This window comes from Streptomyces gilvus, assembly GCF_022513565.1.
GTDB classification, from domain to species: Bacteria; Actinomycetota; Actinomycetes; order Streptomycetales; family Streptomycetaceae; genus Streptomyces; species Streptomyces gilvus.
Genome location: NZ_JAKWBE010000011.1, coordinates 57672 through 173014, shown reverse-complemented (window position 1 = coordinate 173014; position 115343 = coordinate 57672). Strand labels below are relative to the sequence as shown.

Sequence of the window (115343 nt, the reverse complement as noted above, 5' to 3'; positions counted from 1 at the left end):
GTGGCATCTGGTACGCCCATTCCGGCAAGGGCGACGGCAAGAAGGACGACACCGCGAACTCCACGGGTGGCGGCGCCGGCAAGAGCGACACCGGCGGCACCTCCACCAAGGGCGACGAGAAGGTGCCCGCGAACACCGGCTCGCACGTGCTGTACCAGATCCCGATGCCCAAGGTCGACGACACCACCGTCGTCTCCGGCTCGTGGCTGACCGACAAGGCGTACGTCAAGAGCGGTGTCGCCGAGATCAACGGCTACGACCGTGACAAGGGCACCAAGCTGTGGACGATCAAGCTGCCCGGCCCGGTCTGCACGACGAGCAGGTTCACGACGGCCGACGACAAGGCCGCCGTCGTCTTCCAGCCCAAGATGCCGCCGAAGAACAGCACGGCGGGCTGCAGCCAGGTCGCGGCGATCGACCTCGACGCCGGCAGGAAGCTGTGGACGAAGACGGTCGACGCCGGTGACCAGCCGATCAGCTTCGACAACGTCACGGTCAGCGGGACGACGGTCGCCGCGGGCGGCACCAGCGGCGGCGCCGCCTTCGACATCGCCGGCGGCAAGGTCCTGTGGGCCCCGAAGGCCACCGACACCTGCTACGACGCCGGGTACGGCGGCGGCGCGAAGCTGGTCGCGGTCCGCAAGTGCGGCTCCTACGGCCAGCGGCAGCTGCACATCCAGACCATCGACCCGAAGAGCGGGAAGGTGATCTCCGAGTACAGGATGAGCCAGGGCATCGAGTACGCGGCCGTCGTGTCGACGAGCCCCCTGGTCGTCGCGGCGGACGTCGGGGACAGCGCGGGCGACGGCAGCGGCATCTCGGACTTCTTCTCCGTCGACGACAGGACCGGCAGGCTGCTCACCCATATCTCCGCGCCGGGGGACGAGTACGCGGCCCGTTGCGACGGCATCTCACGGATCGAGTACTGCAAGGGGCTGGCGGTCGGCAACGGCAGGCTGTACGTCCCGACGGAGGAGCGGGACGGCGCCAACCAGATCGTCGTCTTCGACCTGGTCACCGGTAAGCAGACCGGCCAGCGCGCGGACTCCGGCGCCGGTTACACGATCACTCCACTGCGGATGGACGGCGGCAACGTGATCGCGTACAAGAGCCCGCCGTACGACAAGGGAGGTCAGGTCGTCAGCATCGACGGTTCTTCCTTCAAGCAGACCAAGCTGCTGGAGAACCCGTCCGCCCAGGCGGTGCGGGACGCCGAGTCGGCCATGTCGCCGGACACAGCGGAGATCCTGTACTCCCAGGGTCACCTGTTCATGTCCGGGGTCTACGCGGACAAGCCGTCGGGGTCGGGTGGCAGGCAGTATCTGGCGCTCGCGTTCGGTACCGGACGCTGAACACCGCGATCCCGGCGATACGCAAGATATTCCGTCTATCCGGGGCACTTCTCACCGGTAGGGGAAGCGCAACGTCGAACAAGCGTGTAGCTTCCGGGGGCATGAGGAGCGGGGGAGCCGGGAGGGGGCTCCTGGCCGCGCGGACCAGTGGGCATCCATAGTGGGGCATCCATGGAGATCCATTGGGGGGACTGGGGGGTTGCTCGATGGGAGTGCGGCTCATGGTGGTCGATGACCACCGACTGCTCGCCGAGGCGCTGGCCTCGGCGTTGAAGCTGCGAGGGCACCGGGTGCTCGCCGCCGCGGCGCCCGCCGCCGGCGCGGCGGAACTGGTGATCACCCGTGCGCCGGAGGTGTGCCTGTTGGGGACGGCGACACCGGCCGAGCCGGGCATCTTCGACCCGGTGGTGCGGATCAAGCGCGAGCGCCCGCAGGTGGCGGTCCTGGTGCTGGGCCCGGTGCCCAGCCCCCGTGGCATCGCGGCGGCCTTCGCGGCGGGTGCCTCCGGCTACGTACGCCACGACGAGCGCATCGAGGGCGTCGAGCGGGCCATCATGAAGGCCCGGGCCGGTGAGGCCGCGGTCGCGCCCCAGCTGCTCCAGAGCGCCTTCAGCGAGCTGCTCAACCCGGCCGCCCAGCCCGACGACGAGGGTCAACGCCTGCTGCAGATGCTCACCCCGCGCGAGGTGGAGGTCCTGGTCAGGGTCGCTGACGGCGAGGACACCCGGCTGATCGCGGCCGGCATGGGCATCGCGCCCTCCACGGCCCGCACCCACGTCCAGCGCGTCCTGATGAAACTGGGCGTGGGCTCCCGCCTGGAGGCTGCGGCACTGGCGGCGCGCACGGGCCTGCTGGACCGTGCGGGGCCTCTTCCGGACGCATCCCGTCCTGCGGATTCCTGACTTACCGGGACTTTGCCTTGCCGGGCTCGGTGTTGCCTGGATCACATGATCACTTGGGCTCTGGTTGGCCTTTTCTTGAACACTTAAGATCCCGTCACAAGATCGTTCCGACCCGATCACTGGGGGATCCTTGAGACTTCGTCATGGACTGACCGTGGGGACCGCCGCCGTGGCGGCACTCGCCTTCGCCGCGTCACCGGCATTCGCGGGCGACGTGTACGCGAAGGCCGACGGCTCCCAGGGGTGGGGTGAGTTCTCCTACAAGAGCAGGACCGAGGCGTACAGCGTCGTCCTGGCTGTGCAGGACATCAAGGCCGACGGGCACCACGTCCGGGTGCGGGCGCAGTCCGAGGACCCGCTCCGCAACATCACCAGCTACCCGTGGCGTTACGACTACCAGGGCTACGGCTCCAAGCTCAACTGGACGACATCGCTGACCGACTCGAACGGCATCTGGGCGATGCGCATCCAGGTGTGCACCTACGAGGGGGACACCCCGATCTCCTGCGACACCTCGCCGTGGGACGGCAACCAGTACTACGGCTGACAAGACGAGCGGGGGAGGGACGGTCGCCGTCCCTCCCCTTCCGCGTCATGCGCCGGGCTCGTCCGGCAGGTCCTCGGGCGTGACCTCGGGGACCGTCGGCGGGGTGGGGCGCAGCTTCAGCCAGGCCAGGAAGAAGATGCCCAGCAGCAGCATCCCGATCCCGGTCCACAGGTTGATGTTGACGCCCTGTGCCTTGTCGATCGCGGACTGGTCGTCGGCGATGCCGGCGACGGTGACGATGACGCCGTAGACGACGAACAGGCCGCCGATGATGCGCCGCAGGTCGAAGATGCGGGCGGCGGTCGCCGACTTCCCCTCCAGCTCGGTGACCTCGCGCTGGACGTCCTGCTCGGAGTAGCCGTGGCGCTCGGGGCGGTCGGCGGGGCTGGAAAACTCGGACATGGTCTCTCAATCCTCCCGCGGTCAGAACGAGAACGGGATGTAGCAGGCGGCCGCGATGACGATCGCCCCCCAGCCCAGCAGGGCCGGCCTGCGGTACCAGGCCTCGTCGCCGGGGGAGGGCGGTTCGGTCATGCCGGGGGAGGTGGTGCCGTAGACCAGGCCCTGCAGCTCCTCGGCGGGCTTGGGCCTGGTGAACAGGGACACGGCGACCATCACCACCGCGCCGGCGACGAAGCCGACGATCGCGGAGACGAAGTTGGCGCCCTGGTCGGAAGGGATGTCGATGATGCCCTTCTTGTAGATCACGAAGTAGTTCACCATCGCGGCCACGGTGCCCGCGAGCAGCCCCCAGAAGCCGGACTTCGTGGACGCGCGCTTCCAGAACATGCCGACGATGAAGACGACGAACATCGGCACGTTGAAGAAGGAGAACAGCGTCTGCAGATAGCTCATGATGTTGGAGAACGACGAGGCCAGGAACGCCGTGCCGACGGAGGCGCAGACGCCGATCACCGTGATCAGGCGGCCGAAGCGGACGTAGTACTCGTCCTCGCGGCCCCGGACGACGTACCGGCCCCAGATGTCGTTGGTGAACACCGTGTTGAAGGAGGACACGTTGGCCGCCATGCCGGCCATGAACGCGGCCAGCAGACCGGTCACCGCGATGCCGAGGACGCCGTTGGGCAGCAGCTGCGACATCAGGTAGGGGATGGCGTCGTTGTACTGGTAGCCCGACTTGGGCGTGCCGAAGCCGGGGACGATCGCCGCGGCGACCAGGCCCGGGATCATCACCAGGAAGACGATGAAGATCTTCGGGTACGCGGCGATCAGCGGGGTGCGCTGCCCGGCGGAGAGGTTCTTCGCGGACAGGGCGCGCTGCACCTCGGCGAAGTTGGTCGTCCAGTAGCCGAAGGACAGCACGAAGCCGAGGCCGAGCACGATGGTCAGCCAGTTGGCGCCCAGCGGGTTGGAGCTGCCGATGCCGGTGCCGCCCCAGGCGGTGGTGAAGTTCGCGCCGTGGCTCGCGGTCAGCTTGTCGGTCAGGCCGCCCCAGCCGCCGACCTTCTTCAGGCCCAGCACGACGATCGGGATGAGGGCCGCGAGGATCACGAAGAACTGCAGCACCTCGTTGTAGATCGCGGAGGAGAGACCGCCGAGGGTGATGTACGCCAGCACGAAGGCGCCCGCGACCACGATCGCCACCCACTGCGGCCAGCCCAGCAGCGCCTCCACGACGATCGCGAGGGCGTACAGGTTCACACCGGCGATCAGAATGGCGGCGAAGGCGAACAGGATCGAACTGAGCAGGTGTGCGGCCTTGTCGAAGCGCAGCAGCAGCATCTCGGGAACCGAGCGGACCTTGCTGCCGTAGTAGAAGGGCATCATCACCAGGCCGAGGAAGACCATGGCGGGAATCGCGCCGATCCAGTACCAGTGCACGGTGTACGCGCCGTACTGGGCGCTGTTGGCCGCCATGCCGAGGATCTCGGTGGCGGCGAGATTGGCGGAGATGAACGCGAGGCCGGTGATCCAGGCGGGCAGGGAGCGACCGGAGAGGAAGAAGTCGAGGCTGGTCTTCACCGATCTGCGGGCGGCGAAGCCGATCCCGAGGACGACGGCGAAGTAGATAGCGAGGATCGTGTAGTCGAGCCCGTTGGTGGGGAGCCGGAGCTCGGCTGCCAGGTATGGGGGGATGTGCACCTGGTTCTTCAACACTTTTCCTGATGTCCTTTGTTTGATTGTGATGTTGACGCAGGTGGTGCCTTGTGTTTCGATGTGTTTGGTTCTGTTTGAAGATTGAGTGGCTCGAATAGGGAGTCGCAGTGAAGAAGACCTCGACCCGCCTGGCCGACGGTCGCGAGTTGATCTACTACGACCTGCGCGACGACAACGTCCGCGACGCGGTGGACAAGCGACCGCTGGAGCGGACCCACACCACCTCCGAGATCCGCCGTGATCCGCTGCTCGGCGACAGCGTGGCCATCGCCTCGCACCGGCAGGGGCGCACCTACCACCCCCCGGCCGACGAATGCCCCCTGTGTCCCTCCCGGGACGGCAGGCTGAGCGAGATCCCGGACTCCTCGTACGACGTCGTGGTCTTCGAGAACCGTTTCCCCTCCCTGGCCGGCGACTCCGGGCGCTGCGAGGTCGTCTGCTTCACCTCCGACCACAACGCCTCCTTCGCGGACCTCACCGAGGAGCAGGCCGCCCTGGTCCTGGAGGCGTGGACCGACCGCACCTCCGAGCTGTCGCACCTCCCCTCCGTGGAGCAGGTCTTCTGCTTCGAGAACCGGGGTGCGGAGATCGGTGTGACGCTCGGACATCCGCACGGCCAGATCTACGCCTACCCCTTCACCACCCCTCGCACCGCACTGATGCTGGGCCAGCTCGCCCAGCACAAGGAGGCGACCGGCGGGGAGAACCTCTTCGATCATGTTCTCGAGCGTGAACTCGCCGACGAGCGCGTCGTCCTCGAGGGTGAACACTGGGTGGCCTTCGTCCCGTACGCGGCGCACTGGCCCTACGAGGTCCACCTGTACCCGAAGCGCCGGGTGCCCGACCTGCTCGGACTCGACGAGGAGGCGCGCACAGAGTTCCCCAAGGTGTATCTGGAACTGTTGAGGCGCTTCGACCGGATCTTCGGTGAGAGCGAGTCGTCGACGCCGTACATCGCGGCCTGGCACCAGGCGCCCTTCGGCGCGCTGGAGGAGTTCGAGGGCGTCCACCGGGACGACTTCGCGCTCCACCTCGAGCTTTTCACCATCCGACGGACGTCCGGCAAGCTGAAGTTCCTCGCGGGTTCCGAGTCCGGCATGAGCGTGTTCATCAACGACATCCGGCCGGAAGCCGCGGCCGAGCGACTGCGAGAGGTAGCGAGTTGATGAAGTACCTGGTGACGGGTGGCGCGGGTTACGTCGGCAGTGTCGTGGCCCAGCACCTGCTGGAGGCCGGACACGAGGTCGTCGTCCTCGACAACCTGACGACCGGTTTCCGCGAGGGCGTCCCCGCCGGGGCCGTGTTCGTCGAGGGCGACATCCGTGACGCCGCGAAGTGGCTGGACTCCTCCTTCGACGCGGTCCTGCACTTCGCCGCCTCCTCCCAGGTCGGCGAGTCGGTCGTGAAGCCCGAGAAGTACTGGGACAACAACGTCGGCGGCACCATGGCGCTGCTCGGCGCGATGCGCGACGCGGGCGTGCGCAGGCTCGTCTTCTCCTCCACCGCGGCCACCTACGGCGAGCCCGAGCAGGTCCCGATCGTGGAGACCGCGCCCACGAAGCCGACCAGCCCCTACGGCGCCACCAAGCTCGCCGTCGACCACATGATCACCGGCGAGGCGAACGCCCACGGCCTGGCCGCGGTCTCCCTGCGCTACTTCAACGTGGCCGGCGCCTACGGCGCCTGCGGCGAGCGCCACGACCCCGAGTCCCACCTGATCCCCCTGGTCCTGCAGGTCGCCCAGGGCCGGCGGGAGGCCATCTCCGTCTACGGCGACGACTACCCGACGCCCGACGGCACCTGTGTGCGCGACTACATCCACGTCGCGGACCTCGCCGAGGCCCATCTGCTGGCCCTCGCGGCAGCAACCCCCGGCGAGCACCTGATCTGCAACCTCGGCAACGGCGAGGGCTTCTCGGTCCGCGAGGTGATCGAGACCGTCCGCCGGGTCACCGGGCACCCGGTCCCCGAGGTCGTGGCCCCGCGTCGGGGCGGCGACCCGGCGGTCCTGGTGGCCTCGGCCGCCTCGGCCCGCGAGAAGCTCGGCTGGAACCCGTCCCGCGCGGACCTCGCGGGCATCGTCGCGGACGCCTGGGAGTTCGCTCAGCAGATCGCAAGGGAGCAGTAGTGGGTGCACAGCAGGTCCGGGAAGGCTTCGCCGCGCTGTACGGGGCCGAGCCGGAGGGTGTCTGGTCGGCGCCGGGACGCGTCAACCTCATCGGTGAGCACACCGACTACAACGACGGCTTCGTGATGCCCTTCGCGCTGCCGCACGTGGCGACGGCGGCCGTCTCCCGGCGCACGGACGGCGTCCTGCGCCTGCACTCCGGGGACGTCGAGGGCGGCGTCGTCGAGCTGCGCCTGGACGACCTGGCCCCCGAGTCGGACCGCAACTGGACGGCGTACCCGGCGGGCGTGGTCTGGGCCCTGCGCGAGGCCGGCCATGCCGTGACCGGCGCCGACGTCCATCTCGCCTCCACGGTCCCCTCGGGCGCGGGCCTGTCCTCGTCGGCGGCGCTGGAGGTCGTGATCGCGCTCGCGCTCAACGACCTGTACGGACTGGGTCTGCAGCGCTGGCAGCTGGCCCGCCTGTGCCAGCGCGCCGAGAACGTCTACGTCGGCGCCCCGACCGGCATCATGGACCAGACGGCGTCCGCGTGCTGCGAGGAGGGCCACGCCCTCTTCCTCGACACCCGGGACCTCTCCCAGCAGCAGATCCCCTTCGACCTGGCCGCCGAGGGCATGCGGCTGCTGGTGGTGGACACCCAGGTCAAGCACGCCCACAGCGAGGGCGAGTACGGCAAGCGCCGGGCCGGCTGCGAGCGGGGCGCGGCCCTGCTCGGCGTCGACGCCCTGCGCGACATCCCCTACGCCGACCTGGACGAGGCCCTCGCGCGGCTCGGTGACGACGAGGAGGCGGTCCGTCTGGTCCGCCACGTCGTCACGGAGGACGAGCGGGTGGAGAAGACCGTGGCCCTGCTGCGCTCGGGCGAGACCCGCGCCATCGGCCCGGTCCTGATCGAGGGCCACGCCTCCCTGCGCGACGACTTCCGCATCTCCTGCCCGGAGCTCGACCTGGTCGTCGACACCGCCCTGGCCTCCGGCGCGCTCGGCGCGCGGATGACCGGCGGCGGTTTCGGCGGCTCGGCGATCGTCCTGGCGGAGGCCGCCGACGTGGACACGATCACGAAGGCGGTCGAGGAGGCGTTCGCCTCCGGCGGTCACACGGCACCCCGGGTGTTCGAGGCCGTACCGTCGGCGGGCGCCCGCAGGGTCAGCTGAGCCGCTTCGTCAAGGTGTACTCCGTGATCCCCGGCGGATAGTCGGGGATCACGCACACCACCTCGTACCCCTGCTTGCGGTAGAAGTCCGGCGCCTGGAAGTCCCAGGTCTCCAGCCGGGCGGATCCGCACCCGCGTTCGTCCCGCGCCAGCGCCTCCGCCGTCGCGAGCAGTTGCGAACCCAGGCCCGCGCCGCGGTGGCGTTCGTCCACCCACAGATATGTCACGTGCAGCCACGTCGTCCACGTGTGGCCGACCAGTCCGCCCGCCAGCTCGCCCGCCTCGTCCAAGGCCCAGACGTGGAGCGGAAGTTCGCGTTCACCTGGGGTTCCGCGCAGAGCGCCCAGCACGGGGGAGGCCGCCGTGTTGGTGTCGCGGAGGCGGATACGGAGAAGATCGCGCCGGGCCTTGTCGACTTCTGTCTCAAGACGAAACATGCGGCTCACGATAAACGTGCCGGACTGCCAGTTCTGCAAATTACCTTCCCCTCCCGGCCCCCGGCCGTACCCTGATGAACAGCACCGGTGGGGGCCGGTGCAGATCAGGGGGCGAGACAGTCGGGTTCGACGCCCGAAGCGGGGGTAGCAGTTCCGCACGGCGGCGGCCGCGGCGGGCCATCGCGCTTCGGGCGTCGTACCCGCGCCCGTACCGTCTCCCGACAAAGGGGCCCCTGCTCCTCACGGAGCTTGGGGAAGGGGGTTTCGTGGTTCGCATCCGAGTCCTGGTCGTCGACGACCATCGCATCTTCGCCGAGTCGCTCGCCGCAGCCCTGGCGGCCGAGCCCGACGTCGACGTCTCCGCCGCCGGCAGCGGTCCCGCCGCGCTGCGCAGCCTGGAGCGCGCGGCCGCCGAGGGCCGCCGCTACGACGTCCTGCTCGTCGACTCCGACCTGGGCGGCAACCTGCCCGGCGTGCGGCCCGCCGTGCCCGTCCACGACAACGACGAGGACGGACTGGTCGACGGCATCTCGCTGGTCGCCGGCGTGCGCACCGCGCAGCCCGGTGTACGGATCGTCGTGCTCGCCGAGAAGGACGATCCGCGCCGTGCCGCGCTCGCCCTGCAGGCCGGGGCCTCCGGCTGGGTGGCCAAGGACTGTTCGCTGTCGAGGCTGCTCAACGTCATCCGGGGCGTCCTGCGCGACGAGACGCATCTGCCGCCCGCCCTGCTCACCGGCGTCCTCAGGGAGCTGACGGCCGCCCGCAAGCACCGCACCGAGAGCGAGCGGCTGGTGGAGTCCCTCACCCCGAGGGAGCGCGAGGTGCTGCGCTGCATGGTCGCGGGCCTGGGCCGCAAGGCGGTCGCCGAGCGGCTGTTCCTCTCCCCGCACACCGTCCGCACCCATATGCAGAACGTCCTGGGCAAGCTCGGCGTACACAGCACCCTGGCCGCCGTCGCCCTCGCCCGCCGGGCCGGGGTCGGGCCCGTGGACCTAGCCGGGGATGTTGTCGAACGGGGCGGTCAGCTGGCGTAGCAGTCCCGCCAGTTCACCGCGCTGGGCGCGGGAGAGCTCGGCGAGGATCGCCCGCTCCTGGTCGAGCAGTCCGGCGAGGGCCTGGTCCGCGCGGTCCCGGCCCTCGTCCGTCAGGCGCACCAGCACTCCGCGCCGGTCGCTGGGGTCGGGCAGCCGCTCCACCAGGCCCTTCTTCGCGAGCCGGTCGATGCGGTTGGTCATGGTGCCCGAGGTGACCAGGGTCTGGGTCAGCAGCTGGCCGGGGGAGAGCTGGTAGGGGGCGCCCGCGCGCCGGAGCGCGGTCAGCACGTCGAACTCCCAGGGCTCCAGGGCGTGCTCGGCGAAGGCCAGCCGGCGGGCCCGGTCCAGGTGCCGGGCCAGTCTGCTCACCCGGCTGAGCACCTCGAGCGGTTCCACGTCGAGGTCCGGGCGCTCCCGACGCCACGCAGCGACCAGCCGATCGACCTCGTCCTCCATGGCGATCAGTGTAGTGGTTGTGTCGATGTGAAGTCTCTTGATGTGAAGTCTCTTGACATCAAGATAATCTGCCGGGGAAGATGGATGCCATGAGCACTCCCGCCTGGGATCCGGCCCAGTACCTCCGTCACGCCGGCCACCGCGCCCGCCCGTTCGTCGACCTCCTCGCCCGCGTCCCCGACCTGCCGAGCGCCACGCCCGCCGTCGCCGACCTCGGCTGCGGCCCCGGCAACGTCACCGCCGTGCTCGCCGACCGCTGGCCCACCGCGCACATCACCGGGTACGACAACTCGCCCGCCATGCTCGACCGCGCCCTCACCGAGCACGAGGGGCCCACGCCCGGCGGAGGGCGCCTGGACTTCTCGTACGCCGACGTCCGCACCTGGGCGCCCCCGCAGCCGTACGACCTGATCGTCAGCAACGCCACCCTGCAGTGGGTGCCCGGGCACCTCGAGCGGTTCGGTGACTGGATCGCGGGGCTCAGGCCCGGCGGCACCTTCGCCTTCCAGGTCCCCGGAAACTTCTCCGCCCCCAGCCACCAGCTGATGCGCGAACTCGCCCACTCCGCCCGCTTCAAGGACCGCCTCGCCGACGTCCTGCGCCACGACGACGCCGTCCTCTCCCCGCAGACCTACCTGGAGCAGCTGACCTCCCTCGGCTGCGAGGCCGACGTGTGGGAGACGACGTACGTCCATCTGCTCACCGGGGAGGACCCGGTCCTCGACTGGGTGAAGGGGACCGGGCTGCGGCCGGTGCTGACCGCCCTCGCCGACGACCCGGCGGCCCGGGACGCGTTCCTCGCCGAGTACCGGGCGGCCCTGCGGGAGGCGTATCCGGCGACCGCCCACGGCACGCCGTTCCCCTTCCGCCGTATCTTCGCCGTAGCCCGCAAGGAGGCCTGATGCTCACCGCCCTCGACCACGTCCAGCTCGCCGCCCCGGCCGGCAGCGAGGACCTGCTGCGCGCCTACTACGTCGACGTCCTCGGCATGACCGAGGTCCCCAAGCCGCCCGTGCTCGCGGCGCGGGGAGGGTGCTGGTTCCGGGCCGGAGCCGTGCAGCTGCACCTGGGAATAGAGGAGAACTTCAGACCGGCGAGGAAGGCGCATCCGGGGCTGCGGGTCACGGACATCGAGGCGTACGCCGCCCGGCTCGAGGCGGGCGGGGCGCTAGTCGTGTGGGACGGGGAACTGCCGGGACACCGGCGCTTCTACTCCGAGGACCCCGTGGGCAACCGGCTGGAGTTCCTGGAGCCCGTCGACGGCGTTTGTGCCGCCCCCTGAGGGTTACCCGCCGTGTCGACAGTGGAGTCCCGTAATCACTGGGAGTGAGTCTGATGGCAGGCGAGCAGAAGGCCAAGGGCAAGAAGGAACAGGCCAAGGGCAAGGCCAAGGAGACGGTCGGCCGCGCCGTCGGCAACGAGAGCATGGAGGCCGAGGGCCGGCTGCAGCAGTCCAAGGGCGACGCCCGCCAGGCCAAGGAGAAGGCCAAGGACACCTTCAAGCACTGAGCCTTCGAGCACCGGGGCGCTCAAGCCTTGCGGTGCCCTATGAGCCGCGGTTTCTGCTCCAGCCCGTCCAGCCCGTGCCACGCCAGGTTCACCAGGTGGGCCGCGACCTCCGCCTTCTTCGGACGGCGTACGTCCAGCCACCACTGACCGGTCAGCGCCACCATGCCGACCAGGGCCTGCGCGTACAGGGGGGCGAGCTTGGGGTCGAAGCCGCGGCTCTTGAACTCCCGGCCCAGGATGTCCTCGACCTGCGTGGCGATGTCCGAGATCAAGGACGCGAAGGTGCCCGTCGACTGGGGGATGGGGGAGTCACGGACCAGGATGCGGAAGCCGTCCGTGTACTCCTCGATGTAGTCGAGGAGCGCGAAGGCGGCCTGCTCGCACAGCTCACGCGGATGGCCGGCCGTCAGCGAACCGGTGACCATGTCCAGCAGCCGCCGCATCTCGCGGTCCACCACCACCGCGTACAGGCCCTCCTTGCCGCCGAAGTGCTCGTACACCACCGGCTTGGACACCCCGGCCTTCGCCGCGATCTCCTCCACCGAGGTGCCCTCGAAGCCCTTCGCGGCGAAGAGGGTGCGGCCGATCTCCAGCAGCTGCTGACGGCGCTCGGCGCCGGTCATCCGGGTGCGCCGCGCGCGCCGGGGTTTGTCGTTGCTCTCGGTGCTGCTGGAGTCGGTCGCCACGGCGTCAATCATGCCGCCTCGGCGGTCTCCTTCCGGCGCCCTGAGCCCTCTTCCCCGGTCTTCCGGCGCGAATCGATACGCGAGCGTGACGGCCAGCGCACGTCGTACGCCCAGCCGAACGCCTCGAACCAGCGGATGAGACGGGCCGAGGAGTCCACCTGCCAGCGCTCCACCCCGTGCCGCGCCGAGGTCGGGTCGGCGTGGTGCAGGTTGTGCCAGGACTCGCCGCAGGAGAGCACGGCCAGCCACCACACGTTGCCCGAGCGGTCCCGCGACTTGAAGGGCCGCTTGCCGACCGCGTGGCAGATCGAGTTGATCGACCAGGTCACGTGGTGCAGCAGAGCCACCCGGACGAGGGACCCCCAGAAGAAGCCGGTGAACGCGCCCCACCACGACATCGTGACCAGACCGCCGATCACGGCGGGCAGGGCCAGCGACAGGATCGTCCAGTAGACGAACTGCCGGGAGACCGCGCGGATCGCCGGATCCTTGATCAGATCCGGCGCGTACTTGTCCTGCGGTGTCTGCTCCTCGTCGAACATCCACCCGATGTGCGCCCACCACAGCCCCTTCATCAGGGCCGGGAGCGTCTCGCCGAAACGCCACGGAGAGTGCGGGTCGCCCTCCGCGTCCGAGAACTTGTGATGCTTGCGGTGGTCCGCCACCCACCGCACGATCGGGCCCTCGACGGCCATCGAACCGGCGATCGCCAGCGCGATCCGCAGCGGCCGCCTGGCCTTGAAGGAGCCGTGGGTGAAGTAGCGGTGGAAACCGATCGTGATGCCGTGACAGCCCAGGTAGTAGAAGAAGACCAGCAGCCCGAGGTCGAGCCAGCTCACGCCCCACCCCCAGGCCAGCGGAACCGCGGCTACGAGCGCCAGGAACGGGACGACGATGAAGAGCAGCAGCGCGATCTGCTCGATTCCGCGCTTCTTCTCGCCGCCCAGGGTGGCCGAGGCGAGTGGGGTGTCGTTCGCCTTCGGGGCGTCGTCGATCACATCGGAAGTTGTGGTCATGGGCGTCCCCTGTGGGGTTCGAGGGTTGAGACAGATACCGGACGGCTACCGCAACCGTGCCGGGGTACCGTTACAACGGTCCCTACGGTTCCGTAACCTACGGCATCGTAAGTATGGCAGTGCGCTGCCCGGCGGCAAGAGCCCGACAGTCTGCGCGTCCGCATGGACACCTATCCTTGGAGTCGGTCGGACAGCGCGGTCCGCTCTGATTCCTTCCCGGATGCAAGGGCCGTATGCGGCGCCCGCCGCGCGGCCCTCGCCGCCGGGTTCCCCTCCCGGACGAGCTTCAACACTGCAAGGAGCCGCACCTGTGAGCAGTGCCGACGACCTGAACCCGACGACCAGCAGCGAGCTGCGTGCCGACATCCGCCGGCTGGGCGACCTCCTGGGCGAGACCCTCGTCCGCCAGGAGGGCCCCGAGCTGCTGGAACTCGTCGAGAAGGTACGCCGCCTCACCCGCGAGGACGGAGAGGCCGCCGCCGAGCTGCTGCGCGGCACCGACCTTACGACCGCCGCCCAGCTGGTGCGCGCCTTCTCCACCTACTTCCACCTGGCCAACGTCACCGAACAGGTGCACCGCGGCCGCGAGCTGCGCGCCCGGCGCGCCGCCGAGGGCGGACTGCTCGCCCGCACCGCCGACCGGCTCAAGGACGCCGACCCCGAGCACCTGCGCCAGACGGTCGCCAACCTCAACGTCCGCCCGGTCTTCACCGCGCACCCGACGGAGGCCGCGCGCCGCTCGGTCCTCAACAAGCTCCGGCGCGTCGCCGCGCTCCTGGAGACCCCGGTCATCGAGTCGGACCGCCGCCGCTACGACACCCGTCTGGCCGAGAACATCGACCTCGTCTGGCAGACGGACGAACTGCGCGTCGTGCGCCCCGAGCCCGCCGACGAGGCCCGCAACGCCATCTACTACCTCGACGAGCTGCACGCCGGCGCCGTCGGCGACGTCCTGGAGGACCTCACCGCCGAACTGGAGCGCGTCGGCGTCCGCCTCCCCGACGACACCCGCCCGCTGACCTTCGGCACCTGGATCGGCGGCGACCGCGACGGCAACCCGAACGTCACCCCCCAGGTCACCTGGGACGTCCTCATCCTCCAGCACGAGCACGGCATCAACGACGCCCTGGAGATGATCGACGAGCTCAGAGGCTTCCTGTCCAACTCCATCCGCTACGCCGGCGCCACCGACGAACTGCTGCAGTCCCTCCAGGCCGACCTGGACCTCCTCCCGGAGATCAGCCCCCGCTACAAGCGGCTCAACGCCGAGGAGCCCTACCGCCTCAAGGCCACCTGCATCCGGCAGAAGCTGGAGAACACCAAGCAGCGCCTCGCCAAGGGCACCCCGCACGAGGAGGGCCGCGACTACCTCGGCACCTCCCAGCTGCTCGCCGACCTCACCCTCATCCAGACCTCCCTGCGCGAACACCGCGGCGGCCTGTTCGCCGACGGCCGCATGGACCGTACGATCCGCACGCTCGCCGCCTTCGGCCTGCAGCTGGCCACCATGGACGTACGCGAGCACGCCGACGCCCACCACCACGCGCTCGGCCAGCTCTTCGACCGGCTCGGCGAGGAGTCCTGGCGCTACGCCGACATGCCCCGCGAGTACCGCGCCAAGCTCCTCGCCAAGGAACTGCGCTCCCGCCGCCCCCTCGCGCCCACCCCGGCGCCCGTCGACGCGGCCGGTGCCAAGACCCTCGGCGTGTTCGAGACGATCAAGCGGGCCCTCGCCGTCTTCGGGCCCGAGGTCATCGAGTCGTACATCATCTCCATGTGCCAGGGCGCCGACGACGTCTTCGCCGCCGCCGTCCTCGCCCGCGAGGCCGGCCTGATCGACCTGCACGCCGGCTGGGCGAAGATCGGCATCGTGCCGCTCCTGGAGACCACCGACGAGCTCAAGGCCGCCGACACCATCCTGGAGGACATGCTCGCCGACCCGTCCTACCGGCGCCTGGTCGCGCTCAGGGGCGACGTCCAGGAGGTCATGCTCGGCTACTCCGACTCCTCCAAGTTCGGCGGCATCACCACCTCCCAGTGGGAGATCCACCGCGCCCAGCGCCGGCTGCGCGACGTCGCCCACCGCTACGGCGTACGCCTGCGGCTCTTCCACGGCCGCGGCGGCACCGTCGGCCGGGGCGGCGGCCCCTCGCACGACGCGATCCTCGCCCAGCCCTGGGGCACCCTGGAGGGCGAGATCAAGGTGACCGAACAGGGCGAGGTCATCTCCGACAAGTACCTCATCCCGTCCCTGGCCAGGGAGAACCTGGAACTGACGGTCGCGGCCACCCTGCAGGCCTCCGCCCTGCACACCGCCCCCCGCCAGTCCGGGGAGGCGCTGGCCCGTTGGGACGCGGCGATGGACGTGGTGTCGGACGCCGCGCACTCCGCGTACCGCAGGCTCGTCGAGGACCCGGACCTGCCGACGTACTTCCTCGCGTCGACGCCGGTGGACCAGCTCGCCGACCTGCACCTGGGCTCACGGCCCTCCCGCCGCCCCGGCTCCGGCGTCTCCCTCGACGGACTGCGCGCCATCCCGTGGGTCTTCGGCTGGACCCAGTCCCGGCAGATCGTCCCCGGCTGGTTCGGCGTCGGCTCCGGCCTGAAGGCGCTGCGCGAGGCGGGCCTCGACACCGTGCTCGACGAGATGCACGAACAGTGGCACTTCTTCCGCAACTTCATCTCCAACGTCGAGATGACGCTCGCCAAGACCGACCTGCGGATCGCCGCCCACTACGTCGACACCCTCGTCCCCGACGAGCTCAAGCACGTCTTCGACACCATCAAGGCCGAGCACGAACTCACCGTCGCCGAGATCCTGCGCGTCACCGGCGAGAACGAACTCCTCGACGCCACCCCGGCGCTGAAGCAGACCTTCGCCATCCGCGACGCCTACCTGGACCCCATCTCCTACCTCCAGGTGACCCTGCTCAAGCGCCAGCGCGACGCGGCCGCCGCGGGCCAGGACCCCGACCCGCTGCTCTCCCGCGCCCTGCTCCTCACCGTCAACGGCGTGGCGGCCGGCCTGCGCAACACCGGCTGACCTCCCACGCACACGAGGGTGCCCCCGAGTCGCCGACTCGGGGGCACCGCCTTCGTGGGGTGGTACGTCAGGCCCGGCGCCGCCGGACCACCAGGTAACCGCCGCCCGCCACCAGCGCCGCCGCGGCACCGGAGAGCAGGCCGACCGGGACGCCGTTGCCCGTCTCGGCGAGGCCGCCCGAGTCGCTGCCGCCCTGCGCGGAGGGCGAGGAGGACGCGGAGACGGACCCGGCCTCGGAGGAGGACGCGCTCGGCGCGGCGGAAGCACCGGCCGACGGGGACGCGGAGGCGGACGCGGATGACGACGGGGCCGGGGCCGAGGTCGAGCCGCCCGTGCCCTGGCCCGCGCAGTCCGTCCAGAACACCTTGTGCTTCGCGGCACCCTTCTCTCCGTCGAAGTTCCAGAACAGCTTGTAGTGGCCGTCGGGCAGCGACAGGTCCTCCGTACGGCCGTGACCCCGGGCGTCCAGGGTGATGGCGCCGGTCTTCACCGTGGCGCCCTTGGAGGCCGCGGTCGGGGCCCAGGCCTCGATGTGCCAGTCCACCTTCTGGAGGCCGTCGAAGCCGAAGGCGTCCAGGTAGAAGGTGCAGACCTGCGGCTCGTTGCGCCTGAGCTCCTCTCCGGTCCTGGCGTCGTGGATCTTCACGGTGCCGTTGTCGCCGGGGCCTGCGGCGACAGGGGCGGCGTGGGCGGCGACCGGGGCGGCGAACAGCGCGGCCGCTGCGACGGCGGAGAGCGCGCCGGCGCGGGTGAGGGTACGCATGGGGCGAGTCCATCTTCGAGTTACGGACGGGAAGATGTGGAGGGGGCGGCTCAGCATCCAGCCCCGACTGACTCAAGGTCAATCACGAACAGACAACGCTCAGGTCCTCCACAGACGTGGAGAGCGGCGAGAGATGTCAAACCGTCACGAACGCCGCGGTCAGCAGCGCGATCCCCGACACCGCCAGCAGCCACGCCGCCCGCGTCCGCCGCAGCCCGCCGGCCACGACCACCGACGCCAGCAACAGCGCCCCGCCCAGCGGGACCCACGCGTACAGCACCCCGCCCGGCCCCGACCGCACCACCTCGTCGCTCCCCGGCAGCACGACGACCGCGTAACTCCGGCCCTTCCTCACCGCGACCGACCTGTCGATCACCACCTGCCGCCGGGCCGCCCCCTGCACGGCCGGCGTGTACGGACCGGTGCAGGTGTCCGCACCGCACGTCGTCACCGTGACCGTGCCGTGCTCCCGCCCCTTGGTCAGCATCACGTACGGGGCGGTCCGCCACGAGGCCCACACCCCGGCGACCAGGATCAGCACGGCGACCGTGCCCATCGTCGCCAGCCGCCCGAACCGCAGGGCGGTGACGGAGGCCTGACGGGTGGCGCTGGCTGCGGGCATGGCGGGGATCATTGGCCATACCCCGACGGTCAGTCAAACCCGCGGGGGGACATGTCAGGAGTTGTACGGCTCCATGCCCAGAAGCCGCGCGGCTCAGGAGTTGTACGCGCTCTGCGCCCGCTCCAGCCCCTCCACCACCAGACACTCCACCGCGTCCGCCGCCCGGTCCACGAAGTAGTCCAGCTCCTTGCGCTCCGCCGAGGAGAAGTCCTTCAGCACGAAGTCCGCGACCTGCATCCGCCCCGGCGGCCGGCCGATCCCGAACCGCACCCGGTGATAGTCCGCGCCGAACGCCTTCGTCATCGACTTCAGCCCGTTGTGCCCGTTGTCCCCGCCGCCCAGCTTCAGCCGCAGCGTCCCGTAGTCGATGTCCAGTTCGTCGTGCACCGCCACGATGCCCGCGACCGGCACCTTGTAGAAGTCCTTCAGGGCGTTCACCGGCCCACCCGAGAGGTTCATGTACGACATCGGCTTGGCGAGGATCACCCGCCGGTTCGCCGGACCCACCGGACCGATCCGCCCCTCCACGACCTGCGCCTGGGCCTTCCCGGCCCGCTTGAACCTCCCCCCGATCCGCTCGGCCAGCAGATCGGCCACCATGAAGCCCACGTTGTGCCGGTTCATGGCGTACTCGGGCCCGGGGTTCCCGAGGCCCACGATCAGCCAGGGGCCATTGGCGTCGGTCGTCACGTCCATGTCTCCTCGATACACGCCAGCCGCTGCCCCCTGAGGGAACAGCGGCTGACAGAAAAGTGAGCGTCAGGCTCAGGCCTCGGCGACGGCCTCGTCGCCCTCGGACTCCTCGCCCGCCGACTCCTCCGCCTGCGCGGCCAGGACCTGCAGCACGACCGCGTCCTCCTCGACGGCCAGCGTGGTGCCGTTCGGCAGCGTGATGTCCTTGGCGAGGATGGAGGCACCGGCCTCCAGGCCCTCGATCGAGACGCTGACGGACTCGGGGATGTGGGTGGCCTCGGCCTCGACCGGCAGCGCGTTCAGCACGTGCTCCAGCAGGTAGGCGCCCGGGGCCAGCTCGCCCTCGGTGTGGACGGGGACCTCGACCGTGACCTTCTCGCCGCGCTTGACCAGCAGCAGGTCGACGTGCTCCAGGAAGCCCTTGATCGCGTCGCGCTGCACGGCCTTCGGGATCGCCAGCTCGGTGCGGCCCTCGATGTCCAGAGAGATCAGGACGTTCGGCGTACGCAGCGCCAGCAGCAGGTCGTGGCCCGGAAGCGTCAGGTGCAGCGGGTCCACGCCGTGGCCGTACAGCACACCGGGAACCTTGCTGTCACGACGGATACGACGGGCGGCACCCTTGCCGAACTCGGTGCGCGTCTGGGCGACGAGCTTCACCTCGGACATGATCACTCCTCGTAGAGGTAGAAACGGACGGGGTCACCCGGCCACGAACGGCCTGCTACGAAGAGCGCGTCGATAACGGACAGCCGAGCCCCGAAAGAAACGGGAACGGCCTCCCTCGCCGAGCAACTGGGGCAGTCTACTCGGCGAGGGAGGCCGCGGAAAAATCGATCACTCCCGGAGGGAGACGGGCCTACTGCTCGTCGAACAGGCTCGTCACCGAACCGTCCTCGAACACCTCACGCACCGCGCTCGCGATCGTCGGCGCGATCGACAGCACCGTGATCTTGTCCAGCTCCAGCTCGCTCGGCGTCGGCAGCGTGTTCGTGAACACGAACTCGCTCACCTTGGAGTTCTTCAGCCGGTCCGCCGCCGGACCCGACAGCACACCGTGCGTCGCCGTCACGATGACGTCCTCCGCGCCGTGCGCGAACAACGCGTCCGCCGCGGCACAGATCGTCCCACCGGTGTCGATCATGTCGTCCACCAGCACGCACACGCGGCCCTCGACCTCACCGACCACCTCGTGCACGGTGACCTGGTTCGCCACGTCCTTGTCCCGGCGCTTGTGCACGATCGCCAGCGGCGCGCCCAGCCGGTCGCACCAACGGTCCGCCACCCGCACCCGGCCCGCGTCCGGGGACACCACCGTCAGCTTGTCCTTGTCGACCTTCGTCCCCACGTAGTCCGCCAGCAGCGGAAGCGCGAAGAGATGGTCCACCGGACCGTCGAAGAAGCCCTGGATCTGGTCCGTGTGCAGATCGACCGTCAGGATCCGGTCCGCACCCGCCGTCTTCATCAGGTCCGCGACCAGCCGCGCCGAGATCGGCTCACGGCCACGGTGCTTCTTGTCCTGACGCGCATAGCCGTAGAACGGCACGATCACCGTGATCGACCGCGCCGAAGCCCGCTTCAACGCGTCGATCATGATCAGCTGCTCCATGATCCACTTGTTGATCGGAGCCGTGTGGCTCTGGATCAGGAAGCAGTCCGCACCACGTGCCGACTCCTGGTAACGGACGTAGATCTCGCCATTGGCGAAGTCGAAGGCCTTCGTCGGGACGACCCCGACACCCAGCTGCTGGGCGACCTCCTCGGCAAGCTCGGGGTGGGCGCGGCCGGAGAAGAACATCATCTTCTTCTCGCCGGTCGTCTTGATCCCGGTCACAGCACTGTCTCCTCAGAGGTGTCTCAGCAGGTGGGGTGCGGATGTGCACTTATCACGGTACGCCGTGTCTGACCCGACCGATTCCGGTCAGCCTTCGCCTTCCTCCCGGCGAGCGGCCGCCTCCGCCGCCCTCGCCGCCGCGCTCCCCGGACGCTTGCGCGCCACCCAACCCTCGATATTCCGCTGCTGACCACGGGCCACGGCCAGCGAACCGGGCGGAACGTCCTTGGTGATCACGGACCCGGCAGCGGTGTACGCACCGTCCCCGACCGTGACAGGAGCCACAAACATATTGTCGGAGCCGGTACGGCAGTGCGACCCCACCGTGGTGTGGTGCTTCTCCTGTCCGTCGTAGTTGACGAACACGCTGGCGGCACCGATGTTCGTGTACTCGCCGATCGTCGCGTCCCCCACGTACGACAGATGCGGGATCTTCGTCCCCTCGCCGATCGAGGAGTTCTTGGTCTCGACGTACGTGCCGATCTTGCCCTTCGCGCCGAGACGCGTGCCCGGACGCAGATAGGCGTACGGACCCACCTTCGCCTCCGGTCCCACCTCCGCGCCGTCGGCCACCGCGTTGTCGACCCGGGCGCCGGCACCGACCCTCGTGTCCGTCAGCCGGCAGTTGGGCCCGACCTCCGCGCCCTCGCCGATGTGCGTGGAGCCGTGCAGCTGCGTGCCCGGATGCACGACCGCGTCCCGCTCGAACGTCACCGTGACGTCGACCCAGGTCGTCGCCGGGTCGATCACCGTGACCCCGTCCAGCATCGCCCGCGTCAGCAGGCGGTCGTTGAGGATCCGCCGCGCCTCGCTCAGCTGCACCCGGTTGTTGATCCCGGCGATCTCCCGGTGGTCGCCGGCCGGCGAGGCCCCGACCCGGTGCCCCGCCTCGCGCAGGATCCCGAGGACGTCCGTCAGGTACTCCTCGCCCTGGCTGTTGTCCGTCCGCACCTTCTTCAGCGCCTCGGCGAGAAGCTGCCCGTCGAACGCGAACACGCCGGAGTTGACCTCGCGGATGCGCCGCTGGACCTCCGTGGCGTCCTTGTGCTCGACGATCGCGGTGACGGCGCCGGTGGCCTCGTCCCGGATGATCCGCCCGTACCCGGTGGCGTCAGGGACCTCGGCGGTCAGCACGGTGACGGCGTTGCCGTCGGAGGCATGGGTGGCGGCCAGCCGCGTCAGCGTCTCGCCGGTCAGCAGCGGGGTGTCACCGCACACGACGACGACGGTCCCCTCGACCGACCCGCCGAGCCCCTCCAGGGCGATCCGTACGGCGTGCCCGGTGCCGTTCTGCTCCTCCTGCACGGCGGTGCGGGCGGCCGGATCGGTCTCGGCGAGGTGGGCCGCGACCGCCTCCCTCGCGTGCCCGACCACGACGACGAGATTCTCGGGGTCCAACTCGCGCGCGGCGGCGAGGACATGGCCCACCAGACTGCGGCCACAGATCTCGTGCAGGACCTTCGGTGTGGCCGACTTCATACGGGTGCCCTCACCCGCTGCGAGAACGACGACGGCTGCCGGGCGAATGGCGCTCACGGGGTTGCCCTTCGGCTTTTGGGACGGGTGGGGACATCCGCAGGATACCGGGGCGTTTCACGGGTGACATGAGAGCGGGTCCCGACGGCGCTGACGCCGGTCAGGACCCGAACCGAGCGTGGCTCCCCCGCCAGGACTCGAACCCGGACAGATGGCACCAAAAGCCACAGTGCTGCCAATTACACCACGGGGGAACAAACTCGACAGAAATGGACATTCAGTCAGCCCGTCGAGCGGCGCCTCCTACTATGCCGTACCAGGCGCCTTCCACGCGACGGTACTCGTCGGCACTCCGCAGCACGGCGCTCCGGCCTGGGAAGGTCCCGCACCCAGAGTGAGACCGAACTCTTCGAGCACCCCAGTTCCACCTGGATCTGGTCGTGCGTCCAGCCCTGGAGCCGGAGTTCCCGCGCCTCGTCCCTCAGGTCGTTCTTCGTTCGGGCGTTTCGTCCGTTCCGGAGGGGGTTCGCCCTCCAGGAGGCGGTTGAGGAGGTCGTTGTTGTCGACGTGGAGCCGGTCACGGATCTGGCGCCGGCTCAGGACTTCGCGTCGCAGGGCGAGTGCCTGCTCCCTGAGTTCCTCGAAGTCGGCGTACTTGCCGCATGAATGTGTCATGGGCGCACGGTCCGGGTGGAATGGGATCTTCCGGGGGCGAACCCTGGCTGGATCAGCCGTTCGAGGGAAAGTGGGGTTTGGTAGGTGATCGGTCACGGAGTGTGGTGTGGGCCAGTCCCGGAAACTCACCGGAAAACCGGCCACGAACGACCGTAGGCTGGAGGCATGACCACGACGGGGGAAGACCATGCCACGGTCCGGGGAGGGCCGTGGTGGTGGACCAGGTGGCGCAGTGCCGCGTTGGATGTCGGGCTGGCTGTCGCGTCCGCGGTGGAGTGCGCGTTCGAAGGGATCCGGTTCGCGCGGGACGCGGGGATCCCCCTGGCCGCCGGGATCGTGTTCGGTGTGCTGGCCGGTTCCGTGTTGCTCGTGCGCCGGCAGTGGCCGATAGCCGTCGTCCTCGTGTCGATCGCCATCACGCCCGCCCAGATGGGCTATCTGATGGGCATCGTCGGCCTGTACACGCTCGCCGCGTCCGAGTTGCCGCGCCGCATCATCGCCTCGCTGGCCGGCATGTCCCTGGTCGGCATGCTGATCGTGATGTTCGTGCGGGTGCGGCAGGACATGGCGCACGGCGGTCTGGACCTGGGTGACTGGTTCGTGCCGTTCGCGTCGATCACGACGGCGATCGGGATGACCGCGCCGCCGCTGCTGCTGGGGATGTATGTCGGGGCCCGGCGGCGGCTGATGGAGAGTCTGCGGGAGCGGGCGGACAGCCTGGAGCGCGAGTTGCAGCTGCTCGCCGAGCGGGCCGAGGAGCGCGCGGAGTGGGCGCGCGGCGAGGAGCGGACGCGGATCGCGCGGGAGATGCACGACGTCGTCGCGCACCGGGTGAGTCTGATGGTGGTGCACGCGGCCGCGTTGCAGGCCGTCGCCCGCAAGGACCCGGAGAAGGCCGTGAAGAACGCCGCGCTGGTGGGGGACATGGGGCGGCAGGCGCTGACCGAGCTGCGGGAGATGCTCGGGGTGCTCAGGAGCGGGGAGGGGGCGCGGCGGGCGCAGCAGCCGGTTCCGCTGGCCGCGGTCGGGATGGCTGCCGCGGTGGCCGCGTCGAGGGTCGCCGACGAGGGTGACGGGCCGTGGCTGTCGGAGCTGGAGGAGTTGGTCGGGCAGTCGGCGGCGGCCGGGATGGTGGTGGCTCTGTCGGTCGAGGGGGACGTGCGCTCGTACGCGGCGGAGATCGAGCAGACGGCGTACCGCGTGGTGCAGGAGGCGTTGACGAACGTCCACAAGCACGCGGCGGGTGCGAAGACGTATGTGCGGGTGGCGCACCGGGTGTCGGAGATCGCGATGCAGGTGGAGAACGAGCCCCCGCCCGAGCTCGCGTCCGCGTCCTCGGCCCGGCTGCCCTCCGGGGGGAACGGGCTGGTGGGGATGAAGGAGCGGGTCACCGGCCTGGGCGGGGTGTTCGTGTCGGGGCCGACGGACGCGGGGGGTTTCCGGGTGTCGGCGGTGATTCCGGCGGCGTAGGCCACGCGCCGGTCAGTCCGCGGTGGGCCGTGGGCGCGCGGGATTCGGTCGGCGTGGGCCCTGCGTCGTTCGGCGCGCGGTGAGCCGTAGAGCTGTCTGGATTCTGGCGGCGTGGGTTGTGAGCCGTGGGGCTGTCCGGGTGCCGGCGGCGTGGGTCGTGAGGCGTCGGGCGGTCGGGTTTCGGCGGCGTGGGTCGTGAGGCGTCGGGCGGTCGGGTTTCGGCGGCGTGGGTCGTTTGTTCGTCAGCCCGCCGTGAGCCGTGCCGGTTCGGTGCCCGCGACGAGGGCGGCGAGGGCCTGGTCGATGTCGGGGCCGAGGTACCAGTCGCCGGTGTGGTCGAGGGCGTAGACGCGGCCTTCGGTGTCGATGGCGAGGAGGGCGGCGGAGTCGGTCTCGGCGCCGAGGGGGCTGACCTCGCGGTCGAGGGCGCGGCCGAGGTCGGCGAGGGTGCGGGCCATGTGCAGGCCGTGCAGGGGGTCGAGATGGATCGCGGTGGGGGCGATCTGGCGGCCGGGTCCGGTGGGGGTGATGTGCAGGCCGCCGAACTCGGCCCAGGCCTCGACGGCGGCGGGGAAGACGGCGTGCCGGTGGCCGGCGGGCGAGGTGTGCTCGCGCAGGGCGTCGGCCCAGATCTCGGCCTGCTTTATGTCCCAGCGTCCGGGTTGCCAGCCGGCGGCGCGCAGGGCGGCGTCGACGGGTACGGGGAAGCGCGTGCTGGAGGTGCGGTCGGGGTGCATCTGCCCTTCGATCGTCGAGTTCGCCGGCGTCACTGACCGGCCCGGCGGCGGTGTTGTCGTACGGGGTGGGGGATTCAGTCGCCTGCCGCTGCCGGGTCGACGACGCGGACGCCGAAGTGGGCGCTGAGCGCGGTGCAGGCCCGGCAGGGTGCCGCGAAGCTGCCGTGCAGGGGGTCGCCGTCCTCGCGGATGCGACGGGTGGTGAGTTTGGCCTGCTTGAGGGCTTTGCGGGCTTCGCCGTTGGTCATGGGCTTGCGTGCGGCGCGTTTGCTGCGCGCGGCGTCCGCGGCGGCTATGTGGCGGGAGATGAGGATCGTCTCGGCGCAGCGGCCGGTGAAGCGGTCGCGCTGGGCGCTGGTCAGGGTGTCGAGGAAGTCCTGCACGAGGGGGTGCAGGGGTGGTGGCTGGTCGCCGCGGGCGGCGGTGCCGGTGAGGGTGGCGCCGCGGACGGAGAGCGCGGCGGCGACGGTGGGGAGTATGCCGTCGCGCCGGTGCAGGAGGGCGGGGGCGGAGGCGTTGGTGGGGGCGCTCCAGCCGATGCGGGGGTCGCCGGACAGGCCGCCGTGCGGCGTGGCGGGCGTACCCGGGTGTGGTCCCGTCTGCGTCGCGTTCATGATCGTCTTCCCCTCCGTGCATCCCCCCGGAGGAGACAGACTGCCAAACTCCGTTGCTGGTGCGGTAGCTGGGGCGGTGCGACACGCCCGGGTCCGGGCGGTCCGTGAGGGCGGGGTGACGGCTGGTCACGGAAGCGGAGGGCGGCTGACCGGGGCCCGGTGACCGGTGCGGTCGTACCGCATAGGCTGTCGGCACCGCTTTCGTGCGGGTGGCGCTTGCCGGCATGCGTGAGGGCGTGTGGTGGCGGGCGCGGTGTGGTCACGACGTGAGTCGGGACGGACGAGACAGTCGATACGGGGTGTGGTGGGCGGCGGGTGCCGGTCGCCGCGGTCCGTACCAGAGTGCCGCAGGGGGCAACCGCCATGACGACAGGTCGGCTCGGGCTGGGGGCGCCGCCCAGCCGCCAGGCTGGGGGGCAAGCCGCGCCGCCGAACGCGGCCTATGCCGGGCAGGTCGTGCATTTCCCGGATCCGGTCCGGGCAGCCCGTCACCCGAGAGGGGTACGGGTCGACGAGCGCGGTTACCCCGATTTCTCTCCCTACGCGCGCGCGGCCGCGGAGATCGCGGAGGCGCCGGAGGGTTTCGGGGTCGACGAACTGCGGCTGACGGACTACGTCTCGGCGAACGCGGCGCTGGCGGCCTCGGGTCATGACCTGTGGGACACGGTGGTGCCGGTGGCGACGCCGCACGGCTGGACCTGGCATCACGTGGCCGGCAGCCGGCGGCTGGAGCTGATCCCGGTCGAGGTGAAGGCGCTGCTGCGGCATCACGGGGGGATCGCGACGTCCGCGGTGGACCAGGACAAGCGGGGCACGCGGCCGTTGCAGGAGACGCGTCCGGCGCACTTCGGGCTGCCGAAGTCGGGGGTGGCGGTGACGGAGGCGCAGGTGCAGGGGGTCGAGGAGGACCTCGGGTACCGGCTGCCGGGTGCGTACCGTTCGTTCCTGAAGGCGGCGGGCGGGTGCGCGCCGGTGGGCACCGCGCTCGACGCGGGGCTCGGCCTGCTGATCGACCAGCCGTTCTTCACGGTGCGCGACGAGGCCGCGGTCAATGACCTGGTGTACGTCAACAAGTGCCTGCGCGACCATCTGACCAAGGACTATCTGGGCGTCGGTTTCGTGCAGGGCGGGTTGCTCGCGGTGAAGGTCAAGGGCGAGCGAATCGGTTCTGTGTGGTTCTGCGCGTACGACGACGTGCGGGACGTCGATCCGTCGTGGACGCCTGCGGAGCGGGTGGAGCGTCTGCTGCTGCCGTGCGGTGAGGACTTCGACGTGTTCCTGTCCCGACTGGCGGGATCCCCGCCGGAGTTGGAGACGGTGGCGAATCTGATGGTGGACGGCGGTTTCGCGCGGTCCGTTCCCGTGGTGGGGGAGTGAGCCGGCGATGGTGACGTTCGCGCAGGCGCAGGAGCGCGCCGAGGAGTGGATCAACGGTGACGTGCCGTCGTACCAGCACCGTGAGGTCCGCGTACGGGAGTTCGAGCTCGGGTTCGTGGTGTGGGCGGAGGACCGTGCGGAGGGTCCGCGGTCGGACGGGGGCGGTCAGCGGCTGGTGATCGCCCGCGACAGCGGCGAGGCCACGCTGTGGCCCTCGCTGCCGGTGGGCGAGGTCATCCGCCGCTACGAGGAGGAGTACGGCCGCCCGGACCCCGCGGACGAACCGCCGCCGCCGGCCGCGTCCTCCGCCCGCGTCGACCTGAACCAGACGTCGTTCCTGCTGAGCCCCCCGGAGTGGCTGCAGGAGGCGGCGGACAAGCTGGGGATCGGGGAGCGGCCGGGTGAGGGGGCGGGCGCGGCTGCGGGTGCCGGCGGCGCCGGTGCCGGTGGTGACGGGCGTGGGGTTGGCTCGTCGGGTTCTGGTACGTCGGGGAGCGGGGCGCTTCCCGAGACGCAGCCGGGGGTGCCGGTCGGTTCGGGGGCGCCCGGAGGTGCCGGTGCGCCGAACGTGCCCGCCGGGGCGACCCCTTGGGCCGGAACCGACACCAACGCGGACGCGGGCGAGGACCGTTCCGTGCCGTTGCCGGCGACCGTCTTCGCGCCGCCGCTGAGCGACATCGAGGACGCGCCTCCGTCGGCGCCGTCGACACCGCCCGACGCCGAGACGGCACTGATCTCGGGCGGCAGCCAGCTTCCGCCCACAGCGGTGGCGCCGGCGCTGGACGACCGGGGGGCGCCGGGCGCGGGGGGTGCGCCGGGGGCGCCTGCAGGGCAGAGCGCGCCGGGCGGGGCCGGAGCGCCGGGGGCGCACGGTGTGCCTGGTGTTGCTGGTGCGCATGGAGCGCCCGGCGGCGGTCCAGGGGGTGCGCCGGGGGCGCTCGCGGGTGCTGGTGCGCCGGGTACGCCGCCGCCTCCGCCCGGGCTGGGTGGATCGGTGTATGGCTATCCGCAGGGGCCGGGTGGTGCGGGGGCGTCGGGTACGTCTCCCTCGGGGGCGCCCGCGCCGGGTGCCGTGCCTCCGCCTCCGCCTCCGCCGGGTGCGCCGTCGTACGGATATCCGCAGGGGGCGGGCGGTGCGGGGGCGCCGGGCACGCCTCCGGGGGCTTCGGCTCCGGGTGCCGTGCCTCCGCCTCCGCCGGCTGCGTCCTCGTATGGGTATCCGCAAGCGCCCGGTGGGGCGCCGGGGATGCCGCAGCCTCCGGGTGCGCCGAGGCTTGCCCCGAACGCCGGGGACATCGCCGACGCCGCGACCAGCAAGGCCGCGCCTCCGTCGCGTCGGGGCTCGGCCACGCCGCCCCCGCCGAGCGCCCCGGGAACTCCGGGTGCGCGGGCGGGCAGCGCACCTCCGCCTCCGCCGGGGCCCGGCGCGGGCGGGTACGTGCCCACGCAACTCGTCTCGGCACTCGGTCCTGACGGCCCGGAGGGGGCTGTCGGACCGCAGACCCCGGGCGCCCCCCAGCCGCCCGGTGCGCCGAACTCGCCCGGCGGTAATCCTCCGGGCGACGCCCACCACGCCGCCACGGTGCTTGCCGACCCGGGTCGGATGGGCCCGGGCGGGGGCGCACCGCAGCCTCCGGGGGCCCCGGGTGTTCCGGGCGCCCCAGCCTTCCCGGGCACGCCCGGCGGACAGGCGTTTCCGGGTGCCCCGGGCACACCGAATGCGCCCAGCGCGTCAGGAGCCCCGGGAGCCCCTGGTATGCCGAGCGCGCCCGGCGCTCCGCAAGCTCCCGGCGCCCCTGGCGTTCCCGGGGCGCCCGGCGCCCCGCTGCCTCCGGGCGCCCCCAACCCGGTCGGTTTCCCGGGAGCGCCGCAGGGCCCTGGAGCGCCCGGTGCGTTTCAACCTCCCGGCGCCTCGGGTGCACCCGGCACGCCCGGCGCATCCCAACCGCCAGGCGCCCCGGGTATGCCGATCACCCCCGGCGCCCCCGGAGCCGTTCACCACGCCGAGACCGTGTTGGCCGCGCCGCCCGTCGGCGGTCCCGGCGCTCCCCCCGTCGGCGGTCCCGGTGTGCCTCCTCCGCCGCCAGCCCCCGGCGCGCTAGGTGCTCCCGGCGCCCCCGGTGTGGCTCCTGGGGTTCCCGGGGCTCCCATGGGCCCGGGTGTGCGGCAGCCGCCCATGCCGCCGGGGCCCGGGCAGCCGTCGGCGTACGGGTATCCGCAGCAGCCCGCCGGGCAGCCGGCCGTCGGTCCCGGGTATCAGGCCGTTCTTCGGTACCGGGCGCAGGACGGTTCCGAGCAGCAGGTGATCCGGCGGTCCGCGCCGGGGACGCCGCACCCGGAGTGGCAGATCTTCCACGAGCTGCGCGCCATGAACGTGCCGCCGGACCAGGTGCTGGAACTGCACACGGAGTTGGAGTCCTGCGAGCTGCCGGGTGCGTACTGCGCGCGGATGATCCGGGAGCAGTGGCCGCAGGCGCGGATCACCAGCATCGCCCCGTACGGCACCGATCACGCGAGCCGACAGCAGGGCATGCGGCAACTGCTCGCCCATCAGGGGGAGTTGCACCAGGTGGCGGACGGACCGGCGCGCCCCGCGCCGGTGCGCGCGCCGTTGCCGCCGGTGCAGGCGGCGCCGCCGGTTCCGCCGGAGGCCGTGGCGCAGGAGCTCGCGGGGGCGTTCGGGCCGGGCGTCTTCCGGTTCGAGCAGGCCGCGGTCTCCCGGCAGGGCGTGCCGCCGATCGTGGCGCAGTCGCTGGTGGTGGCGGGCCTTCCGCTGGACATGGGCCCGTTCTTCTGGGCGCAGGCCCAGCCGGGCCGGCCGGTGCCGACGCTCGCCGAACTGGCGCAGGAGCGCGGTGTGCAGCCCGCGTCGGACGCGGCCTCCTACCTCGTGATGGGCAGCGACTTCGGCAAGGCGCTGTGCGTGCAGTACGGCACGGCGAACATCGTGGCCGTCCCCGTGGAGGCCGGGCCCGGCGGTGCTCCGGTGCCGCCGCAGTTCGTGAACACGGGGCTGCCCGAGTTCCAGCGCTGCCTAGCGCTGCTGGGCCGGATGTGGCGGCTGCGGTTCGGTCTCAACCAGGAGCAGGCGGGCCGCTGGACCGTCGACTTCCAGGCCCAGCTGGCCTCCCTCGACCCGGCGGCGCTCGGGTCGCCGGAGAGCTGGTGGTCGGTGCTGCTCGAGCAGATGTGGGACGGCTTGTTGTGACCTCCGTGGACTCGTGATGTCCGTGACGTCCGTGACTCCGTGACGTCGATGTCCCCCTGACGCGAGGGACCCTTCGGGCCGGGCCCGGTCACCGTGACCGGGCCCGGCCCTTTTGCGTGCCCATCCTGACCGCGGCCCGTGCGCGGAGTGTCGGGTTATGAACACTTACGTCCGATACATCAAGATGTGCGCGAAATCATCATCTCGCGTCCGTTCGGCGGAGAGGGGCTCCAGGATGAGCAGCGCATCGGTCTCGGCCCACGGCTTCGGGGCCGTACGGGGGCGCGGTTACCGTCCCGACCAGGTCGACGCGTACGCCGCCGCCCTCTCCGGTGACCGGGACGCCGCGTGGGAGAGGGCCGCCCGGCTCACCGTCCTCGCCAGGGAGATGGAGGAGGAGGCGGAGGACCTGCGGGAGACCGTGGCGCACCTCTCGCCGCAGACGTACGAGACCCTGGGCGAGGGCGCGCGGCGGCTGTTCCAGTTCGCGGAGGAGGAGGCCGCCGCCGTGCGGGAGCGCGCGCGGCAGGAGGCGCAGCGCATCACGGGTACGGCGCAGGCACGTGCGGACGGCGTGCGCGACGCGGCGCAGGCGCACGCCGACGCCGTACGCGCCGAGGCCGAGGAACGCGCCCGGCAGCGGTTGCTCGCGGCCCAGGCCGAGGCCGACGGGATCAGGATCTCCGCCCGGCGCGCGGTGAAGGAAGGGCGGGGCGAGGCGGTGGGCGCGCTGCGGGACGTGCGGCAGCGCACCTCGGCCATGCTCGCCGAGCAGGCCGAGGAGTTCGCCGAGCGGTTGGCCGAGCTGGAGGGGGCCGAGGCCGAACGGGTGGCCGCGGTCGCCGCGCGGGAGGCCGAACGGGTGGCGCGGGCGGAGGAAGCGCTGGCCGAGGCGGAACGGGAGTTCCGGGAGGCCGAGGAGGCCGCACGGCGGTGCCAGGAGGAGGCACGGGTACGGGCGGCGGAGATCCTCGCGGAGGCGCGGGCCGGTGAGGAGCAGATCGCCCGGGACACGGAACGGCTGCTGCGCGAGCACGCGGAGCTCTCGGACGACGTGCAGGCGCAGATGGACTACGTACGCAACAGCCTCACGGCGTTGACGGGGTCCGCGTCCGGGGAGTGACGCGCGCGGGGACGGCACGTACCCACTTCACCCACGCCTCGCGCGCGTCCCCACCCGCCCGCACCTCACGCACGCCCAGCACGCGCCCCCACCCCTCCGCATCTCACCCACCCCTCCGCACCGCCCCCGCCAGAATCCACCCCTCCACCGCCTCGTACTGATGCCGTTGCTCCTCCGAAGCCCGGCGGCCCGACAGCACCGTGCCCAGCCAGCCGAACAGGAAGCCCAGAGGGATCGTCACCAGGCCCGTCGTGGTGAACGGGAACCAGTTGAAGTCGGCGTCGGGGAAGGCGGAGACGGGGGAGCCGGAGACCAGGTTGGTGCCCGGCATCAGGAGCAGGACCGCCAGGGTGCCGCCGATTAGGGTGCACAGCAGGCCCGCTCGGGTGTAGCGGCGCCAGAAGAGGCTGTAGACCAGGGCGGGCGCGATGGCGGAGGCGCCGAGGCAGAAGGAGAGGGTCACCAGGGGCTGCAGGCTGATGTGCTGGACCAGGGTGGCCAGCAGGATCGCGGGCACGCCGACCGCGAGGGCGGAGGCCCGGGCGAGCCCCATCTCGCGGCGGGCGGACATCTCCCGTACGCGTGCGGCGAAGACGTCGTGGGCGAGGGAGTTGGCGCAGGCGAGGATCATGCCGGCGACGGAGGCGAGCAGGGTGAGGAAGATCGCCGTCGTGATCGTCGTGAAGAGGAAGGTCTCCGCGGTGGAGACGTCGGGGCCGAACGCGGCGCGGGAGCCCAGCAGATAGGCCGTGTTGCCGCGCGGGTCGGCCTGCGCGATGGCCGCCCGTCCGATCAGGGCCGTCGCGCCGAAGCCGACGACCGTCATGATGAGGACGAAGAGCACCACCATCGACACCGCCCAGGACATCGAGCGGCGCACCTGCCGGGCGCTGGAGGCGGTGTACATGCGCATCGTGACGTGCGGCAGGCAGGCGCCGCCGATGACGACCGTCAGTTCCGAACTGATCATGTCCAGACGGGGGTTGGGGCTGCCGGCGAACTCCACGCCCGAGTGGAGGAAGGCGCTGCCGACCCCGCTCCGCGCGGCCGCCGCGTGGAACAGGGCCCCGGGGTCCCAGTCGAAGCGCCGCAGGATCAGGACGGCCACGACCGCGCCCGACCCGAGCAGCATCACGATCTTCAGGATCTGGATCAGGGCGGTGCCCTTCATCCCGCCGATGGCGGCGTAGCTGATCATCAGGGCGCCCAGGCCGATGATGCAGCCGGTCTTCAGGGAGTCGCCGGAGAAGCCGAGGATGAAGGCCAGCAGCTGTCCCGTGCCGGCGAGCTGGACCAGCATCAGGGGCAGCAGCGCGGCGATGGTCACCGCGCACGCCGTGATGCGCACCGCGCGCCCCGGCATCCGTCGCGCCAGCGCGTCGCCCATGGTGAACCGGCCCGCGTTGCGCAGGGGTTCGGCCAGCAGGAACATCAGCAGCATCAGCGACAGGGCGGTGCTCAGTGCGAGCACGACGCCGTCGTAACCGCACAGGGCGATGACCCCGCCCGTGCCGAGGACGCTCGCGGCGGAGATGTAGTCGCCGGCGATGGCGAGGCCGTTGCGCAGGGGGGAGAGGGAGCCGTAGCCGGTGTAGAACTCGTCGAGGTCGTCGCGGTCGGGGCCGGTCATCACGCACAGCAGCAGGGTGACCGTGGCGATCGCGGAGAAGGCGACGAGGGACATGGCCTGGGCGTTGCCGCTGAAGCCGTCGGTCATCGGGCCGCCTCCCGCTTGGCGTCCACCGCGGACTGCTTGCGGATGCGGTCGGCGATCGGGTCGACGTAACGGCGCGCGGTGTGCTCGTACAGCGCGATGGCCAGCCAGGTGACGGGGATCTGGATCAGGGCGAGCAGCAGTCCGGTCGGCAGTCCGTCGGTGACGTCGGCGGACATGACCGACGGGGCGAAGGCGGACAGGACGAGGAACAGGGTGAAGTAGCCGAGCGCGGCCAGGGTGGCGGTGCGGCGCTGCCAGCGGTAGGCGCTGCGCAGGATCCGCAGGTCGCTGTGGTGCCCGAGCGGGGGATGCGGCGGGCGGCGCCGGGGCGGCTCGGGAGGGTCCGCGATGGGCGGCTGCCAGGGGTAGGTGGCCTCGTAGGACGGCGACGAGTCGTACTGCTGGTACTGCGGGGCCTGTTGTGGGGGTCGGTACGGGTACGACGGGGACGGGTCGTAGGACATCCCGGTACTCCTTGCGTGGCTCGGGTCCGGTGCGGACCGCAAGGGAGGTGGGGGGCGGCGGAGTCCCGCACGTTACTCGGCGGTTCGGAAACGCACAGCCTTTTCGGCAAACTGGCTGGTCGGTATGCGCTTACTTCGCTGACCTGTGACGTTACCCGCGTTAACTCGGATTTTTGGAGGCGATGCTCGCCCTCTCACTGCTCCTTGAGGACCGGGAAGCGTCGCGGCGCCAGGAACAGCAGGACGAGGAAGGCCGCCGCGGCCGCGCAGCCCGCCCCGATGTACACCGCGTGCACCGCGTCCGCGACCGCCCGGCGCGTCGCCTCCGGTACCGCGCCCGAGTCCAGGCCCCGGGTCACCGAGTCCAGGTCGCTCGCGCCGCCCAGGCGGGAGGCGAGCACCCCGTTGGCGACCGCGCCGAAGACCGAGGCGCCGATCGTCTGGCCGGTCTGGCGGCAGAAGAGCACCGAGGCGGTCGTCGTGCCCCGTTCCGCCCAGCCCACCGTCGACTGCACGCCCACGATCAGCGGGAGCTGGAACAGCCCCAGCGCCGCGCCCAACAGGAGCATCAGCAGCGTCGGTTGCCAGGCGGAGCCCGGGTAGGGCAGGAACGGGAACGCGAACAGGATCAGCGCCGCCGCGCCGATGCCCAGCATCGCCGTGTTGCGGAACCCGATCCGCCGGTACACGTGCTGGCTCAGCGCCGCCGACACCGGCCAGGACAGCGTCCAGACCGAGAGCACGAAGCCCGCCGCCACGGGCGCGAGACCCAGCACCGACTGCGCGTACGTCGGCAGGAACACGCTCGGCGCCACCATCAGCAGGCCCAGCGCGCCCAGGGCGAGGTTGACGGCCGCGATCGTCCGGCGCCGCCACACCCACCCGGGGATGATCGGCTCGGCCGCACGGCGTTCGATCACGACCACGGCACCGGCGAGCGCGAGTCCCGTACCGAACAGCGCCAACGAGCGGGCCGACAGCCACGGCCAGGCCACCCCGCCCTGCACCAGCGCCGTCAGCAGCACGCCCCCGCACGCGAACACCGCCAGCGCGCCCGCCCAGTCGATGCGCGGACGGCGCTCCAACTCCCGTCGCGGCTCGCGCAGATGACGGACGACCAGCCACAACGCCAGCGCCCCGATGGGAAGGTTGACCAGGAAGATCCAGCGCCAGCCGGCGTACGCGGCGAGCAGGCCGCCGATCCCGGGGCCGGCCACCGCCGACACCGCCCAGACCGTGGACAGCTTCGACTGGATCCTGGGCCGTTCCTCCAGCGGGTACAGATCGGCCGCGAGCGTCTGCACCGTGCCCTGCAACGCCCCGCCGCCCAGGCCCTGGACGATGCGGAAGGCGATCAGCGCGCCCATGTTCCAGGCCGCGGCGCACAGCAGCGAGCCGACCAGGAACACCGCGGCGCCCGCGACGAGCACCGGTTTACGGCCGAAGGTGTCGGACAGCTTGCCGTACACCGGGAGCGTGACCGTGACCGCGAGCAGATAGCCGGAGAACAGCCAGGAGAAGTACGAGAATCCGCCGAGGTCGCCGACGATCTGGGGGACGGCGGTGGAGACGATGGTGGCGTCGAGCGCCGCGAGCGCCATCGCGAGCATGAGCGCGGCGACGACGGCACCCCGTCGGCGCGTGTCCGGTGGGAGCTCGTCCGTCACCGACGCCCGTATCTCCGTCTCCCCCTGGTCCATCGAATTCCTTCCCCCTGCATCTATCTGCCGCGCACAGCTTCTCACTTGACTTTGACGCGGCGGGAGGGTGGAGCCTGGGTGGGCCGGTGGGTGGAGCGAACCCCGAGACCGACTCCACCTGTCGGTGGACTGCCCCTAGGGGTCCCCTCCGTACTACGGCTGGGGGAGGGTTCGTCCCCCTGGAGGACGAGAGGGGCCGGGACCGGTCCTTAACCTGGCTTTACGCCGCTGGGGAGCGGCCGGGGAGCGGCCGGGGGGCTGTTCACCGAACCGGCGGGGGTGGGGTTTACCCCCGTACAAGAGGGTGCCGAGCACCAGCGCGCCGGGCCCCGCACAGGACCAGACTCATCGACGTAGCAGTTCTTGCGCCTCACCTGTTGACCGACATAGGAGACAAACCATGACTTCGGCCGTGACCATTCCCAGGCACGGGGGCACTGGAGGACGGACGGCCGTCGCCGCGCGGGCGCGGCAGGTCGTCAAGGCGTACGGGGCCGGGGAGACCCGCGTCGTCGCCCTCGACCATGTCGACGTGGACATCGCCCGCGGCCAGTTCACCGCGATCATGGGCCCCTCGGGGTCCGGCAAGTCCACCCTGATGCACTGCCTCGCCGGACTCGACACCGTCACCAGCGGGCAGATCTACCTGGACGACACCGAGATCACCGGGCTGAAGGACAAGAAGCTCACCCAGCTGCGGCGGGACCGGATCGGGTTCATCTTCCAGGCGTTCAACCTGCTGCCCACGCTGAACGCGATCGAAAACATCACGCTGCCCATGGACATCGCGGGCCGCAAGCCGGACCGGCAGTGGCTGGCGCGCGTGGTGGACACCGTCGGCCTCGCGGACCGGCTCAAGCACCGGCCCACCCAGCTCTCCGGCGGTCAGCAGCAGCGCGTCGCCGTGGCCCGCGCCCTGGCCGCCCGGCCCGAGATCATCTTCGGTGACGAGCCGACCGGAAACCTCGACTCGCGCGCGGGTGCCGAAGTACTGGGCTTCCTGCGGCAGTCCGTGGACGAGCTCGGGCAGACCATCGTCATCGTCACGCACGACCCGGTCGCCGCCTCCTACGCGGACCGCGTGCTGTACCTCGCCGACGGCCGGATCGTCGACGAGATGTACAAGCCGACCGCCGAAGCCGTCCTGGACCGCATGCTGTGCTTTTCTGGGGGACACCCCCAGACCCCCGACTTCGACGCCCGGGGGCGTACGTCATGACCGTAATGAAGACCTCGATGCGCAACTTCTTCGCGCACAAGGGGCGCATGGCCCTCTCCGCGATCGCCGTGCTGCTGTCGGTGGGCTTCGTCTGCGGGACGCTGGTGTTCACCGACACCATGAACACCACCTTCGACAAGCTGTTCGCGGCCACCTCCTCCGATGTGACGGTGAGCGCGAAGGGCGCCTCGGACACCGGTGAGACCACGTCCGACAACGGCAAACCGCCGGTCATGCCGGCCTCCGTGGTCGGCCGGGTGAAGTCGGCGCAGGGCGTGAAGGCGGCCGAGGGGACCGTCTTCTCGACCTCCGTGACCGTCGTCGACGCCAAGAAGGACAACCTCTCGCCCTCCAGCGGCGCCCCGACCATCGTCGGCAGCTGGAACGGCAACGACGCCCGCACCATGAAGATCACCTCGGGTGCGGCGCCCAAGGGTTCCGACCAGGTGATGGTCGACGCCGACACCGCCGACAAGCACCACCTCAAGCTCGGTGACACGCTGGCCATGATCAGCGCGGTCGGCACGCACGACGCGAAGATCTCCGGCATCGCCTCCTTCCAGGTCACCAACCCGGGTGCGGCGATCTTCTACCTGGACACCAGGACCGCCCAGCAGACGCTCGTCGGGAAGACCGGTGTCTTCACCAACGTCAACGTCACCGCCGCCTCCGGAGTGAGCGACGCCCGGCTGAAGCAGAACGTGGTCTCGGCGCTCGGCGGCCACTACAAGGTGCAGACCGCCAAGGAGACCGCCGACGCCAACCAGAAGAGCGTCGAGAGCTTCATGAACGTCATGAAGTACGCGATGCTCGGCTTCGCCGGGATCGCCTTCGTCGTCGGCATCTTCCTGATCATCAACACCTTCTCCATGCTGGTCGCCCAGCGGACGAGGGAGATCGGCCTGATGCGGGCCATCGGCTCCAGCCGCAAGCAGGTCAACCGGTCGGTGCTGGCCGAGGCGCTGCTGCTCGGCGTGACGGGCTCGGTCCTCGGCATCGGCGCGGGCGTCGGACTCGCGGTCGGCCTGATGAAGCTCATGGGCCAGATGGGCATGCACCTGTCCACCGCGGACCTCACCGTCGCCTGGACCACCCCGGTCGTCGGCCTGGTCCTCGGTGTCGTCGTCACCGTCCTCGCCGCCTACCTGCCCGCCCGCCGGGCCGGCAAGGTCTCCCCGATGGCCGCGCTGCGCGACGCCGGCGCTCCCGCCGACGCCAAGGCCGGGGTCGTACGGGCCGTGCTGGGCACGCTGCTGACCGCCGGCGGCGGTTTCTGCCTCTACCTGGCGGCCTCCGCCGACAAGGCGACCGGCGGCTCGCTCTGGCTGGGCCTGGGCGTGGTGCTCTCCCTGATCGGGTTCGTGGTGATCGGCCCGCTGCTCGCGGGCGGTGTCGTCCGGGTCCTGGGCGCCGTGCTGCTGCGGGCCTTCGGTCCGGTCGGGCGGATGGCCGAGCGCAACGCGCTGCGCAACCCGCGCCGTACGGGCGCCACGGGCGCCGCCCTGATGATCGGGCTCGCGCTGGTCGCCTGTCTGTCGGTGGTCGGCTCCTCGATGGTCGCCTCGGCGACGGACCAGCTCGACAAGACCGTCGGCACGGACTTCATCATCCAGTCCGACGGCGGCCAGATGATCACCCCGCAGGCGGTCAGGGCCGTGAAGGCGACGCCGGGCCTGAAGCGGGTCACCGAGTACAAGACGACCGAGGCCGACTACACGACCCCGGACGGCAGGACGCTCAAGAACACCGACATCACGGCGGCCGACCCGACGTACGCGACCGACCTGCGGGTCAAGACCGTCGCCGGCAACCTCAAGGACGCCTACCTGCCCGACTCGATGTCGGTGCACGAGAACTTCGCCAAGGCGCACGACGTCCACCTGGGCTCGAAGATCAGGATCGCCTTCAAGGACGGCGCCACCGCCAACCTGACGGTCCGGGCCATCACCAGCAACGACGGGCTGATCGACGCGGGCGCGAAGTACACCTCCATCGCGACGCTCGCCAAGTACGTGCCGGCCGACAAGATGCCCCTGGACCAGCTGGTCTTCGCCACCGCCAAGGACGGGCAGCAGGACGCGGCGTACAAGTCGCTGAAGTCCGCGCTGCACGACTACCCGCAGTACAAGGTGCGCGACCAGACCGACTACAAGAAGGCGCTGAAGGACCAGATCGGGCAGCTGCTCAACATGATCTACGGCCTGCTGGCGCTGGCGATCATCGTCGCGATCCTGGGCGTGGTGAACACGCTGGCCCTCTCGGTGGTCGAGCGGACCCGGGAGATCGGCCTGATGCGCGCCATCGGTCTCTCCCGCCGCCAGATGCGCCGCATGATCCGCATGGAGTCGGTGGTGATCGCCCTCTTCGGCGCCCTGCTCGGCCTGGGCCTCGGCATGGGCTGGGGCGCGACCGCCCAGAAGCTCCTCGCCCTGCAGGGCCTGAAGGTCCTGGAGGTCCCCTGGTCCACGCTGATCACGGTCTTCGTCGGCTCCGCGGTCGTGGGCCTGGTCGCCGCCCTGATCCCGGCGTTCCGGGCGGGCCGGATGAACGTCCTGAACGCGATCGCCACCGAGTAGGGGAGCCAGGGGGGTACGGCCACCGCACACGGGGGTTGCGGGGGAGAGCCCGGCGCCGGGAAGTCCTGCGGGACTGCCCGGCGCCGGGCCGCCGCGTCCTCTCAGGCGGGCAGCACCTCGACGTCGTACTTCGGGATCCAGGTGTCGCGCGTGATGATCGTCAGGCCTTCGTGCTGGGCCTGCGCGACGAGCATGCGGTCGAAGGGGTCGCGGTGGTGCCACGGCAGCTCACTGATCCGGACGCTGTGCTCCATGGTGACCGGAAGCGGCTTGAACTGCAGGTCACGGACGCGTTCGGGCAGGCCTGGGACATGGCCCAGTTTGCCCAGCGAGTACTTGAGGGCGACCTCCCAGGGAGTCACGGCGCTCATGTAGACCTCGGGCTGCGTGCGGAGCAGCTCCTTGAGGTCGTCGGACAGCTCGGGGGAGGCGTCCAGCCACCACAGCGCGATGTGGGTGTCGATCAGATAGCTCATCGTCGGTCACCGCATCCCGAACGCTTCGGCGATGTCCTCGGGCAGCTCGTCGAAGTCGTCGGGGATGTGGATCTGTCCCCGCAGCGCCCCGTGGTCCGTGCGCCTGACCCGCTCTCGGAACGGCACCACCTTCGCCACCGGCTCCCCCGCCCGGCTGATGATGATCTCTTCCCCTGTCTCGACCAGCTGCAGTATCCGGGAGAAGTTCGTCTTCGCGTCGTGGACGTTGTACTGCCGCTGGGCGTGCTGCGTGCTCATGAGCTCTCCCCACGTAGTGGACTAGGGGTTGGACTAGCCCTGGATCCAGGGTAGCCGCCCCTCCCTCCACCGGACCAGCGCATTCACTCCCCCGAGTGATCACCCCGCCCGCGACGTACCCTGGGAACCCCCGGCCCGCCACGCGTGTCGGGTGGTTCGCGTTGCCCGCCCCCGGACGAAAGCCGCCCCGAATGAGCCTGCACGGTCTGCTCGACGCCGTCGTCAAGGACCCCGCCCTCGCCGAAGCGATCAGAGCGGGGGCCGACGGCAACCGCATGCACGTCGACCTGGTCGGACCCCAGGCGGCCCGCCCCTTCGCGGTCGCCGCGCTGGCCCGCGAGACCGGCCGCCCGGTGCTGGCGGTGACGGCCACGGGACGGGAGGCGGAGGACCTGGCGGCCGCGCTGAGGTCGCTGCTGCCGCCGGAGGGGGTCGCGGAGTACCCGTCCTGGGAGACGCTCCCGCACGAGCGGCTCAGCCCGCGCAGCGACACCGTGGGACGCCGGCTGGCCGTCCTGCGCCGGCTCGCCCACCCCCGCCCCGACGACCCCGAGACCGGACCGGTCTCCGTGGTCGTGGCGCCCGTACGGTCCGTGCTGCAGCCGCAGGTCAAGGGGCTCGGCGACCTGGAGCCGGTCGCGCTGAGGACCGGGCAGACCGCCGATCTGAACGAGGTCGTGGAAGCTCTCGCCGCCGCCGCGTACGCGCGCGTGGAACTCGTCGAGAAGCGCGGCGAGTTCGCCGTACGAGGCGGCATCCTCGACGTCTTCCCGCCCACCGAGGAGCATCCCCTCCGCGTCGAGTTCTGGGGCGACGACGTCGAGGAGATCCGCTACTTCAAGGTCGCCGACCAGCGGTCCCTGGAGGTCGCCGAGCACGGCCTGTGGGCGCCGCCGTGCCGCGAGCTGCTGCTCACCGACGACGTCCGCGCACGCGCGCGTGCCCTCGCCGAGGAGCACCCGGAGCTGGGCGAGCTCCTGAACAAGATCGCCGAGGGCATCGCGGTCGAGGGCATGGAGTCCCTGGCCCCCGTCCTCGTCGACGACATGGAACTGCTCCTCGACGTGCTCCCCAAGGGCGCCATGACGGTCGTCTGCGACCCGGAGCGGGTACGCACGCGTGCCGCCGACCTCGTGGCCACCAGCCAGGAGTTCCTGCAGGCGTCCTGGGCGGCCACCGCGGGCGGCGGCGAGGCGCCCATCGACGTCGGCGCGGCCTCCCTGTGGTCCATCGCGGACGTCCGGGACCGGGCCCGCGAGCTGGACATGATGTGGTGGTCCGTCTCGCCCTTCGCGGCCGACGACGAACTCACGGACACATTCGCCGCTGACGCGGCGGGCGACACCCTGAAGCTCGGCATGCACGCCCCCGAGACGTACCGCGGCGACACCGCCAAGGCGCTCGCCGACACCAAGGGCTGGCTCGCCGACGGCTGGCGCACGGTGTTCGTCACCGAGGGCCACGGCCCGGCCGCGCGCACGGTCGAGGTGCTCGGCGGCGAGGGCATCGCCGCGCGCCTCGACATCGAGCTCGGCGCGATCGCGCCGTCCGTCGTGCACGTGGCGTGCGGCTCGATCGACTACGGCTTCGTGGACCCCGCGCTGAAGCTGGCCGTCCTGACCGAGACCGACCTCTCGGGGCAGAAGGCGGCCGGCAAGGACGGCGCCCGCATGCCGGCCCGCCGCCGCAAGACCATCGACCCGCTCACCCTGGAGGCGGGCGACTACATCGTCCACGAGCAGCACGGCGTGGGCCGCTACATCGAGATGGTGCAGCGCACCGTCCAGGGCGCCACGCGCGAGTACCTGGTCGTCGAGTACGCCCCCGCCAAGCGCGGCCAGCCCGGCGACCGCCTCTACATCCCCACCGACCAGCTGGAACAGATCACCAAGTACGTCGGCGGCGAGGCCCCCACCCTGCACCGCCTCGGCGGCGCCGACTGGACCAAGACCAAGGCCCGCGCCAAGAAGGCGGTCAAGGAGATCGCGGCCGACCTGATCAGGCTCTACAGCGCGCGGATGGCGGCGCCCGGGCACGCCTTCGGCTCGGACACCCCCTGGCAGCGCGAGCTGGAGGACGCCTTCCCCTACGCGGAGACCCCCGACCAGCTCACCACCATCGCCGAGGTCAAGGAGGACATGGAGAAGTCGGTCCCGATGGACCGCCTGATCTGCGGTGACGTGGGCTACGGCAAGACAGAGATCGCGGTGCGGGCCGCCTTCAAGGCGGTCCAGGACGGCAAGCAGGTCGCGGTCCTCGTCCCGACGACCCTGCTGGTCCAGCAGCACTTCGGGACGTTCAGCGAGCGCTACTCCCAGTTCCCGGTCAACGTACGGGCGCTCAGCCGCTTCCAGACCGACACCGAGGCGAAGGCGGTCCTGGAGGGCCTGCGGGAGGGCTCGGTGGACATCGTCATCGGCACCCACCGGCTGTTCTCCTCCGAGACCAAGTTCAAGGACCTGGGCCTGGTCATCGTCGACGAGGAACAGCGCTTCGGCGTCGAGCACAAGGAGCAGCTGAAGAAGCTGCGCGCCAACGTGGACGTGCTCACCATGTCCGCGACGCCCATCCCGCGCACCCTGGAGATGGCGGTCACCGGCATCCGCGAGATGTCCACGATCACCACCCCGCCGGAGGAGCGCCACCCGGTGCTCACCTTCGTCGGCCCCTACGAGGAGAAGCAGATCGGCGCCGCCATCCGCCGTGAACTGCTGCGCGAGGGCCAGGTCTTCTACATCCACAACCGTGTCGAGTCCATCGACCGGGCCGCCTCCCGGCTGCGCGAGATCGTCCCCGAGGCGCGGATCGCCACGGCCCACGGCCAGATGTCCGAGCAGACGCTGGAGCAGGTGGTCGTCGACTTCTGGGAGAAGAAGTACGACGTCCTGGTGTCGACCACGATCGTCGAGTCCGGCATCGACATCTCCAACGCGAACACGCTGATCGTGGAGCGCGGCGACAACTTCGGCCTCTCCCAGCTGCACCAGCTGCGCGGCCGCGTCGGCCGCGGCCGCGAGCGCGGCTACGCCTACTTCCTGTACCCGCCGGAGAAGCCCCTGACGGAGACTGCCCACGAGCGCCTGGCGACCATCGCCCAGCACACGGAGATGGGCGCGGGCATGTACGTGGCGATGAAGGACCTGGAGATCCGCGGCGCGGGCAACCTCCTCGGCGGCGAGCAGTCCGGCCACATCGCGGGCGTCGGTTTCGACCTGTACGTCCGCATGGTCGGCGAGGCGGTCGCGGACTACCGGGCCTCCCTGGAGGGCGGGGTGGAGGAGGAGCCGCCCCTGGAGGTCAAGATCGAGCTCCCGGTCGACGCCCACGTCCCGCACGACTACGCCCCCGGCGAGCGGCTGCGCCTGCAGGCCTACCGGGCCATCGCCTCCGTCAACACGGAGCAGGACATCAAGTCCGTGCGCGAGGAACTCGTCGACCGCTACGGCAAGTTGCCCGAGCCGGTCGAGAACCTGCTGCTGGTCGCCGGGCTGCGCATGCTCGCCCGCGCGTGCGGGGTCGGCGAGATCGTCCTGCAGGGCAACAACATCCGCTTCGCGCCGGTGGAGTTGCGCGAGTCGCAGGAGCTGCGCGTCAAGCGCCTGTACCCCGGGTCCGTCATCAAGCCGGCGGTGCACCAGGTCCTCGTACCGCGCCCCAAGACGGCGAAGGTGGGCGGGAAGCCGCTGGTCGGGCGCGAACTGCTCGGCTGGGTGGGGGAGTTCCTGACGTCGATTCTGGGGTCGTAGCGTTCAGCACTCGCCCATTGCAATGGGCGGCGAGGCTGCTGTTGCGTTAATGTGTCGCCCAGTGCAACGATTTCCTGCCCCTGAACTGCATAAATGAATTCTATGCGCAACGACTACGTTGAAGGATCTTTGAATGCAACGTAGCGTTTCTGGTGTCAGAAACACCGATGAGCGCAGGAGAACATCATGCAGAAGTTCGACAGCCCCGCCCCCGTCTCCGCCGTCCTCGACATCCCCGCGGGCCGCGTCCAGTTCATCGCCACCGACCGGGCCGACACCACGGTCGAGGTCCGGCCCGTGGACGCCTCCCGGAGCCGAGACGTGAAGGCGGCGGAGAAGATCGAGGTCGCCTACGGCGACGGCGTCCTGCGGATCGCGGCCCCGGAGGCCGGCAACCAGCTCTTCGGCCCCTCCGGATCCGTCGAGGTGACCGTCCAGCTGCCCGCCGGCTCCCGCGTCGAGGCCCGGACCGGCAGCGCCGAACTCCGCGGCGTCGGCCGCCTCGGCGACGTCGTCTTCGACGGCGCCTACCGCCGGATCAAGCTCGACGAGGCCGCGAGCGTGCGCCTCACCGCCGTCGACGGCGACGTCGAGATCGGCCGCCTCGGCGGCTCGGCCGAGATCAGCACCGCACGGGGCGACATCCGCATCGCCGAGGCCGCCCGCGGCACGGTCGTCCTGAGCACCCGGTCCGGTGACATCTCCGTCGCCGCGGCCCGCGGGGTCTCCGCCTCCCTGGACGCCGGCACCTCCCACGGCCGCGTCAGCAACGCCCTGATGAACGACGGCACGGCCGGACTCGACATCCGCGCCACCACCTCCAACGGCGACATCACCGCCCGCAGCCTGTAACCGCAGCGGCAGACAAGAGGGGGCACTTCTCATGAACGACCTGGCCATCGCGGCGCAGGGGCTGCGCAAGTCCTACGGCGACAAGGTCGTGCTCGACGGCGTCGACCTGGCCGTACCCGCGGGGACGATCTTCTCCCTGCTCGGCCCGAACGGCGCCGGCAAGACCACCGCCGTCAAGATCCTCTCCACGCTGATCGGCGCGGACGGCGGCGAGATCCGCGTCGGCGGCCACGACCCGGCCACCGACCCGCAGGCGGTGCGCGCGGCGATCGGCGTGACGGGACAGTTCTCCGCCGTGGACGGGCTGATCACCGGCGAGGAGAACATGCTCCTCATGGCCGACCTGCACCACCTGCCCCGCGGTGAGGGGCGGCGGGTGGCCGCCGAGCTGCTGGAGCGCTTCGACCTGGTGGAAGCCGCGAAGAAGCCCGCCTCCACCTACTCCGGCGGCATGAAGCGCCGCCTGGACATCGCCATGACCCTGGTCGGCGGCCCCCGGATCATCTTCCTCGACGAACCCACCACCGGCCTGGACCCCCGCTCCCGGCACACCATGTGGCAGATCATCCGCGAACTCGTCTCCGACGGGGTGAGCGTCTTCCTCACCACCCAGTACCTGGACGAGGCCGACGAACTCGCCGACCGCATCGCCGTCCTGCACGACGGGAGGATCGCCGCCGAGGGCAGCGCGGAGGAGCTGAAGCGGCTCATCCCCGGCGGACACATCCGGCTGCGCTTCAACGACCCGGCCGCCTACCGGGCGGCCGCCGCGGCCCTGGGCGAGGCCACCCGGCACGACGAGGCCCTCGCCCTGCAGATCCCCAGCGACGGCAGCCAGCGCGAACTGCGCGCCGTCCTGGACTGGTTGGACGCGGCCGGCGTCGAGGCGGACGAACTGACCGTGCACACACCGGATCTGGACGACGTCTTCTTCGCCCTGACCGACACCGGGACCGACACTGCGACCGGGGCCGACACCGCGACCGGGACCGACACCGACACCGCGACCGGGACCGACGCTGCGACCGGGACCGACACCGACAAGACCACGGAGACCGCCCGATGAGCAGTTCCCTCTCCCTCGCCGTCCGCGACTCCTCCACGATGCTGCGCCGCAACCTGCTGCACGCCCGGCGCTACCCCTCACTCACCCTGAACCTGCTGCTCACCCCGGTCATGCTGCTGTTGCTGTTCGTCTACATCTTCGGCGGCGCGATGAGCGCGGGGGCGGGCCGCTCCGCCTACCTGGCCTACCTCGTGCCCGGCATCCTGCTGATGACGATCGGCTCCACCGTGATCGGCACCGCGGTGTCGGTGTCCACCGACATGAGCGAGGGCATCATCGCCCGCTTCCGCACCATGGCCATCCACCGCGGCTCGATCCTCGTCGGACACGTCGTCGGCAGCGTCCTGCAGTCGGTCATGAGCGTGGTCCTGGTCGGCGCCGTCGCCGTGGCGATCGGCTTCCGCTCCACCGACGCCGGCGTCCTGGAATGGCTGGCGGCGTTCGGGCTGATCGTGCTCTTCGCCCTGGCGCTGACCTGGATCGCGGTCGGCATGGGCCTGGTCAGCCCGAACGCCGAGGCCGCCAGCAACAACGCGATGCCGCTGATCCTGCTGCCGCTGCTGTCCAGCGCCTTCGTCCCGCTGCACTCCATGCCCGGCTGGTTCCAGCCCATCGCCCGGTACCAGCCCTTCACCCCCGCCATCGAAACCCTGCGCGGACTCCTCCTCGGCACGCACATCGGCGACAACGGATGGATCGCGGTCGCCTGGTGCGTCGGCCTCGCGGTCCTCGGATACGTCTGGTCGACGTCGGTGTTCGACCGGGACCCCAAGTAAGCAACGACTTCTACCGGGACCCCAAGTAGGCAACGACTTCTAGGAAAAGAACCGGCCGGCGCTCGGGTGATCCTGGGCGCCGTCCACGCATATGTTGGCGCCGTTGATCCCGCCGGCCCGGGCCGACAGCAGGAAGCACGCCACGTCGGCCACCTCCCACAGCTCCACCAGCCGCCCGCGCGGGAAGTCCTCGCGCGCGAAGGCCTCGTACCGCTCGGGCCGGTTGTCCCGGAACCAGGCCCAGCCCCCGCCCTCGAACAGCACCGAACCCGGACTGAGCGCGTTCACCCGGATGTTGCGCGGCCCCAGCTCCTGGCCGAGCGTGGCGGCGAGATGGATCTCCGCCGCCTTCGCGGAGGCGTACGACGACTTCGGGCCCGGCTTCCACCCCGTGATCGACGCCACGACCAGCGCGCTGCCACCGCCGCGCCGCTCGAAGTGCGGTACCGCGGTACGGATGGCGTGGGCGGCGTGCAGCACGTTCAACTCGTAGGTGCGCAGCCAGTCCTCGGGCGTCGAGTCCAGCAGCCCGCCCCCGTGCACTCCACCGGCGTTGGCCACCAGCAGATCGAGCCCGCCCATCCGCTCGGCCGCCTCGTCCACCGCCCGGGCGAGCGCCTCCGGATCGCCGACGTCCGCCTGGACGCCGGGCAGCCCCGACTCCTTCAGCCGCCGCGGATCCCGTCCGCAGACGGTGACCTCCGCCCCCTCCTCCCGCAGCGCCCGGCCGATCGCCAGCCCGATACCGGCGCTTCCCCCGGTGATGAAGGCCGTCTTCCCCGCGAGTCCCAGATCCATGGCGGGAGCCTGCCAGCACACGCCCGGACGCTCAACCCGCCTGCCGCCGGGGGCGATTGACGCGCCGCCGGCCGTCCGCGGAGGGTGCGGACGGCCCGGTCCTTACGGCTGGTCCGGCCGGTCGCGGTCCATGCCCAGCTGACCCTCGATCCGCTGCTGCGCGTCGTCGACCTGGCTCTCGTACTTGTTGCCGGTCCTCTCGTTGGCCTTCCGTTCCGCGGCGTCGGACATGTCCTTGGCCTTGTCCTGCAGCTGACGGTTGCTCTTGAACCTGTCGAAGATGCCCATACAGAGCTCCTTGGGGAGGTGACTCAGCAACGACGATACGACCCATATGCGTGGTATGCCCACCGGAGTCGCTGGTGGTCTGGACCTCATGAGTGCCCCCGCACGCCCTGCGGCTACGGTGTGCCCGGCGCCGTACCAGGGAAGGCGCACCCAGAGGGGCCGAACGGAGGAGACAGGGGAGGGGCGCATCGTGATGCGTCTGAGGGGCGGGGCCGCGGTCGCCGTCGCACTGGTGTGTGCCGTCGCCGGATGCAAGGCGGAGACGCGGACGGGCTCGAACGGGGCGCAGAAGACCGGCGCCGGAGGGGCCGCGCTCAAGGCCGCCGCGTCGCTGACCGTGAAGGGCCGGGCACCGAGAACCGGTTACGCCCGCGACCGCTTCGGCACCGCCTGGGCGGACACCGACTCCAGCGACTGCGACACCCGCGACGACATCCTCAAACGGGACCTCGAGGATGTGAGGTTCACCCGCGGCAACTGCAAGGTGTCGTACGGCCTGCTCCCGTCGGACCCCTACTCCGGCAAGGAGGTGACCTACCGGCGCGGCCGCAGCCTCGTCGACATCGACCACATCGTCCCGCTCTCCGACGCCTGGCAGAAGGGCGCCAAGTACTGGGACGCCCGTAAGCGGATAGCTCTCGCCAACGACCCGCTCAACCTCATAGCCGTCGACGCGAGCACCAACCGCTCCAAGGGCGACGGCGACGCGGCGACCTGGCTGCCGCCCAACAAGGCCTACCGGTGCGCCTATGTCGCAGGTCAGGTCGCCGTGAAGCGGAAGTACGGGCTGTGGGTGACCGCCGCCGAGAAGTCCGCCATGGAAAAGGTGCTGGAGACCTGCCCGGGCCAGAAACTGCCCGCCGGCGGCAACCCGACGGAAGCCCCCGCGCGGTTCCGGGCCCGCTGAGCTTCCTTACCGGCTCGGCTCACGTCCTTACCGGCTCGGCTCACTTTCTTACCGGATCGCCCGGCACGTGAACGTTTGATGCGTCCTCGTCAAAAAAACTGCAAAAGTTTCCGAAAGGAGCAAAGGGGCGCTCAGAGCGAAGCCGGACAGGTTCAGCAAGGAGTGGTCAAGTACCGTCCAAGACCGCTTCTTTGCTCTATTCACTCTTTATTTACAAGGGGCAAGATCTCTCCGTTTTCTGTGGCCTCTCTGTCAGTGCGTCAACCGGCGTTGCGGGCCGCCCTGTTGTCGTCATTCACATGGGGGAGTCCCACTCGTGCGCGTTCGGCCCTTCAGCCGTGTCCGCTCCACCCGCCGTACACGGCGCGCCCGACGCGGTGTCGCGGTGCTCCTGCTGACCGTGTTCGCCTGCATGTGGACAACGCAGTCGGCGATGGCGGCCGGGGCCGAACTGCACTCCGTGCACCTCTCGATGCCGAGCCTGTCCTCCCTCACGGCCTGGCTGAAGGACCCCCACTGGGGTCGGCTGCCCACGGAGAAGTCGGGCACCGCGAGCGGAAAGCGGCACCATGTCTCCGCCCGGGCGACCGAGGCGCACCAGGGCGCGGGACACAAGCCGGGCAAGGGCAAGGGCGAACTCGCCGCCTACCGCGCGCACCGGGCGGCCGTGAAGCAGGGTAAGAGCGCCGGCGTCGCCAGGTTCGACGCCAGAACCAGCAAGCGTGACGCGGCCAAGTCCTCCCGCACCGACACCGTGTACGACAACGCCGACGGGTCCACCACCCGACGGATCTACCCGACGCCCGTCAACTACCGGGCCGCCAAGGGCAAGTGGGCGCCCATCGACGTGGACGTGCGGGCCGGGCCCGACGGCCGGTGGCAGGAGAAGGCCAACTCCGTCGACGTCGACTTCGCCGCCAAGGCCGACGACTCCAGCCTCGTCTCCCTCGCCCCCGACCCACAGCACTCCGTCGCCTACGGGCTGAAGGACGCCCAGGCCGTCAAGGGCACCGCCGACGGCTCCCGTGTCACCTACCGGGACGTCCTCACCGACACCGACCTCCAGGTGGCCCCCACCGCCACCGGCGTGAAGGAAGCGGTGGTCCTGCACTCCGCGGACGCCGCGCACTCCTGGACCTTCCCGCTCCACCTCAAGGGACTCGTCCCGGTCCAGGGCAAGGACGGCTCGATCGTCCTGGTTGACGCCGCGGGCAGGACCGTCGAACGCGTCCCCTCGTCGTACGCCTACGACTCGAAGGTCGATCCGCGCTCCGGTGACCCGGCCACCACGCACGACGTGACCACGACCCTCGTGCGCGAGGGCAGCGGCTACGCGCTGAGCGTCAGTCTCGACGAGGCCTGGCTGACGGACGCGCACCGCGTCTTCCCCGTCACCGTCGACCCGACCGTCACCGACGGCTGGACGACCACGTACGCGGAGTCGGGCTCGGCGGGCGACCACTCCTACGAGCAGACGATCAAGGTCGGTTCCTACGACTCGGGCACCCACTCCGCCGCCGGTTACGTCAACCACTGGGACACGGCCTGGGATGCGAGCGGCGCGACCGTCAGTTCGGCCACGCTGCACCTGTTCGACACCTGGGCATCGACCTGCACCGCCGAGAAGTTCGATGTAGCGCTGGTCACCAAGGCATGGACGCCCGAGGGCGTCACGAGTTACCCCGGCCCGACCTACGGCTCCTCCATCGGCAGCGCGACCCCGACCGTACCGAACGCCTGCGCGAACAAGGATGCGGTCCGGACCGTCGGCGACTGGGTCAGCGTCTCCCTGTCGACCTCCGCGATCCAGGGCTGGTTCAGTGGCACCACGGCCGACTACGGCCTCGCGGTGTACGCGGCGACCAGCGACGCCCTGCACTGGAAGCAGTTCGGATCGTTCAACGACCCCTCGCTCGGCCCGTACATCGTCGTCAACTACACCGGGAACACCGCCCCGCAGCTCTATGAGCAGTTCCCCGCGGACAACGCGGTCGTCGGCACCACCACCCCGGAACTCACCGCCTGGGCGGGCGGCGCCAACTCCACCAGCGGCAGCGGCAACCAGTACCAGTTCAAGGTCTACGACGCGAACAACACCCTGGTCGCCGACTCGGGCCTCGTCTCCACCGGCGACTGGACCGTGCCGTCCGGGAAACTGGCCTGGGGCAAGAACTACACCTGGCAGGTACAGGCGTACGACTCCGCGACCGGGCTGTATTCGCCCGCCGATCCCTACGAGTTGTCCGTCCAGGTACCCCAGCCCGTGATCACCTCCGGGCTGTCCCAGAACAGCAGCGACCACGGCTTCGACGCGTCCATCGGCAACTACACCACCTCCGACACGGACGCCTCGATCTCGACCGTTGGCCCGTCCCTGGACGTCGAGCGCGACTACAACTCCCGGGACCCGCGCTGGACCGGGGCCTTCGGCGCCGGCTGGTCCTCCATCCTCGACTCCCGCGCCACCGAGCAGTACAGCGCCTCCGGGGCCGTCACCAGCGTCAACGTCACCTATCCGGACGGATCCCAGGTCGGCTACGGCAAGAACAGCGACGGCACCTTCGCGCCGGGGTCCGGCCGCTGGGCCACGTTCACCACGGTCAGCGGTGGCGGTTACAGCCTGACCGACAAGGACGACACGGTCTACGCCTTCACCACCTCGCTGGGCTCGGGTGCCTACGGCCTGACCTCCGTCACGGACGCCAACGGGCGGGCCATAGCGCTGACCTGGACCAGCGGACACGTCACCAGGATGAAGTCCGCCGTCTCCGGACGCTCCCTGAACTTCGCCTGGTCCACCCCGGCCGGCGCCCTCGCCGCCCACGTCGCCACCGTCACCACCGACCTGGTCGACCCCAAGGACTCCTCGTCCGCGCTGACCTGGACCTACGGGTACACCGGCGACCAACTTTCGACCGTGTGCGCCCCGCTGTCGACGACGAAGTGCACGGCGTACGGCTACACGACGGGCTCGCAGTACCAGAACGCCTCCCTGGACCTCGACCCGAGCGCCGCCTGGCCTCTCACCGAGAGCTCCGGCACGACCGCCAAGGACGCGATCCTCGCCAACGAGGGCACAAAGAACGCCACGTACGAGAACGTGACGCTCGGAGCGGCCGGTCCGCTCACCGGTTCCTCCTCCACCGCCGCCTCCTTCAACGGCAGCACCTCCGACGTCGCGCTGCCTAAGAACACCGGCAACGACACCGACTCGGGCGCGATCTCCCTGTGGTTCAAGACCTCGGCCGGACCGGGCGTGCTCTACTCCTACGCCTCCCAGCCGATCGGTTCCGGACTGGCCGCCGGCTTCTACACGCCGTCGATCTACGTCGGCACCGACGGCAAGCTGAACGCCGAGTTCTGGTACAGCGGCGGCATCAACCCGATCGTGTCCTCGGCGTCCGTGGCCGACGGCAAGTGGCACCACGTGGTGCTGAGCGCGGCCGGCAACTCGCAGACGCTGTTCCTGGACAACACCAAGGTCGGTTCGCGCACCGGCACCGTCTCCATCAAGAGCGCGGTGGCCTTCGGCAAGAACCAGGTCTTCAACTACCTCGGCACGGGATTCCTCGGCGGCGACTGGCCGGACGAGGGGCACAGCAACAGCAGCGACCCGACCGGTTACGCGACGTACTTCACCGGCTCGATCGCCGATGTCGCCTGGTACGGCAGGCCGTTGGTCGCCGCCGACGTCAACGCCCTCTACCAGTACGGCACTCATTCGGCGAGCCTGCTCACCTCGGTCAAACGGCCCTCGGGCAAGACCTTCGCCGCGATGACGTACGACCCGGCGACCACGACGCTGACCCAGCTCACCGACGAGAACGGCGGCGTCTGGAAGCTCGCCGCCCCCACGGTCACCGGCTCCAGCCAGACCTACCGGGGCGCGGTGCTCGGCGCCGCTCCCGCCGGTTACTACCGGCTCGGTGAAGCGGCTGGGGCGACCATGGCCCTCAACGAGGTGCACGGCGGCGACGGCACGTACAGCGGCGTCACGCTCGGTGCGACGGGCCCGTTCAGCGACGCCAAGGCCACGACCTACAACGGCAGCACCTCGTACACCGAACTGCCGACCTCCGTGCAGTTCGGCACGAGCGACCGCAGCCTCGAACTCTGGTTCAAGACGGCGAGCCAGGGCGTCATCGTCGGCGCCCAGTCGGCGGCGATATCCGGCGCGACCACCACCTCCGGCACCTGGGCGCCCCTGCTGTACGTCGGCTCCGACAACAAGCTGCACGGCCACTACTACTCGGGCAGCGGCTCCGGCTCGACCGCGTTCGGCTCGACCGGCACGGTCACCGACAACACATGGCACCACGTGGCCCTCACGGCCTCCGGCGCCACTCAGACCCTGTACCTGGACGGCGTCAAGCAGGCCAGCTACTCCGGCACCCCGGCCGACCAGACCTACACCCACCTCTACCTCGGCGCCGGTTTCGCCAAGAGCTGGATCAACTCGCCGGGGGACGTCAGCCACTTCACCGGCTCCATCGCGGACGCGGCCTTCTACCACACCGCGCTCACCGCCGCCGACGTCGCCGCGCATGTCGAGGCCGCCAAGAACTCCACCGGCCTGCTCCCGGTCGAGACGGTCAAGGTGACCTCGCCGACGACGTCCACGCTGACCTACACGTACGACGTCACCAACGGCAACCGCGCCCTGACCGAGACGGACGGTCTGGGCAACAAGACCAGCTTCGGCTACGACACGGCCGGTTTCGAGCACACCGTCACCGACCCCAACGGCGCGGTCACCACCACCGGGCACGACGTCCGCGGCAACGTCGTCTCGTCCACGAACTGCCAGGACCAGGTCGCGAACAAGTGCAACACCGAGTACTACACGTACTACCCGGACGACACGACGGCCCAGCTGACCACCGCCGATCCTCGCAACGACCAGCTGCTGACCGAGCGCGACGGCCGTTCGGCGTCCGCGACCGACACCACGTATCTCACGTCGTACACCTACGACTCGGCGGGCAACCAGACCGTCGTCACCGGCCCGGCCGTGCCCGGCTTCCCCAACGGCCGCGCCACCACCACCGTCTACAGCGACGGCACCAGCACCTACCCGTCCGCCGACGGCGGGGTCGTCCCCAAGGGCCTGCCGGTGAAGACGGTCAGCCCGGGCGGCGCGGTCAACTCCGTGTCGTACTTCGCCAACGGCGACGTCGCCTCCACCACGGACGCCATCGGCCTGGTGACGTCGTACACCTACGACGGTGTGGGCCAGGTCCTCAGCCAGAAAGTCGTCTCCGACACCTACCCGAACGGACTGACGACCAGCTACACGTACGACAAGAACGGCCAGGTCACCAGGGAGAGCGACCCGCAGATCACCGACCGGGTGCAGGGCGCCACCCACGCGGCCGTCTCCAGCACGGTCTACGACGACGACGGCGACGTCCTCTCGCAGACGGTCTCCGACGCGAGCGGCGGCGACACCTCGCGCACCGAGACGCAGACCTACGACGCCTACGACCGGCTGTGGACCCAGTCCGACGCCAACGTCGCGGCGGGCACGTCGTACGGCAACACGACGACGTACACCTACGACACCTCCGGCAACAAGACCGAGGAGGTGACGAGCGCCGGCAACGAGACCGACTACACCTACGACGACAACGGCAACCTGCTCACACAGGCCCTGATGTACACGGGCGACCCGGTCAGCCCGCAGACCGCGACCTCGCTCGTCGAGTCCTCCCGCGCCTACGACCCGGCAGGCCGGCTGGCCTCGGTCACCGACGCCATGGGAAACAAGACGTCGTACACCTACACCGACGACGGCCTCACCGCGACGGTGAAGAGGACCAGTTCCGACGGCAGCAGCACCTACACCCTGGAGTCGGACACCTACGACGCGGCCGGCAACCTGCTCACGCAGACCACCGACAACGGCGAGAACGTCACCCGTTACACCGTCGACGCCTCCGACCGCACGACGTCGACAACCGTCGACCCGACCGGAGTCGACCGCGTGTCGACCGTGTCGTACACCCCGGACGACCAGGTCGCCTCGGAGAACGACCACGACGCGACCGGTTACGACCGCACCACCACCGACACGTACGACGACATGGGCAACCTGCTCAGCGAGACGCTGTACGGCGACGCCTCGGGACACCCGGCCGGCTGGTGGAAGCTGAACCAGACGAGCGGCCGCAGCGTCACCGACGCCTCCGGCACCGGCAACACCGCCACCGCCGGCCCGGGTGTGACCTGGTCGGACGACGCCGCCCAGTTCAGCGGCGACACCAGCGGCAACGGCGACATCGTGGCCACCAACAGCCCGGTCCTGGACACCAGCGCCTCCTACACCGTCTCGGCGTGGGTGAAGCTGTCGGACACCTCCACGTTCCGCACCTTCGTCTCCCAGGGCGGCACCAACCGGTCCTCCTTCTACCTCCAGTACGCCTCCAGCCAGGGCGTCTTCCGCCTGATCGCGCCCAGTTCGGACTCCTCCGGCACCCCGTCGGCGTACTACAACGCCTACGCCTCCGCCGCCCCCGCGCTGAACACCTGGACCCATCTGGTCGGCGTCTTCGACCAGTCCACGGGCACCATGAACCTGTACGTCAACGGCGCCCTCGCGGGCAGCGCGAGCAACCCCGCGCCGTGGACCGGCTCCGGCCCGCTGTCCATCGGCGGCGCCGAGACCGCCTCGGGCACCGTCAGCAACGCCGTGAACGGCTCGGTCAGCAACGTCCAGACCTACCAGCGGGCCCTGTCGGCGAGCGAGATCTCCTCGCTCTACGGCAAGGGCCGCAGCGGCGGCACGGTCGGCTCCTCGGACCAGCAGACCACCAAGTACACGTACGACAAGCGGGGCCTGCCCACGTCCATGACGGACCCCGAGCAGCACACCACCAACTACGACTACGACGAGGCCGGCAACCTCGCGGCCACCACGGCACCGGCCGTGCAGGCGGAGGCCGACGGCATCGCGGCGAACGCGCAGACGGTCCGCCCGGTCACCTACAGCGGCTTCAACACCTTCGGTGAGGCGGTCGCCGAGAAGGACCCGAACGGCCTGGTCACCACCACGGCCTACGACGCCGACGGCAACAAGGTCAGCGAGACCCTCCCGTCCTACACGCCGGCGGGCGCCTCGAACCCCAACGCGGGCACGACCGTCTGGACGTACGACAGCGAGGGCAACCAGACCAGCGAGACGACTCCCGGCGGCAAGACCACCTCGTACCTCTACGACCAGTTGGGCGACCTGGCCCAGACGACCGCTCCCGACGGCACCAAGACCCACGCCGTCTACGACGCCAACGGCGAAGAGCGCTCGGTGACGGACGGCACGGGCGCCCAGACCCAGGCGACGTACGACTTCCTGGGCCGTCAGGCCACGGCGACGACTCTGGAGCGCTACCCGTCGACACGCACGCTGACGACGAACTACTCCTACGCCGTCACCACCGGCAACCCCTACGGCGCCCACCTGGCGTCGGTGCAGACTCCGGGCGGCGTGACGACCTCGTACGCCTACAACCGGGCGGGCGACGTCACCTCGGTGACCGACGGCGCGGGCAACTCCACGTCCTACGGCTACGACTTCGAGGACAACAACACCAAGACCACGCTGGCGGACGGCAGTTACACCGTCACCGACTACAACGTCAACGACGACCCCACGGCCACCCGCAGCTACGACTCCAACGGCACCTTCCTGTACGGCACGTCGCAGCAGTACGACGGCAACGGGAACCTGGTCGCGGCGACGGACGCCAACCAGCACACCACGCGCTGGACCTACGACGCGGCGGGCACCATCACCCAGCAGGTCGAGCCGGTCGACGCCACGACCTCGATCACCACGTCCTTCGGCTACGACCAGGCCGGCAACCGCACCCGCTTCACCGACGGCCGCGGCAACTCCTGGCGCTACGGCTACACCCCCTGGGGCCAGCAGGAGAAGGTGATCGAGCCGACGACGTCCCAGTACACCTCGGCCGCCGACTCCACGACGACCTTCGCCTACGACGCGGACGGCAACGTCACCTCGGCCACCGCGCCCGGCGGTGTCACCACGTCGATGACGTACGACGACAACGGCCAGCTGAAGACGATGTCCGGCTCGGGCGCGGAGGCGGCGTCGGCGAGGCACAGCTTCTCCTACGACGCCGACGGCCGGGTGACGTCGGCGGACACGGACGAGGCGGGCACGACCGGCGCCGTGGACCACCAGGCGTCCACGCACGACGCGTTCACCTACGACGACCGCGGCGACGTGCTGACCGCCACCGGTTCCGCGGGCTCGTCGAGCTTCACGTACAACGACGACGGCTCGATGCTGACGAGGACGGACGCGGCGGGAACCCAGTCGTACGGCTACGACACGGCGGGCCGGCTGTCCTCCCTGGACGACGCGGCGAGCGGCACCCATCTGACGTACACGTACGACCAGTTGAACAACGTCAAGACCATCAAGTACGGCAGCACCGGCCAGACCCGCACGTTCTCTTACAACAGCGCGCACGAGTTGTCGAACGACGTGCTGGTGCAGGGAGCGTCGACCCTGTCGAGCTTCACCTACGGCTACGACAACAACGGCAACCTGACGTCGAAGACGACGGCGGGTGTCACGGGCGCCTCCTCGAACACGTACAGCTACGACTGGTCGGACCGCCTGACCTCGTGGAACAACGGCACGGCCACGACGGCGTATCAGTACGACGCCTCGGGCAACCGGGTGCGGGTCGGCTCGGACGTGTACACGTACGACGCCCGGGACCAGCTGACCTCGGACGGCACCCACTCGTACACGTACTCGGCGCGCGGCACGATGACGCAGGAGTCGTCGACGGCGGGCGGCACGGTCGGGTACAAGACGGACGCGTTCGGTGGCCAGATCGTGGCCGGCTCGCAGTCCTACACGCTGGACGCGCTGGGCCGGAACATCGCCGACACGGACACGGTCGAGTCCACGACGCGGACGTTCGCCTACTCGGGCGCGGACAACACGATCGCGACGGACGGCGACGCGTCGTACACCTACGACCCGTCGGGCGGCCTGGTCGGGGTCAGGCAGACGGGCGCGTCGACGGGCGCCCTGGCCCTGACGGACGTGCACGACGACGTGGTGGGGACGTTCACGTCGGGTGCGACGTCCTTGTCGGGTTCGGCGACGTACGACCCGCTGGGCAAGGTGACGGCGACGGCGTCGCTGATCGGCCATCTGGGCTTCCAGTCGGGCTGGACGGAACCGGGCACGGGCGACGTCGGCACGGCGTCACGCTGGTACAGCCCGGCGACGGGTGAGTTCCTGAACAAGGACAGCGTGTCGCCGAGCCCGACGCCGGACTCGGTGGCGGCGAACCCGTTCGCGTACGTCGACGACAACCCGCTGGTGGGCACCGACCCGTCGGGGCACTGCTCCTGGTGGACAGGCTCGTGCGAGACACAGGCCATCAAGCACGTGGCGAAGAAGGTCAAGCACGTGGCGAAGGCCGTGTACCACGCGGCCAAGCACGTGGCTCGCAAGGTCGTCCACGCGGTCAAGCACGCGGCGCACAAGGTGGTGCACCGGGTGCGGGACGTGTACCGGGCGACGGTGCGGGTGGTCCGGCGGGTGTACCACTACACGGTCCGGCACGTCAGACGCGTCTATCACGCGGCCGTCCATGCGGTGCATACGGCGTATCACAAGGTGTCGAGAGCGGTGCACCGCGTCGTCCACGCCGTGAAGAAGGCGGCGCACAAGGTCGCCCATGCCGTGAAGAAGGCGGCGAAGGCGGTCGCCCATGCGGCACGCACCGCGTACCACGCCACGGTCAAGGCGGTGAAGACGACCGCGAAGTTCGTCAAGAACCACGCGGCGGCGATCACGTCGATCGTGGTGTCGACGGCGGTGTTCGCGGGCTGTGAGGCGGCGACGTGGGGGGTGGGCACGATCGGCTGCGCGGCTTTGGCGGGCGCGGCCGGCTCCCTGGTCGAGCAGGGCTTCAAGTGCGCCCAGAACGGCGGCGGCGACTGCAGTGTGGGCGCGTTCGCGGGCTCGGCGGTCGAGGGCGCGGTGACCGGGGCTGTGGGCGGCGCGCTGGGCTCGCTGGGCGGCAAGCTCCTGGCGAAGGCGGCACCGAAGGCGATGGAGGTCGTGGGCGGGCTGTTCGGGAAGGCGGCGGAGGCTGGGGAGTCGGGGGCTGCGGATGCCACGGACGCGGCGGCGGCTACGGCGGAGTCTGAGGGGGCGGGGTCGCGGAGTCAGTCGCAATCTGAGGAGGAGTGCCACAGCTTCACGGCTGGTACCAGGGTGCTGATGGCCGATGGTACGACCAAGGCGATCGACCAGGTCCATGTCGGCGACACGATCTCGAACTCGGTTCCTGGGACGGCGCGGATCGAGGCGCACAAGGTCACCGCGGTGATTGTGACGAAGACCGACCACGACTTCGTTGATCTGACCGTCAAGGCGACCACCGAGGCCAGTGCGAAACAGGGCGCGAAGGCCGGGGCGAAGTCGTTGGTCAAGAAGGTCGCCCGTAAGGCGGCGTTCGGCCTGGCGGCGTCGGCCGCGGTACTGGGCGCATTGGCGGCGAGTCACGGTCACGGCACTGCTCAGGAGCAGGCGACTAAGACGGTCGCGGCGGTCTCCTCGGTGTCCGACGAGAGCACCAAGGTCGCGCCTGGGACCACGTCGGATGCGCAGGGCGCGCACCTGACCACGACCTTCCACCACCCCTTCTACGACGAGACTCAGTCGGCGTTCGTCGATGCCAAGGACCTGAAGGTCGGCGACGTCCTCCAGACCCCGACGGGAACGGCCGAGGTCACCGGTGTCCGGCTGTACCACGCGAACACCACGACATACGACCTGACTATTGGCAGCCTGCACACGTACTACGTGGATGCAGGGACCACTCCTCTCCTCGTCCACAACTGCAACGTCCACGCCAAGCAGGCATACGATCGGGCCAAGGAGCTGCATGAGGGGCTACGAACGGATGCTGAAGACGGCGGCTATGCGTACAAGAACGACACGACGGCAGTCGTCATGGCCCGTGACACTGAAGGGAACGTGCGGACTGTCGTTGCTTCCAATCGTCCTTACGTACCCAAGGCGATCAAGGGTCAACTGGACAGCAAGGCAGGAGAGGTCTGGGCCAATGGTCGAGGGCATGCCGAAGTCACGGCCCTGAATTACATCGAAAAGAATAACTGGACATTCCTTGGCGGCGCGGCAAATCGCAACATATGCGCATTCTGCGAGAACGCAATCAGAGACAGTGGCGGTGAACTCGTGGGAGACACGTTCCCTGGGCGCGTCAAGACATTGGGCCGCGTGTTCGGTTTCATGGGTGAGAGGATGTTTGGGCGTGGGTGATATCGACGAAGCAGTCGAGCGCGCGGAGCTGCTTCAAAGCGGCGATCGCATGAAAGTGGGCGCGCTCCTTCTGGTGCGGTATTGCGGATTCCATCGAGACCGCAGGTTCTCTCCGTGGTTTGAGAACGAGCGAGCGGCGCTCGCTCAGGTGGCACAGGCTGGCGTGGATCTCTTGCGGGAGGGTGTTGGCGCAACCAACCCATCAGAACTGAAGGTAATTCTTCGCGGCGTGCTGGAAGAGAACGACCCCGATGGCCCGCCGTTTGGAGCTGAGATCTTTGACCATCTGGTTTTCGCGGATGAGGTTCTGGACTTCATTGGCGCGCCTGATGACCTCGACCTGCTCGGTCGCGCTTTTGAGCGTGCTGAGGAGCTGGCTGAAGGCCACGAAGAGATGGGACGTGACGACTGGCCCACAGGTGATTGGGAGCCCGTGGAGTTTGCACGGCTGGAATCAGAGGTTCGCCGTTTGGATGTGCAGGGTGACCTGGACGCTTCCGTCGCCTTGCCCAGGAGTGAGGGTTTCAGTCGCTTGTACGCCAGTTTCATCGCTGGATACTACAGCGACGAGGATGCGGGAATTAGTTCCTGATCTGTGGAGACCTTGGCAGCGAATTCGGGATGGCGGGGACGAGGTCCCAGCGCCATCTGGCGGCCGAATAGCTCGTGGCCTTGTGCGGCGAAGTGTCGATCTCCGTGATTGTCGCCCGCCGTGTTGCGAAGAGGTCATCACTGATGGTGATGGACGATCCGAGAACTATGTCTTGGTTGGACATGGCGCTGCATTCTCTGGTGTCTCGTAGTTCAGTGCAGGTGCCCTGCGTCCGCCTTGACGGTTTCGATGAACGTAGTGAAGGCTCCCGTGGGGAAGGTGAGTATCCCGTAGTTGGGGTCCTTGGAGTCGTGTATGGCTATGAGGGTGCTGTTGTTCGCGATTTCCACGCAGGAGTCGCCATCGCCGGGGCCGGAGTAGGACGATTTCCGCCAGTTGCCGGGGGTGTCCATGGGGTGCCTCACAGCTCTTTCGTCAGCCTGTGGATGAAGTCGCGGGACCGTTCGGGGTCGAGCGACGCGGCCTCCACTTTACGGAAGAGCGTTCGAAAGGCGCCATGCTCAAGAAGGTCCGCAGCAGATCAGAAAGGTGGCGGCTCGGAGCTGAGTGACTCGGTATATCCCAGGGACCACCGTCCAGGAACGATCTCGCAGATCGCATCCAAATCGGCGCGTGTCCGGCCCCGGACGTGGAGCCAACTGTGGACGCCAAGGCCGTCTTGGCGCAGCAGCTTGTCGGGGGCAGAGAACCAACGCACGGGAAACTCTTCCGGGTCGGTCCACATCGGGTAGTCCGGCAGTTGGACCCGCTGAAAGTGTTCGGGCACCGCACCAAGCAGGTCTCCCGGCAGCTCGCACGCGTTGTACAGCCGTCCCCCGCCGCCGAACAGCGCCTCGCTCAGCACTAGCTCGACGCAGGCCAAGGACACCCGGTCCATGAACGGCACCCAGCCGTGCCGTGCCTGGACGAGCACTGGGGGATCGTCTTGGGCAAGGTCGGTGAGGCGTACGCCCCAGAAGGCGCAGCCCTGGTTCTCGCTGCGGAATACGAGGACGCCGTCATACTCGTCATGCACGAACATCATGTGAGGCGGCAGCAGGGGGTCCTGGTTGGCGACCAGGTCGGTCCGGGCTCCGGCGAGCGCATAGAACTCGTGCAGCGCAGTCGGCAGCGAGCAGCCGAGAAGTGCCTCCGCCTGCGCCAGTTCCGCCCCGGGCGTGCCGTCGCCCTCGGTCAACGGTTCACCCCAAGCACGAGCAAAGCTGCGGATGAATGCCCAGGCCCGCTCCCGATCGGAAACCCCGCCGTCCAGAGCCTCGGCCACGTCGAAGCTGCCACTCATGCCACGCAAGGTATCGGAAGCCTGAGCCGCAACACCAAGAAGCCATCTGGAGACCGAGAAGGAGATCCTGCGCACCGAGGAGTCCCGGCGCGAGGACCCCCAACTCCCGCTGTGGCGTTACGGGGCACAGGGCTACGGACTGGTCAGCTACCCGGAGTGGGGCGTACGGACCCTGCGCCCGGACGACGTACGGCACTGGGCGCACACACGCTTCACCCACGGCAACGCCGTGCTGTGGATCGCCGGCGACCGCATGCCGGCCGGGCTGTCGCTCAAGCTGCCCGAGGGCGGCCCGCGTCATCCGATGCCCGCTGTCACCTCGGCGCTGCCCACGACCCCCGCGTACTTCTCGGACGGCCGGGGCGGGGTCCTGCTCGACGCCGTCGTCGGCGATTCCGCGGCCGCCCGGCTGTACGCGGGCGTCCTGGAACGCGAGCTCTCCCGCGCCCTGCGCCAGGAGGGCGGCTATTCCTACACCACCGCCACCGACTACACGGCCCGCCGTGACGGCCACGCCCTCGTGACCGCTTTCGCTGACTCCCTGCCCGCCAAACAGGACGCGGTGCTCGGCGGATTCGTCGACGTCCTCGCGGGGCTCCAGGTGGGCCGGATCGCGCAGGCCGACCTGGAGGCCGTACGCACCCGTACCGACGGGACCTTGACCGGGCCCGACTCGGCCGTACGGCGGCTGCCGGGCGCGGCGGAGGACCTGCTCGCCGGGCGGCCGCCGCGCACCGTCGACGAACTGCGCTCCGAGTTGTGGACGGTGACGCCGGGGCATCTGCACGCCGTGGCGGTGGAGGCGGCGGGGACGGCTCTGATGCAGGTCCCCGCGGGGCACACCGCGGACTGGGCCGGGTACACGGCGGCCCCGACGAGTTCGTCGTACGCCGTGACCGGACGGAGGTTCGATGCTGGGCACGGCGGCGGAAACGCCCGAGCTCTCGTCATCGGCGACGACGGCGTCAGCCTGACGGCGGCGGCGAAGGACGGCACGCAGGAGGCGGCGACCGTGCTCTACCGCTCCTGTGCCGCCGTACTCGGCTGGCCCGACGGTGGCCGTCGGCTCATCGGTACCGACGGCATCACGGTCGACGTGGAGCCCGGTGCGTACGGCGTCGACGCGCATACGATGGCGGCGCTCGAGGCGGCCGTACCGCCGCACGCGCGCGTGCAGTTGCCGCCGCGGCAGCGCGTGCCGCGGGCGGAGGCCCGCGAAACGGCGGAGGCCGGTGGCGCGTCGACAACCGAGCAGCCGGCCCGGCGCACCGGCGGGCAGACCGCGGCGGTGGTCGTGCTCGGTCTCCTCGCCGGTCTGTTCGCCTTCCTGGCGCTCGCGGTCACCGTCTTCGAAGGCGGTGATCCCGAGACCAGCACCGGTGAATGGCTGGGCCTGGCGGGCTTCCTCTGGGCCGTCACCGGGTTGCTGGCCTGGCCCGCGGTACGTATCCTGCGGCGCACCCGGAGGACCTGAACTACCGCAGGTACGGGTTCCCGTGCGGTGGTGGGGGGAACGGCATGGCGCCGTAGCCCTGTTGCTTCGGGGTCGGGCGGTCGAAGACGGCGAACAGCAGCAGGCCGGCCGCCATGAGCATGGTCAGGAGGACGACCAGGCCGAGGAAGGGGTCGCCCTGGCCGTCGCCGCGTACCACCGCCCACGGCAGGGTCACGCACTCGTAGAGCGCGAAGGCGGCGAAGGCGCCCCAGTCGGAACCCAGGCCGCGGCGGATCGCCACGTACAGGAAGGGCACCCAGATCAGCAGGCCGCAGGACAGCCAGGCGAGGGCCACCCACGCGATCCGTTGCAGCCAACCGGCTTCCAGCCGTTTCGACCGTCTTTCCATGACGAACACCCCCCAAGGTCGAGGCAAGGTTAGGGCAACGCCCGTCGCACGGGGGGAGTGAACGAAGGCCCGTTACTTCCTCAGCGCGGCGACGATCCCTTCCGTCAGCTTCCGCGCCGTCGCCGCCCCGTTGTCGTGTCCGTCCGTCGACAGCACGCTGACGACGTTCGTGCCGACCCGGGCGGCGATGAGAGTGGTGCCGTTCTCCCAGGAGCTGTCGGTGAGCGTGAGGGTGTACGCGCCGTCTCCGAGGCCGGAGGCGGCCGCGCCCGTGACCTTCACCTTGGTGTGCGTCTGGTCGTCGGTGAACGATGCGCAGGAGGCGGCGATCCGCTCCACGTCGGTCAGGACGCTCGCCGCGGTCGTCCCGCGGTAGCTGTCGATCTCCTGGGCTATGTCCTGCGAGGAGTCGCGGTTCACGTAGTCGTTCTGCGCGAACGACACCCCCGCCACCCCGGTGACGGCGATCCAGCTGGTGCCGTCCAGCTTGGCGCAGTCAGGCTTCGTGGCCGCGGGCGCCGTCGACGGCTCGGCGTAGGTGGAGCCGGAGTCGCGCGCACCGCTCGGGTCCACGGCGAAGCCCTTCGCGAAGAACGACGCCGGGGCCAAGGCCTTCTTGAGCTGAGTCCCCGTCAGCAGACCGGCGTTCGGGTCCTTCGTCGCGGCCGGCTTCGCGCTCGCCTTGCCGTCGCCGGCGTCGGACGAGGAGGACGAGCAGGCCGTCAGGGCGAGGGCCAGGGGGAGAGCGGTGAGGGCGAGCACCTTTGCGGCCCGCGGGGTGGTGAACATGGGGTCGGACACTAGGCCCGCCAGGCATGGCACAGGTCAGGTACAGGTAGTCGACAGGTATTCGCGCAGCCAAGGGTTCGTCAAGTCGGGGTCCGGGTACGGAATCCGCGCGGCTCGCGTTCCCTGGTTCGGAAGTTTTTGCCGTGCCGTGAGGGAATCTTGTGATGATCAGGGGATTCTGTTTCCCGAGTGCTAGGGCGCCATCGGTTACTTTGCGATCCGCTCATGGTGCCTCTTTCCGTGCGCGCGGCCTCACGGTGCCGACTCGCGCCGCTTCAGGGCACCTGCAGAATCTTTTGTCGGGCGTGTACGCGTCGCCGTACCCGCCCGCTTGTCATGAACAGGGGTGGGGATGGCCGACCATCGGCAGTCGAAGAAGCGCAGGTACATAGCGTGGGGCGTGGCCGGCGTCGTCGTCGTGGCGGGCGGTGGGATCGCCGCGACGACCTCGATGGCGGCCACGACATGGCCCGCGCAGAAGACCTTCACGGGCCGCGCCTTCGACACCTGTGCCGCCCCCTCCCTCGCCGCGATGAAGGCCTGGCACACCGGTTTCTACGGTGCCGCCGCCGTCTACATCGGCGGCAAGAACCGCGGCTGCAACCAGCCCAACCTCACCGCATCCTGGGTCAAGTCCGTCAGCGCGGTCGGCTGGAAGCTCATTCCGCTCTACGTCGGCTCCCAGCCGTCCTGCGGCTCCGGCGGCTCCGTGAAGATCAGCGCCTCCACCGCCGCCGCCGTCGGCAAGAGCGAGGCGGACGACGCGGTGGCCAAGGCCTCGGCGCTCGGCATGAAGGCCGGCAGCCCGATCTTCCTCGACATGGAGCCGTACGACGTCACGAACACCTCCTGCAACAATGCCGTGCTGACCTACGTCCGTGCCTTCGACAAGGAGCTGCACGCCAAGACGTACCGCGCCGGCTACTACGGCTTCAGCAGCTCCAGCGCCAAGGCGATCGCCACCGCGACCAACAAGACGGACCTGCCGGGCAACCTCTGGTACGCGCTGTGGGACAAGACCAACACGACCACCTCGGACTGGCCCTGGGGCAGCACCCAGTACACCGGCCACAGCCGCGGCCACCAGTACCTGGTCAACAGCAAGGAGTCCCGCGGCGGTTACACGATCACCGTGGACCGCGACGCGTGGGACGGACCGGTCGCCATCACCGGCTGAGGACGCGGTCGGGGCTGGAACCGGGACGGCTGAGGGGCTGAGCGTCGGCCGGGGCGGGCGTCGAGGATCGAAGGGCGAGGACGATGAGGATGCCGAGGCTGGTCTCGAGGGTGCTGAAGGTGCCGGCCGCGCCGGTGCTGCGGCTGCCCGCCGTGCGTGCGGGTTTCGCCGCGCTGCCCGTGGTCAGCCTGGGTCTGCTCTGTCCCGTCCCGTCCCTCGTGCTCGCCCTGCGGCGCCGGACCCGCGCCGACTGGCTGGCCTTCGCCGGTTTCAGCGCGGTCCTCGTGGCCTGGGTCACCGAACTCGCTCTGACGCCGGACGACACCCACGGCGCGTTGTTCGGGGCGGACCTGCTCCTGATCACGCTGTCGATGGCGGGCGCCTCGGCGCACGCGTGGACGGCGTGGCCCCGGCGGGCGGCCCGGCGCGAGCCCGCGTGGCTCGGCCGGGGTGCCGGTGGAGCGGCGGTCGAACAAGCGGCGGAGCGGGCGGAAGACATGGGCACCGGCCAGGTGGCCGGCCCACTGCCCGAGCGCGTGGAGGAGTAGCACCACATGGTCAAGCAGGTCCGGCAGGTCACGCGGGCACGGCCGGTCCGGGAGGAAGGCACGGGGCGGCTCACCGCCGTGGGACGTGCCGCGGTGGCCGGGCTGCGGTCGCTCGGCGGACGCACCATCGCCATGATCGGTACGGCGGTCGCCGTCGTCCTCGCGGTGATCGTTACCGGATTCCTCTTCCTCTACGACCACGGCACCAGTCGCCCGCCGATCCCCGCCACTCGCGCCCGCCACTACACCGAGACCGACGCCTGCCTCCTCACCGACCGGCACGGCATCAACGCCGCCCCCGCCGCGGCCGTCTGGCAGGGCATGCAGGACGCCTCTCTCACCACGCACGCGCGCGTGAGCTACTCCTCCGTCACGGGAGAACAGAGCACGGCGAACGCCCGTCCCTTCCTCAACTCCCTGCTGCAGGGCTCCTGCGAGGTCGTCCTCGCGGTGGGCGGCCCGGAGGTGGAGGCGGCGCGGGAGGCGACCGGACAGTACGCGAAACTGGGGTTCGTGCTCGTGGGCCGGGGGAGCGGGAGCAAAGGTCAGGGCAAGGGCAAGGCAGGCGCGGACAACGTGGCCTGGGTGCCCGCCGACGACGGACTGCGCGCCGGTGTCGCCGCCGCGGTGAAGCGGGCGGTCGACGCGCGGGGTTGAGCTCACGGGCGCTCAGCCCGTACTGACCGTACTGACCCGCCAGAGCCCGGTCCGTACCGACCGTGCTGACCCGCCAGAGCCCGGATCGGCGCGGCGGTGCCTCAAGCCTCGGTGAATCGTTGGTCGAATGGGTCGGTCGAATGGGTTGGCCCCAGCCGTCCCACTGCCTACCATCGATCACCGCAAGACTTTGTGCACCGTCGCACAATCTCCTCGGGAGGCCTCCTTGCACCGCCGCCGTCGCACCGCGCTCCTGCTCACCGCCGCGATCGCCGCCGCGGCCCCTCTCCTTTCCGCATGTGGAAGCGAAGCGCATCCCGGCGCGGCGGCCGTCGTGGGCGGCACGCGGATCACCGTGTCGCAACTCGAGAACCGGGTGAACGAGGTGCGCGAGGCGCAGCGCGCGGCCGTGGCCAACGAGGCGCAGTACAAGCAGGCCGTCGCGCAGACCGGCAGCCTCACCCGCGACACCCTGCACGGCATGGTCCTCGACGAGGTGGTGGGGCGCGCCGCCCAGGACGCGGGCGTGAGCGTCACCCCCAAGGAGGTCCAGCAGATGCGGGCCGGCCTGGAGCAGCAGGTCGGCGGCTCCAAGGCGCTTCAGACGGCCTGGCTGCAGCAGTACGGGGTGGCGCCCGAGCGCCTCGACGACAACCTGCGCCTCCAGCTCGAGGCCCAGAAGCTCGCCCAGAGCCTCGGCACCGACACCAGCAAGCCGGCCTTCTGGAACGCCCTGGCCAAGGCGTCCAAGGAACTCCACGTCGACCTCAACCCGCGCTACGGCACCTGGGACGTCCAGAAGAGCAGCCGCGTGGACGCGAAGACCCCGTGGGTCCGCGAGGTCACGGCGACCCAGCAGTCGGCGTAGCCGAAACCGGAGGAACGGTACGCCGGCGCCCACCTGTGGAAAAGCGGCCTGCGGAGTAGCGGCCTGCGGAGCAGCAGCCTGAGGAGTAGCAGCCTGTGGAAAAGCGGGCTGAAGAAAAACAGCCTGTGGAAAAGCGGGCTCCCGTCCTGTGGACAACTCGTGGTGCCGTCGGTGACGTGGGTTAGCTTCGAACCGTGAACGCAACCAGCCGTCCCGAAGACGCCGCCGTCTCCCCCGGCCGCATCGTCCTGCTCACCACCAGCCACCGGGTGGCACCCGGCCTGCTGTCCTGGCCCGCGTGGCAGGCCCTGCACGCGGCCGACCGGGTGCTGTGCGCGGACGGCGCGCATCCGCAGCTGCCGTATCTGCGGGAAGCCGGGATAGCCGTCGACGAGGGGGCCCCGACGGCCGAGGAGCTGGTGGCCGCCTGTTCCGGTGGCCGCACGGTCGTGGTCGTCGCCACCGGCGAGGGCGAGCCGGCCCTCACGGACGGCCTCGCGCGGCTCGCCGGTTCGGGCCGCGTGAGCATGCCCGACCTGGAGCTCCTCCCCGCCTCCTACGACCTGCCCGGCGCCCGTCTCCTCGACCTCGTCCAGGTCATGGACCGGATCCGTCGCGATTGCCCCTGGTCCTCCCAGCAGACCCACAAGGGTCTGGCGAAGTACGGCATCGAGGAGGCGTACGAACTCGTCGAGGCGATCGAGGACGGCGACCGCGACGAGCTGCGCGAGGAACTGGGCGACGTCCTGCTCCAGGTCGTCTTCCACTCCCGCATCGCCGAGGAGCACCCGGAGACGCCCTTCTCCATCGACGACGTGGCCGGCGGCATCGTCGCCAAGCTCATCCACCGTCACCCGCACGTCTTCGGCGACGAGACGGCCACGACCCCGGAGGAGGTCAAGGAGCACTGGCTGCGCACCAAGGCGATCGAGAAGCGGCGGGAGTCGGTGACGGACGGGATACCCCTGGGCCAGCCGGGCCTCGCCCTCGCGTCGAAGCTGGCGTCCCGCGTGCGGACCGCGGGACTGGACGTGCCGCTGCCGACGGGTGAGGGCGTCGGCTACGAGCTGCTCGCGCTGGCGGCGCGGGCGGAGGCACAGGGCGTGGATCCGGAAGCGGCGCTGCGGGTCGCGGCACGGGCGTACCGGGACGCGGTGCGCGCCGCTGAGGGACTGTCCTCCTAGTATTCGGGTCCGCTGAGGGACTGTCCTCCTAGTATTCGGGTCCGCTGAGGGGCTGTCCTTCTGGTATTCCGGTCCGCTGAGGGGCTGTCCTTCTGGTACTCCGGTCCGCTGAGGGGCTGTCCTCTTGGCACCGCTGTCCGCTGTCGCGCCGCATCCCGCCCGCCGTCCTCCCGGCACCTCCGCCTGATCGGGTGCGCGATGCCGGATACCGTCGAGGAGTGACCAGCCACCCCGCTCCCGACGGCACCGTCCCGGAACTCTTCACCTGGGAGTTCGCCACCGACCCCTACCCCGCGTACGCGTGGCTGCGGGAGCACGCCCCCGTGCACCGGACCACGCTGCCCAGCGGGGTCGAGGCCTGGCTGGTCACCCGGTACGCCGACGCCAAGCAGACGCTCGCCGACAGCCGGCTCTCCAAGAACCCCGCACATCACGACGAACCCGCCCACGCCCGGGGCAGGACGGGGATCCCGGGGGAGCGGAAGGCGGAGCTGATGACGCATCTGCTCAACATCGACCCGCCGGACCACACCCGGCTGCGCCGGCTCGTCAGCAAGGCCTTCACCCCGCGCCGGGTCGCCGAGTTCGCGCCGCGGGTCCAGGAGTTGACGGACCGTCTGATCGACGGGTTCGCCGGGAAGGGAGAAGCGGACCTCATTCACGAGTTCGCCTTCCCGCTCCCCATCTACGCGATCTGCGACCTCCTCGGCGTCCCGCGCGAGGACCAGGCCGACTTCCGGGACTGGGCGGGCATGATGATCCGGCACGGGGGCGGCCCGAGGGGCGGGGTCGCGCGGTCGGTCAAGAAGATGCGGGGCTACCTCGCCGAGCTCATCCACAAGAAGCGCCAGGCCCTCCCGGACGAGCCCGTTCCCGGCGAGGACCTCATCTCCGGGCTCATCCGCGCCTCCGACCACGGTGAGCACCTCACCGAGAACGAGGCCGCGGCGATGGCGTTCATCCTGCTGTTCGCCGGCTTCGAGACCACTGTCAACCTCATAGGCAACGGCACCTACGCCCTGCTCACCCACCCCGAGCAGCGGCACGCTCTCCAGACCTCCCTCGCCGTCGGCGAGGACGGCCTGCTCGCGACCGCCGTCGAGGAACTCCTGCGCTACGACGGCCCGGTGGAGCTGGCGACCTGGCGGTTCGCCACCGAACCCCTCACCATCGGCGGACAGCACATCGCGGCCGGCGACCCGGTCCTCGTCGTCCTGGCCGCCGCGGACCGGGACCCGGAGCGGTTCGCCGATCCCGACACCCTCGACCTCGCCCGGCGCGACAACCAGCACCTCGGCTACGGCCACGGCATCCACTACTGTCTCGGCGCCCCGCTGGCCCGGCTGGAGGGCCAGACCGCGCTGGCCACGCTGCTCACCCGGCTGCCGAATCTGCAACTCGGCGCCGATCCGGACGAGTTGAGGTGGCGCGGCGGGCTCATCATGCGCGGACTGCGCACGCTTCCCGTGGAGTTCACCCCGGCCGGGTGAGGAGACACGGCCGGACAAACGCCGGACAAACATGACACGCGCTCAAGTCTGTGATCTTCACGTGATCTACGCGGCATTAACTTGTGACGAGTGATCGCCTGACGATACGTTCACGGATCAACAGCGGCGCCAGGGTTTGGCCCAGGCTTCACGCGCCGTGGTCACTGTTGTCTCGCGAAAGGCCCCCCACATGCTCTCCGGGAACGGTCGTCACCGTCGCCCCCGCCAGGCTCCGGCCCTGCTCGTAGCGGCCGGTGTCACCGGCTCCGCCATCGCCATCCCGCTCCTCGGGGCGGCGAGCGCGAACGCGGCCGACGGAACCACGTGGGACAAGGTGGCGAACTGCGAGACCGGCGGCTCCTGGAGCGAGAACAGCGGCAACGGCTTCTACGGCGGTCTGAAGCTGACCCAGGACGACTGGGACAAGTACGGCGGCCTCGACTACGCCGAGCGCCCCGACCTCGCCAGCCGCAACCAGCAGATAGCCGTCGCCGAGAAGATCCTCGACGCCGAGGGCGTGGGCGCCTTCCATGTCTGTGGACTGACCTCCGGGCTGACCAAGGGCTCGGGCTCGGTGGACATCGACACCGGCGTGTCCGGCGGATCGTCCGGTTCATCCGGTTCGTCCGACACCTCGGACGGGTCCGGCTCCACCGGTCTGTCCAACTCCTCTGGTGACTCGACGGGCGACTCGACGGGTGACTCCTCCTCGGCGGACGGCTCGCCGTCGCCCTCCGCCTCCACCGGCTCTCCCTCCGCTTCGGCGGGCAACTCCAGCAAATCGGACAACTCGCCCTCGCCTTCCGCGTCTCCCTCGGATTCACAGGCGGCCGACAGCCCGTCGACAGGACGGGCGAAAAGCGACGACTCGGACAATGAGCAGCAGGCGGTGGGCTCTTGGAGCCTCGTCGACACCGGCGCCGTCGCGTCCGCAACGGGCACCGGACGGCATCGCGGCGCGAGCGCCGAGGAGGCCGTGACCGAGAGCGCCAAGGCCGGCACCTACACCGTGCACGCCGGCGACACCCTCGGCTCCATCGCCGACAGCCTTGGCCTGGACGGCGGATGGCGCGCGCTCTACACCGCGAACAAGCAGGCCATCGGCACCGACCCGAACCACATCTCCGCCGGTCAGACGCTCGAACTTCCGGTTGAATAAGGGGCGAACGGGGCGGAAAAAGACGGGAGTTCACGTCACGCTTCGCGCTGAATGTCCGGTTTGGCGAAAGTGTGGGATGAGTCTCAGAAGCCCTGATCGTCTTTGAAATTACGCCGATTCCGTGGCTACGGTCATCACCGCTCGGCAATCCGAGCCCCGACGGCCGCAACGCCGAATCCTGCCAGTGGCCGTACGGGAACAGTCGTCGCGTGACAGCGCCGTAGGCAGGAGCGGGGGACCCAGGTAAGTGCCCCACCGGGCAGTCGACGGTGGCGGCTTGGGGTGTAGCCGCGCCTCGTGGAAGCGAGGGCGCGGCCGGGCAACTCAACCGGCCCGAACCCGACAGCTCACCTCGCAGGCGTCGGTGAGGGGATCAACCATGCTGTTTTCCGGCAAGGGCAAGCACCGTCGTCCGTCCAAGGCCACCCGTGTCGCCGCGCTCGCCGGTGTCACCGGTGTCGCCATCGCCGCTCCGCTGATGGCGGCCGGCAACGCTTCCGCCGCCACCGCCTCCGAGTGGGACGCGGTCGCCCAGTGCGAGTCGGGCGGCAACTGGTCCATCAACACCGGCAACGGCTACTACGGCGGCCTGCAGTTCTCCGCCTCCACCTGGGCCGCGTACGGCGGCACCGCCTACGCCCCGCAGGCGAACCAGGCCGGCAAGGCGCAGCAGATAGCCGTCGCCGAGAAGGTCCTCGCCTCCCAGGGCAAGGGCGCCTGGCCGGTCTGCGGCAAGGGCCTGTCCGGCGCCGCCTACACCGGCTCCAGCGCCTCGGGCTCCACCAGCACCACCACGCGCTCCTCCGAGTCGCAGGCCGCCTCCCGCTCCTCCGAGCGTCCGGCCGCCAAGACCCAGAAGAGCCAGAAGACCGTCACCACCCCGACCGGCAAGAAGGTCAAGAAGGGCGACGGCGAGTACAAGGTCGTCAAGGGTGACACCCTCAGCTCCATCGCGGCCAAGCATGGCGTCAAGGGCGGCTGGAAGAAGCTGTTCGAGCTGAACAAGGACATCATCGACGACGCCAACCTGATCTACCCGGGTCAGCAGCTGCACCTGAAGTAATAGCTGAACCACAGCGCCCTGACAGCCGTGTCCCCCAGTATGGAGGACACGTGAGGGCCTCCCCCGTCCCCACGGGCTCCCCGCTCCGGTGCGTGTTCCCCCGTACGCACCGGGGCGGGGCTTTTTCATGCGCGGGCGTCCGCACCTTTTCACGCGGGAGCGCCCCGGCCTCTTTGTTCCGTTCAGAAACAATTTACTCTCGGTTCTGCCCAACAGATGGTCGGCGGCGTGGCCGATCGGCCTGAGGCGGTTAGGCTCGTCTCGCAGAGCCACCGCGGCGCTGCACAGCCGCGTCACATTGAAGAAGGAGATGCTCGTGCCGTCCATCGACGTCGTCGTAGCCCGGGAAATCCTGGACTCCCGAGGCAACCCCACGGTCGAGGTCGAGGTCGGCCTCGACGACGGCAGCACGGGTCGTGCCGCCGTCCCGTCCGGCGCCTCCACGGGCGCCTTCGAGGCCATCGAGCTCCGCGACGGTGACCCCAACCGCTACCAGGGCAAGGGCGTCGAGAAGGCCGTCCTCGCCGTCATCGAGCAGATCGGCCCGGAGCTGGTCGGTTACGACGCCACCGAGCAGCGCCTGATCGACCAGGCGATGTTCGACCTGGACGCCACCGACAACAAGGGCTCCCTCGGCGCCAACGCCATCCTCGGCGTCTCCCTCGCCGTCGCCCACGCCGCCTCCGAGGCCAGCGACCTCCCGCTCTTCCGCTACCTGGGCGGCCCGAACGCGCACCTGCTGCCGGTGCCGATGATGAACATCCTGAACGGCGGCTCGCACGCCGACTCCAACGTGGACATCCAGGAGTTCATGATCGCCCCGATCGGCGCGGAGTCCTTCTCCGAGGCGCTGCGCTGGGGCACCGAGGTCTACCACACCCTGAAGAAGGTCCTGAAGGGCAAGGGTCTGTCCACCGGCCTCGGCGACGAGGGCGGCTTCGCCCCGAACCTCGAGTCCAACCGGGCCGCCCTCGACCTCATCCTCGAGGCGATCAAGCAGGCCGGGTACATCCCGGGCGAGCAGATCGCGCTCGCGCTCGACGTCGCCGCGTCCGAGTTCTACAAGGACGGCAAGTACGAGTTCGAGGGCAAGTCCCGCTCGGCCGCCGAGATGACGGAGTACTACGAGGAGCTCGTCGCCGCCTACCCGCTGGTCTCCATCGAGGACCCGCTGTTCGAGGACGACTGGGCCGGCTGGAAGGTCATCACCGACAAGCTCGGCGACAAGGTCCAGCTCGTCGGCGACGACCTGTTCGTCACCAACCCCGAGCGTCTGGCCCGCGGCATCGAGGAGGGCACCGCGAACGCCCTGCTCGTGAAGGTCAACCAGATCGGCTCGCTGACCGAGACCCTGGACGCCGTCGAGCTCGCCCAGCGCAACGGCTTCAAGTGCATGATGTCCCACCGCTCCGGCGAGACCGAGGACGTCACCATCGCCGACCTGGCCGTCGCCACCAACTGCGGCCAGATCAAGACCGGCGCCCCGGCCCGCTCCGAGCGCGTCGCCAAGTACAACCAGCTGCTGCGCATCGAGGAGATCCTCGACGACGCGGCGGTGTACGCGGGCCGCAGCGCGTTCCCGCGCTTCAAGGGATGAGCACCGTCAACGGCTGATCCTTACGGGGCTAAGCCTTAGCCAGTCGTACGTACGTCCCCGTACCGGTCCCGTACCGTGTGCGGGGACGTACGCACGTGTGAACGGGAGGCGGGACATGGCCGTGCTGTGCTGTCCCGGGGGACAACCCCCGGACCCCCGGCCGACCTCTGGGCGCACGGAGTGATGATGCGAGGTGATGTGTCGTGACCGGCCGGGACCGGTTCTCCACCGCGACCAGACTGCGGCTGCTCGGCGAGCAGACCGCCGCCCGTGTCTACCGCTCCCAGACCCGGCGCCAGGCCCGCCGCTCCCGCCTCACCGGCCGCGCGGCCCTGCTCGCGCTCGTGGTGTGCACGCTGGTCGTGGCACTGGCCTACCCGATGCGCCAGTACGTCTCCCAGCGCGCCCAGATCTCCGACCTGGAGCGGCAGCAGCAACAGGAGCGGCAGCGGGTCGAGCAGCTGCGCGACCTCAAGGCGCGCTGGCAGGACGACGCGTACGCCGAGCAGCAGATCCGGCAGCGGCTGCACTATGTGATGCCGGGCGAGACGGGGTACGTCGTCATCGACCCGGACGCGGCCAAGCAGTCCCGCGCCGACCTCGGGGCCGCCGACCGGCCCTGGTACGCCAATGTCTGGGACGGGGTCGACAAGTCCGACGCCTCCGACCAGTGACGTGACGAGAGAGACAAGTTCGTAGTGGAAACGCCTCCGCCGACCACCCCGCGCACCGAGCCCACCGACGCGGACGTCGAGGCCTTCAAGCAGCAGCTCGGGCGTCCGCCGCGCGGCCTGCGCGCCATCGCCCACCGGTGCCCGTGCGGGCAGCCGGACGTCGTGGAGACCGCGCCCCGTCTTCCCGACGGCACCCCCTTCCCCACCCTCTACTACCTGACGTGCCCCAAGGCGAACTCCGCGATCGGCACGCTGGAGGCGAACGGGGTGATGAAGGAGATGACGGAGCGGCTGGCGACGGATCCCGAGCTGGCCGCCGCGTACCGCGCCGCGCACGAGGACTACGTCCGGCGCCGGGACGAGATCGAGGAGCTGACCGGCTTCCCCAGCGCCGGCGGCATGCCGGACCGGGTGAAGTGCCTGCACGTCCTGGTCGCCCACTCCCTGGCCGCGGGCCCCGGGGTGAACCCGCTCGGCGACGAGGCACTGGCGATGCTGCCCGAGTGGTGGCGCAAGGGCGCGTGTGTGCTGCCCTCCGGGCCGCCGGCCGGTGCGGGATGGCGGACGGCCGAATCCGAGGACGGCACGGGGTACTTCGCCTTCCGGCCCGTCGACCAGGACGCCGAGCCCAGCGAGGGAGACGCCCAGTGACCCGTGTCGCCGCCGTGGACTGCGGTACGAACTCCATCCGGCTGCTCGTCGCCGACGCCGATCCGGAGACCGGGGAACTGGTCGATCTGGACCGGCGCATGACCATCGTGCGGCTCGGGCAGGGCGTCGACCGGACCGGGCGGCTCGCGCCCGAGGCGCTGGAGCGGACCTTCGCCGCCTGCCGTGAGTACGCGGCCGTCATCAAGGAGCACGGCGCGGAGCGGCTGCGGTTCGTGGCCACCTCCGCCTCGCGGGACGCCGAGAACCGGGACGAGTTCGTGCGCGGGGTCCTCGACATCCTGGGCGTGGAGCCCGCGGTCATCTCCGGCGACCAGGAGGCGGAGTTCTCCTTCACCGGGGCGACCAGGGAGCTGGCGGGCGGCGCTCACCTCGACAGGCCGTACCTGGTCGTGGACATCGGCGGCGGTTCCACCGAGTTCGTGGTCGGCGAGGAGCACGTGCGGGCGGCCCGTTCCGTGGACGTCGGCTGTGTGCGGATGACCGAGCGGCACCTGGTCCGGGAGGGCGCCGTGACCGACCCGCCCACCGAGGAGCAGATCGCGGCCATGCGGGCCGACGTCGAGCGGGCCCTGGACCTCGCCGAGGAGACGGTTCCGCTGCGGGAGGCGCGCACCCTGGTCGGCCTCGCGGGGTCGGTGACGACCGTCTCGGCCATCGCCCAGGACCTGCCCGAGTACGACTCCGCCCGCATCCACCACTCCCGGGTCTCCCTGGAGCGGGTCAGGGAGATCACCGACTGGCTGCTGCACTCCACCCACGCCGAGCGGGCCGCCGTACCGTCCATGCATCCGGGGCGGGTCGACGTCATCGCCGCGGGGGCCCTCGTCCTGTTGTCGATCATGGAGCGGACGGGCGCGCGGGAGGTCGTGGTGAGCGAGCACGACATCCTCGACGGCATCGCGTGGTCGGTGGCGTAGGTCTCGTTTGTTACTGGTCGGTAGCACTCGGACGAGCAGGTCGGGTAGCGTCTGAGCATGATCGGGGGGCCCTCGCGGGCCCCTCGGCGACACGCCGCCGGGAAAGTTCGTGAAGTTCTTCACAAGGAATTCCGCCGTGTCGCGCGACGAAAAGGCCCCGGTTGGACCTTCCGGGGGGTCAACAGGCCCTTGAACACGTTCAACAGGAGCGTGTAAGAGGGGCCTGGAAGAGGCTCCCGGAGGGGTGTTTCGGGCCGCTCACGAGAGCGTCATCCGGCCGGAGAGGCTGCTCACGCGGCATTGACAACGGGTCGTACCGGGCGGGGGGTTGTCCACCCGACCATGATCCACGTCACGCGGGTCGCGCAGAATAACACACCCCATGCAAGAGCTTGTGAAGGGGCGCACGAGCTACCCCCCTGAGGCGGGTGGATACTCGATGCCATGAGCACCACGGAGCGTCCCAGGATCCTCGTAGTAGGCGGTGGGTACGTAGGCCTGTACGCAGCTCGGCGCATCCAGAAGAAGATGCGCTACGGAGAGGCGACCGTCACGGTCGTCGACCCCCGGTCGTACATGACCTACCAGCCCTTCCTTCCCGAAACCGCCGCCGGCAACATCTCCCCGCGCCACGTCGTCGTCCCGCTGCGACGCGTGCTGCCCAAGGCGGAGGTCCTCACCGGCCGGGTCACCACCATCGACCAGGACCGCAAGGTCGCCACGATCGCCCCGCTGGTCGGCGAGGCGTACGAGCTGCCCTTCGACTACCTGGTGATCGCGCTCGGCGCGGTCTCCCGCACCTTCCCGATCCCCGGCCTCGCCGAGCAGGGCATCGGCATGAAGGGCATCGAGGAGGCCATCGGCCTGCGCAACCACGTCCTCGAGCAGCTCGACAAGGCCGACTCCACCACCGACGAGGAGATCCGCCGCAAGGCGCTCACCTTCGTCTTCATCGGCGGCGGCTTCGCCGGTGCCGAGACCATCGGTGAGGTCGAGGACCTGGCCCGCGACGCGGCCAAGTACTACAAGAACGTCTCCCGCGAGGACATGCGCTTCATCCTCGTCGACGCCGCCGACAAGATCCTGCCCGAGGTCGGCCCCAAGCTGGGCGCCTACGGCAAGGAGCACCTGGAGAGCCGCGGCGTGGAGATCTACCTCTCCACCTCGATGGACTCCTGCGTCGACGGCCACGTTGTGCTGAAGAACGGCCTCGAGGTCGACTCCAACACCATCGTGTGGACCGCCGGCGTGAAGCCCAACCCGGCCCTCGCCCGCTACGGCCTGCCGCTCGGCCCCCGCGGTCACGTCGACTGCGAGCCGACCCTCCAGGTCAAGGGCACCGACTACATCTGGGCCGCCGGCGACAACGCCCAGGTCCCCGACCTCGTCGGCCGCAAGGCGGGCAACGAGAACGCCTGGTGCCCGCCGAACGCCCAGCACGCGCTGCGCCAGGCCAAGGTCCTCGGCGACAACGTGATCTCCGGCATGCGGGGCTTCCCGCAGAAGGACTACAGCCACGCCAACAAGGGCGCGGTGGCCGGTCTCGGCCTCCACAAGGGCGTCGCGATGATCGTCATGGGCAAGATGAAGATCAAGCTCAAGGGCCGTCTCGCCTGGTACATGCACCGCGGCTACCACGGCCTCGCGATGCCGACCTGGAACCGCAAGGTCCGCGTCCTCGCCGACTGGACCCTCGGCATGTTCCTCAAGCGCGAGGTCGTCTCCCTCGGCGCGATGGAGCACCCCCGCGAGGAGTTCTACGAGGCCGCCCGTCCGGTGCCGGCCGCCGAGCCGAAGAAGACCGAGGCCAAGGCCTCCTGACCGGATCCCGGTCGCCGAACGAACCGAAGGGCCTCCCGCCATCCGTGGTGCGGGAGGCCCTTCGGGTTTTTTCTGATCCGTGACGCCTGTGGGGGACTGCGCGGCCACCTCATCGATGTTTACGTGGTACTGGACATTCCGGGATCGCGTCACGGAGGTGTGCGCCATGGCCGACGCCGCGCTGCGGCTGAAGAGCCTCGTCGAACAGTTGCTGGGAGTGCCGTTTCCGGTGCGCATCCGCGCCTGGGACGGTTCGCAGGCGGGGCCGCCGGACGCACCGGCGCTGGTCGTGCGCAACCGCCGGGCGGTGCGCCGGCTGCTGTGGAAACCGGGGGAACTGGGGCTGGCCCGGGCCTGGGTCGCCGGGGACCTGGAGATCGAGGGCGATCTGTACCGGGCGCTGGACCTGATGGCGGAACTCGTCTGGGAGCGCGGGGAGGACGGCAGGACCCTGCTGCAGACGCTGCGGGACCCGAAGGTACGGGCCGCCGCCCGGGGGCTCGTACGGATCGCCGGGGTGCCGCTGCCGCCCGCGCCGCCCCGCGAGGAGGTCCGCAGGGCCCGCGCCCATCTGCACACCAAGCGCACCGACAGACGCGCCATCAGTCACCACTACGACGTCGGCAACGACTTCTACGAGATCGTCCTCGGCCCGTCGATGGTGTACTCGTGTGCCTACTGGCCCGCCCCGGACGCCACGCTCGAACAGGCCCAGCGCGAGAAGCTCGATCTGGTCTGCCGCAAGCTGGGACTGACGGAGGGTCAGCGGCTGCTGGACGTCGGCTGCGGCTGGGGTTCGATGGCCGTCCACGCGGCCCGCGAGTACGGCGTGCGCGTCATCGGCATCACCCTCTCCCAGGAACAGGCCGCGTACGCCCGTAAACGAGCCGCCGACGAGGGTCTGACCGACCTCGTGGAGATCAGGGTGCAGGACTACCGGGAGGTCGCCGACGGGCCCTACGACGCCATCTCCTCCATCGGCATGGCCGAACACGTGGGCGCCGACCGCTACCTGGAGTACGCCGAGGACCTGTACCGGCTGCTGAGGCCCGGCGGGCGGCTGCTCAACCACCAGATCGGCCGCCGTCCGCAGCGCGACGAATCCTCGTACAACGTCGACGAGTTCATCGACGCGTACGTGTTCCCCGACGGGGAGCTCGCCCCGATCGGGACCACCGTCACCCAGCTGGAACGGGCCGGGTTCGAGGTGCGGGACGTCGAGGCGCTCCGCGAGCACTACGGGCTCACCCTGCGCCGCTGGGTGGCCAACCTGGAGGCCGACTGGGCCCGCGCGGTGCGGCTGGCCGGGGCGGGCCGGGCCCGCGTCTGGCTGCTGTACATGGCCGCCTGCGCGCTCTCCTTCGAGCGCAACCGCATCGGCGTCAACCAGGTGCTCGCGGTGCGCACCCCGGAGGGCGGCGCGTCCGGGATGCCGCTGCGGGCCCGGACCTGGGGCGCCTGAGCCCCGTAGGCACGAGGGGGCCCCGTCCGGCGAACCGGACGGGCCCCGACTGCCGCCGTGCTACTCGGACTTGATGGCCGACAGCATGTTCAGGCGGGCGGCGCGGCGGGCCGGCCAGAGGGCGGCGAGGACGCCGACCGTGGTGGCCAGCAGGAGGAAGACGGCCATCCGGGTCCAGGGCAGGACCAGTTCGTACGTCGGCATCTTCGTGCCGAGCAGCTCGCCGGCCGCCCAGCCGAAGAAGACGCCCAGGCCGATGCCGAGCACCCCGCCGAACAGGGAGATCACCAGGGACTCCAGACGGACCATCCGCTTGACGGACTTGCGGTCCAGGCCGATCGCGCGCAGCATCCCGATCTCCTGGGAGCGCTCGAAGACCGACATGGCCAGGGTGTTGATGACCCCGAGGACGGCGACGACCACGGCCATGGCGAGCAGGCCGTAGACCATGTTCAGGATCAGCGTGAAGGTCTGCGCGATGCTGTTGGAGAGGTCCTTCTTGTCCTGGACCTTGATGGCCGGGTTGGAGCCGAGCGCCTTCTCCAGCCGGTCCTTGGTCGCGCCGGACGCGCCGTCGGCGGTCTTCACCAGGACCTGCATGTCGCCGGGGTCGGGCACGTGCGGGGTGACGACGGAGCTGTCGAGCAGGATGCCCCGGATCAGCTCGTTGCCCTCGTAGACGCCGGAGACCGTCAGACGCGAGGACCTGCCGTCCTCGTAGTGCGCGGTGAAGGACGAACCCGCCTGCCAGCCATGGGACTTGGCGGTCTCCTTGTCGACGACGGCCTGAGCGCCGCCGACCTTGAAGGTGCCGCTGTCGAGCTTGAGGTCGGTGAGATCGCCGATCGCCGGTCCGTTCACGCCGGTCAGGGACTCGCCCGTGCCGTCGATGCGCGAGTAGACGTTGCGCAGCGGGCTGGTGGCGGTGACGCCCTCGGTGGCGGACACCTTCTTGTCGACGTCGGGCGAGAGCTCGTTGCCGTTCGCCATGGAGACCACGTAGTCCGCGCGGATCGCCGAACTCGCCATCTTGTCGATGGACTTCTGCAGACTGCCCGCCATCACCGTCATGCCGGTGATCAGGGTGAGACCGATCATCAGCGCGGAGGCGGTGGCGGCCGTACGGCGGGGGTTGCGCACCGAGTTCTGCCGGGCCAGCTTGCCGGAGACGCCGAAGACGCGCAGCACCGGTGCGGCGGCCGCGATCAGCGGGCGGGACAGCAGCGGCGTGAGGATGAAGACCCCGATGATCAGCAGGACCGCGCCGAGCCCCATCGGGGCCTGGCCGTCGGAGCCGTTCATCGACGTGGCGGCCAGCACGGTCGCCACGCCCGCCGCGCTGAACAGCGCGCCCAGCGTGTTGCGCAGCACCAGCGACTTGGTCGTCGCCCTCGCGTGCAGGCTGCTCATCGCGGCCACCGGCGGGATCTTCGCGGCCCGCCGTCCGGGCAGCCACGCGGCCAGCATGGTGATGACGACGCCCACCGCGAGGGCGCTCGCGACCGTGCCCGGCGTGATGACCAGCGGTCCGTCGGGGACCGTCGCGCCGAGGGTGGTCATGAGGGAGCGCAGCGCGGCGCCGATGCCGATGCCCGCGACGAGACCGGTGACGCCCGCGACCGCGCCCACCACGAACGCCTCGATCAGCACCGAGCGGGTCACCTGGCGGCGGGAGGCGCCGACCGCGCGCAGCAGCGCCAGCTCCTTGGTGCGCTGGGCGACCAGCATGGTGAAGGTGTTGGCGATGATGAACGTGCCGACGAACAGGGCGATTCCGGCGAAGACCAGCAGGCCCTGCTTGAGCCCGCTCATCGACGAGGAGATCTGCCGCGCCTGGTCGTCGGCGAGCTGCCGGCCGGTGGTGGTCTCGACGAGTCCGGTGCCCAGCGCGCCGTCGAGGGAGGTCTTCAGCGCGGTCTGGGAGGTCCCGGGGGCGGCCTTCACGTCGATCTCGTCGTACGTGCCCGCCTTGCCGAACAGTTTCTGCGCGGTGGCGGTGTCGAAGAGGGCGAGGCTGCCGCCGGCGGCGACATTGCCGTCGTCGGTGGTGAAGACGCCGCTGACGGTCGGGGTGAGGACCGGGCCGTCGACGGAGATCCGCACGGTGTCGCCGACCTTGTAGCCGGCCCGCCTGGCGGTGTCCGCGTCGATGGCGACCTGGTGCGCGCCGTGCGGCGCGCTGCCGTCTTTCAGGGGGTAGCGCGGGTCCTTGTCGCCCCAGTAGTTGCCGCCCTCGGAGCGGAAGCCGCCGCCGATGAGCTTGCCGTCCTTGTCGGCGATGGCGGTGAAGCCGTTCACGACCCCGATGGCGTCGGCGGCCCCCGGCACCCGGGCGCTCCGGTCGAGCATCGCCTGGGTCAGCTCGGGCGTCCTGCCGACCGTGTTGCCCTTGTCCTCCTGGTACTTGGCCCGTACGGCCACGTCGACCTGGTCGAAGCCCTTGGCCGAACTCTTCTGGAACGCGTCCGAGATGGTGTTGGTGAAGACCAGCGTGCCCGACACGAACGCGACGCCGAGCATCACGGCGAGCACGGTCATCAGCAGCCTGGCCTTGTGCGCGAGTACGTTGCGCAGGGCGGTGCGGAACATCAGCTGGTGCGGCCCTTCGCGTCGAACTGCTTCATGAAGTCCAGGACGTTGTCGGCGGTCGGGCGGATCATCTCGTCGACGATCCGGCCGTCGGCGAGGAAGACGACGCGGTCCGCGTAGGCGGCGGCGACCGGGTCATGGGTGACCATGACGACGGTCTGCCCCAACTCCCGTACGGAGTTGCGCAGGAAGCCCAGTACCTCGGCGCCGGAGCGGGAGTCGAGGTTTCCGGTGGGCTCGTCGCCGAAGATGATGTCGGGCCGGGAGGCGAGGGCGCGGGCCACGGCGACGCGCTGCTGCTGGCCGCCGGAGAGCTGGGAGGGGCGGTGCCCGAGACGGTCCCTCAGGCCGACCATGTCGATGACGCGGTCGAGCCACTGCCTGTCCGGTTTCCGCCCGGCGATGTCCATCGGGAGGGTGATGTTCTCCAGGGCCGTCAGGGTCGGCAGCAGGTTGAACGCCTGGAAGATGAAGCCGATCTTGTCCCGGCGCAGCCTGGTGAGCTGCTTGTCCTTCAGCGAGCCGAGTTCGGTGTCGCCGATGCGCACCGAGCCGGCGGAGAAGGTGTCGAGGCCGGCCACGCAGTGCATCAGCGTGGACTTGCCCGAGCCGGAGGGGCCCATGATCGCGGTGAACTCGGCCTGCCGGAAGTCGACGGAGACCCGGTCCAGGGCGACCACCTGGGTCTCGCCCTGTCCGTAGATCTTCGACAGGTCCGTGGCGCGTGCGGCCACGGTTTCGGTGGTCCGGCCGGCGACGGGTGTGGTGGTCACGGGAAGGCTCTCCTCGCGGGACGACGTCTTGGGAAGGGGACGTGTCCCATCGTGGGGGCCGGGGATGCCGGTGTAGTCAGTCGCAGTTCCGGTTCCGGGGGGCGACTCGGGGCGGACCCGGCGACGCTGCGTCATACCTGGGGATGACGGCGGTCCCTGAGAAACGCTCTTTGCCAAGTACATGGCAAGCGCTTGCGCCCGGGGCGTCGAGAACCGGTGGAGCACCCTCGTTCGGGCGGTGAAATTCCGTCATTCCGCATGCGCGCGCGGGCGTCGGGCGTAAGGCTACTGGCAAGTGCGGATGGCGCGTTCCATGTGCTGATGCACCCTCAGACATCAATAAAATAAGACAACATCGGGCTGCGGTACGGGCTGTTCGGGGGAAGCATCCCGATAGGCTCGTGACCTCGACGCGGAGCCCATGGCCTGCCCGGATGGTGGAATGCAGACACGGCGAGCTTAAACCTCGCTGCCCCTTCGCGGGCGTGCCGGTTCAAGTCCGGCTCCGGGCACTTCCGCGCCTACGGAACGGAGCGTTCCGTAGGCGGGCTTCACCCTTCGTACACGGTGAGGACGGCGCCCTCGATCTCGATTCGGCGGCCGGCGCGCATTCCGTCGGTGCGGAGTGTGTCCAGGCAGCTGTGGAACAGCTCCAGTTCGTCCGTGTCCAGTACCGCGGCGGCGAGATCGAGCAGTTCGGCGACCGCCTCCTCGGTGAGGATCTCGGGCAGTTCACCGGACAGCAGGACGACGGACTGGCCCGCGGGCCCCCGGACCACGGCCGTAGCGGGTCCGCCATGCACGAACAACACATTCCCCCCAAGGAGCCCGGGGTGGACGTGCGGGTCTCGCTCCTCGGGCAGGACGAGAGAGTAGCGGGGGATCTTGGAGTGTTCGGGGGCAGTTGACGTTCTTTTTCCGACTTGACGGAATGCGACGCATCCGTGTTCGAGTGACGTCACTCCTTGGGGGTGCGCGGCGACGAGCGGTCCAGCAGGGACTCCACCAGGGCCGCGACATGGCGGCGGTCGTCCGCCGAGAGCTTCTGGACGCTCGCGATGAGGAGGTCGACCTCGGGGTCGGCGGGGTTCGCGGGAGCGTCGCCGGCCTCGGGGCTGCCGTACACGTGGATGCCGCAGGCCTCCGCGGCGGCGCGGCGGACGGTGTCCAACGGGAGTTCCAGGCCCTTGGACAGCCCCTCCAGGGTGGCCGACTGGGGCATGCGGACGACGCGGTCGGCGGTGGCCAGGTGGTGGACCGTGGAGCGCGGGATGCCGCCGCGGCGCGCCACGTCGCCGTAGGACCAGCCCTTGCGGTCGAGGCGCTCACGGATCAACTGCTGCAGTGCGTTGGCCACGGGTGGGTCACTTCCTGCTGGCTGTGTCGGCAAGACCGTCCATGTCGGGGCCGATTCTACGGTCGCGTCCCCGGGGGGCCGAAAGGGTGATTTCCCGAACGGCTTGCGCGTCGGCCCTCCGAGGCCCTAGTGTCCAATCTCGTTGGACAGCTCGTCCGACCAGATTGGACAGAGTCCGGGGGGAACCTGACGCTGTTCGATCGGGAAACGCCCATCCCTGAGGGGGAACTGATCATGATGGACGCCCACGAGCTTGAGGCCGAGTCCGCGGAGCTGCTGCCGGGCCGCGAGGCCCTCGGTCGCCTGAAGTTCAGCTTCGGCAAGACGGTCAACGTCACCAAGCACGTCGCCAACATCTCGGCGCACAACCAGTCCGCGGCCCTGAACGACCACTCCTCGTGGTCGGTGGCCGACTCCGGCGCCGCGCAGGCCATCAACGTCGCGCAGTAACGCTCGCGCTCCACCTCCGAACGAAGCCAAGCAATCACCGAAAGGACATCCGTCATGAGCATGGACATGAACGAACTGGAGACCGAGTCCGCCGAGCTGCTGCCCGGTCGCGAGGCCCTGGGCCGGCTGAAGTTCAGCTTCGGCAAGACGGTCAACGTCACCAAGCACGTCGCCAACATCTCGGCGCACAACGAGTCGGCCGCCCTGAACGACCACTCCTCGTGGTCCGCCGCGGAGTCCTCGGCCGCGCAGACGATCAACGTCACCCAGTAGCGACACCGCGGTAGCGGTACTCACCCGCTACGACGGCCACGGGGGCGGACCGCGCTCATGTGCGGCGCGGCCCGCCCCCGCGGCGCCTGTTCCGGGGGAACCCGCCGCGCTTTCCGGGGGGAAAGCGGCGGGCCTTCCGGGGGAAACGGCGGGGACGGGGGGAAACGTGGGGGGAGACCACATATGACAGTGCTCGGAGACGGGACCGCGGCGCTGTACGACACCGGGCCCGTGCCCGGACCCGGCGGCTGGCCGGTGACCTACGAGCAGGTGGCGACGGGCAGCCTGCCGGTCGTTGAACAGCCGCCGGCCGCCCCGCGGTTGAGCGCGGGGCTGAAGCTGCACGGCGAGTACCAGGGGTCGGGCTTCACCGACCCCAAGTACATCGCCCGTCGGGGGGACGGGCAGGTCGTGCAGCTGTCCCGGCTGCTGTACCTCGTGGCGTCGAGCATCGACGGCGTCCGTGACGTCGAGACCATCGCGTACCGCGTCAGCGCGCGCTTCGGCCGCGAGGTCAGCGGCGAGAACGTCCGCTACCTGGTGGAGAACAAGCTCGAGCCGCTCGGTGTGACGGTCCCCGAGGGCCAGGAGGACGACGAGGTCGACGCCCCGCGCTCCGACCTGCTGCTCGCCCTCAAGGGCCACCGGGTGATCTTCAACGAGCGGCGCACGGCCCGGATCGCACGGGCGCTGTCCTGGCTGCACCGGCCGGCCGTGGTCGTTGCGGTGCTGCTGGCGGCCGTGGCCATGGACGTGTGGCTGTTCGGGTTCTTCGGGGCGATCGACCCGGTCCTGGAGGTCCTGGACCAGCCGGTCCTCATCCTGATCGTGTTCGTGCTGACCGTGGCCTCGCTCGTCTTCCACGAGTTCGGCCACGCCTCCGCGTGCAAGTACGGTGGCGCGCGGCCCGGCTGCATCGGCTGCGGACTCTTCCTGATCTGGCCGTCCATGTACACGGACGTCACCGACGTCTACCGGATCGGCCGGGCCGGGCGGATCCGCACCGACCTGGGCGGGGTCTACTTCAACGTCGTCTTCATGCTCGGCATGGCCGGGGCGTACTTCGCGACCGGGGCACAGTTCTTCCTGGCCGCGGTCTACCTCGGGCACTTCGAGATCCTGGAGCAGCTGATGCCGGCCGTCCGGCTGGACGGCTACTACATCCTGGGCGACCTCGCGGGCGTGCCGGACCTCTACGGCAAGATCAAGCCGATCCTGCTGGGTCTGGTGCCGGGGGCCAAGGGGAAGGCGGCCCGCAAGGAGGTCGCGGGGCTGAAGAAGTCGGCGCGGACCATCGTCGCCACCTGGGTGCTGACCATGGTGCCGCTGCTGGTGGGCGAGCTGGGCTACGCCCTGTGGAACCTGCCGCGGATCCTCACCACGATGACCCGGTCGCTGACCGAGCAACTCGTCGGCACGGGTTCGGCGTTGGCGGACGGCAAGATCGTCGACGGGCTGGTGGGGGTGATCGGGTGTGTGATGCTGCTGTGCCCGATGGCCGGTGTCGTCTATCTGTCGGTGAAGATGAGCGGCCGTATCTTCCGCGCCGCGAAACGCTCCACGGCGGGCCGCCCGCGTCTGAGGATCGCGCTGTGCGCCCTGGCCCTGGCCGGTCTGACGGGCCTCAGCTACGCCTGGGTCTCCGGCATCACCCCGAAGCCGCTGCCCAAGCAGCCGCCGATCGCCCCGATCCTGCAGCCCGGGGTCTCCACCGAGGCCCCGAGCCCCCGGGACGCCTCGACCTCCGGCGGTGGCGCCTCGCGCGGTCCGGCGGGCCCCGGCGCCGCGTCCCTGTCCCCGTCGGCGTCACCCGGCGCCTCCGCGGCGGCGCACGGTGCCTCGCCCGACCCGTCGGCGAGTACGACCGCCTCGGCCTCCGCGTCCGCGTCCGCCCCGGCGTCGGCCCGCCCGACCAAGGGCGCGACGGGTCAGCCGGCGACGACCTCGGGCGGGGGCTCGCCGACCGGCTCGGGCCCCTCCGCCTCCGCTCCCGGCGGCGGTCCGTCCGAGCCGCCGGTCTCCCCGACCCCGTCGGAGAGCGCCACGGCCTCCCCGACCGAGCCGCCGACGACCCCGCCGCCCAGCGCGTCACCGGCGACGACCTGAGACCCGGCCGGTCCCGGGGTGGACGTCCCCGGGACCGGCCGGAGGGGGGCGGCGACCGCCCGGGGAGCCGCACGGCATGGGGCCCAGGGCACGGGGAGTCGACGGCGCGCGTGCTCACGGCACGGCGGGGCGTCCGGGACAGGCCCACGGCGAGGGTGCCCCGGCACGGGGAGCCGCATGGCGCGGGGAGCCCTCGGCGCGGGCCGCCCGGGTCATGGGGTGACCTCCGCGGGCGCGGGTGCTCGACCGACGGCCGGTGACGGCCGAGCACCCGTCCCGGGCCCCGCATGCTCCGCACCACCGCCGTACCCGCTCCACCGCTACAGGCATCACCGCCACCGGCACACCCCGCACCACCCGCCACCCGCTGGGCCGCACACCACCCGCACCACCGCCACCGACACAACCGCCACCCCCCGACCCGCCACCCCGCAACACCGCCACCCCCCACCACCGAACGCATCCACCAAGGAGAACCCTTGTCCAGCCATCGAAAAGCTCGACCCACCCGCAACCCCCTCACCCGTCGGGCCCTCGGCATAGGGCTGTTCGCGGCCGGTGTCGCGGGGGCCGCGACCGCCGTGCCGGCGCAGGCCGCCACTGGGGTGTCGCACGCCGCGTTCGCTTCGGACCACGTGTTCACGCACGCCGACCGGGCCCACCACACCCAGGCCAGGGACTCGTTCACGGTGCGCCAGTTCGGCACGGTGAACGCCGCCTCCGCCCGTAACCAGGCCAACGCGGTCTCGGCGGGCTGCTCGGCGGACGACGCCTGCCGTTCCGTCGCGCTGTCGTTCCAGATCGTCACGATGGCCGGCGAGCACACGCACCTCAACGCCGTGAACCTCAGCGACGCGGCCAACAAGAAGTGCACCGGCTGCCAGACACTGGCCGGCGCCTACCAGTTCGTCGTCTCCACGCCGACCCCGTTCAGTCTGAACGCCGACACCCAGCGCAAGCTCGCCGACATCCACCGCCGGCTGGACGAGCTGACCCGTTCCTCGCTGCCCGCGGCCGACCTCAAGACCCAGGTCGACGGCCTGGCGAGCGAGGTCACCACCGTGCTGCACGACGCCGTGGCGAACGCCCCCAAGGGCGACGTGAAGCCCGATGTCACCCTCCACCGTCACCTCGACGGCTGGCCCCCGGCGCGCTGATCCCGGCGGCCCGTGCCGACCGCCGTGACCGTCTCCCACGGCGCGGCGGTCGGCCATTGACATCCCCAGGGGGCGGGCGCAGACTCACATCCCAGAAGTTGGTGAAGTAAATTTCACAGCACGAACCAAGACGAGAAACGCCCAGACGACCAAGGGATGCGGGATGCGTACCACCGTCGGCATCATCGGCGCCGGCCCGGCCGGCCTCCTCCTCGCCCGGCTGCTGCACAACGCCGGGATCGACTCCGTCGTGCTGGAGAGCCGCGACCGGGCCTACGTCGAGCACCGCCAGCGCGCCGGGATCCTGGAGCAGGGCACGGTGGACGTGCTGCGCGCGGCCGGCGCCGGCGAGCGCATGGACCGCGAGGGCCTCCCGCACGACGGCATCGAACTGCGCTGGCAAAGGCGCCGCCACCGCGTCGACTTCCCCGCCCTCACCGGCGGCCGGTCCGTGATGGTCTACGCCCAGACCGAGGTCTGCAAGGACCTCATCGCCCTCCAGCTCAAGGAGGGCGGCCCGCTGCTGTTCGAGGCGGAGGCCCTCGCCGTCGAGGGCGCGGACACCGACAGCCCGTCCGTGCGGTTCCGGCACGAGGGGCGGGAGGAGGTGCTGGAGTGCCGGTACGTCGTCGGGTGCGACGGGTTCTGGGGGGTGGCCCGGCAGGCGGTCCCCGCCGAGCTCAGCCGCGTGTTCGAGCGGACGTACCCCTTCGGCTGGCTCGGCATCCTCGCCGACGTCCCGCCCTCCCACGACGAGCTGGTCTACGCCCGCCACGACCGCGGCTTCGCCCTGCTGTCCATGCGCTCCCCCTCCGTCTCCCGTCTCTACCTCCAGGTGCCCGCCGGCACCGACGCCGACAGCTGGGGCGACGAGGAGATCTGGGACGAGCTGGAACGGCGCCTGGAGACCGCGGACGACTGGCGTCTGGAGCGCGGCCCGATCACCCAGAAGTCCGTCACCCCGATGCGTTCCTACGTCCACGAGCCGATGCGGTACGGCAGCCTCTTCCTGGCCGGCGACGCCGCCCACATCGTCCCGCCGACCGGCGCCAAGGGCCTCAACCTGGCCGTCGGTGACGTGGTGACCTTCGCGCGGGCGCTGTCGTACGAGAAGGAGACCGGCTCGGCCGAGCTGCTCGACGCCTACTCGGGGACCTGTCTGCGCCGCGTCTGGCAGGCCGAGCGGTTCTCGTACGACATGACGACGATGCTGCACCCTGCCCCCGACGCCACCCCCTTCGACCACCGCCTCCAGCTCACCCGTCTGGAGCGGGTCGCCGCCTCGCGTGCCGCCGAGGCCGACCTGGCCGAGGGCTACACGGGTTTTCCCCTGGACTGACGGCCGTGTGAACCCCCGCGGTGGCGGGAATCACGGACCCGCGTAGCGTGTTGCGCTGCACGACGAGGGAAAGATCCTCCCCAAGCACTAGGGTCATTCCTTTGCCTACCTATTACTCTTGAGCCAAGGCCGCGACGTGCGGCCATGGAGGAGTGAAATGAGGAGCAGAAACCCGGTCTTCTCGCGACGGGGGTTCAGCCGCGACAACGGCTACGCGGGCTTCAACACCGCGCCGCAGGCCGGGGGTCCCGCTGTCGGAACGCAGGCCAACCCCTACGCGGGCGGCAATCCCTACGCGCAGAACCCGTACGCCCAGCAGGACCTGCAGTACGGCGCCCCGCCCCAGGCCCCGGCCACCACCGGCCGGATGACCATGGACGACGTCGTCCTGCGCACCGCGTCCACCCTCGGCACCCTGATCGTCACGGCCGCGCTCGCCTGGGCGCTGCTGCCGGTCGACGACGCCAACATCAGCCGTTCCTACGGCATCGGTGTCGGCGCCGCGCTGATCGGCATGGTCCTGGCGCTCGTGCAGTCCTTCAAGCGCAAGGCCACGCCCGCGCTGATCCTGTCGTACGCCGCGTTCGAGGGTGTGTTCCTCGGCGTGGTCTCCAGCGTGGTCGACAACCGCATCGCGAGCGGCGCGGCCATGCAGGCGGTGATCGGCACGATGGCGGTGTTCGCCGGTGTGCTGGTGGCGTACAAGGCGGGCTGGATCCGCGTCAACCGCCGTTTCTACGGCTTCGTGATGGCGGCGGCGCTCGGCTTCGTGCTGCTGATGGTCGTGAACCTGCTGTTCGCGGTCTTCGGCGGCGGTGACGGCCTCGGCTTCCGCAGCGGCCCGCTCGGTGTGTTCTTCGGCATCGTCGGCGTGCTGCTCGGCGCCTGCTTCCTCGCCCTGGACTTCAAGCAGGTCGAGGACGGCATCGCCTACGGCGCGCCGAAGGAGGAGGCGTGGCTGGCGGCCTTCGGGCTGACGCTGACGCTGGTGTGGATCTACATGGAGTTCCTGCGGATCATCGCCATCCTCAACAGCAACGACTAGCCGTCCCGCGGCTGTCATTCAGCTGTCACGAAGGGCCTCCGGTGCTCTCACCGGGGGCCCTTCGTCATGTCGTGGTGCGCGCCTAGAGCAGTTTGCGCGCTGCCCTCCTCAGGTCGTATTCGTGGACGATCGCCTTCGCGTGGCCGTACGCGAGGTTGTGCTCGTGGCGGAGCCAGCTGACCTTTTCCTCGAAGCGGAAGAGGGCGGGGCCTTCTTCGACGGTGCGGATCCAGTCGGACACTTCACGACCGGTGCAGTGGGGGATGCGGGCGAGCATGTTGCGGTGGGTCTCCTCGGAGAGGACGTGGGACATCGGCGCCTCCGAACGCAAAGGGGATGTAAGCCGGTCCTTCAGGTCACGGTGCCTGAGCGTTCGCCTGTTGGCAACAGTCTGGCGGTGCCGCGTACGCTCGTTCCGTGGTTGATACGACGCCCTTGACGCGAGCCGTGGATCACTTCGCCGACCGGTTGAGGGCGGCTCCGCAGAGCCGGCTGCAGCGGGGAGCCGCCGCCGAGGCCCTGCAACTGGCCCGGGAGTTGGCCTGCCGGGCGCAGGTCCTGGAGGACCCGGAGACGGAGCCCCGGCTGATGCCGGACGCCGGGATGTTCGCCGCCGCCGACCAAATCACCGTCGCCGCACACGACTTGGCCCTCGTGCTCGAGGACGAGGGCCAGCTGGAACAGGCGGTGGAACTGGTGGCTCAGGCGCAACAGCGCGCCGGCGTCTGATCTCTCCAGGGACGCGGATCCCTGCGGAGACGCTGATCTCTACAGGGACGCTGATCTCTACAGGGACGCTATGACCCGGTCCGCCAGGATGTACACGTTCTCCTCGCCGCACTCGAACGTCAGCGTGTACGCGCCGGAGACGCCCGAACCGCCGAGCAGGACCGGTGTCCGGCCCGCGCGCAGGGCGGCCGCCAGACGCTCCGCCGTCTCGCGGTGGCCCGGGGTCATGCACAGGGTCGTGCCGTCGGCGAAGACGTAGACGTCCAGGGTGCCCAGCGGGCCGGGGCGGACGTCGGTCAGTTCGGTGCGGGTGGCGGCCAGTTCCTCGAGGGTGGCCACGGTGCGCTCATGGTCGTTCGCCACGGGTGACTGCACCGGGACGAAGTCCGGGTGGGAGGGGTGCCGGCGGCGGGCCGCGGCCAGTTCGGGGGAGTCCCCGGCGAACTCGTCGGCGTCGGCGGCCTGCTCGGTCACCGACTCCAGCGGCTCGAGGCCCACGAAGTCGCTCTGCCGGGGCAGGTACAGCTCGCTGTCCGGCAGACCGAGGAGCGAGGGCGCGTCGGAGCCGTCACGGGACTCCTGGGCGGCCCAGAAGGCGCGCGCCTCGGCCAGTTCGCGCTCGCGCTCCTCGGCGAGCGCCTCGGCGACGGCGGCGCGTATCTCGTCGGCCTCGGTGGACAGGCGGGCGGCGGGCACGAGACCGTGCGGGACGTGCTGCTCGGCGAGCTGGGTGTGCAGGGCGGCGACCTCACGGCGCAGCACCATGAGGGTGCGCAGGACGGCGACGCCCACGGCGCCCGTGGCGGCCGTGATGAGCAGCAAGGCGATCGGCATGGCGCTCACTGACGTACTCCCGGTTCAAAGTCGACCCCCGACTTCCTACATCAGCTTGAAGGGCGGACTGACCAGCTGTCAGTGCGTAACGTCACGAACCGGACAGGACTTTAGGTCCCAGAAGGGGTGTCGTACCCGCCCTGAGCTGCGTGAATCCCTCCACGAAGGGAGATAGGTCACATCCTGGGGGAGATTGGATCACAAAACGGCCCGGAGACCGGTGGTGTTCCGGACTCCGGGCCAGAGGCTCACCGTTGGTGCCTCAGCGGTTACGCAGCGGTTCAGCTCAGGCGCTCGATGACCATCGCCATGCCCTGGCCGCCGCCGACGCACATCGTCTCCAGGCCGAACTGCTTGTCGTGGAACTGCAGGGAGTTGATGAGGGTGCCGGTGATGCGGGCGCCGGTCATGCCGAAGGGGTGGCCGACGGCGATCGCGCCGCCGTTGACGTTCAGCTTCTCCAGCGGGATGTTCAGGTCGCGGTAGGAGGGGATCACCTGCGCGGCGAACGCCTCGTTGATCTCGACCAGGTCGATGTCGTCGATGGTGAGGCCGGCGCGGCGCAGCGCCTGCTGCGAGGCCTCCACCGGGCCGAGGCCCATGATCTCGGGGGACAGGCCCGAGACGCCGGTCGACACGATGCGGGCGAGCGGGGTCAGGCCCAGCTCGCGGGCCTTGGTGTCGCTCATGATGACCACGGCCGCGGCGCCGTCGTTCAGCGGGCAGCAGTTGCCGGCGGTGACCAGGCCGTCGGGGCGGAAGACCGGCTTGAGACCGGCCACGCCCTCCAGGGTCACACCGGGGCGCGGACCGTCGTCCTTGCTGACCACCGTGCCGTCGGGCAGCGTGACCGGGGTGATCTCGCGCTCCCAGAAGCCGTTCTTGATGGCCTCCTCGGCGAGGTTCTGCGAGCGGACGCCGAACTCGTCCATGTCCTGGCGGGTCACGCCCTTCCAGCGCGCCAGGTTCTCGGCGGTCTGGCCCATCGCGATGTACGGGTCGGGCAGCAGGCCGTCCTCGCGCGGGTCGTGCCAGGTGGAGCCCTCGGAGCCGGCCGTGGCGGCGGTGCGGGCCTCGGCGTCGGCGAAGAGCGGGTTGCGTCCGCTCGGCATGTCGGAACTGCCGTTGGCGTAGCGGGAGACCATCTCGACACCGGCCGAGATGAAGACGTCGCCCTCGCCGGCCTTGATGGCGTGCAGGGCCATCCGGCTCGTCTGCAGCGAGGAGGAACAGTAACGGGTGATGGTGCAGCCCGGCAGGTGGTCCATGCCCATCTGCACGGCGACGATCCGGCCGAGGTTGTGACCCTGCTCGCCGCCCGGCAGACCACAGCCGAGCATCAGGTCGTCGATGTCCTTCGGGTCCAGCTCGGGGACCTTCGCCAGGGCGGCCTGGATGATCGTGGCGGTGAGGCCGTCCGGGCGCAGGTCCTTCAGCGAGCCCTTCACGGCACGGCCGATCGGGGAGCGGGCGGTCGAGACGATCACGGCTTCGGGCATGACGGCTCCAGACTGGAAGGGGTGGCGCGTAGCGCCTCGTTGAGGGGTGGTGGTCGGGCGACGGGTGGGAGTACGAGACGGTCAGGGCTGCTTGGGAAGCTACCCGTCCGTAAGGTCAGGGTCACGTCTGTCGCTGTGTGACCCTGGCCGCAATTTTCTAAGCGCTTGCTTTGTGGCTCAGGGGGCCGGCTGCGTCGAGGAGACGGAACTGGGCTCCGGCGCCGGCTCGTGCACCCGCCGCCTGCGCCTGCGCTTGAGCAGCGCCCACGGTCCGCGCGGACCCGTCGGCATCGCCGCCGTGACCTCGGTGCCCGGCTCGGACGCCGCTTCCGCCGCCGCCCTCGCCACGGGCAGGAAGCCCTCCCGCCGCGACACGTCCGGGCGCTCCTCCTCGGCCGGCCACAGGCCTAGCGCCGCGCACACCGTCGGCAGGACGGCCATCGCCGCCGTCGCGTAGCCCTCGGCGGAGGGGTGGAAGTTGTCGGGCCCGAACAGTTCGCGCGGGTTGGCCTCGAACTCGGGGCCCAGCAGGTCGCCCAGGGACACGGTGCGGCCGCCCTGTTCGACGGCTCCGATCGTCTGGGCGGCCGCCAGCTGGCGGGAGGCGCGGCGGGCCAGCCAGCGCAGCGGCTGCTGCACCCGCTCCACCGTGCCCAGGTCCGGACAGGTGCCGACCACCACCTCCGCGCCGGCCGTGCGCAGCCGCCGTACCGCCGCCGAGAGATGGCGGACGGAACGGGTCGGGGGCATGCGGTGCGTGACGTCGTTCGCGCCGATCATGATCACGCAGATGTCCGGCACCAGGGCGGGGTTGGCGAGGACCAGGGCCACCTGACGGTCCAGGTCGTCGGAGGTCGCCCCCGGAAGGGCCACGTTGTGCAGCTCCACCGGGCGTTCGGCCACCGCCGACAGCCCCGACGCCAGCAGCGCGCCCGGCGTCTGGCCCGCCCGGTGCACGCCCTGGCCCGCGGCCGTGGAGTCGCCGAGCATGGTCAGCCGCAGGGGAGGTTCGTCGGGCACGGTGTACGCGGTTCCGTACAGGCCGTCCGCCACCGGCACCCGGCCGCTGCTGCCGTTGCCCACATGGCGCCTGGCCAGCTGGACCTCCGCCAGCAGCAGTCCCATGGCGGCCGCGCCGGCCAGCCCGATCCCGCCGCCGCCGTACGCGGCACCGGCCGCGATCCGCCGGGCCACCCGTGCCCTCGACATGCTCGTCATACCTCGCCGCCACCTCCTTCGTCGCCCTACATCCACTCCTTGCCCCGTACCGACCGTTCGCCAATCTCAACGGGGAGTGAACGACCGCGCCTGGCGGACGGCAGGGCCTACGCTGGCGGAACCACTAGGACCACTTTCTTTTGCAAGCAACCGGAGACAACGGTGCAATTCCACGACTCGATGATCAGTCTCGTCGGCAACACCCCGCTGGTGAGGCTCAACAGCGTGACCACGGGCATCAAGGCGACCGTCCTGGCCAAGGTCGAGTACTTCAACCCGGGCGGCTCCGTGAAGGACCGCATCGCCCTGCGCATGATCGAGGCGGCCGAGGAGAGCGGGGCGCTCAAGCCCGGCGGGACCATCGTGGAGCCGACCAGCGGGAACACCGGGGTGGGGCTCGCCATCGTGGCGCAGCAGAAGGGGTACAAGTGCATCTTCGTGTGCCCCGACAAGGTGAGCACCGACAAGATCAACGTGCTGCGGGCGTACGGCGCCGAGGTCGTGGTCTGCCCCACGGCCGTCGACCCCGAGCACCCCGACTCGTACTACAACGTCTCCGACCGGCTGGTGCGCGAGACGCCCGGCGCGTGGAAGCCCGACCAGTACTCCAACCCCAACAACCCGCTCTCCCACTACCACTCGACCGGCCCCGAGCTGTGGGAGCAGACGGACGGGAGGATCACCCACTTCGTGGCGGGCGTGGGGACCGGAGGGACCATCTCCGGCACCGGCCGCTATCTGAAGGACGTCAGCGAAGGCAGGGTGAAGGTGATCGGCGCCGACCCCGAGGGGTCCGTGTACTCCGGCGGCTCCGGGCGGCCGTACCTGGTCGAGGGTGTCGGTGAGGACTTCTGGCCCACCGCCTACGACCGGACCGTCGCCGACGAGATCGTCCCGGTCTCCGACAAGGACTCCTTCCAGATGACCCGCCGGCTCGCGAAGGAGGAGGGGCTGCTGGTCGGCGGCTCCTGCGGGATGGCGGTCGTGGCGGCGCTGGAGGTCGCGCGGCGCCTGGAGGAGGACGACGTGGTGGTCGTCCTGCTGCCGGACAGCGGGCGCGGCTACCTGTCGAAGATCTTCAACGACGAGTGGATGGCGGACTACGGCTTCCTCGAGGACGAGGGCCCCAGCGCCCGCGTCGCGGACGTGCTCAGCGACAAGGAGCACGGCGCCATTCCCTCGCTCGTCCACATGCACCCGGACGAGACCGTCGGCCAGGCCATCGAGGTCCTGCGCGAGTACGGCGTCTCGCAGATGCCGATCGTGAAGCCGGGCGCCGGTCACCCGGACGTCATGGCCGCCGAGGTCGTCGGCTCGGTCGTGGAGCGGGAGCTGCTGGACGCGCTGTTCGCCAAGCGGGCCTCGCTGGAGGACCCGCTGGAGAAGCACATGTCGTCCCCGCTGCCCCAGGTGGGCTCCGGCGAGCCGGTCGCCGACCTGATGACCGTGCTCGGCGCGGCGGACGCGGCGATCGTCCTCATCGAGGGAAAGCCGACCGGGGTGATCAGCCGGCAGGACCTGCTGCACTTCCTGGCCAAGGGCGGAAAGTGACGGCGAACGTCCGGTGAACGGAGCCCCACCACGGGGAACTTGCGGTTGCCTACCGAAGTGGTGGACTTCGCGGAAGTGGTACGAGCGTGTCACGTGCACGCAGCACACGCTTAACACGGCTCCGGCACATTAGGGGTGTCGGCAGGGCGGTGGGGGTACCTCCCAGGCGTTAAGCACTGGGGGAGGCTCCCCGCCCCAGCCGGCGCCGAACGTCCAAGGACCTCCGGAGCGGCTCCCGGACCTCCATGGACGCCGGACGTCAGACCCGGCCCTGACCCGGTCGACGTCCCTCGCGGGGACCGCCGTCGTCCCGCCCCCCGGCAACGGGGGTGCGGCGGTCCCCGCGCACACGCTTTTCGCGCCTAAGCCGGCGCCGCTCTCGCGGACGTGGTCGCCCGCCGCCGTGGTTCCTCAATTGATGGTGGCGGCCGTCTTCACATCACACGCGCGGGTCAGTCTTCCCAGCGGTCCTCGTCCTTCTTGCGTCCGCGGCGGCCGCCGAACAGGCCCGGGTTGACGCGCGCCGCCGAGAAGGCGTTGACGCCGACGATGCCCGCCCAGGCGACCAGCAGGCCGGGCAGATGGGCGATGCCGCCGCCGATCGCGGACAGCGGGATCGCCAGGACCAGCGAGACGATGCCGAAGCCGAAGCGCTCGCCCCAGGAGTCGGTGGGCTTCGGCGCCCGCGATCCCCGGGCCACCACCATCTGCTGCTCGGCCATCTGCCGCCGCACGCGGCGCTCCACGGCCCCGTCGATGCGCTGGTCGACCTTCTCCAGGAACGAGTCGACCAGCGCGGACTCGTACTCCTCACCCAGTTCCCTGCGGGCCTGCAGAGTGGCGTTGAGCTCCTTCTTGAGCTCGGCGTCCCGCGCGTCCATGCTCGTCTCCATTCCCCTCATGACAACCCACGGTAAGGAGCCGCGCCGCCCGCCGCACTGGGGTTAGCCCCCCTGTCCGTGCTGGGGGTCAGACCAGCCCGTGCTGCTCGGCGTAGGCGGCGGCCAGGTCCTCGGGGTCCTTCTTGTCATTGTCGACCCGGCTGTTGAGCCGGGTGAGCTGCTCGGTGGTGAGGACGTTGCCGAGCTCGGCCAGGGCCTTGCGAACCGTGTCGTCGGCCTTGCGGTCGCCGATGAGCGGGACGATGTGCCGGCTGGGGATCAGGTGTCGGCGGCCAGGCCCACGGTCTCCGGCAACTCGGTGGCGTCCTGGCGGGTCACGTCCCTGCCGCCGACCCGGACGGTGCCGGAGGTCGGCTCTACCATTCGGTTGATCATCCGCAGGGTGGTCGTCTTGCCGCAGCCGGAAGATCCGACGAGGACGGTCACGCATCATGAGTTGTCCCTTGCCCGGCTGCATAACGTCATGCAGAGTTCTTGGTAGCTGAATAGCTTGTCGACGGTTTGGCGTTAATCCGAGGTAGCGGATGACCGCACAGCAAGATCAGGCGTCCGGATTGAGAAGGGTTTGGGCTTGATGTCGTCTCGGATCGTGGACACGCCGGAAGCCGTGCACACGGGGCTCGTGGTCCTCGACGGGATCGGGCTGGGCGTCGCGGACGTCGTGCGCCTCGCCGACGGCACGGCGCGGCCGGTGCCGGGGACCGACGCGATGAAGCGGGTGACCGAGTCCTGGGACGCGGCCCGGCAGATCGCCGCGACCGGTCGCGTCTACGGCCGCTCGACCGGCGTCGGCGCCAACCGGAACGAGAGCGTGCCCACCGAGGCGGCCGCCGAACACGGCCTCAGACTGCTGCGCAGCCACGCAGGCGCGATCGGCGACGAACTCCCCTCCCGGCAGGTGCGCGCCATGCTCGCGGTACGCGCCAACCAGCTGCTCGCCGGCGGGGCCGGCCTGCGACCGACGGTGGTGACGGCCCTGTGCGAGGCCCTGGAGAACGGCGTCCACCCGATCGTCAACGAGTTCGGCTCCGTCGGCACCGGCGACATAGCGGCCCTGGCCCAGGTGGGGCTGGCGCTGGCGGGGGAGCATCCGTGGCGGGCGCTGGGCGTTTCGGGGTCCACAGGCGGTGCTCCCGAAGCTCAACCCCTCGACAACAACGACGCGTTGGCCTTCATCAGCAGTAACGCCCTCACCCTCGGGCAGTCGGCGCTCGCCCTCCATGAGCTGCGGGGGCTGGTCGAGGCCACGCAGGTCGTCGCCGCGCTGTCGCTGCTCGCCGTCGACGGTTCGCACGAGGCGTACGCCGCACCCGTGCACGCCGCCCGCCCGCACCGGGGCAGCGCCCGGGTCGCCGCTCGGATGCGGGAGCTGATCGGCGCCGCCGACCGGCCCACCCCGCCGCTGGGCCGGATCCAGGACCCGTACGGCTTCCGCTGCCTGCCGCAGATCCACGGCCCGGCGCACGACGCCGCCGATGCCCTGGAGGAGGTGCTGGTGATGGAGATCAACGCGGCCGCCGAGAACCCCCTCATCTCACCCGAGGACATGGCCGCCTACCACCACGGCGGCTTCTACCAGGCCCAACTCGCCCTCGCCCTGGACCACTTCCGGCTGTCCCTGACCCAGGTGGCCCGGCTGTCGACCTCCCGTCTGTCCACCCTCAACGAGCCCGCCTACACCCGGCTGCGCCCCTTCCTCGCCGACCACGAACCGGCCTCCTCCGGCGTGATGATCCTCGAGTACGCCGCCGGGGCCGCCCTCGGCGATCTGCGCGCGTTCTCCGCTCCCGCCTCGCTCGGGCACGCTGTACTCTCCCGGGGCGTCGAGGAACAGGCCAGCTTCGCCTCGCTCGCCGCACGTCAGACCGGCCGCGCCTGCCGCGCGTACCGGCTCGTCGTCGGCTGCGAACTCGTCGCCGCGGTACGGGCGCTGCGCCAGCGCGACCTCAGGCCCGAGCCGGACCTTCCGGTGGGCCGGGCGTTCCGGCTCGCCGAGTCCGTACTGCGGGAGGACCAGGCCGACCGGCCGCTCACGGACGACGTGACGGCGGCGGCCGCACTGCTGGACCGGTTCACGGAGATCTGGAGGGGGAGCGAGTGATGGGCGCGGAGAGGGAGACGGGCGTGAGCGACAGTCCCGCGGGGCGGCTGCAGGCGCTCTTCGAGGGGCACCGGCTGACGCCGACCCAGCGGCGCATCGCGCACAGCATGGTGCGGCGGGCGGCCGATGTTCCGTTCCTGTCCAGCGTGGAACTGGCCGAGTTGGCCGGGGTCAGCCAGCCCTCCGTGACGCGCTTCGCCGTCGCCCTCGGCTTCGACGGCTACCCGGCCCTGCGCAAGCACCTGCGCGAGGTCGCGCCCGCCGAGCCGGCGGACCGGCCCGGCTCCTACAACGAGTACCAGCAGGCCGTCGAGGCCGAGATCGAGAACCTCAGGCACCTCGCCGACCTGCTCGCCGACCCGCGTCCGGTGCAGCGGGCCGGGCGGCTGCTGGCCGCCTCCCGTCCCCTCCCCGTCCTGGGCCTGCGCGCCGCCGCCTCCCAGGCGTACGGCTTCGCCTACTTCGCCGCCAAGGTCCATCCGGACGTCCGGCTGCTCAACGAGGGCGGCACGATGATCCAGGACCGCATCGAGGCCGCCGTGCTGGCCGGCGCCAGCACCCTGCTCTGCTTCGCGCTGCCCCGGCATCCGCGCGAGGTCGTCGACAGCCTCGCCTTCGCCAAGGAGGCCGGGCTGACGGTGGTGACGGTGGCCGACTCCGCCTTCGCACCGGTCGCCAAGGTCTCCGACCTTCTGCTGCCCGCCGCCGTCGGCACCGGGCTCGCCTTCGACACCGCCTGCGCGCCCATGCTGCTCGGCCGGGTGCTGCTGGAGGCCATGTGCGACGACCTGCCCGACGCCCAGTCCCGCCTGGAGGAGTTCGACGCCCGGGCGGCGGCGCGGGGGCTGTTCGTGGAGTAGGGGCGCGTTTTCAGAGTCGTCTCACATTCGCTCGTTAGCCTGCGGCCCACAGGACTGTGCCAGGACGACGAGGAGGCGGAACGTGGCACGCGGAGGTCTGGGACTGGCTCGGGTGGCGGTCGTCGTACGGGCCGGGGCCGCGCCCCTGTGGTGGGCCGGGGTGTTCGCGGCCGGTGTCGGGGTGCTGGTGCCGGGCGTCACGGGACGGCGGATCGGGGTGATGGCCGGGGCGGCACTGTTCCTTCTCGCGGCGGCCGTGGTGTCGTACACCCGCCGCCGGCGCTACGCCGCCCTCGCCCGTTCGGCGGTCCGGGCCGGCAAGCACGACGTGCTCCAGGACCGGGCGGTCAGTGTGCGCACCTGGCGGCGCGGGCACCGCTGGTGGCTGCTGTCGGCGTTCGTGGTGGCGCTGGCCGCCTCGTTCGTCGTGCCGGCCGCGGGCGGCATGCTGCTCGCCGGTGCCGGCACCGGGCTGCGGCTGAAGGCGGCCTGGCTGGGGCGGCGCGAGCGGGACGAGGACGCGCTCCTGTGGGTCCGTGTCGACTGGCTCGCCGGCAACGGCGGCCGCCCGGCCGGCAAGGCGGTCAAGGCCTACCGCAGCACGGGCATCGCGGCCGGCGACGCGGCCCCGGGCGGGGCGCGTCGCCGTACCGCGTCGCTCGTCTAGCCGGGCGGGGGAGGGTCAGACCTCCAGGTCCTCCTCGATCTTCCGCAGTTGGTGGCGGGCCATCGCCAGGTTGGCCCGCTTGCCGTCGAGGACCAGGTAGATGAACAGGCCGTTGCCGCCCCGGCCGCTGATCAGGCGGATCAGGTGGTACTGGTCGGACAGCGTGATCAGGATGTCCTCGATCTGGCCCTTCAGGCCCAGGTGCTCCATCGTGCGCATCTTGGCGCGCACGACGTCGGTGTTGCCGGCGGCGGCCACGTTCAGGTCGAAGGTCTTGCCGCCGCCCAGCGTGCCGAGCGCCATGCCGCTGGTGTAGTCGACGAGCGCGACGCCGGTCGCGCCCTCGATGGAGGCGAGGCACTCTTTCAGCGTGGTCTCGGTGTTGGCCATGGTTGTGATTCCTCGTTCCCTTGTCTTCTCGACTGTGCCGACCATGCGTGTCGACTATTCGGTGGTGCGCGCGTTGGTCGTCGTGCGTGCCGCGCGCGGGGTTCTGGTTCGTGCGGCCGCCGTCCTGGCGGCCGGTTTGGCCGGCTGCTTGGCCGGTGCGCTCCGGTTCGCCGCCGCCGTACGGCTGTCGAGGAGCTCGGCGACCCGGGCCGCCGCCCGCCGCCCCTCCAGCAGCAGCCGGCCCACGTTCACCCGGTCCTGGGCGAGCAGGGTCAGTACGGCCGTGGGGGCGCCGCCCGCCGCGAAGGTCGCCGCGTAGCCGTACACGCCGCGCACCAGCAGCTCGCGGAACTCCCCCTGGCCCGTGGCGTCCGCGAGCTGGGCGGCGGCCGTGTGCGCCTGGACGGTGAGCGCGGCCGTGGCCCGGGGGTCGACGCCCGGGGTGTCCTGGGCGAGGACGGCTCCGTCGGGGCCGGTCGCGAGGGCGCCGGTGAGCTGCGGGACCCGGGCCCTCAGGCGGCGCAGCTCGTCCAGGATGTGGGGGTCGGCGGCCATCCGGTGACTCCTCTCAAAGGGCCTCCAGCGCATCTCTGAGCCTCTTCAGCAAGGTGATGTGGGGATCGGGCGGCAGCGGTTCGGCGGGGACGGGCGGCGCGTAGCCGTCCGCCCCGTCCGTCTCCGGCCGGCGCGGCTGCCCACGGCCCTGCGGTGGCCGGCCCCGGCCGGGCGGTTGGCCGGGGTCCGCCGGGGGCTGGTCGGGGGGCGGCGGTGACTGGCCGCGGTCCGGCGTGGTGCGGGTGCCGCCCGGCGGTGACTGGCCGCGGGCCGGGGCGGCGGTGGTCACGACCCCGGCCGCCGTCAGCCGCCGTACGTCCACCAGGGTGTGGAAGGCCAGGTGGCCCAGCTCGCGCGCTATGTCGGTTGCCGTGCGGACGCCGTCGACCAGCTCCAGGACCGCGAGCTGACGGCGGGTGAGCGCGGGCGTGCCCGGCAGGTGCGTCCGGGCCAGCGGGATGCCGTCCATCCCGGGGTGGGGCCAGATGCGGTGCAGGACGTCACGGCGGCGCAGCGTCTCGCGCTCCAGCGCCTCCACCGGCACCGGGCGGACGGAACCGAGCCAGTGGACGGGCCCGTAACGGAAGCGGGGCGGTGTGCTGCTCGGGGCCAGGACGAAGTACGCCGCGTCGTACAGCGCCGCCAGATGGCACAACTCCAGGGCGCCGAGCGGGAGATGCCCGGCGTCGACCAGATGGCGGCCGACGCGGTGGTGGTCGGCGGCCTCGTTGACCGCCTGGTGCCAGGCCTCCGGGGCGAGCGTGCCGTGTGCGGTGAGCAGCGCGCCGAGCCCGGGCGCGTGCCGGCTCTCGGCCTGGACGACCAGGCCCTCGGCGAGGTGCAGCGTGCCGTGCTCGCGGACCAGGACGCCGGTGGCCCGCTCGGCGGCGAGCCGGGTCAGCATCGGCGAGACCCCGCCCCAGCCCCGGGCGCGGGCGGCCGCCTTGTCCCGCACGGGCAGCCGCGGGGGTTCGGTGGTCCGGACGACCGTCATGCCAGCACCAGCCGTTCCGCCATCTCGCCCAGCCGGATGCGGGCCAGCGCCAGATTGCCCTCCGCGCGCGCCAGCCACAGGTGCAGGAAGACGCTGCCGTCGAAGGACGAGCCCACGAACCTGAGCACGTGATAGCTGTCCCGGTTGCTGACGATGAGGTCCTCCACCGGCAGCTCCGTGTCGGCCGCCGCCGGCGCCTCCGGATCCTCGTCCGGCGCGAAGGCGTGCTGCTCGGCGGCCAGCCGGGCGATCTCGGCGGCCTCCGCCGCGGCCGTCTCCTGGTCACCGCCCGGGGACTCGCCCACGGTGCCCAGGGCCAGCCCGCTCGTCCAGTCGATCAGCGCGGCGCCCCGGGCACCGGGCAGTCGCATGGCTTCCAGCAGACACTCGTCGATTCCGGGCACCGCGGTTCCCCTCCCGCCTGGGGTTCGGCTGAGTGACGCCGAAACTACGCAACGTGTGCGCGAGGGGTGAGCGATCGGGCATTTTCCAGTGGAACATGCTGCGGGCGGCTAAGGTGGGTCGACTGACCCCGTTTTCACAGGGGTTGACCTGCATGTCCGTCGTGCCATGTCAACGGCGGCCCGGCGTGCGCAGGGTGGTGAGCGCCCGGGCGTGCGCCCCTCCCGACTCGGCGACGATCTCGGCCGGCGTCTGCGCCTCGCGCACGACCGCGAAGCCGACGCCCCCGGACCCGTCCCGCGCGAAGCCGTGAATGGCGGGCCGGGCGAGGGAGTTGTACGCGTAGTGGTGCGCGAAGTAGTACGCGCCCGTGTCCAGCACCGCCGCGTAGTCCCCCTGCTCCAGCAGCGGCAGCGCCCGCCCCTCGGCCAGCAGGTCGCCCGCGAAGCACGCCGGTCCGGCGATGTCCTGCACCACGTGCGGCCCCTCCTTCGGCCGCCCCTTCGCGTCGTACGCGGCGATCCGCAGCGGCCACGACCCCGGGACGTACACCGTCCGCGTCGCCACCTGCACGCCCGCGTGCGTCACCGCGACCGGCCGCCCGCCCGCGCTCTTGGCGTACTCGACCCGGGCCACCACCGTCCCGTGCCGGGCCAGCAGCGACCGCCCGAACTCGGTCACCAGCCCGTACCGCCCGTCGAACAGCCCCGGCACCGTCTCGGCCAGCAGTCGCGCGTACTGGGCGTATGTCGGCGCCGCCGCGTCCGAGCCGAAGTCGACCGGCAGTCCGCCGCCGATGTCGAGGGTGTCGATCTGCCGCCGCCCGAGCCGCCGGTTGGTCTCCTCCGCGAGCGCGTACACCTCGCCCACCCCCTGCGCCAGCAGCGACAGCGGGATGCCCTGGGACCCGGTGTGCGCGTGCAGCCGCGTCAGCCACGGCCGCTCGGCATAAGCACGCACCACCCACTCCCGCGCCCCCTCGTCACGCAGCGCCACCCCGAACTTCGAGGTGGCCGTCGCGGTCGAGGTCGCCGTGATCGACCCGCCGCCGACCTGCGGGTTCACCCGGATCCCGAGCGGGGAACGGCTGTCGGCCGGCCGCATCAGGGCGTCGATGCGCCCCAGCTCCTGCGGGTTGTCGGCGTTGACGGCGATCCCCAGCGCCAGCGCCTCGCGCAATTCGGCCGGCGTCTTCGCGGGCGAGTCCAGGACCGTACGGCTCGGCGGCACGCCCGCGGCCCGTGCCAGTGCCAGCTCGCCCGGGCTCGCCACCTCGGCGCCCAGGCCCTCCTCGTGCAGCAGCCGCAGCACCGGCACCAGCGGGGTCGCCTTCACCGCGAAGGCGTGCAGCACGGGCGTGCCGGGTGCCACGACCGCGTCGAACGCCGCCCGCAGCTCCGCGGCCGACTCCCGGATGCCCTCGACGTCCAGCAGGCCGACGATGGGGGTGTCCGGCCCGAGTAGCCCCTGCTCCACGGCGGCCCGCACCGCCTCGTCCCGCCGCGCCGCACGCGCGGCCCCGACTCCGTCCCCGTGCATGTCTTCTCCCATGCCGTCCCCCGTTCTCCGCCGTCCTCGTCCGTGCGGTTCCCTGCGATCCCAGCCAAACACCTCCGGTGGGCCGATGCTGGCCCACGAACGTATTGACTAGTTCTATTCAGGACGTCAGGATGTGAATAGCCGCAGTAATAGTTCACTGGGAGCAATCCGCTAGGAGGCAGACCATGTCAGGACCCCGCCCCGTACGAGCGCCGCGCGGTACGGAACTGAGCGCCCTGGGATGGCAGCAGGAGGCCGCCCTGCGGATGCTGCAGAACAACCTCGACCCCGAGGTCGCCGAGCACCCCGACAAGCTCGTCGTCTACGGCGGCACCGGCAAGGCCGCCCGCGACTGGCGCTCCTTCGACGCCATGGTCCGCACGCTGCGCACCCTCAAGCAGGACGAGACCATGCTGGTCCAGTCCGGCCGCCCGGTCGGCGTGATGCAGACCCACGAGTGGGCCCCGCGCGTCCTCATCGCCAACTCCAACCTGGTCGGCGACTGGGCCAACTGGGAGGAGTTCCGCCGCCTGGAAGCCCTCGGCCTGACCATGTACGGCCAGATGACCGCCGGTTCCTGGATCTACATCGGCACCCAGGGCATCCTCCAGGGCACCTACGAGACCTTCGCCGCCGTCGCCGCGAAGAAGTTCGGCGGCACCCTCGCCGGGACCATCACCCTCACCGCCGGCCTCGGCGGCATGGGCGGCGCCCAGCCCCTCGCGGTCACCATGAACGACGGTGTGGCCATCTGCGTCGACTGCGACCCGCGCGCCATCGACCGCCGCATCGAGCACCGCTACCTCGACGTGAAGGCCGACTCCCTCGACCACGCCCTCCAGCTGGCGACCGAGGCCCGTGACGCCCGCCGTCCGCTGTCCATCGGCGTCCTCGGCAACGCGGCCGAACTCGTCCCGCAGTTGCTCGCCATGGGCGCCCCCATCGACATCGTCACCGACCAGACCTCGGCCCACGACCCGCTGGCGTACCTGCCGCTGGGCACCGACTTCGAGGACATGGCGGACGCCGCCGCCAAGGACCCGGCCGGCTTCACGACCCGGGCCCGCGAGTCCATGGCCCGGCACGTCGAGGCCATGGTCGGCTTCATGGACGCCGGCGCCGAGGTCTTCGACTACGGCAACTCCATCCGGGGCGAGGCCCGACTCGCCGGGTACGACCGCGCGTTCGCCTTCCCGGGCTTCGTCCCGGCCTACATCCGCCCGCTGTTCTGCGAGGGCAAGGGCCCCTTCCGCTGGGCCGCGCTGTCCGGCGACCCGGCCGACATCGCCAAGACCGACAAGGCGATCCTCGACCTCTTCCCGAAGAACGAGTCCCTCGCCCGCTGGATCAGGATGGCGGGCGAGCGGGTCCACTTCCAGGGCCTGCCCGCGCGCATCTGCTGGCTCGGCTACGGCGAGCGGGACAAGGCGGGCGAGCGGTTCAATGACATGGTGGCGAGCGGAGAGCTGGCCGCGCCGCTGGCCATCGGCCGCGACCACCTCGACGCCGGGTCCGTCGCCTCCCCGTACCGCGAGACCGAGGCCATGCTCGACGGCTCGGACGCAATCGCCGACTGGCCGCTGCTGAACGCCATGGTCAACGTGGCCTCCGGTGCGTCCTGGGTCTCCATCCACCACGGCGGCGGCGTCGGCATGGGCCGCTCCATCCACGCCGGCCAGGTGACGGTGGCCGACGGCACGAAGCTGGGCGGCGAGAAGGTCCGGCGGGTGCTGACCAACGACCCCGGCATGGGCGTCATCCGGCACGTCGACGCGGGCTACGACATCGCCGAGTCGGTGGCGGACGAGCGGGGCGTGCGGGTGCCGATGCGCGAGGGTGACGACGCGTGACGGGAAGCGAAGGCGGGCACGGCGACTCTCCGGTGGGGGCTGAGGGCTCGTCGCCGGGCGCGGGTTCGACTGTGCCCACCCGTTCCGCCCGGCGGAACGACTGCCCCCAGCCTGTGCCGGCTGACGACTCGCAGCGCGGGCCCACCGGTGCCTCCTTCCAGGAGATGTGGCGCGAGCTGCTCCCCGTCGGGCGGCACCCCGAGTCCCGCGGCTACCGGCGGTTCGCCTGGAGCGGGGCGGATCTCGAGTGCCGGGAGTGGTTCAGGGCGCAGGTCGAGGCGCGCGGGCTGACGTACGAGGTCGACCGGAACGGGAACCAGTGGGCCTGGCTCGGTGACCCCACCGCGGGGGACGCCGTCGTCACCGGTTCCCATCTGGACTCCGTGCCCGACGGCGGTGCCTTCGACGGGCCCCTCGGGGTCGTGTCCTCCCTCGCCGCCCTGGACGAACTCCGCCGCAGAGGAGTGGAGTTCACCAAGCCCCTCGCCGTCGTCAACTTCGGCGACGAGGAGGGCGCCCGGTTCGGGCTGGCCTGTGTCGGGTCCCGGCTCACCGCAGGGGAGCTGACCGTCGAACAGGCGCACCGGCTGACCGACGGGGACGGCGTCAGCCTTCCCCGGGCCATGGAGGCCGCCGGGTACGACCCGGAGACCATCGGCGCCGATCCCGAACGGCTCGCCCGCATCGGCGCGTTCGTCGAGCTGCACGTCGAACAGGGCCGCGCGCTGGACCTGTCCGGCGACCGGGTGGGCATCGCCAGTGCCATCTGGCCGCACGGACGCTGGCGGTTCGACTTCCGGGGCGAGGCCAACCACGCCGGCACGACACGGCTGGTGGACCGGCGCGACCCGATGCTGTCGTACGCCGAGACCGTGCTCGCCGCCCGGCGCGAGGCCGAACTCGCCGGTGCCGTCGCCACCTTCGGCAAGATCGCCGTCGAGCCCAACGGCGTCAACGCCATCCCCTCCCTGGTGCGCGGCTGGCTCGACTCCCGGGCCGAGGACCAGGCCACCCTCGACACCGTCGTCGGCGGCATCGAGAAGGCCGCCCGCGCCTACGCCGAGGCGCACGGCATCGACCTCGACGTCGTCCGGGAGTCCTTCACGCCCGTCGTCGAGTTCGACCACGCCCTGCGCGACGAACTCGCCCGGATCCTCGGCAGGGACACGGACCTGAGGGTGCCCGTCCTGGGTACCGGTGCCGGACACGACGCCGGGATCCTCTCCGGACGTATCCCGACCGCCATGCTGTTCGTGCGCAACCCCACCGGCGTCTCGCACTCCCCGGCCGAGTACGCGGCCGAGGACGACTGCGTGGCCGGGGTGCTCGCACTCGCCGACGTACTGGAAGGACTGGCCTGCACGTGACGCAGACGTACTGGCTGGAGCACGCCTGGCTCGACACCCACGTCGAGCCGGGCGTCGCCCTCGGCATCGACAGCGGCCGCATCACCACCGTCGAGACGGACGTCGCGAGCCCGCCCCCCGGAGCCGAGATCCTGCGCGGACTGACCCTCCCGGGCCTCGCCAACGCCCACTCGCACGCCTTCCACCGCGCCCTGCGCGGCACCGTCCAGGTCGGCTCCGGAACCTTCTGGACCTGGCGCGAGGTCATGTACTCCGTCGCCGACCGGCTGACCCCGGAGACCTACCACGCCCTCGCGCGCGCCGTGTACGCCGAGATGGCCCTGGCCGGCGTCACCTCCGTCGGCGAGTTCCACTACGTCCACCACGCCCCCGGCGGCACCCCCTACGCCGACCCCAACGCGATGGGCGAGGCGCTCGTCGCGGCCGCCGCCGAGGCCGGCATCCGCATCACCCTTCTCGACACCGCCTACCTCTCCTCCGGCTTCGGCGAGGCGCCCAACACGCACCAGCTGCGCTTCTCCGACGGCCACGCGGAGGCCTGGGCCGAACGCTGTTCACTTCTCAAGGAACGGGATCACGCACGGATCGGGGCCGCCATCCACTCCGTACGGGCCGTGCCCGCCGGGCAGTTGGCGACGGTGGCGCGCTGGGCCGAGGAGCGGCGGGCACCGCTCCATGTGCACCTGTCCGAGCAGACCGCCGAGAACGACGCCTGCCAGGCCGCCCACGGCTCCACACCGACCCGGCTGCTCGCCGACCACGGTGTCCTCGGCCCGCGCACCACCGGCGTCCACAACACGCACCTCACCGACGAGGACATCGCCCTGATCGGCGGCAGCGGCACCGGCACCTGCATGTGCCCGACCACCGAGCGGGACCTCGCCGACGGCATCGGCCCGGCCGTGGAACTCCAGCAGCAGGGTTCCCCGCTCTCCCTCGGCTCCGACAGCCACGCCGTCGTCGACCTGCTCGAAGAGGCACGCGCGATGGAGCTCAACGAGCGCCTGCGCACCCGCACCCGCGGCCACTGGACGGCCGCGGCCCTGCTGCGGGCCGCCTCCGCCGACGGTCACGCGGCCCTCGGCTGGGACGAGGCGGGCACCATCGAGCAGGGCGCGCTCGCCGACCTCACGACGATCGCGCTGGACTCGGTCAGGACAGCGGGCCCGGTGCCCAGGCTCGGCGCCGAGACGGCCGTATTCGCGGCGACGGCAGCGGACGTACGGCACACGATCGTGGGCGGACGGCACGTCGTACGCGACGGGGCGCACACCCTCGTACCGGATGTGCCGCAAGCCCTCGCGCGGGCGGTCGAAACCCTCCGCGCCTGACGACCACCCACGAGGACGCCATGAGCAGCACTGCCATCACCAACATCGCCACGCTGGTCACCAACTCCCCCTCCCTGGGCGACGGATCACCTCTCGGTCTGGTCCAGGACGCGGCCGTCGTCATCGAGGGCGACCGGGTCGTGTGGACCGGTGAATCAAGCAAAGCACCCGCCACTGACAATCGGGTCGACGCCGGTGGCCGGGCGGTGCTCCCGGGCTTCGTTGACTCGCACTCGCACCTGGTGTTCGCGGGCGACCGCACCCAGGAGTTCAACGCCCGCATGTCCGGCCGCAGCTACACCGCGGGCGGCATCCGCACCACCGTCGCCGCCACCCGCGCCGCCACGGACGAGGAGCTGGAGGCCAACCTCACCCGCTACCTCGCCGAGGCCCTCCGTCAGGGCACCACCACCTTCGAGACCAAGTCCGGCTACGGCCTCACCGTCGCCGACGAGGCCCGCGCCCTGCGCATCGCCGCCGCGCACACCGACGAGGTCACCTATCTCGGCGCCCACATCGTCTCCCCGGACTTCGCCGACGACCCGGCCGCCTATGTCGACCTGGTCACCGGCGAGATGCTCGACGCCTGTGCCCCGTACGCCCGTTGGATCGACGTCTTCTGCGAGAAGGGCGCCTTCGACGGCGACCAGGCCCGCGCGATCCTCACCGCCGGAAAGGCGAAGGGCCTGACCCCGCGCATCCACGCCAACCAGCTCTCCCACGGCCCCGGCGTCCAGCTCGCCGTCGAACTGGACGCGGCCAGCGCCGACCACTGCACCCATCTCACCGACGCGGACGTGGACGCCCTGGCGAACGGCGACACGGTCGCCACGCTGCTGCCCGGCGCCGAGTTCTCCACGCGCGCCGCGTGGCCGGACGCCCGGCGGCTGCTGGACGCGGGCGTCACGGTCGCCCTGTCCACCGACTGCAACCCGGGCTCGTCCTTCACCTCGTCCGTGCCGTTCTGCATCGCCCTCGCCGTACGGGACATGGGCATGACCCCCGACGAGGCCGTCTGGTCGGCCACGGCGGGCGGCGCGGCGGCCCTGCGCCGGGACGACATCGGCCGGCTCGCCCCCGGCGCCCGGGCGGACCTGCTCGTCCTCGACGCCCCGAGCCACGTCCACCTCGCCTACCGTCCGGGCGTGCCGCTGGTCGCCGAGGTGTGGCGCGGGGGCGTCCGGCAGTACTCCCGGCAGGACTGATCAGGAGGCCCCCGCCCGCCACCGCTGCCCCGCGCCCCCGTTCAGCGGCTCCAGGGACACCCCGTCCCCGCCGGCCGGGGTGAGGGCCGTCTCGATGGCGATGGCCGGGCGGATCACGCCGTCGGCGTCGACGGTGAAGCGGAGGTTGTCGCCGTGGTCGCCGTCGACCGAGTCGCACTCCCAGATGCCGACGCCCTTGTCCACGTCGCCCCGGCTGTCCAGGCAGAGGTCGGAGTCGGCGTACGACTGCACGACCCCGCGGGCGGTGTCGACCCGCCAGCGCTGAGTGGCGGCCCCGGAGCAGGGCGCCGTCACCACGTCGGTGCCCTTGGACAGGTCGCCGCCGCGGATGTCCAGACACCGGCCCGTGGAGACGTTCACGACCTGGGCGTAGGTGCCGTTCGGGGCGTGGACGGGGGAGGAGGTCGGCTTCGGTGACGCATGCGGCGCCGAACTCCCCGTGGGGGACGGGGACTTGGGGGCCGGTGAGGCGGACACCGACGGGGTCGTCGAGACCGTCGCCGTCACCGTGACCTGGGGTGCGGTCGTCGGGGTGCGCACCGCCCCCGCCGGCTGCCGGGCGGGCGCCGAGGGCGAACTCCGGGTCAACAGGAAGACCAGCAGCGGCGCGAGGGCCACGCCCAGGGCGACCGATGCAAGGAGGTAGCGCCGGGAGCGGGGCCAGGGAGGCGGGGCGGCGCGGGAGCCCGGGCGGCGCGGCGTGTCCTCGTCGGTCGCGTACGCCGTGCCCGCCCACGGCAGCAGCCCCTCCGCCAGCGCGGTGCGCGGGGAGTCGCGCAGCGCCGACAGCTCTTCGTGGGCGGTCGTGCAGTGGGCGCAGTGGGCCATGTGGGCGTGCAGATCGGCGCTGTCGCGGGGGCTGTCCGGCCGTACCGACTCCTCGATCAGCCGGCGGAAGTCGGCGCACTGGGGGTCGTCGGAGGCCGCCAGCCGGGCGCGCAGACAGGTCTGGGCCAGCTGCTGGAGCGCCGGGTCGGTGCCGTAGGCGACGTCCTCGGGGGTGATGCCGAGGAACTCCGCCGCCGCGGCCGCCGGTTGCTCCTCCACCACCCGGTACCAGACCAGCCCTTGCGTCCGGGACGGCAGGGTCTGGAAGGCGGCCAGCATCGGCGGTACGGGGCCTCCCGGGCCCGCCGTGTTGAGGACCAGCAGCAGCCCGGCGTCCAGGCCGCCGGCCCGGTCGTCCATCGCCCAGGCGGCCGCCAACCGGGCGGTCAGCAGGAGCAGTTGGTGGCGCCAGGGGCCGCCGGGGTCGATGCCGCGTGCCGTCTCCCGGGCGGCCAGGGTGAACGCCTGCGCCGCCAGCTGACGGGCCGCCGACTCGCTGGTGGTGCACAGCCGGGCGTACCGCAGCACCCGCGGACGGTGCCGCGCGCGCAGCTCCTGCAGCGCCTGGAAGGCGCTCGCGGTGTCGGCGCGCAGCAGTTCGGTCAGCCGTGCGTCGGACGCGCCCGTGTGCGCGCCGTTGCCGGTCTCGACATCCTTGTCGGTCCCGCCGGCCCGAGCCATCAGCCCGCCTCCTCGGCCCCTCGCCACGCGGGCCGGTCCTGACTTACCGGCCAGTTCGGGGGTGCCCATAGTGGTGGAAGCGAACCTCTGGGGAAAGGGGTTCCTGTGAGTAACCGGAGAAACGCCTGGTGCGGCGCACCCATGGGCGCACCGCACTCAGGAAGCGGCTTGGGGTCCCGGACTCACCCGTCCTCCGGGACGCTCATTCCTCGATCGTCAGCCCCTTGCGCAGCCGCACCAGCGTCCGCGACAGCAGCCGGGACACGTGCATCTGCGAGATGCCGAGCTCGTCCCCGATCTCCGACTGCGTGAGACCGGCCACGAAGCGCAGCGAGAGGATCTGCCGGTCCCGCGCGGGGAGTTCGGCGATCAGCGGCTTGAGCGACTCGACGTACTCGATGCCCTCGATCCCGTGGTCCTCGTAGCCGATCCGGTCGGCGAGCGCGCCCTCGGCGTCGTCCTCCTCCGGCTGGGCGTCCAGCGAGGAGGCGGTGTACGCGTTGGAGGCGGCCATGCCCTCCACGACCTCTTCCCGGGTCAGACCCAGCCGCTCGGCCAGCTCCGCCGCGGTGGGCGCGCGGTCCAGCTTCTGGGCCAGCTCGTCGCCGGCCTTGGCCAGGTCCAGGCGCAGCTCCTGCAGCCGGCGCGGGACGCGCACGGACCACGAGGTGTCGCGGAAGAAACGCTTGATCTCGCCGACGATGGTTGGCATCGCGAAAGTCGGGAACTCCACGCCGCGTGAGAGTTCGAAGCGGTCGATGGCTTTGATCAGGCCGATGGTGCCGACCTGGATGATGTCCTCCATCGGCTCGCTGCGGGAGCGGAAGCGGGAGGCGGCGAACTTGACGAGCGCGAGGTTGAGTTCGACCAGGGTGTTGCGGACGTACGAGTACTCGTACGTCCCTTCCTCGAGGGACTCCAGCCGCTCGAAGAGGGTCTTGGACAGGGCTCGCGCGTCGACGGGCCCCACCTCGTCGTAGGGGGGAATCTCCGGAAGACCGGCGAGCAGGTCCTCGCCGCGGTCATCGTGATCGATGGTCTCGATGGGATCCAGATGTTCCGGAGGGGGTGTCGACGTCGCCTGCTGGGTATGCGATGCGTCGAGCCGGGGTGACATGATGTCCTCCATCGTTCTCGGCATATGGCTGCCGAAGCCAGTCCGTGCACTGCGGTGTGCGGCGCCTCCAAAGCCGGCCGTGTCGGTTACGTATCTCTACTAGCCCTACCCGCTTTCCGACGCCCGCCGCAAGTGCGCTACGTGCGGTTATGTCCGTTTGCGGGTGGTTGTTCGGGTGTCGGAGAGTGTGGAGAAGGCGTAGTGTTCGAGGGCGTCAGTCAGCAGCCTCGACGGCGGGAGAGAGAGACGGCATGGACCGCGGGACGGTCGGCAGCGCACAGTCTGGCCGGCTACTGGTGGAGGTCAGGGAAGAGGGCTCCAGTGCCGTCGTGACCCCGGCCGGTGAGTTGGATCACCATACGGCCGATCTGTTGCGTGAGCCGCTCGAGGACTGCCTCGACAAGGGATTCAGCCGGCTGGTCGTGGACTGTTCGCGCCTGGAGTTCTGTGACTCCACCGGGCTCAACGTGCTGCTCGGGGCCCGCCTGAAGGCGGAGGCCGCCGGGGGCGGGGTGCATCTGGCCGCGATGCTGCCGGTGGTGGCCCGGGTCTTCGAGATCACCGGGGCGGACGCGGTCTTCAGCGTCCATGACACCCTCGAAGCCGCCCTGGCCGGCGAAGCCGGCTGAGTGGGGCCCGGAACCGGCCGTCCGGTCGGCGGCGTGTCCCGCTCGCCCCTGTGTGAGCGGCGCTTTCCAGGCGTCACGCCTTCCGTGCCGAATCAGGGGGTGTTCTGCCGGTTCGGTCGGGCAGGAGACATCCTGGACCGGTCGGCGCGTACATCGGGGCGACCGCCGGTGAGCTACGGACAGACTTTTGAATTGTGAACCGGTGAATCGGTGAGGTGAAGCGCTGATGAGCACCACCCGGCCTTACTCGCCGGGCGACCGCGGCCCGGAGCCCAGCGGCGCTTCCGGGGCGTCCGGCGGGGACGCCGCCCCGTCGGCGCCGGCCGCGCCGCCCGGGGGGCGCCAGGTCCGCAGACTGAACTTCGACGACGAGAGCGGGGTCGTCCCGCTCGCCCGTGACTTCACCCGGCAGGCGCTGTACGCGTGGGGCTGGCTGCCCGCCGACACGGCCGACCGGCGGGCCGCCGCCGAGGACGTGCTGCTCGTCGTCTCCGAACTGGTCACCAACGCCTGTCTGCACGCCGAGGGCCCGGACGAACTGCGCCTGGCCTGCGACAACAAGGTGATCCGCCTGGAGGTCGCGGACAAGGGCACCGGCCAGCCGTCCCCCCGCACCCCGCACCGCGCGGGCCGCCCCGGCGGCCACGGCATGTTCATCGTGCAGCGCCTGTGCCTCGACTGGGGCGTCGTGCGAACCCCTGGAGTGACCGGCAAGACGGTGTGGGCGGAACTGGGAGCGCCTGCGTAGTCCGTTTCCCCGGCCGCGCCGGGCGCCCTGCCCTCGCCCCGTACGGGTCCTGGGGTTACCCAGGGTCAGTCCCAGGGGTGGGTCTCCACTTGAAGCCCCTTTCCTGCGCGCCGGATCCCCACAACTCCGGCGCGCACCGTCTCTTCCCTCCTCACGACCCCGGGCGTACCTTGACGGCCCATCTGATGTGCCGTCAGGAACTCGAAGAGGGAGCGGAAACCGTGTCGTACCGGAATCGAACCGCCGCGTTCGCGTCCGTCGCGGCCCTGGCCGGCTCGGCGGTGCTGCTCGCCGCCCCCCTGGCCAGTGCCGAGGTCGTGGACGTCAACTACCAGTGCCAGACGCCGATCGGGCCCAAGAGCGCCGTCTCGCCCATCGACATCAAGAGCGTCAAGAGCGGCAGCGGCTACAAGTTGACCATGTCCTGGCAGAAGGGCGTCTCCTCCAGCCCGGTGGAGCTGGGCAAGGGAGCGGTCAACCCGAGCGCCCTCATCACGGTGGGCGGAGCCGACAGCGGCACCGTGACCGTCACCGGGCCCGCCAACGCGGCCGCCATACCGGCCAACACCCCCATCAAGATCAATGACCTGACGGGGACGTACACGCCGAAGAAGACCGGCAAGGTCACCTTCACCCCGGGCGTGCTCACCATCACGGCCCTGGGCACGAAGACGACCTGCAAGCCGTCCAACAACCCGCAACCCGCGCTGACCCTCGACGTCACGGCCGCGGGCGGCGGCTCCTCGGGCGGGAGCGGCTCGACCGGTACGAACGGCTCGGACTCCGGCTCCCTCCCCCAGACCGGCCCCGACGACTCCGCGATCGCCCTGGGCACCCTCGGCGGCACCGTGCTCCTCGCCGGAGCGGCGGGCGCGCTGTGGATCACCCGGAGGAACCAGACGGCCCGCCGCTGAACCGCCGTACGAACGCACCGAGTACGACTGCACCGAGTACGACTGCTGGAGCCGCCGGATGTCGTCCGCCGCACGTGCCCTGTTCGTGTCCCTCCTCCTGGTGATGGCCGCCGCGCCCCCGGCCCTCGCCGCCGACGGCTGGTCGCTCGTGCCCGCCGGGGGCGGGCGGCCCGCCTTCTACGCCGAGGGCGCTCCCGGGGCCGTGCTGCAGGACACCGTGTCCGTGGTGAACCGGAGCGCGCGGGCGGTCACCGTACGGCTGAGCGGCACCGGCGCGGCGGTCACCTTCGCGGCGAGCCGGGTCAGGGTGCCGGCCCGCACCCGCGCCGACGTGCCCTTCACGGTGAGCGCCCGCGG

The 115343-nt window shown here is 70.8% G+C and carries 99 protein-coding genes, 2 tRNA genes, 4 pseudogenes and 1 riboswitch (2 of these 106 cut by a window edge); of the genes and pseudogenes, 59 read left to right on the top strand and 46 right to left on the bottom strand.

Annotation, left to right across the window (positions count from 1 at the left end):
• From MKW14_RS19150 to MKW14_RS19140, 3 genes are all read left to right on the top strand, one after another.
• A protein-coding gene (locus MKW14_RS19150; protein ID WP_240863788.1) for an outer membrane protein assembly factor BamB family protein crosses the window boundary here: on the top strand, positions 1-1352 show its 3' portion. Its footprint begins 397 nt before the window's first position; 1352 of the gene's 1749 nt are visible here — the last part of the coding sequence; its start codon lies off the left edge, out of view; it ends in the stop codon at positions 1350-1352.
• 206 nt (positions 1353-1558) lie between these two features.
• Positions 1559-2254 (top strand): helix-turn-helix transcriptional regulator, encoded by a 696-nt coding sequence (locus MKW14_RS19145; protein ID WP_240863786.1) that lies wholly within the window; start codon positions 1559-1561, stop codon positions 2252-2254.
• 154 nt (positions 2255-2408) lie between these two features.
• The gene (locus MKW14_RS19140; RefSeq protein WP_240863784.1) at positions 2409-2801 is read left to right on the top strand and encodes a hypothetical protein; all 393 of its coding nucleotides are present in this window, start codon (positions 2409-2411) and stop codon (positions 2799-2801) included.
• A 45-nt stretch (positions 2802-2846) separates the two neighbouring features.
• On the opposite strand, the gene MKW14_RS19135 is transcribed toward MKW14_RS19140, so the two are convergent.
• Together MKW14_RS19135 and MKW14_RS19130 are read right to left on the bottom strand one after the other, a co-directional pair.
• Complete coding sequence (locus MKW14_RS19135; protein WP_240863783.1) at positions 2847-3203, bottom strand: hypothetical protein; 357 nt, start codon at positions 3201-3203, stop codon at positions 2847-2849.
• A 21-nt stretch (positions 3204-3224) separates the two neighbouring features.
• Positions 3225-4904: a sodium:solute symporter family protein gene (locus tag MKW14_RS19130; RefSeq protein WP_240863781.1), complete on the bottom strand. Its 1680-nt coding sequence runs from the start codon at positions 4902-4904 to the stop codon at positions 3225-3227.
• A 122-nt stretch (positions 4905-5026) separates the two neighbouring features.
• On the opposite strand from MKW14_RS19130, the gene galT reads away from it, so the two are divergent.
• From galT to galK, 3 genes are read left to right on the top strand one after another with little or no spacing between them, the layout of a single operon-like run.
• A complete protein-coding gene (gene galT, locus MKW14_RS19125; protein ID WP_240863779.1) occupies positions 5027-6085 on the top strand; it encodes a galactose-1-phosphate uridylyltransferase in 1059 nt (352 codons plus the stop codon).
• On the top strand, positions 6085-7047 hold the full coding sequence (galE, locus tag MKW14_RS19120; RefSeq protein ID WP_240863777.1) for a UDP-glucose 4-epimerase GalE: 963 nt from the start codon (positions 6085-6087) through the stop codon (positions 7045-7047). The genes galT and galE overlap by 1 nt, the downstream gene beginning before the upstream one ends.
• A complete protein-coding gene (gene galK, locus MKW14_RS19115; protein WP_240863775.1) occupies positions 7047-8201 on the top strand; it encodes a galactokinase in 1155 nt (384 codons plus the stop codon). Before galE ends, galK begins: the two co-directional genes overlap by 1 nt.
• Here the strand turns inward: galK and MKW14_RS19110 are convergent.
• A complete protein-coding gene (locus tag MKW14_RS19110; RefSeq protein ID WP_240863970.1) occupies positions 8194-8649 on the bottom strand; it encodes a GNAT family N-acetyltransferase in 456 nt (151 codons plus the stop codon). The two genes, galK and MKW14_RS19110, sit on opposite strands and share 8 nt — an antisense overlap.
• 254 nt (positions 8650-8903) lie before the next feature.
• On the opposite strand from MKW14_RS19110, the gene MKW14_RS19105 reads away from it, so the two are divergent.
• On the top strand, positions 8904-9671 hold the full coding sequence (locus MKW14_RS19105) for a LuxR C-terminal-related transcriptional regulator (RefSeq protein ID WP_240863772.1): 768 nt from the start codon (positions 8904-8906) through the stop codon (positions 9669-9671).
• Here the strand turns inward: MKW14_RS19105 and tamR are convergent.
• Entirely contained in the window at positions 9630-10127 is a 498-nt protein-coding gene (tamR, locus tag MKW14_RS19100; protein WP_208781221.1) for a MarR family transcriptional regulator TamR, read from the bottom strand. The genes MKW14_RS19105 and tamR overlap by 42 nt on opposite strands.
• Before the next feature lie 80 nt (positions 10128-10207).
• Between tamR and MKW14_RS19095 the strand changes: the two genes are divergently transcribed.
• Genes MKW14_RS19095 through MKW14_RS19085 form a run of 3 tightly spaced genes read left to right on the top strand, consistent with a single transcriptional unit; the run spans position 10208 to position 11636 of the window.
• A complete protein-coding gene (locus MKW14_RS19095; protein ID WP_240863770.1) occupies positions 10208-11029 on the top strand; it encodes a trans-aconitate 2-methyltransferase in 822 nt (273 codons plus the stop codon).
• Entirely contained in the window at positions 11029-11409 is a 381-nt protein-coding gene (locus tag MKW14_RS19090) for a VOC family protein (RefSeq protein WP_240863767.1), read from the top strand. Before MKW14_RS19095 ends, MKW14_RS19090 begins: the two co-directional genes overlap by 1 nt.
• Before the next feature lie 53 nt (positions 11410-11462).
• Positions 11463-11636, top strand: a complete 174-nt coding sequence (locus MKW14_RS19085) for a CsbD family protein (protein ID WP_240863766.1) — start codon at positions 11463-11465, stop codon at positions 11634-11636.
• 20 nt (positions 11637-11656) lie between these two features.
• Here MKW14_RS19085 and MKW14_RS19080 read toward each other — a convergent pair whose 3' ends face one another.
• Together MKW14_RS19080 and MKW14_RS19075 are read right to left on the bottom strand one after the other, a co-directional pair.
• Complete coding sequence (locus MKW14_RS19080; protein WP_240863764.1) at positions 11657-12334, bottom strand: TetR family transcriptional regulator; 678 nt, start codon at positions 12332-12334, stop codon at positions 11657-11659.
• Positions 12331-13338 carry an acyl-CoA desaturase gene (locus tag MKW14_RS19075; protein WP_240863761.1) on the bottom strand — a complete coding sequence of 336 codons (1008 nt, stop codon included), beginning with the start codon at positions 13336-13338 and terminating at the stop codon, positions 12331-12333. The genes MKW14_RS19080 and MKW14_RS19075 overlap by 4 nt, the downstream gene beginning before the upstream one ends.
• Positions 13339-13648: 310 nt before the next feature.
• On the opposite strand from MKW14_RS19075, the gene ppc reads away from it, so the two are divergent.
• Entirely contained in the window at positions 13649-16381 is a 2733-nt protein-coding gene (ppc, locus tag MKW14_RS19070) for a phosphoenolpyruvate carboxylase (protein ID WP_240863760.1), read from the top strand.
• 67 nt (positions 16382-16448) lie between these two features.
• Here ppc and MKW14_RS19065 read toward each other — a convergent pair whose 3' ends face one another.
• The 8 genes and pseudogenes from MKW14_RS19065 to MKW14_RS19030 form a co-directional block, all read right to left on the bottom strand.
• On the bottom strand, positions 16449-17144 hold the full coding sequence (locus MKW14_RS19065; RefSeq protein WP_240863758.1) for an LAVTG motif-containing sortase-dependent surface protein: 696 nt from the start codon (positions 17142-17144) through the stop codon (positions 16449-16451).
• Between the two features lie 136 nt (positions 17145-17280).
• Positions 17281-17778 (bottom strand): hypothetical protein, encoded by a 498-nt coding sequence (locus MKW14_RS19060; protein WP_240863756.1) that lies wholly within the window; start codon positions 17776-17778, stop codon positions 17281-17283.
• 81 nt (positions 17779-17859) lie between these two features.
• On the bottom strand, positions 17860-18462 hold the full coding sequence (gene pth, locus MKW14_RS19055) for an aminoacyl-tRNA hydrolase (RefSeq protein WP_240863753.1): 603 nt from the start codon (positions 18460-18462) through the stop codon (positions 17860-17862).
• Between the two features lie 69 nt (positions 18463-18531).
• On the bottom strand, positions 18532-19125 hold the full coding sequence (locus tag MKW14_RS19050) for a 50S ribosomal protein L25/general stress protein Ctc (protein ID WP_133045901.1): 594 nt from the start codon (positions 19123-19125) through the stop codon (positions 18532-18534).
• 190 nt (positions 19126-19315) lie between these two features.
• Positions 19316-20290 carry a ribose-phosphate diphosphokinase gene (locus tag MKW14_RS19045; RefSeq protein ID WP_208781210.1) on the bottom strand — a complete coding sequence of 325 codons (975 nt, stop codon included), beginning with the start codon at positions 20288-20290 and terminating at the stop codon, positions 19316-19318.
• Positions 20291-20377: 87 nt separating this feature from the next.
• Positions 20378-21826, bottom strand: a complete 1449-nt coding sequence (gene glmU, locus MKW14_RS19040) for a bifunctional UDP-N-acetylglucosamine diphosphorylase/glucosamine-1-phosphate N-acetyltransferase GlmU (protein ID WP_240863751.1) — start codon at positions 21824-21826, stop codon at positions 20378-20380.
• 119 nt (positions 21827-21945) lie between these two features.
• Positions 21946-22020, bottom strand: a tRNA-Gln gene (locus tag MKW14_RS19035).
• A 105-nt stretch (positions 22021-22125) separates the two neighbouring features.
• Positions 22126-22441 (bottom strand): annotated as a pseudogene (locus MKW14_RS19030) (hypothetical protein); the annotation flags it as partial.
• Positions 22442-22606: 165 nt separating this feature from the next.
• Here MKW14_RS19030 and MKW14_RS19025 point away from each other — a divergent pair.
• Positions 22607-23911 (top strand): sensor histidine kinase, encoded by a 1305-nt coding sequence (locus MKW14_RS19025; protein WP_240863749.1) that lies wholly within the window; start codon positions 22607-22609, stop codon positions 23909-23911.
• 242 nt (positions 23912-24153) lie between these two features.
• Here the strand turns inward: MKW14_RS19025 and MKW14_RS19020 are convergent, their stop codons facing one another.
• Both MKW14_RS19020 and MKW14_RS19015 read right to left on the bottom strand, forming a co-directional pair.
• Positions 24154-24648, bottom strand: a complete 495-nt coding sequence (locus MKW14_RS19020) for an SUKH-3 domain-containing protein (protein ID WP_240863747.1) — start codon at positions 24646-24648, stop codon at positions 24154-24156.
• 74 nt (positions 24649-24722) lie between these two features.
• Positions 24723-25262: a YwqJ-related putative deaminase gene (locus MKW14_RS19015; RefSeq protein WP_240863746.1), complete on the bottom strand. Its 540-nt coding sequence runs from the start codon at positions 25260-25262 to the stop codon at positions 24723-24725.
• A gap of 363 nt (positions 25263-25625) precedes the next feature.
• Between MKW14_RS19015 and MKW14_RS19010 the strand changes: the two genes are divergently transcribed.
• The 3 genes from MKW14_RS19010 (at position 25626) to MKW14_RS19000 (ending at position 30970) form a co-directional block, all read left to right on the top strand.
• Positions 25626-26639 carry an SMI1/KNR4 family protein gene (locus tag MKW14_RS19010; protein WP_240863744.1) on the top strand — a complete coding sequence of 338 codons (1014 nt, stop codon included), beginning with the start codon at positions 25626-25628 and terminating at the stop codon, positions 26637-26639.
• Between the two features lie 7 nt (positions 26640-26646).
• A complete protein-coding gene (locus MKW14_RS19005) occupies positions 26647-29847 on the top strand; it encodes an SUKH-4 family immunity protein (RefSeq protein WP_240863741.1) in 3201 nt (1066 codons plus the stop codon).
• Positions 29848-30082: 235 nt separating this feature from the next.
• Entirely contained in the window at positions 30083-30970 is an 888-nt protein-coding gene (locus MKW14_RS19000; protein WP_240863739.1) for a coiled-coil domain-containing protein, read from the top strand.
• A 103-nt stretch (positions 30971-31073) separates the two neighbouring features.
• Here MKW14_RS19000 and MKW14_RS18995 read toward each other — a convergent pair whose 3' ends face one another.
• From MKW14_RS18995 to MKW14_RS18985, 3 genes are all read right to left on the bottom strand, one after another.
• Positions 31074-32687, bottom strand: coding sequence for a sodium/solute symporter (locus MKW14_RS18995; protein ID WP_240863737.1), 1614 nt, complete (start codon positions 32685-32687; stop codon positions 31074-31076).
• Positions 32684-33151 (bottom strand): DUF485 domain-containing protein, encoded by a 468-nt coding sequence (locus MKW14_RS18990; protein ID WP_240863735.1) that lies wholly within the window; start codon positions 33149-33151, stop codon positions 32684-32686. The genes MKW14_RS18995 and MKW14_RS18990 overlap by 4 nt, the downstream gene beginning before the upstream one ends.
• 194 nt (positions 33152-33345) lie before the next feature.
• Complete coding sequence (locus MKW14_RS18985; protein WP_240863733.1) at positions 33346-34851, bottom strand: MFS transporter; 1506 nt, start codon at positions 34849-34851, stop codon at positions 33346-33348.
• Between the two features lie 400 nt (positions 34852-35251).
• Between MKW14_RS18985 and MKW14_RS18980 the strand changes: the two genes are divergently transcribed.
• Both MKW14_RS18980 and MKW14_RS18975 read left to right on the top strand, forming a co-directional pair.
• Positions 35252-36070, top strand: coding sequence for an ABC transporter ATP-binding protein (locus tag MKW14_RS18980; RefSeq protein WP_240863732.1), 819 nt, complete (start codon positions 35252-35254; stop codon positions 36068-36070).
• Positions 36067-38646, top strand: coding sequence for an ABC transporter permease (locus tag MKW14_RS18975; protein ID WP_240863730.1), 2580 nt, complete (start codon positions 36067-36069; stop codon positions 38644-38646). Before MKW14_RS18980 ends, MKW14_RS18975 begins: the two co-directional genes overlap by 4 nt.
• 101 nt (positions 38647-38747) lie before the next feature.
• Here the strand turns inward: MKW14_RS18975 and MKW14_RS18970 are convergent, their stop codons facing one another.
• Together MKW14_RS18970 and MKW14_RS18965 are read right to left on the bottom strand one after the other, a co-directional pair.
• Positions 38748-39122: a type II toxin-antitoxin system VapC family toxin gene (locus MKW14_RS18970; RefSeq protein ID WP_240863728.1), complete on the bottom strand. Its 375-nt coding sequence runs from the start codon at positions 39120-39122 to the stop codon at positions 38748-38750.
• A gap of 6 nt (positions 39123-39128) precedes the next feature.
• Positions 39129-39380, bottom strand: a complete 252-nt coding sequence (locus MKW14_RS18965; RefSeq protein WP_240863726.1) for a type II toxin-antitoxin system Phd/YefM family antitoxin — start codon at positions 39378-39380, stop codon at positions 39129-39131.
• A gap of 191 nt (positions 39381-39571) precedes the next feature.
• Here MKW14_RS18965 and mfd point away from each other — a divergent pair, with 191 nt between their 5' ends.
• From mfd to MKW14_RS18945, 4 genes are all read left to right on the top strand, one after another.
• Entirely contained in the window at positions 39572-43126 is a 3555-nt protein-coding gene (gene mfd, locus MKW14_RS18960) for a transcription-repair coupling factor (protein ID WP_240863724.1), read from the top strand.
• 186 nt (positions 43127-43312) lie between these two features.
• Positions 43313-43978, top strand: coding sequence for a DUF4097 family beta strand repeat-containing protein (locus MKW14_RS18955; RefSeq protein WP_240863722.1), 666 nt, complete (start codon positions 43313-43315; stop codon positions 43976-43978).
• A 31-nt stretch (positions 43979-44009) separates the two neighbouring features.
• Complete coding sequence (locus MKW14_RS18950; protein WP_240863720.1) at positions 44010-45044, top strand: ATP-binding cassette domain-containing protein; 1035 nt, start codon at positions 44010-44012, stop codon at positions 45042-45044.
• Complete coding sequence (locus MKW14_RS18945) at positions 45041-45820, top strand: ABC transporter permease (protein WP_240863718.1); 780 nt, start codon at positions 45041-45043, stop codon at positions 45818-45820. Before MKW14_RS18950 ends, MKW14_RS18945 begins: the two co-directional genes overlap by 4 nt.
• A 39-nt stretch (positions 45821-45859) precedes the next feature.
• Here MKW14_RS18945 and MKW14_RS18940 read toward each other — a convergent pair whose 3' ends face one another.
• Both MKW14_RS18940 and MKW14_RS18935 read right to left on the bottom strand, forming a co-directional pair.
• Positions 45860-46618 carry an SDR family NAD(P)-dependent oxidoreductase gene (locus MKW14_RS18940; RefSeq protein WP_240863716.1) on the bottom strand — a complete coding sequence of 253 codons (759 nt, stop codon included), beginning with the start codon at positions 46616-46618 and terminating at the stop codon, positions 45860-45862.
• A 102-nt stretch (positions 46619-46720) separates the two neighbouring features.
• Entirely contained in the window at positions 46721-46906 is a 186-nt protein-coding gene (locus tag MKW14_RS18935) for an antitoxin (protein ID WP_133045916.1), read from the bottom strand.
• A 193-nt stretch (positions 46907-47099) separates the two neighbouring features.
• On the opposite strand from MKW14_RS18935, the gene MKW14_RS18930 reads away from it, so the two are divergent.
• The 3 genes from MKW14_RS18930 (at position 47100) to MKW14_RS18920 (ending at position 59740) form a co-directional block, all read left to right on the top strand.
• The gene (locus tag MKW14_RS18930) at positions 47100-47813 is read left to right on the top strand and encodes an HNH endonuclease family protein (RefSeq protein WP_276621232.1); all 714 of its coding nucleotides are present in this window, start codon (positions 47100-47102) and stop codon (positions 47811-47813) included.
• 316 nt (positions 47814-48129) lie between these two features.
• Positions 48130-59148, top strand: coding sequence for a LamG-like jellyroll fold domain-containing protein (locus MKW14_RS18925; RefSeq protein WP_308314609.1), 11019 nt, complete (start codon positions 48130-48132; stop codon positions 59146-59148).
• Positions 59141-59740 carry a hypothetical protein gene (locus tag MKW14_RS18920; protein ID WP_240863712.1) on the top strand — a complete coding sequence of 200 codons (600 nt, stop codon included), beginning with the start codon at positions 59141-59143 and terminating at the stop codon, positions 59738-59740. Before MKW14_RS18925 ends, MKW14_RS18920 begins: the two co-directional genes overlap by 8 nt.
• 212 nt (positions 59741-59952) lie before the next feature.
• Here the strand turns inward: MKW14_RS18920 and MKW14_RS18915 are convergent, their stop codons facing one another.
• The 3 genes and pseudogenes from MKW14_RS18915 to MKW14_RS18905 form a co-directional block, all read right to left on the bottom strand.
• The gene (locus MKW14_RS18915; protein WP_240863968.1) at positions 59953-60153 is read right to left on the bottom strand and encodes a DUF397 domain-containing protein; all 201 of its coding nucleotides are present in this window, start codon (positions 60151-60153) and stop codon (positions 59953-59955) included.
• A gap of 8 nt (positions 60154-60161) precedes the next feature.
• Positions 60162-60257, bottom strand: a pseudogene (locus MKW14_RS18910) (transcriptional regulator); the annotation flags it as partial.
• A gap of 24 nt (positions 60258-60281) precedes the next feature.
• Positions 60282-61043: an SMI1/KNR4 family protein gene (locus MKW14_RS18905; protein WP_240863710.1), complete on the bottom strand. Its 762-nt coding sequence runs from the start codon at positions 61041-61043 to the stop codon at positions 60282-60284.
• A gap of 229 nt (positions 61044-61272) precedes the next feature.
• Here MKW14_RS18905 and MKW14_RS18900 point away from each other — a divergent pair, with 229 nt between their 5' ends.
• Complete coding sequence (locus MKW14_RS18900; protein WP_240863708.1) at positions 61273-62517, top strand: peptidase M16 family protein; 1245 nt, start codon at positions 61273-61275, stop codon at positions 62515-62517.
• A gap of 1 nt (position 62518) precedes the next feature.
• Here MKW14_RS18900 and MKW14_RS18895 read toward each other — a convergent pair whose 3' ends face one another.
• Positions 62519-62887 (bottom strand): hypothetical protein, encoded by a 369-nt coding sequence (locus tag MKW14_RS18895; protein ID WP_240863706.1) that lies wholly within the window; start codon positions 62885-62887, stop codon positions 62519-62521.
• A gap of 72 nt (positions 62888-62959) precedes the next feature.
• Positions 62960-63676 (bottom strand): hypothetical protein, encoded by a 717-nt coding sequence (locus tag MKW14_RS18890; protein WP_240863704.1) that lies wholly within the window; start codon positions 63674-63676, stop codon positions 62960-62962.
• 352 nt (positions 63677-64028) lie between these two features.
• Here MKW14_RS18890 and MKW14_RS18885 point away from each other — a divergent pair, with 352 nt between their 5' ends.
• The 14 genes from MKW14_RS18885 to MKW14_RS18820 all read left to right on the top strand — a co-directional run bounded on the left by MKW14_RS18885 (position 64029) and on the right by MKW14_RS18820 (position 78965).
• Positions 64029-64853, top strand: a complete 825-nt coding sequence (locus tag MKW14_RS18885) for a glycoside hydrolase domain-containing protein (protein ID WP_240863702.1) — start codon at positions 64029-64031, stop codon at positions 64851-64853.
• An 89-nt stretch (positions 64854-64942) separates the two neighbouring features.
• Positions 64943-65401 (top strand): hypothetical protein, encoded by a 459-nt coding sequence (locus MKW14_RS18880; RefSeq protein WP_240863701.1) that lies wholly within the window; start codon positions 64943-64945, stop codon positions 65399-65401.
• Between the two features lie 6 nt (positions 65402-65407).
• On the top strand, positions 65408-66058 hold the full coding sequence (locus MKW14_RS18875; protein WP_240863699.1) for a hypothetical protein: 651 nt from the start codon (positions 65408-65410) through the stop codon (positions 66056-66058).
• A gap of 226 nt (positions 66059-66284) precedes the next feature.
• Positions 66285-66926, top strand: a complete 642-nt coding sequence (locus tag MKW14_RS18870) for a SurA N-terminal domain-containing protein (protein ID WP_240863697.1) — start codon at positions 66285-66287, stop codon at positions 66924-66926.
• Positions 66927-67120: 194 nt separating this feature from the next.
• Entirely contained in the window at positions 67121-68110 is a 990-nt protein-coding gene (locus MKW14_RS18865) for a nucleoside triphosphate pyrophosphohydrolase (protein ID WP_240863695.1), read from the top strand.
• Positions 68111-68328: 218 nt separating this feature from the next.
• Positions 68329-69600, top strand: a complete 1272-nt coding sequence (locus tag MKW14_RS18860; RefSeq protein ID WP_240863692.1) for a cytochrome P450 family protein — start codon at positions 68329-68331, stop codon at positions 69598-69600.
• Between the two features lie 190 nt (positions 69601-69790).
• The gene (locus MKW14_RS18855; protein ID WP_240863691.1) at positions 69791-70759 is read left to right on the top strand and encodes a LysM peptidoglycan-binding domain-containing protein; all 969 of its coding nucleotides are present in this window, start codon (positions 69791-69793) and stop codon (positions 70757-70759) included.
• Positions 70760-70965: 206 nt separating this feature from the next.
• Positions 70966-71135: riboswitch (cyclic di-AMP (ydaO/yuaA leader) on the top strand.
• 3 nt (positions 71136-71138) lie between these two features.
• Positions 71139-71822: a LysM peptidoglycan-binding domain-containing protein gene (locus tag MKW14_RS18850; RefSeq protein WP_240863690.1), complete on the top strand. Its 684-nt coding sequence runs from the start codon at positions 71139-71141 to the stop codon at positions 71820-71822.
• Positions 71823-72132: 310 nt separating this feature from the next.
• A complete protein-coding gene (gene eno / locus MKW14_RS18845) occupies positions 72133-73419 on the top strand; it encodes a phosphopyruvate hydratase (protein WP_240863689.1) in 1287 nt (428 codons plus the stop codon).
• 203 nt (positions 73420-73622) lie between these two features.
• Positions 73623-74093, top strand: a complete 471-nt coding sequence (locus MKW14_RS18840) for an FtsB family cell division protein (protein ID WP_240863688.1) — start codon at positions 73623-73625, stop codon at positions 74091-74093.
• A gap of 24 nt (positions 74094-74117) precedes the next feature.
• A complete protein-coding gene (locus tag MKW14_RS18835; protein ID WP_240863687.1) occupies positions 74118-74744 on the top strand; it encodes a DUF501 domain-containing protein in 627 nt (208 codons plus the stop codon).
• Positions 74741-75682, top strand: a complete 942-nt coding sequence (locus tag MKW14_RS18830; RefSeq protein ID WP_240863686.1) for a Ppx/GppA phosphatase family protein — start codon at positions 74741-74743, stop codon at positions 75680-75682. Before MKW14_RS18835 ends, MKW14_RS18830 begins: the two co-directional genes overlap by 4 nt.
• 444 nt (positions 75683-76126) lie before the next feature.
• A complete protein-coding gene (locus MKW14_RS18825) occupies positions 76127-77503 on the top strand; it encodes an NAD(P)/FAD-dependent oxidoreductase (protein ID WP_240863685.1) in 1377 nt (458 codons plus the stop codon).
• Positions 77504-77669: 166 nt separating this feature from the next.
• Entirely contained in the window at positions 77670-78965 is a 1296-nt protein-coding gene (locus tag MKW14_RS18820; protein ID WP_240863684.1) for a class I SAM-dependent methyltransferase, read from the top strand.
• A 60-nt stretch (positions 78966-79025) separates the two neighbouring features.
• Here MKW14_RS18820 and MKW14_RS18815 read toward each other — a convergent pair whose 3' ends face one another.
• Entirely contained in the window at positions 79026-81554 is a 2529-nt protein-coding gene (locus MKW14_RS18815; RefSeq protein WP_240863683.1) for an ABC transporter permease, read from the bottom strand.
• Complete coding sequence (locus MKW14_RS18810) at positions 81554-82327, bottom strand: ABC transporter ATP-binding protein (protein WP_240863682.1); 774 nt, start codon at positions 82325-82327, stop codon at positions 81554-81556. Before MKW14_RS18810 ends, MKW14_RS18815 begins: the two co-directional genes overlap by 1 nt.
• Before the next feature lie 428 nt (positions 82328-82755).
• Between MKW14_RS18810 and MKW14_RS18805 the strand changes: the two genes are divergently transcribed.
• Positions 82756-82839: transfer RNA gene (locus MKW14_RS18805), tRNA-Leu, on the top strand.
• 39 nt (positions 82840-82878) lie between these two features.
• Here MKW14_RS18805 and MKW14_RS18800 read toward each other — a convergent pair.
• Together MKW14_RS18800 and MKW14_RS18795 are read right to left on the bottom strand one after the other, a co-directional pair.
• Positions 82879-83130: a hypothetical protein gene (locus tag MKW14_RS18800; protein ID WP_240863681.1), complete on the bottom strand. Its 252-nt coding sequence runs from the start codon at positions 83128-83130 to the stop codon at positions 82879-82881.
• A gap of 155 nt (positions 83131-83285) precedes the next feature.
• Positions 83286-83684, bottom strand: a complete 399-nt coding sequence (locus MKW14_RS18795) for a helix-turn-helix domain-containing protein (RefSeq protein WP_240863680.1) — start codon at positions 83682-83684, stop codon at positions 83286-83288.
• A gap of 234 nt (positions 83685-83918) precedes the next feature.
• On the opposite strand from MKW14_RS18795, the gene MKW14_RS18790 reads away from it, so the two are divergent.
• From MKW14_RS18790 to MKW14_RS18765, 6 genes are all read left to right on the top strand, one after another.
• On the top strand, positions 83919-84134 hold the full coding sequence (locus MKW14_RS18790) for a hypothetical protein (protein ID WP_240863679.1): 216 nt from the start codon (positions 83919-83921) through the stop codon (positions 84132-84134).
• Between the two features lie 54 nt (positions 84135-84188).
• Complete coding sequence (locus MKW14_RS18785; protein WP_133045939.1) at positions 84189-84407, top strand: hypothetical protein; 219 nt, start codon at positions 84189-84191, stop codon at positions 84405-84407.
• Between the two features lie 183 nt (positions 84408-84590).
• Complete coding sequence (locus tag MKW14_RS18780) at positions 84591-86513, top strand: zinc metalloprotease (protein ID WP_240863678.1); 1923 nt, start codon at positions 84591-84593, stop codon at positions 86511-86513.
• 479 nt (positions 86514-86992) lie between these two features.
• Complete coding sequence (locus tag MKW14_RS18775) at positions 86993-87670, top strand: hypothetical protein (RefSeq protein ID WP_240863677.1); 678 nt, start codon at positions 86993-86995, stop codon at positions 87668-87670.
• A gap of 163 nt (positions 87671-87833) precedes the next feature.
• Entirely contained in the window at positions 87834-89009 is a 1176-nt protein-coding gene (locus MKW14_RS18770; RefSeq protein WP_240863676.1) for a 4-hydroxybenzoate 3-monooxygenase, read from the top strand.
• Positions 89010-89166: 157 nt separating this feature from the next.
• Positions 89167-90054: a Bax inhibitor-1/YccA family protein gene (locus MKW14_RS18765; RefSeq protein WP_240863675.1), complete on the top strand. Its 888-nt coding sequence runs from the start codon at positions 89167-89169 to the stop codon at positions 90052-90054.
• A gap of 82 nt (positions 90055-90136) precedes the next feature.
• On the opposite strand, the gene MKW14_RS18760 is transcribed toward MKW14_RS18765, so the two are convergent.
• Positions 90137-90367 (bottom strand): DUF4287 domain-containing protein, encoded by a 231-nt coding sequence (locus tag MKW14_RS18760; protein ID WP_133045944.1) that lies wholly within the window; start codon positions 90365-90367, stop codon positions 90137-90139.
• A gap of 104 nt (positions 90368-90471) precedes the next feature.
• On the opposite strand from MKW14_RS18760, the gene MKW14_RS18755 reads away from it, so the two are divergent.
• Positions 90472-90783 (top strand): hypothetical protein, encoded by a 312-nt coding sequence (locus MKW14_RS18755; protein ID WP_240863674.1) that lies wholly within the window; start codon positions 90472-90474, stop codon positions 90781-90783.
• 57 nt (positions 90784-90840) lie between these two features.
• On the opposite strand, the gene MKW14_RS18750 is transcribed toward MKW14_RS18755, so the two are convergent.
• From MKW14_RS18750 to MKW14_RS18740, 3 genes are all read right to left on the bottom strand, one after another.
• A complete protein-coding gene (locus MKW14_RS18750) occupies positions 90841-91617 on the bottom strand; it encodes a hypothetical protein (RefSeq protein WP_240863966.1) in 777 nt (258 codons plus the stop codon).
• 281 nt (positions 91618-91898) lie between these two features.
• Complete coding sequence (locus tag MKW14_RS18745; RefSeq protein WP_240863673.1) at positions 91899-93116, bottom strand: acetyl-CoA C-acetyltransferase; 1218 nt, start codon at positions 93114-93116, stop codon at positions 91899-91901.
• Positions 93117-93293: 177 nt separating this feature from the next.
• The gene (locus MKW14_RS18740) at positions 93294-94334 is read right to left on the bottom strand and encodes an SGNH/GDSL hydrolase family protein (protein WP_240863672.1); all 1041 of its coding nucleotides are present in this window, start codon (positions 94332-94334) and stop codon (positions 93294-93296) included.
• Between the two features lie 162 nt (positions 94335-94496).
• Here MKW14_RS18740 and MKW14_RS18735 point away from each other — a divergent pair, with 162 nt between their 5' ends.
• Complete coding sequence (locus tag MKW14_RS18735; protein ID WP_240863671.1) at positions 94497-95885, top strand: cystathionine beta-synthase; 1389 nt, start codon at positions 94497-94499, stop codon at positions 95883-95885.
• Between the two features lie 452 nt (positions 95886-96337).
• Here MKW14_RS18735 and MKW14_RS18730 read toward each other — a convergent pair whose 3' ends face one another.
• The 3 genes and pseudogenes from MKW14_RS18730 to MKW14_RS18720 all read right to left on the bottom strand — a co-directional run.
• On the bottom strand, positions 96338-96766 hold the full coding sequence (locus MKW14_RS18730; protein WP_240863965.1) for a hypothetical protein: 429 nt from the start codon (positions 96764-96766) through the stop codon (positions 96338-96340).
• Between the two features lie 88 nt (positions 96767-96854).
• Positions 96855-97055 (bottom strand): annotated as a pseudogene (locus MKW14_RS18725) (glycine betaine ABC transporter substrate-binding protein); the annotation flags it as partial.
• Between the two features lie 8 nt (positions 97056-97063).
• Positions 97064-97213: pseudogene (locus tag MKW14_RS18720) on the bottom strand (ATP-binding cassette domain-containing protein); the annotation flags it as partial.
• A gap of 148 nt (positions 97214-97361) precedes the next feature.
• On the opposite strand from MKW14_RS18720, the gene MKW14_RS18715 reads away from it, so the two are divergent.
• From MKW14_RS18715 to MKW14_RS18705, 3 genes are all read left to right on the top strand, one after another.
• Positions 97362-98888 (top strand): aromatic amino acid ammonia-lyase, encoded by a 1527-nt coding sequence (locus MKW14_RS18715; protein WP_240863670.1) that lies wholly within the window; start codon positions 97362-97364, stop codon positions 98886-98888.
• Positions 98888-99748, top strand: a complete 861-nt coding sequence (locus MKW14_RS18710; protein WP_240863669.1) for a MurR/RpiR family transcriptional regulator — start codon at positions 98888-98890, stop codon at positions 99746-99748. The genes MKW14_RS18715 and MKW14_RS18710 overlap by 1 nt, the downstream gene beginning before the upstream one ends.
• Before the next feature lie 82 nt (positions 99749-99830).
• Positions 99831-100415 (top strand): hypothetical protein, encoded by a 585-nt coding sequence (locus MKW14_RS18705; RefSeq protein ID WP_240863668.1) that lies wholly within the window; start codon positions 99831-99833, stop codon positions 100413-100415.
• 15 nt (positions 100416-100430) lie between these two features.
• On the opposite strand, the gene MKW14_RS18700 is transcribed toward MKW14_RS18705, so the two are convergent.
• The 5 genes from MKW14_RS18700 to MKW14_RS18680 form a co-directional block, all read right to left on the bottom strand.
• Complete coding sequence (locus MKW14_RS18700; protein WP_240863667.1) at positions 100431-100805, bottom strand: roadblock/LC7 domain-containing protein; 375 nt, start codon at positions 100803-100805, stop codon at positions 100431-100433.
• A gap of 54 nt (positions 100806-100859) precedes the next feature.
• Entirely contained in the window at positions 100860-101360 is a 501-nt protein-coding gene (locus MKW14_RS18695) for a roadblock/LC7 domain-containing protein (protein ID WP_240863666.1), read from the bottom strand.
• Between the two features lie 13 nt (positions 101361-101373).
• Positions 101374-102354, bottom strand: coding sequence for a hypothetical protein (locus MKW14_RS18690; protein WP_240863665.1), 981 nt, complete (start codon positions 102352-102354; stop codon positions 101374-101376).
• Complete coding sequence (locus MKW14_RS18685; RefSeq protein WP_240863664.1) at positions 102351-102758, bottom strand: hypothetical protein; 408 nt, start codon at positions 102756-102758, stop codon at positions 102351-102353. The genes MKW14_RS18690 and MKW14_RS18685 overlap by 4 nt, the downstream gene beginning before the upstream one ends.
• A gap of 169 nt (positions 102759-102927) precedes the next feature.
• Positions 102928-104295: a type III PLP-dependent enzyme domain-containing protein gene (locus MKW14_RS18680; RefSeq protein ID WP_240863663.1), complete on the bottom strand. Its 1368-nt coding sequence runs from the start codon at positions 104293-104295 to the stop codon at positions 102928-102930.
• 185 nt (positions 104296-104480) lie between these two features.
• Here MKW14_RS18680 and hutU point away from each other — a divergent pair, with 185 nt between their 5' ends.
• Genes hutU through hutI form a run of 4 tightly spaced genes read left to right on the top strand, consistent with a single transcriptional unit; the run spans position 104481 to position 110048 of the window.
• The gene (gene hutU, locus MKW14_RS18675) at positions 104481-106145 is read left to right on the top strand and encodes a urocanate hydratase (protein WP_240863662.1); all 1665 of its coding nucleotides are present in this window, start codon (positions 104481-104483) and stop codon (positions 106143-106145) included.
• Positions 106142-107512 (top strand): allantoate amidohydrolase, encoded by a 1371-nt coding sequence (locus MKW14_RS18670; protein ID WP_374116576.1) that lies wholly within the window; start codon positions 106142-106144, stop codon positions 107510-107512. The genes hutU and MKW14_RS18670 overlap by 4 nt, the downstream gene beginning before the upstream one ends.
• Entirely contained in the window at positions 107503-108843 is a 1341-nt protein-coding gene (locus tag MKW14_RS18665) for a formimidoylglutamate deiminase (protein WP_240863961.1), read from the top strand. The genes MKW14_RS18670 and MKW14_RS18665 overlap by 10 nt, the downstream gene beginning before the upstream one ends.
• Before the next feature lie 20 nt (positions 108844-108863).
• Entirely contained in the window at positions 108864-110048 is a 1185-nt protein-coding gene (gene hutI / locus MKW14_RS18660) for an imidazolonepropionase (protein ID WP_240863661.1), read from the top strand.
• Here the strand turns inward: hutI and MKW14_RS18655 are convergent, their stop codons facing one another.
• Positions 110049-111578, bottom strand: a complete 1530-nt coding sequence (locus MKW14_RS18655; protein ID WP_240863660.1) for an RICIN domain-containing protein — start codon at positions 111576-111578, stop codon at positions 110049-110051.
• A gap of 202 nt (positions 111579-111780) precedes the next feature.
• Positions 111781-112707 carry an RNA polymerase sigma factor SigF gene (locus MKW14_RS18650; RefSeq protein ID WP_240863659.1) on the bottom strand — a complete coding sequence of 309 codons (927 nt, stop codon included), beginning with the start codon at positions 112705-112707 and terminating at the stop codon, positions 111781-111783.
• A 239-nt stretch (positions 112708-112946) separates the two neighbouring features.
• Here MKW14_RS18650 and MKW14_RS18645 point away from each other — a divergent pair, with 239 nt between their 5' ends.
• The 4 genes from MKW14_RS18645 to MKW14_RS18630 all read left to right on the top strand — a co-directional run.
• Complete coding sequence (locus MKW14_RS18645; protein ID WP_240863658.1) at positions 112947-113324, top strand: STAS domain-containing protein; 378 nt, start codon at positions 112947-112949, stop codon at positions 113322-113324.
• A 226-nt stretch (positions 113325-113550) separates the two neighbouring features.
• The gene (locus tag MKW14_RS18640; RefSeq protein ID WP_240863657.1) at positions 113551-114072 is read left to right on the top strand and encodes an ATP-binding protein; all 522 of its coding nucleotides are present in this window, start codon (positions 113551-113553) and stop codon (positions 114070-114072) included.
• A gap of 221 nt (positions 114073-114293) precedes the next feature.
• A complete protein-coding gene (locus tag MKW14_RS18635) occupies positions 114294-114986 on the top strand; it encodes an LPXTG cell wall anchor domain-containing protein (RefSeq protein ID WP_240863656.1) in 693 nt (230 codons plus the stop codon).
• Positions 114987-115044: 58 nt separating this feature from the next.
• On the top strand, positions 115045-115343 hold the beginning of the coding sequence (locus MKW14_RS18630; RefSeq protein ID WP_240863655.1) for a hypothetical protein. Its footprint extends 538 nt past the window's final position; 299 of the gene's 837 nt are visible here — the first part of the coding sequence; it begins with the start codon at positions 115045-115047; the stop codon falls past the right edge of the window.

Coding starts and splice junctions, on each gene's coding strand:
- MKW14_RS18815 (WP_240863683.1), bottom strand. CDS start 81,554: ATGTTCCGCACCGCCCTGCGCAACGTACTCGCGCACAAGGCCAGGCTG.
- MKW14_RS18950 (WP_240863720.1), top strand. CDS start 44,010: ATGAACGACCTGGCCATCGCGGCGCAGGGGCTGCGCAAGTCCTACGGC.
- MKW14_RS18915 (WP_240863968.1), bottom strand. CDS start 60,153: ATGGACACCCCCGGCAACTGGCGGAAATCGTCCTACTCCGGCCCCGGC.
- MKW14_RS19065 (WP_240863758.1), bottom strand. CDS start 17,144: ATGCGTACCCTCACCCGCGCCGGCGCGCTCTCCGCCGTCGCAGCGGCC.
- MKW14_RS18905 (WP_240863710.1), bottom strand. CDS start 61,043: ATGAGTGGCAGCTTCGACGTGGCCGAGGCTCTGGACGGCGGGGTTTCC.
- MKW14_RS19010 (WP_240863744.1), top strand. CDS start 25,626: ATGACGACAGGTCGGCTCGGGCTGGGGGCGCCGCCCAGCCGCCAGGCT.
- MKW14_RS18785 (WP_133045939.1), top strand. CDS start 84,189: ATGAGCATGGACATGAACGAACTGGAGACCGAGTCCGCCGAGCTGCTG.
- MKW14_RS18825 (WP_240863685.1), top strand. CDS start 76,127: ATGAGCACCACGGAGCGTCCCAGGATCCTCGTAGTAGGCGGTGGGTAC.
- MKW14_RS18965 (WP_240863726.1), bottom strand. CDS start 39,380: ATGAGCACGCAGCACGCCCAGCGGCAGTACAACGTCCACGACGCGAAG.
- MKW14_RS18760 (WP_133045944.1), bottom strand. CDS start 90,367: ATGTCCCACGTCCTCTCCGAGGAGACCCACCGCAACATGCTCGCCCGC.
- hutU (WP_240863662.1), top strand. CDS start 104,481: ATGTCAGGACCCCGCCCCGTACGAGCGCCGCGCGGTACGGAACTGAGC.
- MKW14_RS18990 (WP_240863735.1), bottom strand. CDS start 33,151: ATGTCCTACGACCCGTCCCCGTCGTACCCGTACCGACCCCCACAACAG.
- MKW14_RS18875 (WP_240863699.1), top strand. CDS start 65,408: ATGGTCAAGCAGGTCCGGCAGGTCACGCGGGCACGGCCGGTCCGGGAG.
- MKW14_RS18985 (WP_240863733.1), bottom strand. CDS start 34,851: ATGGACCAGGGGGAGACGGAGATACGGGCGTCGGTGACGGACGAGCTC.
- MKW14_RS19015 (WP_240863746.1), bottom strand. CDS start 25,262: ATGAACGCGACGCAGACGGGACCACACCCGGGTACGCCCGCCACGCCG.
- MKW14_RS18770 (WP_240863676.1), top strand. CDS start 87,834: ATGCGTACCACCGTCGGCATCATCGGCGCCGGCCCGGCCGGCCTCCTC.
- MKW14_RS18740 (WP_240863672.1), bottom strand. CDS start 94,334: ATGACGAGCATGTCGAGGGCACGGGTGGCCCGGCGGATCGCGGCCGGT.
- MKW14_RS18765 (WP_240863675.1), top strand. CDS start 89,167: ATGAGGAGCAGAAACCCGGTCTTCTCGCGACGGGGGTTCAGCCGCGAC.
- MKW14_RS19020 (WP_240863747.1), bottom strand. CDS start 24,648: ATGCACCCCGACCGCACCTCCAGCACGCGCTTCCCCGTACCCGTCGAC.
- MKW14_RS19145 (WP_240863786.1), top strand. CDS start 1,559: ATGGGAGTGCGGCTCATGGTGGTCGATGACCACCGACTGCTCGCCGAG.
- MKW14_RS19090 (WP_240863767.1), top strand. CDS start 11,029: ATGCTCACCGCCCTCGACCACGTCCAGCTCGCCGCCCCGGCCGGCAGC.
- MKW14_RS18955 (WP_240863722.1), top strand. CDS start 43,313: ATGCAGAAGTTCGACAGCCCCGCCCCCGTCTCCGCCGTCCTCGACATC.
- MKW14_RS18640 (WP_240863657.1), top strand. CDS start 113,551: ATGAGCACCACCCGGCCTTACTCGCCGGGCGACCGCGGCCCGGAGCCC.
- MKW14_RS19005 (WP_240863741.1), top strand. CDS start 26,647: ATGGTGACGTTCGCGCAGGCGCAGGAGCGCGCCGAGGAGTGGATCAAC.
- MKW14_RS19025 (WP_240863749.1), top strand. CDS start 22,607: ATGACCACGACGGGGGAAGACCATGCCACGGTCCGGGGAGGGCCGTGG.
- MKW14_RS18790 (WP_240863679.1), top strand. CDS start 83,919: ATGATGGACGCCCACGAGCTTGAGGCCGAGTCCGCGGAGCTGCTGCCG.
- MKW14_RS19095 (WP_240863770.1), top strand. CDS start 10,208: ATGGATGCCATGAGCACTCCCGCCTGGGATCCGGCCCAGTACCTCCGT.
- MKW14_RS18880 (WP_240863701.1), top strand. CDS start 64,943: ATGCCGAGGCTGGTCTCGAGGGTGCTGAAGGTGCCGGCCGCGCCGGTG.
- MKW14_RS19000 (WP_240863739.1), top strand. CDS start 30,083: ATGAGCAGCGCATCGGTCTCGGCCCACGGCTTCGGGGCCGTACGGGGG.
- mfd (WP_240863724.1), top strand. CDS start 39,572: ATGAGCCTGCACGGTCTGCTCGACGCCGTCGTCAAGGACCCCGCCCTC.
- MKW14_RS19135 (WP_240863783.1), bottom strand. CDS start 3,203: ATGTCCGAGTTTTCCAGCCCCGCCGACCGCCCCGAGCGCCACGGCTAC.
- MKW14_RS18710 (WP_240863669.1), top strand. CDS start 98,888: ATGGGCGCGGAGAGGGAGACGGGCGTGAGCGACAGTCCCGCGGGGCGG.
- MKW14_RS18750 (WP_240863966.1), bottom strand. CDS start 91,617: ATGCCGATCGCCTTGCTGCTCATCACGGCCGCCACGGGCGCCGTGGGC.
- MKW14_RS18895 (WP_240863706.1), bottom strand. CDS start 62,887: ATGGAAAGACGGTCGAAACGGCTGGAAGCCGGTTGGCTGCAACGGATC.
- MKW14_RS19075 (WP_240863761.1), bottom strand. CDS start 13,338: ATGACCACAACTTCCGATGTGATCGACGACGCCCCGAAGGCGAACGAC.
- MKW14_RS18655 (WP_240863660.1), bottom strand. CDS start 111,578: ATGGCTCGGGCCGGCGGGACCGACAAGGATGTCGAGACCGGCAACGGC.
- MKW14_RS18995 (WP_240863737.1), bottom strand. CDS start 32,687: ATGACCGACGGCTTCAGCGGCAACGCCCAGGCCATGTCCCTCGTCGCC.
- MKW14_RS18680 (WP_240863663.1), bottom strand. CDS start 104,295: ATGCACGGGGACGGAGTCGGGGCCGCGCGTGCGGCGCGGCGGGACGAG.
- MKW14_RS18930 (WP_276621232.1), top strand. CDS start 47,100: ATGCGTCTGAGGGGCGGGGCCGCGGTCGCCGTCGCACTGGTGTGTGCC.
- MKW14_RS18695 (WP_240863666.1), bottom strand. CDS start 101,360: ATGGCCGCCGACCCCCACATCCTGGACGAGCTGCGCCGCCTGAGGGCC.
- MKW14_RS18885 (WP_240863702.1), top strand. CDS start 64,029: ATGGCCGACCATCGGCAGTCGAAGAAGCGCAGGTACATAGCGTGGGGC.
- MKW14_RS19085 (WP_240863766.1), top strand. CDS start 11,463: ATGGCAGGCGAGCAGAAGGCCAAGGGCAAGAAGGAACAGGCCAAGGGC.
- hutI (WP_240863661.1), top strand. CDS start 108,864: ATGAGCAGCACTGCCATCACCAACATCGCCACGCTGGTCACCAACTCC.
- MKW14_RS18970 (WP_240863728.1), bottom strand. CDS start 39,122: ATGAGCTATCTGATCGACACCCACATCGCGCTGTGGTGGCTGGACGCC.
- MKW14_RS18945 (WP_240863718.1), top strand. CDS start 45,041: ATGAGCAGTTCCCTCTCCCTCGCCGTCCGCGACTCCTCCACGATGCTG.
- MKW14_RS18730 (WP_240863965.1), bottom strand. CDS start 96,766: ATGGACGCGCGGGACGCCGAGCTCAAGAAGGAGCTCAACGCCACTCTG.
- MKW14_RS18700 (WP_240863667.1), bottom strand. CDS start 100,805: ATGGCCAACACCGAGACCACGCTGAAAGAGTGCCTCGCCTCCATCGAG.
- MKW14_RS19060 (WP_240863756.1), bottom strand. CDS start 17,778: ATGATCCCCGCCATGCCCGCAGCCAGCGCCACCCGTCAGGCCTCCGTC.
- tamR (WP_208781221.1), bottom strand. CDS start 10,127: ATGGAGGACGAGGTCGATCGGCTGGTCGCTGCGTGGCGTCGGGAGCGC.
- MKW14_RS18715 (WP_240863670.1), top strand. CDS start 97,362: ATGTCGTCTCGGATCGTGGACACGCCGGAAGCCGTGCACACGGGGCTC.
- MKW14_RS18940 (WP_240863716.1), bottom strand. CDS start 46,618: ATGGATCTGGGACTCGCGGGGAAGACGGCCTTCATCACCGGGGGAAGC.
- MKW14_RS18645 (WP_240863658.1), top strand. CDS start 112,947: ATGGACCGCGGGACGGTCGGCAGCGCACAGTCTGGCCGGCTACTGGTG.
- pth (WP_240863753.1), bottom strand. CDS start 18,462: ATGGACGTGACGACCGACGCCAATGGCCCCTGGCTGATCGTGGGCCTC.
- MKW14_RS18855 (WP_240863691.1), top strand. CDS start 69,791: ATGCTCTCCGGGAACGGTCGTCACCGTCGCCCCCGCCAGGCTCCGGCC.
- MKW14_RS18975 (WP_240863730.1), top strand. CDS start 36,067: ATGACCGTAATGAAGACCTCGATGCGCAACTTCTTCGCGCACAAGGGG.
- MKW14_RS18650 (WP_240863659.1), bottom strand. CDS start 112,707: ATGGAGGACATCATGTCACCCCGGCTCGACGCATCGCATACCCAGCAG.
- MKW14_RS18780 (WP_240863678.1), top strand. CDS start 84,591: ATGACAGTGCTCGGAGACGGGACCGCGGCGCTGTACGACACCGGGCCC.
- MKW14_RS19050 (WP_133045901.1), bottom strand. CDS start 19,125: ATGTCCGAGGTGAAGCTCGTCGCCCAGACGCGCACCGAGTTCGGCAAG.
- MKW14_RS18820 (WP_240863684.1), top strand. CDS start 77,670: ATGGCCGACGCCGCGCTGCGGCTGAAGAGCCTCGTCGAACAGTTGCTG.
- MKW14_RS18980 (WP_240863732.1), top strand. CDS start 35,252: ATGACTTCGGCCGTGACCATTCCCAGGCACGGGGGCACTGGAGGACGG.
- galE (WP_240863777.1), top strand. CDS start 6,085: ATGAAGTACCTGGTGACGGGTGGCGCGGGTTACGTCGGCAGTGTCGTG.
- MKW14_RS18850 (WP_240863690.1), top strand. CDS start 71,139: ATGCTGTTTTCCGGCAAGGGCAAGCACCGTCGTCCGTCCAAGGCCACC.
- MKW14_RS18745 (WP_240863673.1), bottom strand. CDS start 93,116: ATGCCCGAAGCCGTGATCGTCTCGACCGCCCGCTCCCCGATCGGCCGT.
- MKW14_RS18690 (WP_240863665.1), bottom strand. CDS start 102,354: ATGACGGTCGTCCGGACCACCGAACCCCCGCGGCTGCCCGTGCGGGAC.
- MKW14_RS19080 (WP_240863764.1), bottom strand. CDS start 12,334: ATGATTGACGCCGTGGCGACCGACTCCAGCAGCACCGAGAGCAACGAC.
- MKW14_RS18935 (WP_133045916.1), bottom strand. CDS start 46,906: ATGGGCATCTTCGACAGGTTCAAGAGCAACCGTCAGCTGCAGGACAAG.
- MKW14_RS18890 (WP_240863704.1), bottom strand. CDS start 63,676: ATGTTCACCACCCCGCGGGCCGCAAAGGTGCTCGCCCTCACCGCTCTC.
- eno (WP_240863689.1), top strand. CDS start 72,133: ATGCTCGTGCCGTCCATCGACGTCGTCGTAGCCCGGGAAATCCTGGAC.